96 protein-coding genes and 1 pseudogene (1 of these 97 cut by a window edge) are annotated in these 115,343 nt (G+C 67.4%); 59 read left to right on the top strand and 38 right to left on the bottom strand.

Translation table 11 applies throughout. The features are described 5' to 3' along the window. The 12 genes from POL67_RS32590 to POL67_RS32535 form a co-directional block, all read left to right on the top strand. On the top strand, window positions 1-516 hold the final stretch of the coding sequence (locus POL67_RS32590) for an efflux RND transporter periplasmic adaptor subunit (RefSeq protein WP_271924303.1). The gene continues 567 nt to the left of window position 1, outside the view; the window shows 516 of its 1,083 coding nt (coding positions 568-1,083); its start codon lies off the left edge, out of view; the stop codon is at window positions 514-516. Beyond that, window positions 513-3,689 (top strand): efflux RND transporter permease subunit, encoded by a 3,177-nt coding sequence (locus tag POL67_RS32585; protein ID WP_271924278.1) that lies wholly within the window; start codon window positions 513-515, stop codon window positions 3,687-3,689. Before POL67_RS32590 ends, POL67_RS32585 begins: the two co-directional genes overlap by 4 nt. Continuing rightward, window positions 3,676-5,136 (top strand): TolC family protein, encoded by a 1,461-nt coding sequence (locus POL67_RS32580; RefSeq protein ID WP_271924276.1) that lies wholly within the window; start codon window positions 3,676-3,678, stop codon window positions 5,134-5,136. Before POL67_RS32585 ends, POL67_RS32580 begins: the two co-directional genes overlap by 14 nt. A gap of 50 nt (window positions 5,137-5,186) precedes the next feature. Further along, the gene (locus tag POL67_RS32575; RefSeq protein WP_271924274.1) at window positions 5,187-6,584 is read left to right on the top strand and encodes a hypothetical protein; all 1,398 of its coding nucleotides are present in this window, start codon (window positions 5,187-5,189) and stop codon (window positions 6,582-6,584) included. 166 nt (window positions 6,585-6,750) lie between these two features. Next, window positions 6,751-7,773, top strand: a complete 1,023-nt coding sequence (locus POL67_RS32570; RefSeq protein ID WP_271924272.1) for a hypothetical protein — start codon at window positions 6,751-6,753, stop codon at window positions 7,771-7,773. A 34-nt stretch (window positions 7,774-7,807) separates the two neighbouring features. After that, the gene (locus POL67_RS32565) at window positions 7,808-8,410 is read left to right on the top strand and encodes an RNA polymerase sigma factor (RefSeq protein WP_271924270.1); all 603 of its coding nucleotides are present in this window, start codon (window positions 7,808-7,810) and stop codon (window positions 8,408-8,410) included. Window positions 8,411-8,496: 86 nt separating this feature from the next. Then, the gene (locus POL67_RS32560) at window positions 8,497-9,189 is read left to right on the top strand and encodes a tetratricopeptide repeat protein (RefSeq protein ID WP_271924268.1); all 693 of its coding nucleotides are present in this window, start codon (window positions 8,497-8,499) and stop codon (window positions 9,187-9,189) included. A 189-nt stretch (window positions 9,190-9,378) separates the two neighbouring features. Continuing rightward, complete coding sequence (locus POL67_RS32555) at window positions 9,379-10,551, top strand: FG-GAP repeat domain-containing protein (RefSeq protein ID WP_271924266.1); 1,173 nt, start codon at window positions 9,379-9,381, stop codon at window positions 10,549-10,551. A 45-nt stretch (window positions 10,552-10,596) separates the two neighbouring features. After that, entirely contained in the window at window positions 10,597-12,933 is a 2,337-nt protein-coding gene (locus tag POL67_RS32550) for a Vgb family protein (protein ID WP_271924265.1), read from the top strand. A 568-nt stretch (window positions 12,934-13,501) separates the two neighbouring features. Further along, entirely contained in the window at window positions 13,502-14,311 is an 810-nt protein-coding gene (locus POL67_RS32545) for a hypothetical protein (RefSeq protein ID WP_271924264.1), read from the top strand. Window positions 14,312-15,136: 825 nt separating this feature from the next. Continuing rightward, on the top strand, window positions 15,137-15,979 hold the full coding sequence (locus tag POL67_RS32540; RefSeq protein ID WP_271924263.1) for an FG-GAP repeat protein: 843 nt from the start codon (window positions 15,137-15,139) through the stop codon (window positions 15,977-15,979). 185 nt (window positions 15,980-16,164) lie between these two features. Then, window positions 16,165-18,996, top strand: coding sequence for an MYXO-CTERM sorting domain-containing protein (locus tag POL67_RS32535; RefSeq protein ID WP_271924262.1), 2,832 nt, complete (start codon window positions 16,165-16,167; stop codon window positions 18,994-18,996). Between the two features lie 132 nt (window positions 18,997-19,128). Here the strand turns inward: POL67_RS32535 and POL67_RS32530 are convergent, their stop codons facing one another. Beyond that, complete coding sequence (locus tag POL67_RS32530; RefSeq protein WP_271924261.1) at window positions 19,129-21,192, bottom strand: hypothetical protein; 2,064 nt, start codon at window positions 21,190-21,192, stop codon at window positions 19,129-19,131. A gap of 480 nt (window positions 21,193-21,672) precedes the next feature. Here POL67_RS32530 and POL67_RS32525 point away from each other — a divergent pair, with 480 nt between their 5' ends. Beyond that, a complete protein-coding gene (locus tag POL67_RS32525) occupies window positions 21,673-23,259 on the top strand; it encodes a CocE/NonD family hydrolase (RefSeq protein WP_271924260.1) in 1,587 nt (528 codons plus the stop codon). A 71-nt stretch (window positions 23,260-23,330) separates the two neighbouring features. Continuing rightward, complete coding sequence (locus tag POL67_RS32520) at window positions 23,331-24,122, top strand: M15 family metallopeptidase (protein WP_271924259.1); 792 nt, start codon at window positions 23,331-23,333, stop codon at window positions 24,120-24,122. Between the two features lie 17 nt (window positions 24,123-24,139). On the opposite strand, the gene POL67_RS32515 is transcribed toward POL67_RS32520, so the two are convergent. The 4 genes from POL67_RS32515 to POL67_RS32500 form a co-directional block, all read right to left on the bottom strand. After that, a complete protein-coding gene (locus POL67_RS32515) occupies window positions 24,140-25,786 on the bottom strand; it encodes a clostripain-related cysteine peptidase (RefSeq protein WP_271924258.1) in 1,647 nt (548 codons plus the stop codon). Window positions 25,787-25,799: 13 nt separating this feature from the next. Then, window positions 25,800-27,266, bottom strand: coding sequence for a hypothetical protein (locus POL67_RS32510; RefSeq protein ID WP_271924257.1), 1,467 nt, complete (start codon window positions 27,264-27,266; stop codon window positions 25,800-25,802). 165 nt (window positions 27,267-27,431) lie between these two features. After that, window positions 27,432-28,820, bottom strand: a complete 1,389-nt coding sequence (locus tag POL67_RS32505; protein WP_271924256.1) for a hypothetical protein — start codon at window positions 28,818-28,820, stop codon at window positions 27,432-27,434. Then, the gene (locus POL67_RS32500; protein WP_271924255.1) at window positions 28,817-29,884 is read right to left on the bottom strand and encodes a multiheme c-type cytochrome; all 1,068 of its coding nucleotides are present in this window, start codon (window positions 29,882-29,884) and stop codon (window positions 28,817-28,819) included. Before POL67_RS32500 ends, POL67_RS32505 begins: the two co-directional genes overlap by 4 nt. 164 nt (window positions 29,885-30,048) lie before the next feature. Here POL67_RS32500 and POL67_RS32495 point away from each other — a divergent pair, with 164 nt between their 5' ends. Beyond that, window positions 30,049-31,197 (top strand): S41 family peptidase, encoded by a 1,149-nt coding sequence (locus POL67_RS32495; RefSeq protein ID WP_271924254.1) that lies wholly within the window; start codon window positions 30,049-30,051, stop codon window positions 31,195-31,197. 6 nt (window positions 31,198-31,203) lie between these two features. Here the strand turns inward: POL67_RS32495 and POL67_RS32490 are convergent, their stop codons facing one another. Genes POL67_RS32490 through POL67_RS32480 form a run of 3 tightly spaced genes read right to left on the bottom strand, consistent with a single transcriptional unit; the run spans window position 31,204 to window position 33,349 of the window. Then, complete coding sequence (locus POL67_RS32490; protein WP_271924253.1) at window positions 31,204-31,566, bottom strand: hypothetical protein; 363 nt, start codon at window positions 31,564-31,566, stop codon at window positions 31,204-31,206. An 8-nt stretch (window positions 31,567-31,574) separates the two neighbouring features. Then, entirely contained in the window at window positions 31,575-32,174 is a 600-nt protein-coding gene (locus tag POL67_RS32485) for a hypothetical protein (protein WP_271924252.1), read from the bottom strand. Beyond that, a complete protein-coding gene (locus tag POL67_RS32480; protein ID WP_271924251.1) occupies window positions 32,174-33,349 on the bottom strand; it encodes an STAS domain-containing protein in 1,176 nt (391 codons plus the stop codon). The genes POL67_RS32485 and POL67_RS32480 overlap by 1 nt, the downstream gene beginning before the upstream one ends. A 163-nt stretch (window positions 33,350-33,512) precedes the next feature. Between POL67_RS32480 and POL67_RS32475 the strand changes: the two genes are divergently transcribed. Continuing rightward, window positions 33,513-34,145 carry a class I SAM-dependent DNA methyltransferase gene (locus POL67_RS32475; RefSeq protein ID WP_271924250.1) on the top strand — a complete coding sequence of 211 codons (633 nt, stop codon included), beginning with the start codon at window positions 33,513-33,515 and terminating at the stop codon, window positions 34,143-34,145. Here the strand turns inward: POL67_RS32475 and POL67_RS32470 are convergent, their stop codons facing one another. Further along, window positions 34,146-35,060: an STAS domain-containing protein gene (locus tag POL67_RS32470; RefSeq protein ID WP_271924249.1), complete on the bottom strand. Its 915-nt coding sequence runs from the start codon at window positions 35,058-35,060 to the stop codon at window positions 34,146-34,148. Between the two features lie 220 nt (window positions 35,061-35,280). Here POL67_RS32470 and POL67_RS32465 point away from each other — a divergent pair, with 220 nt between their 5' ends. From POL67_RS32465 to POL67_RS32445, 5 genes are all read left to right on the top strand, one after another. Continuing rightward, window positions 35,281-36,186: an MBL fold metallo-hydrolase gene (locus POL67_RS32465; RefSeq protein WP_271924248.1), complete on the top strand. Its 906-nt coding sequence runs from the start codon at window positions 35,281-35,283 to the stop codon at window positions 36,184-36,186. Window positions 36,187-36,217: 31 nt separating this feature from the next. Then, on the top strand, window positions 36,218-37,549 hold the full coding sequence (locus tag POL67_RS32460) for a sigma-54 interaction domain-containing protein (protein WP_271924247.1): 1,332 nt from the start codon (window positions 36,218-36,220) through the stop codon (window positions 37,547-37,549). Window positions 37,550-37,697: 148 nt separating this feature from the next. Further along, complete coding sequence (locus POL67_RS32455; RefSeq protein WP_271924246.1) at window positions 37,698-38,042, top strand: rhodanese-like domain-containing protein; 345 nt, start codon at window positions 37,698-37,700, stop codon at window positions 38,040-38,042. A gap of 10 nt (window positions 38,043-38,052) precedes the next feature. Next, on the top strand, window positions 38,053-38,883 hold the full coding sequence (locus tag POL67_RS32450; protein ID WP_271924245.1) for a sulfite exporter TauE/SafE family protein: 831 nt from the start codon (window positions 38,053-38,055) through the stop codon (window positions 38,881-38,883). 234 nt (window positions 38,884-39,117) lie between these two features. Beyond that, window positions 39,118-40,398 (top strand): NAD(P)/FAD-dependent oxidoreductase, encoded by a 1,281-nt coding sequence (locus POL67_RS32445; protein ID WP_271924244.1) that lies wholly within the window; start codon window positions 39,118-39,120, stop codon window positions 40,396-40,398. Between the two features lie 381 nt (window positions 40,399-40,779). Here the strand turns inward: POL67_RS32445 and POL67_RS32440 are convergent, their stop codons facing one another. The 5 genes from POL67_RS32440 to POL67_RS32420 form a co-directional block, all read right to left on the bottom strand. After that, complete coding sequence (locus POL67_RS32440; RefSeq protein WP_271924243.1) at window positions 40,780-41,568, bottom strand: HAD family hydrolase; 789 nt, start codon at window positions 41,566-41,568, stop codon at window positions 40,780-40,782. 48 nt (window positions 41,569-41,616) lie between these two features. Continuing rightward, the gene (locus tag POL67_RS32435; RefSeq protein WP_271924242.1) at window positions 41,617-42,723 is read right to left on the bottom strand and encodes an FIST signal transduction protein; all 1,107 of its coding nucleotides are present in this window, start codon (window positions 42,721-42,723) and stop codon (window positions 41,617-41,619) included. A 196-nt stretch (window positions 42,724-42,919) separates the two neighbouring features. Continuing rightward, on the bottom strand, window positions 42,920-43,237 hold the full coding sequence (locus POL67_RS32430; RefSeq protein ID WP_271924241.1) for a hypothetical protein: 318 nt from the start codon (window positions 43,235-43,237) through the stop codon (window positions 42,920-42,922). A 32-nt stretch (window positions 43,238-43,269) separates the two neighbouring features. Continuing rightward, a complete protein-coding gene (locus tag POL67_RS32425) occupies window positions 43,270-44,994 on the bottom strand; it encodes a serine/threonine-protein kinase (protein WP_271924240.1) in 1,725 nt (574 codons plus the stop codon). Between the two features lie 74 nt (window positions 44,995-45,068). After that, the gene (locus POL67_RS32420) at window positions 45,069-46,730 is read right to left on the bottom strand and encodes an aldehyde dehydrogenase family protein (protein WP_271924238.1); all 1,662 of its coding nucleotides are present in this window, start codon (window positions 46,728-46,730) and stop codon (window positions 45,069-45,071) included. A gap of 364 nt (window positions 46,731-47,094) precedes the next feature. On the opposite strand from POL67_RS32420, the gene POL67_RS32415 reads away from it, so the two are divergent. Both POL67_RS32415 and POL67_RS32410 read left to right on the top strand, forming a co-directional pair. Then, window positions 47,095-47,529: a hypothetical protein gene (locus POL67_RS32415; protein WP_271924236.1), complete on the top strand. Its 435-nt coding sequence runs from the start codon at window positions 47,095-47,097 to the stop codon at window positions 47,527-47,529. Between the two features lie 500 nt (window positions 47,530-48,029). Continuing rightward, window positions 48,030-48,482 carry an ExbD/TolR family protein gene (locus tag POL67_RS32410; RefSeq protein ID WP_271924234.1) on the top strand — a complete coding sequence of 151 codons (453 nt, stop codon included), beginning with the start codon at window positions 48,030-48,032 and terminating at the stop codon, window positions 48,480-48,482. 52 nt (window positions 48,483-48,534) lie between these two features. On the opposite strand, the gene POL67_RS32405 is transcribed toward POL67_RS32410, so the two are convergent. After that, entirely contained in the window at window positions 48,535-48,870 is a 336-nt protein-coding gene (locus POL67_RS32405; RefSeq protein ID WP_271924232.1) for a hypothetical protein, read from the bottom strand. Window positions 48,871-49,022: 152 nt separating this feature from the next. Here POL67_RS32405 and POL67_RS32400 point away from each other — a divergent pair, with 152 nt between their 5' ends. Beyond that, on the top strand, window positions 49,023-49,481 hold the full coding sequence (locus tag POL67_RS32400; protein ID WP_271924230.1) for a hypothetical protein: 459 nt from the start codon (window positions 49,023-49,025) through the stop codon (window positions 49,479-49,481). A 52-nt stretch (window positions 49,482-49,533) separates the two neighbouring features. Here the strand turns inward: POL67_RS32400 and POL67_RS32395 are convergent, their stop codons facing one another. Further along, window positions 49,534-49,860 (bottom strand): hypothetical protein, encoded by a 327-nt coding sequence (locus tag POL67_RS32395; RefSeq protein WP_271924228.1) that lies wholly within the window; start codon window positions 49,858-49,860, stop codon window positions 49,534-49,536. A 150-nt stretch (window positions 49,861-50,010) separates the two neighbouring features. On the opposite strand from POL67_RS32395, the gene POL67_RS32390 reads away from it, so the two are divergent. Next, on the top strand, window positions 50,011-51,042 hold the full coding sequence (locus POL67_RS32390; RefSeq protein ID WP_271924226.1) for a glycoside hydrolase family 18 protein: 1,032 nt from the start codon (window positions 50,011-50,013) through the stop codon (window positions 51,040-51,042). A 1-nt stretch (window position 51,043) separates the two neighbouring features. Here the strand turns inward: POL67_RS32390 and POL67_RS32385 are convergent, their stop codons facing one another. Further along, on the bottom strand, window positions 51,044-53,128 hold the full coding sequence (locus POL67_RS32385) for a hypothetical protein (protein ID WP_271924224.1): 2,085 nt from the start codon (window positions 53,126-53,128) through the stop codon (window positions 51,044-51,046). 326 nt (window positions 53,129-53,454) lie between these two features. Between POL67_RS32385 and POL67_RS32380 the strand changes: the two genes are divergently transcribed. Genes POL67_RS32380 through POL67_RS32370 form a run of 3 tightly spaced genes read left to right on the top strand, consistent with a single transcriptional unit; the run spans window position 53,455 to window position 58,960 of the window. Beyond that, the gene (locus tag POL67_RS32380; RefSeq protein ID WP_271924222.1) at window positions 53,455-54,579 is read left to right on the top strand and encodes an efflux RND transporter periplasmic adaptor subunit; all 1,125 of its coding nucleotides are present in this window, start codon (window positions 53,455-53,457) and stop codon (window positions 54,577-54,579) included. Window positions 54,580-54,584: 5 nt separating this feature from the next. After that, on the top strand, window positions 54,585-57,656 hold the full coding sequence (locus POL67_RS32375) for an efflux RND transporter permease subunit (protein WP_271924220.1): 3,072 nt from the start codon (window positions 54,585-54,587) through the stop codon (window positions 57,654-57,656). After that, complete coding sequence (locus tag POL67_RS32370) at window positions 57,644-58,960, top strand: TolC family protein (RefSeq protein ID WP_271924218.1); 1,317 nt, start codon at window positions 57,644-57,646, stop codon at window positions 58,958-58,960. The genes POL67_RS32375 and POL67_RS32370 overlap by 13 nt, the downstream gene beginning before the upstream one ends. 343 nt (window positions 58,961-59,303) lie before the next feature. On the opposite strand, the gene POL67_RS32365 is transcribed toward POL67_RS32370, so the two are convergent. The 3 genes from POL67_RS32365 to POL67_RS32355 all read right to left on the bottom strand — a co-directional run bounded on the left by POL67_RS32365 (window position 59,304) and on the right by POL67_RS32355 (window position 62,062). Continuing rightward, a complete protein-coding gene (locus POL67_RS32365; RefSeq protein ID WP_271924216.1) occupies window positions 59,304-59,465 on the bottom strand; it encodes a hypothetical protein in 162 nt (53 codons plus the stop codon). A gap of 114 nt (window positions 59,466-59,579) precedes the next feature. Then, the gene (locus POL67_RS32360) at window positions 59,580-59,948 is read right to left on the bottom strand and encodes a hypothetical protein (protein WP_271924214.1); all 369 of its coding nucleotides are present in this window, start codon (window positions 59,946-59,948) and stop codon (window positions 59,580-59,582) included. A gap of 92 nt (window positions 59,949-60,040) precedes the next feature. Further along, a complete protein-coding gene (locus POL67_RS32355) occupies window positions 60,041-62,062 on the bottom strand; it encodes a M13 family metallopeptidase (RefSeq protein WP_271924212.1) in 2,022 nt (673 codons plus the stop codon). 391 nt (window positions 62,063-62,453) lie between these two features. Here POL67_RS32355 and POL67_RS32350 point away from each other — a divergent pair, with 391 nt between their 5' ends. Both POL67_RS32350 and POL67_RS32345 read left to right on the top strand, forming a co-directional pair. Continuing rightward, entirely contained in the window at window positions 62,454-63,194 is a 741-nt protein-coding gene (locus POL67_RS32350; protein WP_271924210.1) for an RNA polymerase sigma factor, read from the top strand. A 313-nt stretch (window positions 63,195-63,507) separates the two neighbouring features. Next, window positions 63,508-63,834, top strand: a complete 327-nt coding sequence (locus POL67_RS32345) for a DUF6968 family protein (protein WP_271924208.1) — start codon at window positions 63,508-63,510, stop codon at window positions 63,832-63,834. A 171-nt stretch (window positions 63,835-64,005) separates the two neighbouring features. Here POL67_RS32345 and POL67_RS32340 read toward each other — a convergent pair whose 3' ends face one another. Then, on the bottom strand, window positions 64,006-64,218 hold the full coding sequence (locus POL67_RS32340) for a helix-turn-helix domain-containing protein (RefSeq protein WP_271924206.1): 213 nt from the start codon (window positions 64,216-64,218) through the stop codon (window positions 64,006-64,008). Between the two features lie 142 nt (window positions 64,219-64,360). On the opposite strand from POL67_RS32340, the gene POL67_RS32335 reads away from it, so the two are divergent. Then, complete coding sequence (locus POL67_RS32335) at window positions 64,361-65,422, top strand: hypothetical protein (protein ID WP_271924204.1); 1,062 nt, start codon at window positions 64,361-64,363, stop codon at window positions 65,420-65,422. A gap of 318 nt (window positions 65,423-65,740) precedes the next feature. On the opposite strand, the gene POL67_RS32330 is transcribed toward POL67_RS32335, so the two are convergent. Continuing rightward, window positions 65,741-65,881 carry a hypothetical protein gene (locus POL67_RS32330; RefSeq protein WP_271924202.1) on the bottom strand — a complete coding sequence of 47 codons (141 nt, stop codon included), beginning with the start codon at window positions 65,879-65,881 and terminating at the stop codon, window positions 65,741-65,743. 103 nt (window positions 65,882-65,984) lie between these two features. Between POL67_RS32330 and POL67_RS32325 the strand changes: the two genes are divergently transcribed. The 10 genes and pseudogenes from POL67_RS32325 to POL67_RS32280 all read left to right on the top strand — a co-directional run. Next, complete coding sequence (locus POL67_RS32325; RefSeq protein ID WP_271924200.1) at window positions 65,985-66,554, top strand: hypothetical protein; 570 nt, start codon at window positions 65,985-65,987, stop codon at window positions 66,552-66,554. Window positions 66,555-66,621: 67 nt separating this feature from the next. Then, complete coding sequence (locus POL67_RS32320) at window positions 66,622-67,749, top strand: RNA polymerase sigma factor (protein ID WP_271930925.1); 1,128 nt, start codon at window positions 66,622-66,624, stop codon at window positions 67,747-67,749. Window positions 67,750-68,127: 378 nt separating this feature from the next. After that, window positions 68,128-68,547, top strand: a complete 420-nt coding sequence (locus POL67_RS32315) for a hypothetical protein (RefSeq protein ID WP_271924198.1) — start codon at window positions 68,128-68,130, stop codon at window positions 68,545-68,547. A gap of 3 nt (window positions 68,548-68,550) precedes the next feature. Further along, window positions 68,551-69,003 (top strand): RNA polymerase sigma factor, encoded by a 453-nt coding sequence (locus POL67_RS32310; RefSeq protein ID WP_271924196.1) that lies wholly within the window; start codon window positions 68,551-68,553, stop codon window positions 69,001-69,003. A 146-nt stretch (window positions 69,004-69,149) separates the two neighbouring features. Next, entirely contained in the window at window positions 69,150-69,332 is a 183-nt protein-coding gene (locus tag POL67_RS32305; RefSeq protein ID WP_271924194.1) for a hypothetical protein, read from the top strand. Continuing rightward, window positions 69,329-69,706: an IS66 family insertion sequence element accessory protein TnpB gene (gene tnpB / locus POL67_RS32300; protein WP_271924192.1), complete on the top strand. Its 378-nt coding sequence runs from the start codon at window positions 69,329-69,331 to the stop codon at window positions 69,704-69,706. Before POL67_RS32305 ends, tnpB begins: the two co-directional genes overlap by 4 nt. A 65-nt stretch (window positions 69,707-69,771) precedes the next feature. After that, window positions 69,772-71,265 carry an IS66 family transposase gene (gene tnpC / locus POL67_RS32295; protein ID WP_271924190.1) on the top strand — a complete coding sequence of 498 codons (1,494 nt, stop codon included), beginning with the start codon at window positions 69,772-69,774 and terminating at the stop codon, window positions 71,263-71,265. A gap of 475 nt (window positions 71,266-71,740) precedes the next feature. Then, window positions 71,741-72,790 (top strand): hypothetical protein, encoded by a 1,050-nt coding sequence (locus POL67_RS32290; protein WP_271924188.1) that lies wholly within the window; start codon window positions 71,741-71,743, stop codon window positions 72,788-72,790. 9 nt (window positions 72,791-72,799) lie between these two features. Next, window positions 72,800-73,579, top strand: a complete 780-nt coding sequence (locus POL67_RS32285) for a hypothetical protein (RefSeq protein ID WP_271924186.1) — start codon at window positions 72,800-72,802, stop codon at window positions 73,577-73,579. Between the two features lie 53 nt (window positions 73,580-73,632). Continuing rightward, window positions 73,633-73,798, top strand: a pseudogene (locus tag POL67_RS32280) (IS5/IS1182 family transposase); the annotation flags it as partial. A gap of 4 nt (window positions 73,799-73,802) precedes the next feature. On the opposite strand, the gene POL67_RS32275 reads toward POL67_RS32280, so the two are convergent. From POL67_RS32275 to POL67_RS32265, 3 genes are all read right to left on the bottom strand, one after another. After that, window positions 73,803-75,209 (bottom strand): sensor histidine kinase, encoded by a 1,407-nt coding sequence (locus POL67_RS32275; protein ID WP_271924184.1) that lies wholly within the window; start codon window positions 75,207-75,209, stop codon window positions 73,803-73,805. Further along, complete coding sequence (locus POL67_RS32270; protein WP_271924182.1) at window positions 75,206-75,874, bottom strand: response regulator transcription factor; 669 nt, start codon at window positions 75,872-75,874, stop codon at window positions 75,206-75,208. The genes POL67_RS32275 and POL67_RS32270 overlap by 4 nt, the downstream gene beginning before the upstream one ends. Before the next feature lie 210 nt (window positions 75,875-76,084). Continuing rightward, complete coding sequence (locus tag POL67_RS32265; protein WP_271924180.1) at window positions 76,085-78,166, bottom strand: response regulator; 2,082 nt, start codon at window positions 78,164-78,166, stop codon at window positions 76,085-76,087. Between the two features lie 227 nt (window positions 78,167-78,393). Here POL67_RS32265 and POL67_RS32260 point away from each other — a divergent pair, with 227 nt between their 5' ends. Next, entirely contained in the window at window positions 78,394-82,398 is a 4,005-nt protein-coding gene (locus POL67_RS32260) for a CheR family methyltransferase (RefSeq protein ID WP_271924178.1), read from the top strand. Window positions 82,399-82,402: 4 nt separating this feature from the next. Beyond that, window positions 82,403-85,096: a 1,4-alpha-glucan branching protein GlgB gene (gene glgB, locus POL67_RS32255; protein ID WP_271924176.1), complete on the top strand. Its 2,694-nt coding sequence runs from the start codon at window positions 82,403-82,405 to the stop codon at window positions 85,094-85,096. A 242-nt stretch (window positions 85,097-85,338) separates the two neighbouring features. Here the strand turns inward: glgB and POL67_RS32250 are convergent, their stop codons facing one another. The 9 genes from POL67_RS32250 to POL67_RS32210 form a co-directional block, all read right to left on the bottom strand. Next, window positions 85,339-86,085, bottom strand: coding sequence for a hypothetical protein (locus tag POL67_RS32250; RefSeq protein WP_271924174.1), 747 nt, complete (start codon window positions 86,083-86,085; stop codon window positions 85,339-85,341). A gap of 166 nt (window positions 86,086-86,251) precedes the next feature. After that, complete coding sequence (locus POL67_RS32245) at window positions 86,252-87,364, bottom strand: hypothetical protein (RefSeq protein WP_271924172.1); 1,113 nt, start codon at window positions 87,362-87,364, stop codon at window positions 86,252-86,254. A gap of 301 nt (window positions 87,365-87,665) precedes the next feature. Beyond that, on the bottom strand, window positions 87,666-87,818 hold the full coding sequence (locus POL67_RS32240) for a hypothetical protein (protein WP_271924170.1): 153 nt from the start codon (window positions 87,816-87,818) through the stop codon (window positions 87,666-87,668). A 304-nt stretch (window positions 87,819-88,122) separates the two neighbouring features. Beyond that, the gene (locus POL67_RS32235; RefSeq protein WP_271924168.1) at window positions 88,123-88,866 is read right to left on the bottom strand and encodes a hypothetical protein; all 744 of its coding nucleotides are present in this window, start codon (window positions 88,864-88,866) and stop codon (window positions 88,123-88,125) included. A 34-nt stretch (window positions 88,867-88,900) separates the two neighbouring features. Continuing rightward, on the bottom strand, window positions 88,901-90,109 hold the full coding sequence (locus POL67_RS32230; RefSeq protein WP_271924166.1) for an eCIS core domain-containing protein: 1,209 nt from the start codon (window positions 90,107-90,109) through the stop codon (window positions 88,901-88,903). Further along, window positions 90,106-91,287, bottom strand: a complete 1,182-nt coding sequence (locus tag POL67_RS32225; RefSeq protein ID WP_271924164.1) for a hypothetical protein — start codon at window positions 91,285-91,287, stop codon at window positions 90,106-90,108. The genes POL67_RS32230 and POL67_RS32225 overlap by 4 nt, the downstream gene beginning before the upstream one ends. After that, the gene (locus POL67_RS32220) at window positions 91,284-91,874 is read right to left on the bottom strand and encodes a 4Fe-4S single cluster domain-containing protein (RefSeq protein WP_271924162.1); all 591 of its coding nucleotides are present in this window, start codon (window positions 91,872-91,874) and stop codon (window positions 91,284-91,286) included. Before POL67_RS32220 ends, POL67_RS32225 begins: the two co-directional genes overlap by 4 nt. After that, window positions 91,871-92,812 carry a hypothetical protein gene (locus POL67_RS32215; RefSeq protein WP_271924160.1) on the bottom strand — a complete coding sequence of 314 codons (942 nt, stop codon included), beginning with the start codon at window positions 92,810-92,812 and terminating at the stop codon, window positions 91,871-91,873. Before POL67_RS32215 ends, POL67_RS32220 begins: the two co-directional genes overlap by 4 nt. Before the next feature lie 3 nt (window positions 92,813-92,815). Beyond that, a complete protein-coding gene (locus tag POL67_RS32210; RefSeq protein ID WP_271924158.1) occupies window positions 92,816-93,208 on the bottom strand; it encodes a hypothetical protein in 393 nt (130 codons plus the stop codon). Window positions 93,209-93,353: 145 nt separating this feature from the next. Between POL67_RS32210 and POL67_RS32205 the strand changes: the two genes are divergently transcribed. The 15 genes from POL67_RS32205 (at window position 93,354) to POL67_RS32135 (ending at window position 110,902) form a co-directional block, all read left to right on the top strand. Continuing rightward, complete coding sequence (locus POL67_RS32205) at window positions 93,354-95,003, top strand: AMP-binding protein (protein WP_271924156.1); 1,650 nt, start codon at window positions 93,354-93,356, stop codon at window positions 95,001-95,003. Between the two features lie 40 nt (window positions 95,004-95,043). After that, window positions 95,044-96,027 (top strand): type VI secretion system protein IglI family protein, encoded by a 984-nt coding sequence (locus tag POL67_RS32200; RefSeq protein ID WP_271924154.1) that lies wholly within the window; start codon window positions 95,044-95,046, stop codon window positions 96,025-96,027. A 3-nt stretch (window positions 96,028-96,030) separates the two neighbouring features. After that, a complete protein-coding gene (locus tag POL67_RS32195; RefSeq protein WP_271924152.1) occupies window positions 96,031-96,927 on the top strand; it encodes a type VI secretion system baseplate subunit TssG in 897 nt (298 codons plus the stop codon). A 181-nt stretch (window positions 96,928-97,108) separates the two neighbouring features. Continuing rightward, on the top strand, window positions 97,109-98,050 hold the full coding sequence (locus POL67_RS32190; protein WP_271924150.1) for a type VI secretion system contractile sheath small subunit: 942 nt from the start codon (window positions 97,109-97,111) through the stop codon (window positions 98,048-98,050). Window positions 98,051-98,065: 15 nt separating this feature from the next. Next, window positions 98,066-99,724 carry a type VI secretion system contractile sheath large subunit gene (gene tssC, locus POL67_RS32185; RefSeq protein WP_271924148.1) on the top strand — a complete coding sequence of 553 codons (1,659 nt, stop codon included), beginning with the start codon at window positions 98,066-98,068 and terminating at the stop codon, window positions 99,722-99,724. Window positions 99,725-99,759: 35 nt separating this feature from the next. Beyond that, a complete protein-coding gene (locus tag POL67_RS32180) occupies window positions 99,760-100,329 on the top strand; it encodes a hypothetical protein (RefSeq protein ID WP_271924146.1) in 570 nt (189 codons plus the stop codon). A 12-nt stretch (window positions 100,330-100,341) separates the two neighbouring features. Then, window positions 100,342-101,616: a type VI secretion system baseplate subunit TssK gene (tssK, locus tag POL67_RS32175; protein ID WP_271924144.1), complete on the top strand. Its 1,275-nt coding sequence runs from the start codon at window positions 100,342-100,344 to the stop codon at window positions 101,614-101,616. A 27-nt stretch (window positions 101,617-101,643) separates the two neighbouring features. Next, entirely contained in the window at window positions 101,644-102,003 is a 360-nt protein-coding gene (locus tag POL67_RS32170; protein ID WP_271924142.1) for a GPW/gp25 family protein, read from the top strand. Window positions 102,004-102,025: 22 nt separating this feature from the next. After that, on the top strand, window positions 102,026-103,660 hold the full coding sequence (locus POL67_RS32165) for a hypothetical protein (protein WP_271924140.1): 1,635 nt from the start codon (window positions 102,026-102,028) through the stop codon (window positions 103,658-103,660). Window positions 103,661-103,666: 6 nt separating this feature from the next. Further along, window positions 103,667-104,248 (top strand): hypothetical protein, encoded by a 582-nt coding sequence (locus POL67_RS32160; protein WP_136971750.1) that lies wholly within the window; start codon window positions 103,667-103,669, stop codon window positions 104,246-104,248. 9 nt (window positions 104,249-104,257) lie between these two features. After that, complete coding sequence (locus POL67_RS32155; protein ID WP_271924137.1) at window positions 104,258-105,877, top strand: type VI secretion system baseplate subunit TssF; 1,620 nt, start codon at window positions 104,258-104,260, stop codon at window positions 105,875-105,877. Beyond that, the gene (locus POL67_RS32150; protein WP_271924135.1) at window positions 105,874-106,500 is read left to right on the top strand and encodes a DotU family type IV/VI secretion system protein; all 627 of its coding nucleotides are present in this window, start codon (window positions 105,874-105,876) and stop codon (window positions 106,498-106,500) included. Before POL67_RS32155 ends, POL67_RS32150 begins: the two co-directional genes overlap by 4 nt. A 12-nt stretch (window positions 106,501-106,512) precedes the next feature. Beyond that, complete coding sequence (locus tag POL67_RS32145) at window positions 106,513-106,866, top strand: hypothetical protein (RefSeq protein WP_271924133.1); 354 nt, start codon at window positions 106,513-106,515, stop codon at window positions 106,864-106,866. Window positions 106,867-106,917: 51 nt separating this feature from the next. Next, window positions 106,918-110,436, top strand: coding sequence for a type VI secretion system membrane subunit TssM (locus POL67_RS32140; RefSeq protein ID WP_271924131.1), 3,519 nt, complete (start codon window positions 106,918-106,920; stop codon window positions 110,434-110,436). Between the two features lie 10 nt (window positions 110,437-110,446). Further along, the gene (locus tag POL67_RS32135; RefSeq protein ID WP_271924129.1) at window positions 110,447-110,902 is read left to right on the top strand and encodes a type VI secretion lipoprotein TssJ; all 456 of its coding nucleotides are present in this window, start codon (window positions 110,447-110,449) and stop codon (window positions 110,900-110,902) included. On the opposite strand, the gene POL67_RS32130 is transcribed toward POL67_RS32135, so the two are convergent. Beyond that, window positions 110,807-111,667, bottom strand: a complete 861-nt coding sequence (locus tag POL67_RS32130) for a hypothetical protein (RefSeq protein ID WP_271924127.1) — start codon at window positions 111,665-111,667, stop codon at window positions 110,807-110,809. The two genes, POL67_RS32135 and POL67_RS32130, sit on opposite strands and share 96 nt — an antisense overlap. A 407-nt stretch (window positions 111,668-112,074) precedes the next feature. Here POL67_RS32130 and POL67_RS32125 point away from each other — a divergent pair, with 407 nt between their 5' ends. After that, window positions 112,075-113,181 (top strand): transposase, encoded by a 1,107-nt coding sequence (locus POL67_RS32125; protein WP_271924125.1) that lies wholly within the window; start codon window positions 112,075-112,077, stop codon window positions 113,179-113,181. On the opposite strand, the gene POL67_RS32120 is transcribed toward POL67_RS32125, so the two are convergent. The 3 genes from POL67_RS32120 to POL67_RS32110 all read right to left on the bottom strand — a co-directional run bounded on the left by POL67_RS32120 (window position 113,178) and on the right by POL67_RS32110 (window position 114,979). Then, window positions 113,178-114,212, bottom strand: a complete 1,035-nt coding sequence (locus POL67_RS32120; protein WP_271924123.1) for a P63C domain-containing protein — start codon at window positions 114,210-114,212, stop codon at window positions 113,178-113,180. The two genes, POL67_RS32125 and POL67_RS32120, sit on opposite strands and share 4 nt — an antisense overlap. Before the next feature lie 165 nt (window positions 114,213-114,377). Further along, a complete protein-coding gene (locus tag POL67_RS32115) occupies window positions 114,378-114,623 on the bottom strand; it encodes a hypothetical protein (RefSeq protein ID WP_271924120.1) in 246 nt (81 codons plus the stop codon). Beyond that, a complete protein-coding gene (locus POL67_RS32110; protein WP_271924118.1) occupies window positions 114,620-114,979 on the bottom strand; it encodes a hypothetical protein in 360 nt (119 codons plus the stop codon). The genes POL67_RS32115 and POL67_RS32110 overlap by 4 nt, the downstream gene beginning before the upstream one ends. Window positions 114,980-115,343 lie beyond the last annotated feature (364 nt).

Raw genomic sequence — 115,343 nt, 5'->3', positions numbered from 1 at the left:
GTGTACTTCAACGTCAGCGAGGTGGAGTACCTCAAATACGAATCTCAACCGGAAGAGGAGCGGATCTCCACGGTGAAGCTCCAGATGGCGGATGGCCAGATCTTCGATCAACCCGGCACGGTGGAGACGATCGAGGCTGACTTCAACAACCAGACCGGAAGTCTCGCGTTCAGGGCCACGTTTCCCAATCCCAAGGGGCTGCTCCGTCATGGCGAGACGGGGAAGATCTTGATGGAGGTGCCGCTCAAGAACGCCTTGCTCATTCCGCAGAAGGCGACCTTCGACGTGCTCGACAAGAAGTTCGTCTTCGTCATCGACGAAAAGAACGTCGTCCACTCGCGCCCCATCACCATCGCCGCGGAGATGCCGCAGGTGTTCGCGGTCGCGAGCGGTCTCGAAGAACACGACAAGATCCTCGTGGAAGGCCTGCGCAAGGTCAGGGACGGCGTCACGATCGAGGTCGATTACAAGGATCCCTCGGACGTGTTCGCGCACCTGGAGGTGCCTGCGGAATGAGCCTGACGTCCAAGTTCATCCATCGCCCGGTGATGGCGATGGTCCTGTCGATCGTGCTCGTGTTCCTGGGCATTCTCGCCATGCGATCGCGCCCGGTCTCGCAGTTTCCCGAGATCTCGCCGCCTCGCGTGATGGTCTCGCTCACGTTCCCGGGAGCGAGCGCGGACGTCCTGGTCCAGTCCTCGATCATCACCCTGGAGCGCGCCATCAACGGCGTTCCGGGCATGATGTACATGATCTCCGACGCCACGAGCGCCGGCGAGGCGACGATCCAGGTCGTGTTCAAGCTGGACGCCGACCCGAACGAGGCCGTCGTCAACGTCAAGAATCGAATCGATCAGGTCATCAGCCGACTTCCGACGCTCGTGCAGCTGGAAGGCGTCGTCATGAATCGCGTGCAGCCCAGCATGCTCATGTACGTGAACCTCTACAGCGAGGAGAAGACGGCCGATGAGAAGTTTCTCTACAACTTCGCCAATGCCAACCTCCTCCCCGAGCTGAGCCGCGTCGACGGGATCGCGCAGACACGAATCCTCGGCTCCCGGCAGTACGCCATGCGCATCTGGCTCGATCCGGACAAGATGCGTGCGTACAACGTCTCGACCGAAGACGTGATGAAGGCGATCAGCGAGCAAAGCGTGATCGGGTCGCCAGGACGTCTCGGGCAGGCGACCGGCGTGAAGGCGCAGTCGCTCGAATACGTTCTCACCTACGAGGGCAGGTTCAACAAGCCCGAGCAATACGAGAAGATCATCATCCGGGCGAACGAAAACGGCGAACAGCTCCGCCTCAAGGACATCGCGAGGGTCGAGCTCGGGAGCGAGTTCTTCGATATCTATTCCAATCTCGACGGCCACCCTTCCGCGGCGATCGTGCTGAAGCAGACCTACGGGAGCAATGCGAGCGAGGTCATCGAAAACGTCAAGGCCAAGCTGGAGGAGCTCAAGAAGACCTCGTTCCCCGCCGGGATGAACTACGAGATCAACTACGACGTCTCGAGCTTCCTCGATGCGTCGATCGAGAAGGTCCTCCACACGCTCGGGGAGGCCTTCCTCCTCGTGTCGCTCGTCGTGTTCGTCTTCCTCGGTGATTGGCGCTCGACGCTGATCCCGGCCCTGGCCGTTCCCGTCTCGCTCATCGGCGCCTTCCTCTTCATGCAGATGTTCGGGATCACCATCAACCTGATCACGCTCTTCGCGCTCGTCCTCGCGATCGGCGTCGTCGTCGACGACGCGATCGTCGTCGTCGAGGCGGTCCACGTGAAGATGGCGGAGGAGGGATTGTCGCCGTACAACGCCGTCAAGAAGGTCCTCGGCGAGATCAGCGGCGCCGTCATCGCGATCACCCTGATGATGACTGCGGTCTTCGTGCCCGTGGCCTTCATGACCGGACCGGTGGGCATCTTCTACCGTCAGTTCTCGATTACGATGGCCTCCTCCATCGTGCTCTCCGGCATCGTCGCGCTGACGCTGACGCCCGTCCTCTGCGCGATGATCCTGAAGAATACGCACGGTCACCCGAAGAAGCGGACGCCGATTGGCATCTTCCTGGATGCGTTCAATCGTACCTTCGACGCCGGGACCAACGTCTACGCCCGCGTGCTCCGGAAGCTGGTGAATCGAAGGCTCGTCACCTTCGGGATCCTGCTCGCGTTCGGCTTTGGTGTCCTGCAGTTGAACCGGGTTCTTCCTGCCGGCTTCGTGCCCAACGAGGACCAGGGGCAGATCTACGCGATCATCCAGACGCCCCCGGGCACGACCCTGGAGCAAACGAACGACGTTTCGCGAGACCTGCAGGGCATGGCGAAGGGCGTGGACGGTGTCGCCTCGGTCTCCTCCCTCGCCGGCTACGAGATCCTGACCGAGGGACGTGGCTCGAACGCGGGAACCTGCCTCATCAACCTGAAGCCGTGGTCCGAGCGCACGCGCACCGTGACGCAGATCATCGAGGAGCTGGAGCAAAAGGCGAAGGACATCGGCGCGATTGTCGAGTTCTTCGAGCCGCCGGCCGTCCCGGGCTACGGCGCCGCGAGCGGCTTCTCGCTCCGCCTCTTGGACAAGAACAACGAGACGGATTACCAGGACTTCGATCGCGTCCAGAAAGAGTTCATGGATCAGCTTGGGAAGCGGAAGGAGCTGACCGGGCTCTTCAGCTTCTTTGCGGCGAACTATCCGCAGTACGAGCTGGAGATCGACAACGAGCTAGCGATGCAAAAGGGCGTCTCGATCAAGAGCGCCATGGATAACCTCAACATCCTCATCGGCAGCACCTACGAGCAGGGGTTCATCCGCTTCGGCAACTTCTTCAAGGTGTACACCCAGGCGGCGCCGGAATACCGGCGGTTCCCCTCGGACCTCATGAATCTCTACGTCAAGAACGACAAGGAAGAGATGGTGCCGTACTCGGCCTTCATGAAGCTGAGGAAGACGCAGGGACCGAACGAGATCACGCGCTTCAACATGTACAACTCCGCGGCGATCCGCGGCGGCCCGGCGAAGGGGTACACGAGCGGAGATGCGATTGCGGCCGTCCGTGAGGTCGCCGCGAAGACGTTGCCACGCGGCTACGACATCGCGTGGGAGGGCCTCTCCTACGACGAGGCGAAGCGCGGGAACGAGGCCGTCTACATCTTCCTGGTCGTTCTCGCATTCCTCTACCTGGTGCTCGCTGCCCAATACGAGAGCTTCATCCTCCCGCTGGCGGTCATCTGCTCGTTGCCCGTTGGCGTGTTCGGCTCCTTCCTGATGCTGAAGCTCCTCGGCCTGGCGAACGATATTTACGCGCAGGTTGGGCTCGTCATGCTGGTAGGCCTCCTCGGCAAGAATGCCGTCCTCATCGTCGAGTTCGCCGTCCAGGCACACAACAAGGGAGAATCGGTGATGGAGGCGGCGATCCAGGGAGCGAAGGCGCGCTTCCGCCCCATCTTGATGACCTCCTTTGCCTTCATCGCGGGCCTGATTCCCCTCGTCCTCGCGACGGGGCCGGGCGCCATCGGCAACCGCACCATCGGCGCGTCGGCGCTCGGGGGAATGCTCTTCGGCACCGTCTTCGGCGTGCTCGTCGTGCCGGGTCTGTACTTCATCTTCGGGACGCTCGCGGAACGTAGGCGTCTGATCCAGGACGAAGCCGACGAGCCCTTGACCGAGAATGTGAGCCATTATGTGGAGGGGTAGGGCAGAGTCGTCACCGTCGGTCGCCGCGCTGGCGTGTGTCTGCTTCTTCGCGGCGGGCTGCATCCCTTCTCTGGAAGGAAACGAGCCCAGGGAGCCGAGCAAGGCGATTCCGGCGAGCTTTGGGCGTTCGAGCAGCAGCACCCAGGACGCGTCGTCGCAGCCCGCGAGATCGACGCAGACGGTGTGGCGTACCTTCTTCGACGACGCCGAGCTCAGGGCGCTCATCGAAATGGCGCTCGCGAAAAACCAGGAGCTGAACATCCAGCTTCAAGAGATCATCATCGCCCGCAATGAAGTGTCGGCGCGGCAAGGTGATTACCTCCCGAAGGTCGGCGTCGGGGCTGGGGTTGGCGTCGAGAGGATGGGAAAGAACACGAGCCAGGGCATCAGCGATGAAAGCCATGGGCTGCCGCAGAACCTGGGGGACTTCACGTTCGGATTCTGGGGCTCGTGGGAGATCGACGTATGGGGGAAGCTGCGGGACGCCACGAAGTCGGCCGACCTCCGCTACCTCGCGACCATCGAAGGCCGGAATTTCATGGTGACGCAGATCGTCGCCGAAATCGCCAGCTCTTATTTCGAGCTGGTCGCCATCGACAACCAGCTCGACGTCCTGAAACGGAACGTCGAGATCCTCGGGGACGCGCTCGAGATCATCAAGCTCGAGAAGCAGGCGGCCCGGGTGACGGAGCTCGCGGTTCAGAGGTTCCAAGCGGAGGTGTTGAAGAACAAGAGCCGCCTCTACGGCCTCGAACAGGAGAAAGTTCAGATCGAGAACAAGATCAACTTCCTGGTCGGTCGCTACCCGCAGGCCGTGAGCCGAAACGATCAGAAGCTCAAGGACCCTCTGCCGAAGGTGACGTCGGGGCTCCCTTCCGAGCTCTTGAAGAATCGCCCGGACATCCGGCAAGCCGAGCTGGAGCTTCAGGCCACGAAGCTGGACGTGCAGGTGGCGAAGGCGGAGTTTTACCCTTCGCTCAGCATCGACGCAGCGGTCGGTTACAGGTCGTTCAACGTCAAGCACCTCCTCGTGACGCCGGACTCGCTCATCTACAACCTGGCGGGGAATCTCACGGCGCCGCTCTTGAACCGGAAAGCGATCGAGGCCCAGTATCGCTCGGTGAACGCCCGGCAGCTTCAGGCGGTGTTCAACTACGAGAGGACGCTGCTGCAAGCGTTCACCGACGTCGCGAATCAACTTTCGCTGGTCGAGAACCTTCAAAAAGCCTATGAGCTCCAGTCGCAGCAGGTGGAGGCGCTCACCCGGTCGAGTGAAACGTCCACGGTCCTCTTTCAATCTGCGCGAGCGGACTATGTGGAGGTTCTGCTGACCCGGCGGGATTCGCTGGACGCGGAAATGGAGCTGATCGAGACGAGGAAGCGGCAATGGCTGGCCGTGGTCCATCTCTACCAAGCGCTCGGGGGTGGGTGGCGCTCCGGCGCCTAGCCCTTCCACTTCCTTTCGCTTTGCCAGCTTTGAACTGGCATGATGCCCCCATGGCGGCGTCCGCAGAGACCGTTCTCCCCCCGCGAGCGCGCGCCGCTCTCGTCGGCGCCCTCGTCGGGGCCAGCGGCTCTGTCTGGATCGCCCTCTCGGCCCCGCCCCATGCCTTCGCGCTCGTCCTGCTCCTCGCCATCACCGTCCGCGGCAGTGCCTTCGTCGCCGCGAAGCTCCCTTCGTGGCGCCCGACCCTCGCCCTTGGCCTCGCGCTTTGCGCCCTTCTCCTCGGGCCCGTCCTTTTCTTTGTCGTCCGCGAAGGGCTCTCCGAAACGAAGCTCGTCGAGGACGTCTGCTCTTTCTGGTTGTCCTTCGACCTGCGTGCCGCCTCCTTCTATCCCCTCGTCGGCCTCCTCCCCCTTGCCATCGGCGGCGCCGTCACCTTCCCGCTGGCCCGATTCCTCACCGAGCGCGCGCCCTTCCTCGCGCCTCTGCTCCGCGCCGGAAGCCTCGCCGCCGTCGCCTGCACGTTTGCCGTGCTCGTCTGGGCCACGCCGCGGATGCTCCGCGGTTTCGACCCTGGTCGTTATGTCGAATCCCTCCCGGTCATTGGCGTCGTGCCGCCCGTCGAGGGGTCACCTTTGCGAATCCTCGAGGCGAAAGAACTGGCCCCTGGTCCGGAGTTCTGTAGCCTCGAGCAGAATCCGGGCTACACCACGCGCGTCCAGGAGGTCCCTCTCCCCCGGAGCCTCGTCGCGCAACGATATTGCCCGAGCTTTCGCCGTGACTGCTCGCTCCTCATCAACCCAGCCGGTTCCACGTCGGACGACAAATACTTCCTCCGTCCGGTGATCTTGACCGGCTCGAACATGTGGGATTGTGATCCTCGCCGTGTCGACGTCGCCCGAAATGGCGCATTCCTCGTCCGCGAGGACGCCCCACGCGGGCTGCTTCTTTTCGACGGCACGGTTCGTTACGCGCTGGACCGCTCGACCCGGACTTTCAAGAGTCTCCACGTGAGCGATATCAGGGATGCGACGAGCAGCCCGCCGTACGGTTGGAGCGCCACCGCCGTCGCCGGACTGCTCGTCGCGGCTTTTCTCGAACGTCTCCGATTCCGCGCGCGGGGCCGACTGAGGCGTATTGCCACGGCGCCCGCCGGCGTCCTTGGCGCGGACGGTTGGCTCGTCGTCGGCGACGCCGCCTCGCCCCTCCGCGCGGAGATTCACGCAGGTCTTCCTCCCGGCCCAGTAATCGTCTTGTCCCGCGAAGGGTCCGCGGCTTCCAAGGATCCCTATCGAGGCGACGCGCTTCCTGCAGACCTCGAGATCCTCCCCGGGGAGCGCGCCGAAGTTCTCGCCCGCGAGCGCTGGGTTTCCGTTTCTCCGATTGACGCCGTCACGCTCGCCGTGCTCGTCGTTGCCTCGACGCCGCTCGTGGCGTTCTGGCATGGGTGACGCGCCGGAAGCTTGGTGACGCGGACGCTCCACCCGTGAGCAGCTGCTTTCCCAACCGGCATTCTCTTCGAGAGTGGAAGCGGAAGAGGATTCCGGTCCTCCTGACCGAGGGCGCCGGCCCCGCGAACTTGCGACACGAGACCCGTGGAAGTAACTAGGGTCGGTCTTGATACACCCGTACCCGCTCCTCCCTGCGTGCATCATGGCGGCGTTCGTCCTCGCCGCGCCGAGCGTGGGCGCGGAGCCCGCATGCAACCTGGTGAAGTTCGTCTGGTCGCGTGAAGCAGGCGCGGAGAGCTGCCCGGACCAGGCGGAGATCGAGCGGGAGATCACGGCGCGCCTCGGCCGCGACGTGTTCTCGAGTTGCGCCGACCGCCTCATCCAGGCACGTCTCATTCGGGAGGAGAAGAACGGACGCTGGATAGCCCAGATTGAAGAGCGCGAGGGGGCCCGCCTCCTCACGTCCCGGGCACCCCTCCACGTGGATGCGCCGGATTGCACCCCCATCAAGGACGCGAGCGTCTTCGTGATCGCGGTGCTCATCGATCCGGAGGCGGCATCGTCGCCTCCGCCGCCACCCCCACCGCCGGCGCCACCCCCGCTATCGCCCCCAGCACCGCCCCCGCCGTCACCGCGACGGTCACCGCCGCCTTCACGGCCACCGCCTCTGGCACCCATGACGATGACGCTCACCGCGCGCGGAGCTGCTCGTTACGGGCTCCTGCCGAGTGTGGCGCCCGAGGTGGCGCTCTTCGCCGGTGTGGGAAAAGGGCGATGGGAAGCCTCGGTGGGCATGTCGTGGATGCCCGAGGTTCGGACGTCCGAGGGCGCGTTTGCCTTCGGCCTCAACGCGGTGTGGCTCGGGGGGTGCTTCCATCCGCTGCGCTTCTGGCGGGCCACGCTCTCGACGTGCGGGCATGTCCTCGGCGGCGCCGTGCATGGCGTCGTCGTCAAGCTCGCGCCCTACGAGCCGGTTGACCCGGGGGAGAAGGCCTGGGCCGCAGTTTCGCTGTCACCCCGGCTCCGGCTCAGCCCTGTTTCTCCGCTCGTCGTCGAGATCGGCGGGGACGTCACCCTGCCCCTCACTCGCTACCGCTTCCACGTCGAGGGGGCCCCTCCAGAGACGGTCTTCGAACAGACGGTGATCGGCGGCTCCGGGTTTGTGGGGGTCGGTCTGTCGATTCCGTGAAGCGCTGGGCGAGCTGAGCGGAAGAGGGGGGCACGTGGACGGCGTGTTCCGCATGTTTCGATGGTTTCCATGGGCGGCCCGGGGAGGGGCGCCCTCGGCGGTGGAGCACCCGCTCGACGTGGTCGCGGTGCACGCGGAGTACGCCGACTTCGTCTTCCGATCCCTGCAACGGCTCGGGGTTCGTCCTCCGGATCTCGACGATCTGAGACAGGAGGTGTTCATCGTCGTCCACAAGCGGCTCCACACGTTCGACACGGGCGGGTCGATGCAGGCCTGGCTCTTCGGGATCTGCAAGAACATCGTCGCCCGCCATCGGCAACGGGCCTACGTGCGGCGCGAGACCACGGCGATCCCGCTGCCGGAGACGAGCTCCGAGGGGGTCCAGCCGAGCCCGGAGGAGAACCTCGCGACGAAGCAGGCGCGCGCCGAGCTGACCGAGCTGCTCAACGAGCTCGAGCTCGAGAGGTGCGCGGTGCTCGTGATGTTCGAGATCGAACAGAAGGGGTGCGAGGACATCGCCAAGGAGCTGGGTGTGCCGGTGGGAACGGTGCACTCGCGGCTCCACGCGGCTCGGAAGGAGTTCGAGAAGGCCCTCGCGCGTCGCGAGGCGCGCCTTTCGCGGGGGCGGCGCCGATGAAAGAGCCGACGCGATGGCTTGACGCCGACAGTTCGGCTCCGCCGCGCGTGCGGGAGCTTCTCACGAGCGCCCAACCGACGCGGAACATGACGCAGCTCGAGCTGGCGCGGTCGACCGCGCAGGTTGCGCAGATCGCGGCAACGCCTGTGGGGGTTTTGCCGGGGGTTCTTGCGAAAAAGATCGTGATGGCGATTCTGGGGATCGGCGCCGCCGCCGCGGTGGTCGTCGCGTCTCGTGGGGGGCAGGACGTCCCGCTCGTGCTCAAGGTGGGGGTGGGGGCACCGACCGAGAACGTGGCCGCGGCGGTGGAGGCGGTGGCTTCGGGCGTGCCTGCGCCGGAGGAGCCTGTGAAGAGCGGCGAGCGCCCGACGGAGGGAGTGGAGTCGCGCACCACGCCGGAAACGAGCCGCCCGGTGCCGATGCCCAAGAAACCGGCCAGGGGTTCGATCACGAAGAAAGTTCCGCCTCCCATGCCGTCGCCGCCCGTTTCGGCGGCGGTTGTCACGGAAGACTCGATCACCCGTGAGATTATGATGCTGGAGGAGGCGCGGCGCCTCATGGCGACGAGCCCGTCGGAGGCGCTACGTCGAGTCGAGGCGCACGCGCAGGAGTTTCCAGCGGGGCGGCTCGCGATGGAGCGGGAGTTTCTTGCGATCGATACGCTGCTTCGACTCGGGCGCAAAGACGAGGCACGAGCGAGAGGCGAGGCCCTGCTCGAGCGATCGAGCGGGAGCCCGTACGAGGTGAGGGTGCGGCGGAAGCTGGACGAGATGCGCTGATTCGGGGAGAGGCGAGCAATGAGAGGAATGCGATCGATGGGTTGCCGCGTGGGGGCTGGGCTTCTGGTCCTGGGAATGGCGATGGGGTGTGCACCGGAGGTCCATGTGAAATCGGGCGGGGAGCCTCATATGGCTACAACTGGGCCGGTACTGATGTCGAGGGCGGAGCTTCAAGGGTATCCACAGTCGATGGTGGTGCGTGATTTCAATGGTGACGATCAGCTGGATATCGCCGCCATCGTCTGTGAGACCACCGCCGACGTCTACTACGGAAGTCGCTGGGCGAATTGCTCTATCGTCACGCTGTTCGGGGAGGGCGATGGGAGCTTTCCGACGCGGGTCGAGGCACCCCTTGGGTTCCTGAGAACCTACCGGGATCTTGACGCTGGCGATTTCGATGGTGACGGGAACCAGGATCTCCTTGCCTTGGCGGGCCCCGACGGACTCGCCGTGACATTTTGGCATGGATTCGGAAACGAGAAGAAGTTTGATGAACCCATCGAAACGATCGGCTGTAACACTTGGGCGGACCTTGATACATCGACGCCTGGGGGGGGATACGCGTGGTCTACTTGGGACTTCCCGTTGTCCGTGACTGGAGAATTCGGCAAAGACGCGGCGACGGATACGCTCATATTCAGCGTTGGATGTAATGCATTGGTACTCGACCACGGCGAGAATGCACTTGGCAACATTCTCGAATTGCCGTTGCCTCCTGGAGGGGAACCGGTTGTTGCCGTGGGTGATTTTTGCGAAGGCGGGGCCAGCGATCTCCTGTTCCTGGGAAACTACGACCTCGATATAGAGTTGTACTGCGGCGGCGGTGACAGCGCGTTCCAATTTGCCCCCGCATCGGTCGTTCATCCATTCGGTGATCCAGGGAGCGCTTCGTATCATCCTGGGGTAAGGTCGCTCTTGACGACAGACCTGAACGGCGATGGAAATATGGATCTCGTGGGTCTTCTTGGTGAGGCAACTGGGCCTCAAGGGATTGCGACATCTCGCGGAAATGGGAACGGCACATTTTCGGCCTTCGCCGATTCTTTTTATCAGCAAGTCAGCGAAGATGCGTCGATGTCGCCTCCTCGCTTGTTGCTCGGCGATTTCGATAACAACGGGAGTGCCGATGTCGCTTACCTGTCCGAAGCCGGACAATCAAGGCACATAATTGTGGTCCTACTGGGTAACGGACAGGGCGGGCTGGTAGAATACGGTGATTTTGAATACGAGAGTGAATCTCACGTGAGTGCGGTGGGGGACTTTGATGGCGATCACGTGACGGACATCGCCATTGCATACGGCTGGGGCATATCCACGATGTCCGGTTCTGCCCTCATGGCGGTCGCCGCCGCCAAACATTGAGTATACAGGCGGGCGTCCTCTGCCTCCACGGGGGCCACGACTACCATGAACAAGTACCTCTCATCCGGTCGAAGCAGCCCCCTTCTCGGTGCGGTAGCCGCGCTGGTCCTCGCCGAATGCACGATGGATGTTGACATTGCCCGTTCCCGGGGAAAGCCGTCCACAACGATCCAAGCTTGCGGCGGTGATCCGGGCGGCGCGCAGGCTTGCAACCGCGGTGCGTGCGCCTGGAGCAAGCGATTCGGTTCCAAGCTCGGGGACTCCGGTGAGGCTATCGTCGTTGACCGTAGCGGAAACTTGCTCATCGCTGGTAGCTTCCATGGCGAACTCGACTTCGGCGGAGGTGTGACGCTCGCCTCGCCAACCGGGGCATCGTTCCTGGCCAAGCTAGACCCGCAAGGTAATCCTCTCTGGAGCAAGCGAATTCTTGGCAGTACGGTGATGGCCCCATCCCTCGCCACCGACGCGTCGAGGAATGTCGTGCTCACGGGCAGCGTCTATGGCAATGTCGATTTCGGTGGAGGCCCGCTGCCTGCGGCGCTTCCTGGCACGGACGACATGTTCGTAGCCAAATTCGATGCTGATGGCAACCACCAATGGAGCAAGCTCGTCACTGTCGACAAGGCACACGAATATGGATGTGCGATAAAAGTCGACGATATGGGCAGCATAATTGTAAGTGGCTCCCGTGACTACGCAGGCGACAGCCAGTCGCAATCAGAAGGATTTCTGCTCAAGCTCGATGCGAGTGGAAACCAACAGTGGATCACCAAATTCTCCGGCAGCTCTCCTTTTGGGTGCGTATATCATGAGCTCGATTCGGCGGGGAACATTTTCGTCAGCGGAGGATTCAAAGGCTTGTTTAATGTCGAAGGCGACGAAGGGAACCCCATACTCACAAGTGATCTGGCCTCGTATTTGACCACGCGTTTCCTGGCAAAATTCGACTCCGATGGCAAGCACTCATGGAGCAAGCAACTCGGACGCTTTGATACGCATAATTTGACCGTTGATTCCCAGGGTAGCGTTGTCGTCGCCGGTCAGTTCGCAGGTTACGTCAACTTCGATGGGTGTTCAGAGAGGGGCGAACTCTGCGTGGTGAAGCTCGACGCGACGGGGAACCATGTATGGAGCAGGCAACTTCGAAGCATTGGCTGGCCATCGATCGTGACAGCTGGGACATGTGGTACGATCATTGGCGGATACGGCATCGATGTCCCAGAGCGTGAAGCAACAGGGAATCTTTATCTGGACGGCTGCCTTCTCTCGAGCGGATCGGCAAGCGCCTTCCTGTTCAAGCTCGATGATGCCGGTCAGATTCATCGGGCTTATTTTTGGGACAAAACATATAACAATGCTACCGCCGCGATCGGTCAAGACGACAACGTTTTCCTTGCCGGAACCTTCCGGGACACGCTCGACCTCGGCTGCGGCCCGATGACGAGCGTTGGGGAGGGGGACATCTTCATCGCCAAACTCTCCGGCACCGGAATCGGGGGAGCAGACGGCATGGGGGTCGATCCCACTGCCATCATGAAGCTCGCGGCTGGTGGGGGGGCTTCGTCCCCGAGGGCGCTCGCTCTCGATACGACAAGCGTTTATTGGACCACTGCCGGATCGGTGATGAAGGTGGGGCTCAATGGCGGCAGCGTGACGACGCTGGCTTCGGACCAAGTCATGCCCGCCGGGATCGCCGTCGAATCGGAGAAAGTCTATTGGGGAGAAAATTGGAGCACTCTGAATGCTGTTCCGACCGGCGGAGGACCCATCGTGAAGCTCGCGACCGATGGGATCAATAGCGCCCCGCAATGCGTCGCCATCGGCGGTTCGCACCTCTATTGGGTCAACAGCAACTCGGGCGACGCTGTCCGCAGGGTCCCGCTTGCAGGGGGAACCGCAGTGACAATCGTGCCGGCGGTCGACGTGCCACAGTGCCTCACGGTCGATAGCGATTTCGTTTACTTCACCTCGATGGATGGCGACCAGACCTCCACGGGGGGCAAAATTCGCAAGGTCCCGCGAGACGGCGGCACGCCGGAAGTGCTCGTGTCTGGGCAGCACTTCCCCTACATGATTACGGCGGACGCAGGCAACCTTTACTGGACCGATGTCGGGAACGACAAGATCATGAAGGTGAGCAAGAGTGGCGGCGCGCCGCAGGTACTCGCGACAGGCGACTATCCGGCGGGCATCGCTGTCGATTCAAATTACGTGTATTGGGCAAACAGATACGCGGGAACGGTCATGAAGGTGCCGGTAGGCGGCGGTCCGGCCGAAACGATCGCGCCTGATCAGAATTCGCCAGCTGCGGTCGCCGTCGATGCGACGAGTATCTATTGGGTAAATGAGGGGGACGGCACTTTGAAGAAGACGGGGAAGTAGTCCGGGCGCAGATGCGGCGTGTTCGTTGGTCGCCCGAGAGGCGGCACTGGTCGCGATACGCCTGGGGACTGATCGCGCCCCTATTTCTTACGCCCGTGGCTTCGGCGGCCCGGACTGACTGATTTCGCGGCTCAATACCCAGCCCGCTCCGTGCTCCTGTCCAACGCTTCGCGAGCGCATCATTTGTGAAGCCAAAGCGCCTTCCTGGCGAAGTATATCAAGATCTGCTGGCAACTTGACCCGCGAGTAGAACGTGGGGCTTGCAGTCGTCTTGCGGAGAATTGAAGGCCGAGAGCGAGGACTTCTGACGCCAAGCTCGCGCCCTGCCCTGACGCCCCAGCCTCGAAACGTGCGGCGCTCGATCCGATTTCGTGAAGCACAAGCGCCTCCCCGCGGAAGTACATCAAGAACAACCCACCTGCGACGGGAGAGCACGTGCGACGTGCCTTCAGGAGGAATCCTGAGGAAACCTCGCGGCGCAGGCGGGCAAGGTGGAACTGGCGCACAGGGCGATCCAGGTGGGTTCACCGATCCGCCCTGCGCACGGCGAATGCGAAAGGAAATGCGCATGAAGCGTTTGGCGACTCTCGTGATGATGGTTCTCGTGGGTGCAGGCTGCGCAGCGGATGCAGCGGATGAAGGAGATTACGCCCTGGAGGACCCGGGCGAGGAGAGCGTCGCGGAGGCCGAGCAAGCGCTCTATCTCTACGACTACTCCGCCTCGAACACCAACAGCGCCGCGAACGAGGCCAACGTCAAGAAGAAGTCGATCAGCATCGGCGCCGGAGAGACCGTCATGATCGGGACGACGGTTCTCCCGGGAACCCTCTTCAAAGGAGATACGTATCTCCGGCTCTACAATTTTCTCGACAAGCAGGTTGCGTACAACGACGACGCGGCATGCAACCTGAACGCGGGGTCCCTGATCTCGTTCACATCTCCGTATGGGACGACGGAAAGCTTCGAGCTCTGGGGTGGTTGTTACGGCAACGATGCATGCGGGCCGAATACGGTGCAGATTGCCCGGAGGGATCCGGTCGTCTTCTCGTATAGCGGCCAAGATACCAACAATGGCACGGTCAACACCACCAATAAGACGTATGCCCTGAAGGCCAACCAGAACGTTCGCATCAGCACTTGCAGTTATGCTGCACACGGCGCCAAAGCCATCGGGGATACCGTGTTGCGCCTCTACCGCGAAATCGATGGAGCCTGGGTTCATGTGGCGGCGAACGGCAATACGTCTGCATGCGAAGGCCAGTGCGATCTCGCATCCCTGATCCAGTACACGGTCCCTGCGACCGGCAATTACCAAGTGCGTGCCGGCTGCGCAGACGCCGAAGAATGTAGCGGCACGGTCGTGCTCTACAGGCAATAAACGGGGCCTCATGGGCCACTGCGGCGGCGTCGATGTTGCCAGCCGCCGCCGCCGTAGCCTCGCCTTGCACGAGCACAGGCAGAAGAGTCCTGCGGGGGGCGGCTCCGGGCGGAAGCTGCCGCGGCAGCGGCCCCCATCCGCCGTCGCTCTCGCGTCTCCAAACGTCCCACCCCCCTCGCGTCACCGTCGCTCGCGCCCGTTCGAACGTTCGATCCCCTCCGCGTCACCGTCTCCTGCGGCTCTCCAAACGTCCGACCGCCTCCGCGTCACCGTCGCTCGTGGGTCTCCAAGCGTTCGAACACCCACGCGTCACCGTCTCCCGACTCGGTCCGAACGTTCGAACACCCCCGCGTCACCGTCGCTCGTGGGTCTCCAAGCGTTCGAACACCCTCGCGTCACGTTCTCCTGCCACCGTTCGAACGTTCGAACACCCTCACGCACCGAAAACCTGCGGACCCCGCACGGCTGAGGACGCGACCGCTCGCGCCCTCCTCGCGCACATTCGCCGCCCCTACCTGCCCGCGTGATCCGCGCAGGATCCCGGCGGTGTTTCCTTGAAGCGATGGCCGAGGCGCGTCGTCTAGGCACAGTCAGGGGGGAACCCTACGAGCCGCGCGCGCCGGTGCCCGACGCCTGATGTGACGAATCCAAAGCGAAGGCTTCCCCTCATGAACCTTGAACGACAGAGCTTCGGGCCGTGGCCGGGTCGCATCCTCGGCCCGCTCATGATCGCCATGCTTGCCGCTTGCAGCGACACCACGCCTGTCGAGGGCATGTCCGCCTGCGAGCGCCCCGGCCGAGGCGGCGCGGGGAGATTCGGCGTCGATGTCAAACGCCCTGCGCGCGGCCTACATCGCGTCCGTGCAGCAGCACGCCCCGGAGCGGTATGCCGCCGTGGCGCTCGCGCCGGGGCTCGTGCGCGCCGAGAACGAGGCGCAGCGATGGGGGACGACGCTCGACAGCGCAGGCATCTCCCTTTCGTCGGACGACGGCAGTTGGACCCTCGGAATGCGTGCGGCCGCCCTCGGCTGCGAGGGCCAGGTGACGGCGCTCGGCGCGGCAGCGCCCGAGGCGGAGGGCAATCGGGTTCGTTATGGGCGCGATGACCTGGAAGAATGGTACGTGAACGGGCCGCTCGGGCTCGAACAGGGCTTCGTCCTTCAAGAGGCCCCCGCGTGCGCCGGGACGAAGGTCGTGGCCATCGAGCTCGACGGGGATTGGCGGGCAGAGCTCGTGGACGAGGACGGGGACGGCCTTGGGGAGGCGCTTTCGCTGCGGGACAACGAAGCGCGCGCGACGCTCCGGTATACCGACCTGTACGTGAAGGACGCGGCGGGCAAGGAGCTGCCGGCGTGGCTGTCGCTCGATCAGGGGCGGGTCGTGATTCACGTGAACGACGCGGGGGCCGTGTATCCGGTGGAGATCGATCCGCTGATGGCCATTCATCTCGGGAAGCTGTGGCCGGACTTCGGGCCGATCATCAATTTCGGCAACGCGCTTTCGTTCTCGGGGGACACGGCGCTCGTGGGGGCGCGTAGCGACGACGGCATGAGCCCCTACTCCGGCTCGGCCTACGTGTTCGTGCGCAGCAGCCAGGGGCGCGCTCGGGCTCCTGTTCGCATGGCGGAGGCGCGCGCGGCGCGCGTGAGGTCCTTCCTGCGCGGGTGAGGCCCGCGGCAGCGGCAGCAGCAGCCCCCGGCCCTCCGCCCCCTCACCGAACCACATGTCACCGATTTTTCATGAAGCGAGCGCGAGGCGCGTCGTCTAGGTGCAGCCACGGTGGAACCAGGCGAGCCGCGCGCGCCGGTGCCTGCCACTTGGTGTGACGAATCCAAGAGTAAGGGCTTACGAGAATGAACAAAGAACAACAGAGCTTCGGGCCGTGGCCGGGTCGCATCCTCGGCCCGGTCATGATCGCCATGCTTGCCGCTTGCAGCGCCGACACCACGCCCGCCGAGGGCATGTCCGCGCCTGCGAGCGCCCCCGCCGAGGTGGCGCGGGGAGGCTCGGCGTCGATGCCGAAGGACCTGCGCGCGGCCTACATCGCGTCCGTGCAGCAGCAAGCCTCGGAGCGATATGCCGCCGTGGCGCTCGCGCCCGGGCTTTTGCGCGCCGAGAACGAGGCGCAGCGGTTCGCGACGACGCTCGACGGCGCGGGCGTTTCGCTTTTGCCGGCGGACGGCGCGTGGACGTTCGGCATGCGCGCAGCCGGGCTCGGCTGCGAGGGCCAGGTGACGGAGCTCGGCGCGGCGGAGCCCGTGGCCGAGGGCAATCGGGTTCGTTATGGGCGCGAGGGCCTGGAAGAATGGTACGTGAACGGGCCGCTGGGGCTCGAACAGGGATTCGTCCTCGCGGCGGCTCCGTGCGCCGGGACCAAGGTCATGGCCATCGAGTTCGGCGGGGATCTGCGGGCGGAGCTCGTGGACGAGGACGGAGACGGGCGCGGGGAGGCGCTTTCGCTTCGGGATGGGGAGGGCCGTGAGGCGCTCGGTTATACCGACCTGTATGTGAAGGATGCGGCGGGCAGAGCGCTGCCCGCGTGGCTATCGCTCGATCAGGGGCGCGTCGTGATCCACGTGGACGACGCAGGGGCGGCGTATCCGGTGGAGATCGATCCGCTCGTATGGGTGCAGCAGGCGAAGCTTTGGGCGAGCGACGGAGCAGCGAACGACAATTTCGGTTATACCGTCGCGCTCTCGGGGGACACGGCGCTTGTGGGGGCAATCCACGACGCCGACAAGGGCTCCTCCTCCGGCTCGGTCTACGTGTTCGTGCGGAACGCTGGCGTCTGGACCGAGCAGGCGAAGCTTGTGGCGAGCGACGGAGCGGCGTTCGACTGTTTCGGCTGTTCGGTCGCGCTCTCGGGGGACACGGCGCTTGTGGGGGCAATCCACGACGCCGACAAGGGCTCCTCCTCCGGCTCGGCCTACGTGTTCGTGCGGAGCGCTGGCGTCTGGACCGAGCAGGCGAAGCTTTGGGCGAGTGATGGGGCAGCGTCGGACCAGTTTGGCTGGTCGATCGCGCTTTCCGGGGACACGGCGCTCGTGGGCGTGAGCAAACCCGTCGGCTCGGTGGGCGCGGCCTACGTGTTCGTGCGGAACGCTGGCGTTTGGACCGAGCAGGCCAAGCTCTTGGCGGACGACGGGATGGCGGACGACTATTTCGGCATTTCGGTCGCGCTCTCGGGGGACACGGCGCTCGTGGGGGCGCCTTACGACGATGACAAGGGCATAAACTCTGGCTCGGCCTATGCCTTCACGCGGAGCTCTGGCGTCTGGACCCAGCAGGCCAAGCTCCTGGCGAATGATGGGGAGCCGTCGGACGAGTTCGGCTGGTCGGTTGCGCTTTCCGGGGACACGGCGCTCGTGGGCGCGGTCTACGACGATGACAAGGGCACGAACTCAGGCTCGGCCTATGTGCTCGTGCGAAGCTCTGGCGTCTGGACCCAGCAGCAAAAGCTCCTGGCGAATGACGGGGCGGCGAACGACCTGTTCGGCTATTCGGTCGCGCTCTCGGGGGACACGGCGCTCGTGGGCATGAGCAAGTTCGGCGCCGGCTCGGTGAGCTCGGCCTACGTCTTCGCGCGGAGCTCTGGCGTCTGGAACCAGCAGCAAAAGCTCCTGGCGAGTGACGGCATGTTGGGCGACTCTTTCGGATATTCGATCGCACTTTCGGGGGACACGGCGCTCGTTGGGGCGTTCCGCGACGGTGACAAGGGCACGGCCTCCGGCTCGGCCTACGTCTTCGCGCTGAGCGAGCCGTTGAGCCTGGGCAGTCCCTGCGCGACCGGCACCGTATGCGTGAGCGGCTTCTGCGTGGACGGGGTCTGCTGCGACACGGCGTGCGGCGGAGGCGTGACCGGGGATTGCCAGGCGTGCAGCGTGGCGGCGGGCGCGGCGGTGGACGGGACGTGCGCGCCGCTCTCCGCAGGCACGGCTTGCCGCGCCTCGGCGGGCGCGTGCGACGTGGCAGAGGCCTGCGACGGGGTTGCGAACAGTTGCCCAGCGGACGCGAAGGCCGCGGCGGGCACCGAGTGCCGCGCCTCGGCAGGCGCGTGTGATGCGGCCGAGAGCTGCAACGGTGTCACAAACGATTGCCCGGTGAACGAACTGGCTGCGGCGGGCACCGTGTGCCGTGCCTCGGCAGGCGCGTGCGACGTGGCCGAGACGTGCAACGGCGTCGCAATCCAATGCCCGGCGGATGCAAAGGTCGCGGCGGGCACCGCGTGCCGCGCGTCGGCAGGCGCGTGCGACGTGGCCGAGAGCTGCGACGGGGCCGCGAACGACTGCCCGTCGGATGCAAAGGCTGCGGTAGGTACCGAGTGCCGCGCCTCGGCGTTCGCGTGCGACGTGGCCGAGAGCTGCGACGGCGCCGCGAACGACTGCCCGGCGGATGGACTCGCAGTCGATGGAACCCCCTGCGCGGCTGGCGTTTGCGAAGGCGGCGCATGCGTCGACGGCGTGGGTGGCGCGGGTGGCGCGGGTGGCGCGGGTGGCGCGGGTGGCATGGCTGGCGCAGGCGGCGCAGGCGGCGCAGGCGGCGCAGGCGGCGCGGGTGGCCGCGAGCCGTCCGAGGACGGCGGCTGCGGATGCAGGACGGCGTCGCAGACAGGGAGCTTGCCCGCGCTGCCTGCGCTGGCGCTCGGGCTCCTGTTCACATGGCGGAGGCGCGCGCGACGCGCGTGATGCTTCTCCCGCACGGGTGAGGCGGCTGCCGCTGCGGCCGCCTCTGCCGCTGCCCTCAGAATCGACCGACGAAGCCGAAGGTCCACGCGGAGCCAAACTCGGCTTTGCGGGCGCCCGGAATGCGGGGCTTCATCATGGGCCCACCTTGCCGGCCTCGCGAACGCGCAGGGCGCGGGAGACCTCCTCGGCGATGGCGAATCCCTCCACGCGGAATGCGGCGCAGGCCGGATCGGTGGCCAGGCGAGCCACGTTTCCGACCACGCACCGAAATTCGTCGCATGCTTTGCCCGAGCACGCAAAACGACCGTCCCCCGCCTGCGCGAAGGCGCCCTCGGCGCGAACGCCCAGGGTGACGACGAGGCTCCCGTTGGGGGCAAAGACATCGATCGTATCGACGTCGCGCGCGAATGCGAAGAAACGCCCCTCCGGATCCGCGCCGAAATGAGCGGGCTGCGACTGGGTGGCGAACGACGCGTAATGCGGTTCGGCGCCGTCCGTGGCGGGAAGGGTCACGATCGTGACGGACGCCCCGGCCCTCCCGGCCCGGAAATCATGCCCCACGATCCAGAACCGGCGCTCTTTCTCCAACCAGCCCATGGGCAAGTCGAGAGGGCTCGTCGTGTCCCAATCCGGCGCCGGGAAGCTCCGCCGCACGTTCCCGGTGGACAGCTCGATCTCTTCGAACCAATGGTTGTACCGGATGCTCGGATCCTTCTGGTGCACCGTGAAGGCCGTCTGGCGCGCGCTCGACACGACCAGTCCGCGATAATCATTTTGGTTGCTCGGAGCGCTACAGCGATTCGGCGATGGAGCGCCGGGCGAGCAGCTCCGCAGGAACACCTGTCCCGTCCGCGTGTCGACCCACTGCAAGCCCGCCATCCCGCCGGCGATCAGCATCTGCGGACGCCCTGCATGCTCGAACGAGACGAAGTCGGGGCGGAAGGTCGAGACCGCAGAGGTCTTTTGCCAGGTGAAGCCCGGCTGGACCGGCCGGCGTTTGCCCAGCAAAAGGACGTACTTGCTGTCGTCGAGCCCCGCGTACGTCGCCATGAGCGCCTCGTCGCCGCGGATCAGGACGACGCCCGGCGCCGTCTTCGGTGCATCGAGCACGAAGCCGGTCTCCTCCAGATGAAACATCTTCTGGTTCGTGTATGCATACAGATCCGACCCCGAGCCGGCGAAGAGCACCTGCGTATCCGCCACGCCCGGCGGCTCGGGCAGCGGCGTGGGGAGGCCCAGGCGGTCGACATCCATGGAATGAGCCCTGGGCAGCTTGTCCCAGGTGAGGAACCGCTGGGTGAGGGAGCTCCATACGATCCGGCGGCCCCCGCCGACCCAGTTGAACTGGCTCGTCAACCGCTCCCTGTCGTCCGTTTTCTGGTACTTGCGCGCCTCCGCCAGGTGTTGCTCCAACTGGCAGGCGCTCGTGTCCTTGATCAGGCGAAAACGCCTGGAGATGTCGGCGTTCTCGGCGAGGTTGCTCTGCTCGTCGACCAGGATCGTAGGCCTCTCTTCCGAGCCACCCTCCGCGAAACGAGCGCACGTCGCTCGTACCCTCCCGACGATACGCCCCACGTCGTCGAACACGAGGAAATGGGGAAACTGCTGCCAGTACCGATAGGCATCGACGAGCGTATACCGCCGTCCTGGCGACACCTCGCGAGAGCCATGGTTCCACCACGAGAATGAGAAGTCCGTGAAGGACCATGCTTCCGCGGCGCCAAGCGCGCCCGTGCGCTCGTCGAGCGCGACGACGTGGCAGTTGGTGAGAGAGGGCCCGCGCATCATCATGCAGCGGGTCGCAAAGAGGCCGCGCGGACCCAGCGTCAGGAGGTCGTCATTTTCGGTCGCCAACGTGCCGTCTTGCACGTTCGGCATGGCAGGCAGGGTGCGCGACCAGACCCGTGTGCGCGTCGCGAGGTTCCACCGTTCCACGACCCGCACCGACGGGGGCCGAACGAGACGTCCCTCCCAGGCGGTCGCTGCGACCGAAGAGAGCACGAAGGCATCGGCGCCATTCGAGGTGAGCACGATGCTCCGTGGGTTGAGGCTGTTCACGGGAAGCGAGGCGACGGCGACGAAACGCCCCGGATCGACGACCTCGCCGGGATTTTGCTTCTCGAAGAACGTCAGATGGTTTTCGTCGCTCCAGAGCACCTTCCGCTCGGGCAATGCCAGGAGGCGTGCTCCTCCCACGCGCCACGGCTGAAAGACCACGCTGGCCGCAGGCGCGGCCGGGGGGCTCGGCGGTGTCCCGGGAGCGCTTTGCGGGATTGGGGACGTGGGGGTGGGGGTGCGGGGGGTGCTGCTGCTGCAGCCGATGGCGACGCATCCGGCGAAGAAACCAAGCCATCGTCGAGCGCTTCGGTCCACGAAAGAGTTCACCCGCACCGTACATCACGGAACCGTCGTAGCCGTCAAGGGCGTGGGGGGCGGCTCGCGCCGCGGGAGCGGCAGCGCCAGCGCGGTACCGATAACGTAAATTTGAAAGGATAGCGCCAGGATCCGTCCACGGACCTGATACGTCCCACGAAGTCCTTAGCGTGCGTAAGAATTCGCTGGCCATTTCGACCCAGCCTCGTGTAAGGGTCTTTCGAGATGACGGGCGATGCGCGTGGTGACGCGCAGAGGCAGCTTTTTCTGCCATTTCACGGGCTCGTACAGGGGAGCAAACCAATGAAAAAGTTCACTACGGTGGCGCTCGGCACCATCGCGGGGCTGCTTTGTTCGCAGAGTGCGCTGGCCGCCGGGAGCGTCACGTTCGATGATCAGATCGTCATCACGTCGGCGGACGGGACCGAAATCGCCGCCAATCTCTTCACGCCCGTCACGACGAGCCCGAACGCGACGCTCCCGACGATCATCTTCGTGAATAGCTGGGCGCTCGAGGAGCACGAGTATCTCGTCCAGGCCGGCAAGCTCGCGCAGGATGGTTACCTCGTCCTCAGCTACAGCGCGCGCGGCTGGGGGCAGTCGGACGCATTCGCGACGGTCGGCGGTCCCGAGGACATGGAAGACCTGTCGGCGATCATCGATTGGCTGGACGCGAACACGCAGGCCGACATCTCGAACATCGGCATCTCCGGGATGTCGTACGGCGCGGGGCTCTCGCTCCTCGGGCTCGCGCACGAGCCACGCATCAAGACCGCGGCGGCCTTGAGCGGCTGGGGCAGCCTGCCCGACGCCCTTTATGGCGGCGAGTCGACGAGCCTCGTGTGGGGCACGCTCCTCGTCGGCTCGGGCTACCTGCTCGGGGAGATCTCGAGCGACATCCCTGCGTACTTCGGCGATCTGCTCGCGGGGGCCGACGTCTCCGAGGCGATCGCCTGGGCCCACGAGCGCTCCCCCCTCACGCACGTGGACAAGATCAACGCGCGCAATGCCCCCGTCTACATCAGCAACAACTTCAACGACGAGCTGTTCAAGCCGAACTCGTCGCTGAAATTGTATTCGCTCCTCACCGGCCCCAAGCGGATCGACGTCAACCAGGGCATCCACATCAGCGCCGAGGCCACGGGCCTGCTCGGCTTGTCGAACTACGTGTGGAACAACGTCCACGATTGGTTCGATCACTGGCTCAAGGGCGTCGACAACGGCATCATGGAAGAGCCGCCGGTCACGATGGAGCTCCAATCCTCGAATCAGCGCGTCGCATTCGAGGACTGGCCGAGCGCCAGCGTCAGCACGAAGACCTTTTACCTCGGCCCCCGCGGCTTGATCGGCGACGGCGCCCTGCGGACTTCGCCCAACACGTCGACGTACACGAACGCGATCTGGTCGGGCGCCGACTCGATCGCGACGACGGGCATTCCCATTCTCTCGGCCGCGCTCGACGCGCACGTGAATCTCGAAGTCTCGGCCTGGCTGCCCGCGGCCTCCGACATCAACTCGATCGTGTATGAGACCTCGTCCCTCGGCTCGCCGCTCAAGCTCCGCGGCGTCTCGACCCTCGACGTATGGATATCGCCCTCGCACGCGAAGACGCAGCTCGTCGCGTACCTCTACGACGAGGATGCCCTGGGCAACGGGAAGCTGATCTCGCATGGCGTACGGACCCTGCACAATGCGACGCCCGGGCAGGACGTGAAGATGTCCATCGAGCTCGTCGCGGCGGGCTACGACGTGCCGGCCGGCCATCGCTTGGCGCTCGTGCTCGACACCTACGACCCGCTCTATCAGCCAGCGACGCTGCTCGCGCACCAGACCCAGATCCGCTACAGCTCGTCGAAGCAGTCCGTGCTGAAGCTCTCGTACGACCCCTGAAACGGCAGGCCCCCCGAGGCCGCGGGGCGCCGTCCCTTCCCAAAAGCCCGATCTGCGTGTAGAACTCCGGCGTGTCCGCCCGCTCCCCGCGCCCCGACGACCGAAGGCTTCAGCGCGCCTCGCGCCTGCTCTTCGCGGCCGCCCTCGGCCTCGTCTGCGCCGCACCCTTCGTCACAGGCGAACTCCCCATCGCCGAAGCCAAGGAGGCGAAGGGCAAGGCCAAGCCCAAGGTCGAGAAAAAGGCCCCCGCCGGCAAGGGTGTGTTCGAGCACGGGTGCCGCGTCCAGAGCCCGCAAAAATTCCTCGAACGCCGCACGTTCGTCTCGAAAGGCGTGCTCGACGGCGGGAAACACACGAAGGCGGTCCAGTACCTCGCGACCCATTACGGCAACGTCGGCGACGACGTGACGCGCAAGCTGAACCCCAAAGGCGCGCTCCCCCAGGCCGTGACCGTGCAGTTCATGGGCCTGCCCGTCTCGGTACACACGAAGGTCGCGCCCGCGCTCGCCTGCGTCGAGAAGAAGATCAAGAAGTCCTGCACCGGCGCTTCCAAGTACACGCCGCGCGCCCTCGGAGGCTTTCGCGGGGCGAACACCTACCGCGGCATCGAGATCTCGAACCACCTCTTCGGCATCGCGCTCGACATCGACCCCGACCGAAACCCCTGCTGCGGCTGCGTGGACCCCTGGCCGAGCCACCCGAAATGCAAGCAGAAGTCACGCTCGCCGTACGACCGCGCAGCGATGCCGAAATGCTGGATCAAGGCCTTCGAACGGTTCGGGTTCGATTGGCTCGGGCACGACCCGCTCGAGGACACGATGCATTTCGAGTTTCTCGGGGATCCAGACAGGATCAAGAAGTAGGGGCGGGACAGGCGGGCTCAGAGCCCCTCGCAAGGATCCTCCCCCGCTGGTGCATTCGGCCACGGCGCGCCTGTCCGGCACGCCTCGGCCTGGTCGATGCATGCTTCCAGCATCTTCGTCCAGCCCGTGCGTTTTTCGAACGACGTTGCGCGGTACGTGTCCATCAGGGACCGCCCGTTCTCGCGGAGCAGGAGCTCGAATGGATTGCCCCAGAGCACGCTCAGGCCGCCGAGCCGCGTGCCTGTGCTCGGCTCCACGCGCTGGGCCTCGACCACGAAGGGGCTCATTGCGTGGAAGCCGGCGAGGCGCCGGTACTGGCCGCCGTATTGCACTTGCTCGCCCCAGGGCTCTGTTTTCGTCCAGAGGTGCGGACGGCTGATGACTGCCAGCACTTCGCGCGCTGCTGCTGCCACGTCTGGACCGACGAGAACCGAGCCTGCGCCGTCTGGCCCGCAATGCGCGGGGTCTGCGAGCCGTTCGAGCAAGGCCACGAGGTCGACCGAGGCGTCTGACGCCGTCGTGCGCGACCGTGACGCCCGCCGTGACCGCCCCCCGTGCGACGCGGATGCTGCCGAGGCGACGATGCCTGCCCCGCCGCATGCTTCGGCGAAGAGCGAGGTGACATCCTCGCAGGAAAACCCGCGAGGTCGCTCCCGACGTACGGCCGTCACGAGGTCGGCGAGGGCTTCTTCGAGCTTGCCGATGCGACGCAAATCGAGGCCGACGCTCGTGACCGAGGTGCCGACGTACGCGCGCCCTGCCGTCGAGACGCCCTCGACGTAGGCGCGCACGTAATCGGTGACGACGGCCTCCACGAGCACGCGTGGGCTCGCCGCGGGGCGGTCCTGCGCGATGTAGCGGAGCGCGCTGTACGGATGACCTGCGTCCGGCACCGTCTCGCGCGAGGCGATCATGTAATCGGCGACGCCCGAGAGCGACGAGGCCACCTCGACCGCGCCGAGCCGGCAGACGTCGAACGCGACCACGTCGATGCGGTTCGAGGTCCCGAGCCCGCCGAGGCCGGGTTTCGTGCGGATCTCGGTCTCGATGACCTTCGATGCCTCGCCGAGCGCGGCCGAGAGCCCCGCCAGGGACAAACGTTTTCCTTCGCCCGACGTCGCGTCGTCGGCGAGGCCCGTGAACCCGTCGCCATGGCCCGTGAACGTCACCCAGTAATGGCGCGCCGGGTACATCCGCACGCCTTCCACCAGGAAATCACGCAACGTTGCCATGTCGCTCGTGTCCGTCTCGCCGAGGACCAGGACGCCCGGCTCCTCGTTCTCCCGGCCCGGAGGCCTCAGCTCCTCGCGGTAAATCGAGTACCGCTCGGAGGGGCGGGGGTTGCCGTCGTCGCCCACCTGGAACGGCGCATAGTCGCGCTGCACCAGGATACGGAAGAGGGCGCTGCCGCCGAGGCCGTGCTGCCATTCGAGCGCGTCTTGATCGAATGCGGAGACGAGGTTCGGGTCGAGGTCGTCGTTCGCTGCGAAGACGAGCCACGTCCATTCCGCGGTCCAGAGCGAGGGCGGCCCACGACGGAGCTCCGCGCTGCTCTGCTCGACCGCCGGCGCCGTCTCCACGGCGCCTGCCGAGGGGCCCTCGGGGGCGCACGCCGCGAGGCCCGCGGCGAGCGCCCCGAGGGCGATCACGTGGTTTCCACCCACGGTAGCTGATGTCCTACCGGCCATTGCGCGAGAGGCGCAGGATCGACTGGAGCACCACGGACGAGATGTACGGGTTGTCGCTGCGCCCGCCCGTGTCGTCGCCGGCCTCGTCGCTCGCGTCCGGGAATGCCGACATGAAGATGAAGTCGGGGTGCAGCTCCTTGCTGTTCGGTCCGACGCCCGTCGGCGACTCGATCCATTCGCCGCCGAGGATCGTGCCGCGCCCGTCGAGCTCGAGCACGTAATGGTAGGTGACCTCGGCCGTGGGGCGACGACGCTGCAGGGGCGGAACGAGGAGCTGCTCGATGCTCGCCGCGTAATTGACGAGGTGGATGCTCGTGCGGATGCGCGCGAACCGGACGGCGTTCTCGTTCCAGCGGTAGGTCCGGCAGCCGGCCGAGGGGCCGTCGCCGTTGCAGACGAGCTGCGAGGCGCGCCGCTCGTCGATCTCCTCGTTCTCCTGGATGCGATACCGCACGACAGGGAACGTCCAGACCTCGTCGCCGTACGCATAATCGATGACGAACGGGAGCCTCTCGCGCGGGCCGCCGAGGTTCGCGAGCGCGGGCGCGCCGCGGCCCATGAGGCCCGTCAAGGCGACGTGCAGCGTGCCGGGGTTCACGTCGCGGCAGGCGGGGGTCGTCGGCCGTCCAATGCTGTCGCGCGTGATGTCGTCCTCGGGCACGTTGCAGCGGTTGCCGGCCATCGTGGACGAGTCGTGGAAGTAGATCTCCGAGAAGAGCGCCTCGAGGTCCGCCATGCGGAAGAGCACGCAGGATCGGTCGCGCTCGCCGTTGCACTCCACGATACGACCATTCTCGCGCCGGACGCGCACGTCGCGCATGGGCGCGCCGTCCCGCTCGGCCGTCGAGTACGACGACCAGCCATTGCAATGGCCCCACCACGACTCGGGGACCGTGGTCTGGTAGGTGCCGTGGTTCAAGAGCTCCCACGCGGTGGCGGGGCCCGCGACGACGATCGAGGGGCGGACCGCGCCCGAGCCGCGCTCGCGCTCCGGCCGGCGCATCTCCTCGGACGTGAAGGCGCGGACCTGCGGGAGGCGCCGCGCTTCGCCCGGGTTCATGAGAAGATCGTATTTTTCGACGGGCGAGAGGTTCTCCGGATCGGAGCGGAAATCGCTGTAGTCCTTGTTTCGCGAATTCCAGCGGTCGGCGATTCCGTTTTCGGTCATCGGCCACCAGCTCGACGGGAAAATGGGCCGCGAGCTCTCGCCGGATGCCGGACCGGATTCGAGGCGCAGGATCGCGCCCCGGAGCTCGGGGTGCAGGCGCGCGGCCCTGTTCGTCTCGTTCATGGGCTCTCGTCCGGGAGCCCGTGGCACGAGGATCTCGTGGGTTCGGAAGTAACCATTCGACGCAAAGCCCGGGCGGAGCCGCGGTTCTTGCGCCGAGGTCACGCGTTGTGCGCCGATGAGCGCGAGTACGGACGCGGCCAGAATGACGCTTCGGGTGGTGTTCATGGTGTTCATCGTCCTGCCGAGATGGCGGCCGTCCGAACACCACTGCACCCCCCGGGCCAGCAGGCTCGGCGGAGAGCGTACCGTTTCCGCTCGCGCCGGGCGCGGGACTGTGCAGGCGGAGAGCGGTGACGCGCGGGCGGAGGGAAACGAGGGAGAGGCGGAAGATCAGCGCTTTCCGCGGGGTGTCCGGCGCGAGGGGACGTACTGGCCGGTCTTCTTGTTCCACGTCCAGAGGAGCTCGAGCGATCCCCCGGTCTCCGACGCGTCGTCGCTGTACGGGACGCCGCGCATGCCGAAGCGATCGAAGCTCTTTTCGTGGAATGCGTCGACGGAGGACCAGCCGGACGTCAAAAACTCCGCCTCCAGCGGCTCCGTGGTGCTCCCCGCCGTGTCCACTGCGATCACGCTCCACGAGGACGATGTCGAGCCAATCGGATCGATTGCGTGCTCGTCGTAGCCGAAGAAGTGAACCGATTTGTTTCGCTCCACGAACCCCTTGGGCTCGCCCACGAGCAAGACCGTGTCGACGAGCTTCTTCGCTTTGAAGATGCCGATGTACGTGTCGAGCAGGTGCACGTACCCGAGCTCGAGGTCGCCGAGCTTCGTCAAGGGCTCCCAGAGGACCTGCTCGGTGGGCTCGAGCGACGTGCCGCCGTGCACGCGGTCGGGGAAATCGACGAGCTCGACGATGTTCGGCTGGGCGGGGTGATAGGAAAACGCCTGGCGGAGCGCGTGCAAGCGGGCCGCGGCGCGAAGCTCGCCCATCGGCTCGAAATCGATGTCCGCGGGCGCGCTGAGATCCGACCGCTGCTCGGGCTGAATCGTCGGCGCCTTGTCGGCGGGCCCCGCGACCGTGGCCAGGGAAAACGTCATCGCGGGGGCCTCGGAGATGCGCGGCAAGGCGGAGAGCGGCAGCTTGATTTCGGTCGTGACCCGATCGCCTTTCACCTTCGAGGCGACGACCGCACCCGGGACGGGCGCGAGGCCGCCGTCGACCAGCCAGCGGAGGCCCTTGGCGTCGAGCCGGAAGAGCCGCACGAAGCGCGCCGCGTGTTTTGCTGCGAATGCGGCGTGACGCTCCAGGGTCACCTTGCATTTCGCGGCGGCCTCCGGTTCGAGGTCCCCCGGGCAGTTGAATTCGTAAAACGAGCCGTCCCGCGACCATTCTCCCAGGGGCCGGAGTTCGGCGGCCGGCGCCGAGAGCTCGATCCAGAGCCCGTTTTTCGCGTCGCCGACGAGATCCGCGACGATGTGCGCCCCGTCGTTCGTCACGGAGAGCCCGACCGAGGGCGACTCCTGGATCGTGCCCCATTCGTCGATCTCGCCGTCGATCACCGGACTCTCTGGCGTCGTTTCGACCCACGCGACGGGGATCTCGGGTTTCGGCTCCTCGGCGGGCGCCTCCGCGATCGGAGCGGCTTTCGGTTTGGGCGGGGCGGCCGCCGGGCGCGGCTGCGGCGCGGAGCCGCACGACGCGCCGAGCGCGACGAGGGTGGCTGCTCCGGCGAGGAGCAAACGTGAACGCGGGGCGAGCATTTTCTTTCGTTTCATCATGGCGAGGGAGGGGGGCTGGGGATGCGGACGGTGCCTGTGGCGACGACGATTTCGTCTTGTTCGAGGTCCACGCCGAAGGACGCCGCCAGGGTGGGGCCCATGCGCTGGTAGACGACCTCCCAGCGAATGGTTTGCCCCTCGATCGAGTCGGGGAAGACGAGCACCGTGTCGCGTGGTGCGCCCGAGGCGGGGACACGTTCGTCACGCACCTCGATGCGCGAGGAAAAGCCGCTCTCCGAGCCTTCGAGGCGAAAGACCCGCTGGAGGGCCACGGCCGGGGCGCGGAGCGTGGGATTTCCCATGGCGGAGGCGCGGATTTCGATTCTGCGGAAGAGGTCTCCCGTGGGAAAGGCGTGGCCCACGGCGCCGGCGCGCAGGGTCACGAGGATCGAGCGATCGCTGCGCGGCGCGGCGGCGGCCTCGACGGCCGAGCGGAGCAGAGCCGGATCCTCGCGCACTTCGAATCGATGTCCCTTGCCGGCTCGGCCTCCCGCGCGCGCCGCGGGTTTCATGTGGCAGGTTTGGCAAGGTGTACCGGCATGCTGGCTCGTGCGGTGCTCCGTGAGGGTCGCTTGCATGCGCGCGCCTTTGCGCCGGGGGAAGTCGAACTCGTGGCAGCCGTCGCAAGTGGCGGCCGTATCGAATCCCGGCGTCGAGCGGCTCCGGTGCGGCGTTGGGCCCGCGAGCGCGGGCTCCGCCGCGAGATCCGCGTGGCAGGTCACGCACCCGACGCCCATGGCGCGCGCGCCGGGATCCGGTGGCTTTTGGGGATCGGCCGCCGGCGCGTGGCAGCCGCGGCAAAAGGGCAGGGGTTCGATCGAATATGCAGCGAGGAAGACCGGATCGCTCCACGAGCGCTGGTGCAGCGAGCCACGCCACTCGGCCGCCACGTCCTCGTGACAGCCTTCGCAACGCGCATTCGCAGCCGCTTGCCGATTCTCCTCGGCGATGTCGACCCCGAGGGGCGCGGAGGTCGTCCTTGCCACCTCGTCTTGCGCCGCCGGGGGAGCCGCGCTCGCGCCCGCGCAGGACACGAGAAAGAGCAGCAGGCCGCGCGTTCGCATGCATGATGGGAATTCCGAAGGGCACGCCGTGTCAAGCGCAATCCCTCGCGCTCTCCTCGAAGCACGAGGGCGTCAAAATCCTGCTCCCCCGTCACGAGGGGCTCGTGGCGTCGTCACCCGAACGGCGGACGATCGTAGAAGCGGACAGGGAAGGAGTTTGGCGCATGCGAAGGAGGACGGGGCTCGGGGTCTTGCCACTTTTGTTCGTCGTGGCCTGCGGGGGTGCGGCCGCGCCGGCCCGGGGACCAATCCTGGCGAGCCCTTCGCCGCAGATGGCCGTGGAGGCGGATGCCCCGCCCCCCCGCGGTCCCGACGGACCGGTGACGCCCGCGGAGCGCAATGCCGCGATCGACGCGCTCCTCAAAAACCTCGATGCGCGGTACGTGTTTCCCGAGAAAACCAAGCTGGTGCGGGCCGCGGTGGAGGCCCGGCGCAAGCGTGGCGAATACGACAAGCTGACCACGGGGCACGCGCTGGCCGCGGCGCTCACGACGCACGTGAACGAGGTCTTGAAAGACGCGCATTTCCGCGTGCGATACCTGGCCGAGAAGATCCCCGAGGCCGAGCTGCAAACGGAGCCAACGGCAGCGGAGCGCGAGCGATTCGAGGCGGAGGGGCAGCGGCTGAACGGCGGGTTCGAGCGGGTGGAGCGGTTGCCCGGGAACATCGGTTATGTGGAGGTGCGCTCCTTCAGTTTCGTCGGGCGCGGGGTGGAGGCCGCGGCCGCCGCGATGAATTTCCTCGCGGAGACGGACGCGCTGATCATCGACGTTCGCCGGAACGGCGGCGGTGATCCGGAGCTCGTGGCCGCGCTGTGCAGTTATTTCTTCGAGGGCGCCGTGCACCTCAACGACATCTACGATCGCCCGAAGAACGAGACGCGCCAGTTCTGGACGAGCCCGAGCGTGCCGGGCAAGCGATACCTGGGCAAGGACGTCTACGTGCTCACGAGCAAACGGACGGGATCCGGCGCCGAGGAGTTCGCGTATGACCTCCAGACGCAGAAGCGGGGCATCCTCATCGGCGAGACGACGTGGGGCGGGGCGAATCCGGGGGAGTTCTTGCGCCTCGGGGATCACCTCGCTGCGTTCGTCCCTTCGGGCCGCGCCATCAACCCGATCACGAAGACGAACTGGGAGGGCACGGGTGTCCTTCCCGATATCGCCGTGCCGGCGGAGGACGCATTGCGGGTGGCGCAGGTGCGCGCGCTGCAGAAGCGGATCGGGGCCGTCTCCGAGCCCGAGCTGAAGAAGTCCCTCGAAGAACGATTGCGCGAGCTCGAGAGCGGCGAGCCTGCGAAGCCTTCGCGGTGAGGCGGCTCAGGGCGCGCCGCAGGCGAGCCAGTCGGCGAGCTTGATGCGATCGTCGAGCGGCGGATCGTCGGGGCCGGGCGGCATCGAGTCGTTCTCCGCGGCGCTCCGCGCGAAAATGCGCGCCCTGTGCCGCTGAATCTGCGATTTCGTGTCGAAGATGAACTCCCCCGGCGCGCCGGCGCGATCCGTGGCCGTGGAGGCGTGGCAGCTCTGGCAATGGGCGTTCATGAACGCCGCGCCGAAATTCTCGTAGGTGAGCTGTGTTCCCTCGGGAGGGCAAACCCAGTCCTCCATGTCCGTGTAGAAGAGGCTGCATGCGGCCAGAAGGAAGGGGGCCGTGGCGAGCGCGAGGTGGTGCAGGGGGCGCATCGAGGTCCTCAGAACAAAGGGAAATGGGCGCCGAGATTCGCGCCCACGAACCCGTACCAGTTCGGCCCACTCGAATACCCGAGGTAGGCGCCCACGAGCTCGGGGCCGAGGGCCAGCGTGAATTTCGTTCGGCGGAGCAACGTGAAGTCACAGCCGAGGCCGAATTGCACGCCGGCCCGGTGGCGAATGCCGGGGCCAATGCCGAGCACCGCGCCGGCCGGCTCCTCGGCGACCGAGGCCATCGACTCCTCGTGTTGGTGGACGAACCCCACGTGGGCCCGCGGATACACGAGGGGGGTCGCTTGCCACCCCGCGCGGACGCCGAGCGATAAAAACGTGAGCAAGCGCTGATCGACCGTGCCATACCCGAGGCGCCCCTCGGCGAACGGGGTCACGACGCCGAAGAGCCGCAGGCCGAGCGCAATGCCGCCATACCCCGTGACGTCGGTGCGCCAATCCGTCGTACCGACGGCCGAGGAGACGGCCACGAAGAGCTCCCCGCGCGGGGCGGGCTCGTGCGAAGGCGGGGGCGGGGCTTCTTCGGCGCGCGCCAGGGCAGGGGAGCCGAGGAGGCACACGAGGGCCACGAGGAGCTGCTGCGGGCGCATCAAACCGAGGTCCTCCGTGTTTTGTTTTCCAGGCGCCGGATGCAGAAGGCGAGGCCGTGCCGCAAGGTCCCGTGCGTGGGAATGCCGGACAGGTCCACGCCGAGCGAGATGAGGGTCTGGGCCACGGTGGGCCGGATGCCCGTGAGGATGCCCTCGGCGCCGAGCAAGCGAATGGCGTGGACCATCTGCACGAGGTGATACGCCGTGGCCGTGTCCACGACCTCCACGCCGGTCAGGTCGAGAATGGCAAAACGAGCGGAGCTGCGGGAGACAGCGCCGAGCAAGTCATCCATGACCCGCGCGGCGCGGTGGCTGTCCACGACGCCGATCATGGGCAAGGTGAGCACGTTCTCCCATACCTGGATGATCGGCGTCTCGAGGTCGCGGATCACCGCCTCCTGGCGCTCGATGAGGGCGAGCCGCGCTTCGAGCTCCTCCCGGATGCGCTGGCCCTCGTTCATGTTCTGCGAGATGCCGATCACGCCCGCGAACGTATTGCCAGCGTCGTGGATGGGCAAGTAGACATTGTCCCAGTGGGAGCCGACGATGTGCACGGATTCGCGCCCCGGCGTGCCGTCGAGCGCCGCGCGCATGGGGGGGCTGATGTGGTCGCCGAAGACGTCGAACAGGCTTTGCCCGAGGAGCTGCCCCGGCGAGGCCCCGAACGCCGCGAGCGCCTTGCCGTCGTAGAACGTGTAAATGCCGTCCTTGTCCGTGACCCACGCGATGATGTCGAGGTGATCGAGGAGGGCGCGGAGCACGCGCTCGGAGATGGGCTTTTCCGGGGTCGTCTCCGCCTCGCGCGAGGCCTCGCGCGTGTGCGCGTGTGCGCTGTCGGCGAGCGAGAGCGTGGCGAAGAGATCGGGCCGCCCCGGCGCGCGCCAGATTTGCCACGTGAGGGCCAGCATCCCACCGTTGGGTTGTCGCGCGCGGCACGTGAAACGCGCGGGCGCGCCGTCGTCCTTGACGAGCCCGAGGGCCTGCGTGAGGGCGAGCGCGTCGTCCGGGTGCGCGTGCTCCGCGACGCGGGCCCCCGGCGCGAGCTGCTCGCCGGCGAGCGCGCGGGCAGCGGCGTTCATCGCAATCACTTCGCCCCCGGGGCTCAAGATCACGAATGCGCCTGGATAGGTACGGAAGAATGCTTCGAAGGGATGCTCGGCTTGTTCCGTCGCCACGGTTCCCCACCTCCGCCAACAATCGAACGTATCAGCATGGGCGGTCGACGTCGACGCGCGAGAGGCGTGGAGTGGCGTCGGAATTTTGTTGTGATGCATCGCGGCGGGGCGCCACGCTTCCGACGCGCGCGCGGCCGTGGTAGCGAGCCCGCCCGAGGAGACCATGAGCAAGGACGAGATCACCGAGCAGGCCGCGGCCTTCGACGCCATCGGCGAGAAATACGACGAGGTATTCGCGGACAAGCGCGCGCAGGTGGAGGCCACGCGGTGGCTCGCCGAGCGCCTCGCCCCGGGCGATCGGGTGCTCGACGTGGGGTGCGGCAGCGGAATCCCCACGGCGAAGTTGCTCGTGGAGGCAGGGCTCTCCGTGCACGGCATCGACGTCTCGAAGGAGATGCTGCGGCTCGCGCGGCGGAATGCCCCGGGCGCGACCTTCGAGCAGGTGGACATGGTGACCTTTTCGCCCGAGCCCGGCTCGTTCGGCGGGGTCGCGGCCTTCTTTTCGCTGCTCATGCTGCGAAAGTCGGAGATTCCTGCCGCGCTGGGCAAGATCACCCGCGCCCTGCGGCCGGGCGGGTACCTCGTGGTTTCGATGGTGGAGGGGGATTTCGACTTTTTCGAGCTTCCCTTCCTCGGTCACGCCATCCACGTGAGCGCGTATCCGCAAGAGGAGCTCGAGGGCGTCCTGCGGGAGGCGGGGTTCGAGATCCTCGATATGGAGGTGGTGAACTTCCCGGCCGAGGAGCAGGTCGAGCGGCAGCTCTATTATCGGTGTCGCGTCGGGGGAGGAGCGTGATCAGGCGCGCCCGATCCGCGTGAGGCAGATGCGCAGGCCGTCCCGCAGGCTCCGAGCGGTGGTCAGGCCGCCCAGATCGATCCCCATGAGCGTCAGCGTCTGCGCGACCTGGGGCCCGATGCCCGTGAGCACGCAAAAGGAGCCGAGCAACGAGGCCGCCTGGCTGAGCTTGACGAGGTGCGCGGCGGTCATGGTGTCGACGACCTCGACGCCCGTCAAATCGAGGATGACCCCGCGCGTGCGCCGCTCGCCGATACGACCGAGCAGCCGCTCCGTCATGTCCGCCGCTCGCTGGCTATCGATGATCCCCACAATGGGCAGCGTGAGGACGTCGTCCCACAGCTCGAGGATGGGCACGCTCATGTCGCGCAGGGCGCTGCGTTGCCGCTCGATGGTCGCGATCTTCTCCATGAGCTCGCGTTGCGTGGCCTCCAGCGCTTGAATGGCGCCTTCGCGCTCCTCGTTCGTGCGGATCTGATCTTCCAAGGTGCGGCGAAGGATCTGCTCGGCCTGCTTGCGCGCGACGATGTCACGGCATGTGCAAATCAGGCCCCCGGTCGGCATGAGCGGGTTCGCAGGCAATCTCGTGAGCGAGATCTCGAGGTCCACGGAATGGCCGGCGCGATGTCGCCCCCGGACCTCGCCCGACCATTTGCCGTGTTCTCCCAGGATGGGGAAGAGATCTCGTTCGATACGTGTCCTTTCGGCGTCGTCGTAGAGCAAACGCCATGTTTTGCCGATCAGCTCCTCGGGCTCGTAGCCGAGCACCATGCCATGGGCGCGGTTCATGTACCAATAGGTGTCACCTGCGAGGATGGACAGCCCCTCCATGGACACGTCCATGGCCAGCTTTTGCAGGTCGGATTCGCTCGTGATGGGGACCTCTTCGAGAGGGATGGGTCGAGTGGGGGCCATCAAATTTTCCTCCAGGGGCTCGTCCGGGCGCCAAGGTGTCCCGGTCGAAGCGCCGGATGATACTTGCGAGCCACGCGGAAAACATGATTTTTGCGCTCCGCGCGCGCAGCCGTGGGGGGCGTGTTTCACGGCGTGAAACATGCCCCGCCGGCCCCCAGCTTCCCGGCCTGCCTTCCGCGCGGCTTGTGTTGGCCCGCTCTTTGCTTTGCAGCGTGGAGCCATGTTTCACGTCGAGCCCTTCTTCGATCCCGCCACCTTCACGCTGACCTACGTGGTGTATGATCCGAACTCGAAGGACGCGGTGGTCATCGACTCGGTGCTCGATTACGAGCCCATGTCCTCCACGGTGAGCACGGCCTCGGTCGAAACGATCGCGGCGTTCCTCGAAAAAGCAGGCTTGACGCTGCGCTGGACGCTCGAGACGCACGCGCACGCCGATCACCTGACGGCCACGCCCTGGCTCAAGAAGCGCTTCGGCGGCCGCAGCGCCACCGGCGTGGGGATTCGCGAGGTGCAGAAGGTCTTCAAGACCGTGTTCGACATGCCCCCGACGTTCCGGACCGACGGCAGCCAGTTCGACCTGCTCCTCGAAGACGGCCAGATCCTCGAAGCCGGCACCTTGCGCATCGAGACGATCTCGACGCCCGGCCACACGCCCGGCTGCGTGTCCTACCACATCGGCGATGCGGTCTTCACGGGGGACGCCCTGTTCATCGAGGATTACGGCACGGGGCGCTGCGATTTTCCGGAGGGCTCGGCCGACGCGCTTTATACGTCGGTTCACGACAAACTGTACGCCCTGCCGGACGAGACGCGCGTCTTCGTGGGTCACGATTACCAGCCTGGCGGCCGCCCGATGCGCGCCGAGACCACGATCGGGAGATCCAAGCGGGAAAACATCCAGCTCCGCGCCGACACCACGCGCCCCGATTTCGTGGCGCTCCGCAATGCGCGGGACGCGACGCTCGCGGCGCCGCGCTTGCTCTGGCAGAGCGTGCAAGTGAACATCGACGCCGGGCGCCTGCCCGCCGAGCACGAGAACGGCGTCCGGTACCTCCGCATCCCCCTGAACCTCCGCAAGCCCGTGGACGACGACGGGGCGCGGAAGGGAGCGAGCGCGAGCTGAAACACGCGTTGCAACATGTTACATTGCGGGCGTGCCCCGCAAACCTCCCGCCCCATCGACCGAGGACGTGATCACGCGCGCCCTCGAGGCTGCCTCGGGGGCGGCCCTCGTCCTCGACGCGGAGCTCCGGATCGTCCTGTCCACGCCGGCGGCGTCGGAGCTGCTCGGCGTCGAGATCCCGCCCCACGCGTCGGCCCCCAAGCTCTTGTGTGGCGACTGTGAGAAACGCCCCGTGGCCGAGGCGCTCGCGGAGGGGCGGCCGGTGCAGGCCATTCTCCCGCCGCGCGGGTCCGGCCGGCGCCTCGTGCGCGTGCGGTCGCTGCCCGTGACGCACGGGCGCGCGCGGGTGGGCACGCTCCTTTTGCTCGAGGACGCCGGCGAGTCGTTCGAGGCGGGCGAGGTCCTGTTCCACGGCATGTGGACGCAGGACCCGGCGATGAAAGTGATGTTTCGCGTGCTCGAGCGGGTCGCGGGGGACGACGTGACGGTGCTCGTGCGCGGCGAGACGGGCGCGGGCAAAGAGCTCGTGGCGAGCGCCATTCACGCGCTCTCGGGGCGGCGCAAGGGGCCGTTTCGCGCCATCAATTGCGCGGCGTTGCCCTCTCATCTGCTCGAAAGCGAGCTCTTCGGGCACGCGCGCGGCGCCTTCACGGGCGCGGTCCGCGATACACCCGGGCACGTGCAGCTCGCGCACCGCGGCACGTTGTTCCTCGACGAGATCGCGGAGATGCCGCTCGAGCTTCAGGCGAAGCTCCTTCGCGTGGTCGAGACGCGCTCTGTCCTTCCCGTGGGCGCGCGCGAGCCCGTCCCCGTCGACGTGCGTTTCGTCTCGGCCACGCACCGCGCTTTGCGAAAAGAGGTCGAGGCGGGCCGGTTCCGCGCCGACCTCATGTACCGGCTGCGGGTCATTCCGGTCTTCATTCCTTCCTTGCGCGAGAGGCCCGACGACATCCCGCTGCTCGTCGAGAAGTTCATGGCGCTCCGCAACGAGACCAGCCGGCGGCGGGTCGATCGGGTCTCGCCGGCGGCCATGACCCTTCTCCGTCGGTATTCGTGGCCCGGCAACGTGCGCGAGCTGAAGAACGTTCTCGCGTATGCCTATGCGATGGGCGACGGCCCGACGCTCGTGCCCGCGGATTTGCCGCCCGAGCTGCTCGACCCGAGCCTCTTCGGCGCCGAGCAGGTCGCGCCGTCCCCGACGCCCGCAGCAGGCGCCGAGCACCCGAACCCCGAGGCGCGCCGGATCTTGGAAGTGCTCGGTCGCACCGGGGGCAATCGCCAGCGCGCCGCGAAGATCCTCGGCCTGAGCCGCGTGACCTTGTGGCGAAGGATGCGCGAGCTCGGCATCGCCGGGCCTGCCTGAGAAACGTTGCAACACGCGCCCCAGCGTGTTGCAGGATGTTTCAGGCGGCGGGCGCGGACGCCGAAAAAAGGAGGGTTCTGCGTGGGATCTGCGTGAAACGGCGTGTGGCACCTCGTTTGCAACTCGCGGCGCGCGAGGAGAGAGCCCCATGCCCACGCTGTTCGAGAGGTCCACCCCGAACCCCGCCGGTTATCGCGACATCGCGCCGAGGGACGTCGCCGCGGCGATTCCCGGCGCGCGGCTGATCGACGTCCGCGACCCGGCCGAGCTTCGTGGCGAGCTTGGGCACGTGGACGGCGTGGAGAACGTCCCGGTCGCGCGATTCGACGCGGCCGGCTTTCGCAAAGACGAGCCGCTCGTCCTCGTTTGCCGCTCGGGGCGCCGCTCGGGCCAGGCGGCCGCGGCGCTCGCGGCGGCGGGTTTTTCCTGTGTCATGAACATGGCCGGAGGCATGATCGCCTGGAACGAGGCGGGCCTACCGGTGAGCCGCTGAGGGAGACGCCATGCTCGCCCTCGGCGCCACACTCGCGCTCGTGATTGGTGTCGTCCTCGGCATGCTCGGCGGCGGGGGAGCCATTCTCACGCTGCCCATGCTCGTGTATTTGCTCGACGTCGAGCCGCGCGCGGCCATTGCGACCTCGCTCTTCGTGGTGGGCGTGACCGCGCTCGTGAGCCTCGTCTTCCACGCGCGGCGCGGCCACGTCCGTTATCGCATCGGCGCGCTGTTCGGCGTCGCGGCGATGGCCGGGGCTTTCGTGGGCGGGCGGCTCGCGCATTTCGTCCCCGAGGCCGTCCTCCTCGTCGTGTTCGGCGCGACGATGGTGACCTCGGCCGTCGTCATGTTGCGCGGGCGCGGCGAGGACGCCGCGAACCGGCGCGAGCTTCGCGTGGAGCGCGCGCTTTTGCTGGGCGGCGCCGTCGGGTGTTTTGCGGGCCTCGTGGGCGCCGGCGGCGGCTTTCTCATCGTCCCCGCGCTCGTCCTTTTTGGCGGGCTCGCCATGCGCGAGGCCGTCGCGACGTCGCTGTTCGTCATCACGCTGCAATCGTTCGCCGGATTCGCGGGGCACGTGGCGCACGCCGAGCTCGACCCGGTGCTCGTCGGGATCGTCACTTCGTTCGCCGCGCTCGGCAGCGTGGCGGGTGCGCTCCTCGGCAAGCGTGTATCGTCGGACGTTTTGCGCCGCGTATTTGCATGGCTCGTCGTGGCGATGGGGCTCTTCATGCTCGGCAAGCAGCTCCCCCTGCCGCTCCTCCTCCTCGTGGCCGCGCTCGCGCTCGGCATGATCACGCGCCCCTGGGCCACCGCATTGCCCGGACGTCCCGCCGAAAGGTAGCCCGCAAGCCGCCGCGGTCCTCGTGGTTTGCCGCGGATTGCACGTCCGCCGCGGGCGGCCGGGCTCTTTCGTGCTCCGGAAACACCGTGAAACATCCATGAAACGCGGCTGGAACGTGCAGGGGCGCGCGTTCGCGGCGCGCGCGTGTTCCGAGGCGCTGGCGTGTGGATTGGGGTGTGGCATCTTGCTTGCTTGGGTCCCGGACGAACCGAACACCCTGGAAGAGGAAACGAGATGGCCACGACCACGCCCGCACCGAGCTCCCCGAAATCAAGCCTCCCGCGACCCGAGGCCGCCGCGATCCCGGAGCTCGGGCGCGCGCGCGTCGTCATCATCGGCGGCGGCACAGCCGGCATCTCCGTGGCCGCACGGCTCGCGCGCGCCGGCGTAGAAGACGTCGCGATCGTCGAGCCCTCCGAAAAACACTATTACCAGCCGCTCTGGACGCTGGTCGGCGCCGGCATCGTGAGCGCAGACGTGTCGGAGCGCGACGAGGCCGCCTACATCCCCGAGCGAGCCCGCTGGATCAAGGATTTCGCGGAGGAGATCGATCCGGTGGCACAAACGGTGCGCGTGCGCGGCGGCGGGCAGATCGGCTACGATTTCCTGGTCGTCGCCCCAGGCATCCAGCTCGACTGGGACGCGGTCCCCGGATTGCGCGAAGCCCTGAAGACGGAGAGCGTGTCGAGCAATTACGATTTCCGTCTCGCGCCGAAGACATGGCGCCTCATCGAGTCCTTCCGCGGCGGCGGGACGGCGCTCTTCACGCACCCCACAGGGCCCATCAAATGCGCAGGCGCGCCGCAAAAGATCGCATACCTCGCCTGCGACCATTGGCGCAAGACGGGCGTGCTCGATCGGTCGAGCGTGATCTTCGGCTCAGGGCAAAAGGCGATCTTCGGCGTCGCGGAGTACCGCGCCGTGCTCGAGCAGGTCATCACGCGCTACAGCATCCAGACGAAATTCGAGCGCAACCTGGTCGAGGTGCATCCAGACCGGAAAGAAGCCGTCTTCGCAGTCGTCGGGGATCCCGCGGGCAAGCGAGAAACGATCCGATACGACATGATGCACGCCGTGCCGCCGCAAAGCGCGCCCGATTTCATCAAGCGGAGCCCGATCGCGCACAAGGACGGCCCGAACAAAGGCTGGGCCAAAGCCGACAAGCACACGATGCAGAACCCCGATTACCCGAACATCTTCGCGCTCGGCGACGCCTCGGAGCTGCCAACCTCGCGCACAGGCGCGGCCATCCGCAAAGAAGCGCCGGTCCTCGTGGAAAATCTGCTCGCCGTCATGAACGACAAGGAGCCGACAGCAAAATACGACGGCTACGCCTCGTGCCCCCTCGTGACGTCCTACGACACGATGCTGCTCGCCGAATTCGATTACACCGGCAAACCCACGCCGTCGATCCCCCTCATCAACACGATGAAAGAGCGGCACGACATGTACCTGCTCAAGCGATACGGGCTGCCCTGGATGTACTGGAACCTGATGCTCCGCGGTCTGTCCTGACCTCACCCGGTCTCCTGGTGGAGGCGCAGCGCTGGGGCTTTGCCCCAGGCCCCACCGGGGCTATCCGCCCCTGGACCCGGACCAGCGCAAGCGCTGGACGCGGGGTCGATGAACTGCGCTCCGCGCAGTTCATCGAACAGCCAGGGTCAAGACCAGCGACGATCCTGCCAACGAACACGGCAGCGCTGCTGGTTCAACCGGCAGCGTGCCCGTCGCCAGCTTGAAACCCACCCCCATGGTCTTGCCACCGGCCCGTTGGAAGAACTGCGCGGAGCGCAGTTCTTCCACCCCCGGTCCAGGCCGTGCCTGGTTCGGGTCGAGGGGCGAACAGCCCCCGCGGGGACCGGGGCAGCGCCCCGGCGCGACGCCCTGGAGAAGACATCACGCCGCCTTCTTGACGCGCGCGAGTGTCCCCCGCGCGAGTGCGTCTCGATCCACCTCGTCGAGTGACTCCACCACGAGGTCGGCCCCCGCTGCCCGCAAGAGCTCGGCGTCTCCGAGCCGCGCCACTCCGAGCGCCCACATCCCGCCGGCTTTTGCTGCTTGCACTCCTGATGTTGCGTCCTCCACGACGAGTGCTGCCTCGGGCTGCACACCGAGCTCTGCTGCGGCGCCGAGGAAGATGTCTGGGGAGGGTTTGCCCCGCGGGAACGTCCGGCCGCAGACGTTTGCGTCGAAGAGATCGACGAGCGTCGTGCCGGGCTCCTTGCCGAGTGGATCCGGACGGAGACCTGGCATCGGCTCGGGCACCACGATCCGCGCGAGCAGCTCGTTTGCGTTTCTCGACGACGAGGCGACCGCCATCGGCAAGCCCATGTCGCGCACCGCGAGCACGAACCGCAGTGCGTCCGGGAAGGCCTGGAACGCGCCTTCCTGGATGAGGCCCAGGATCTTTGCTTGCTTCGCGGCTGCGTACTCCGCGGCGAGGGCTGCGGCGTTGGGGACGCCGAAGTACTCGAGCGCCGCGCGCGCTCCGTCCTCGCGGGGTTTGCCCGCGACGAGCTCCTGGTAGACCGCTGTGTCGAAGCGCGCGGGCGTGTACAGCGACTGCGCGGCGAGGTCTTTCCAGGGGCCCCGCATGAGCTCGTCCAAGGTCTCCCGCCAGGCTCGCTCGTGCGGCGAATCGACGAGCACGCCATCCACGTCGAAGAGGATCCCCGCGAACGCCATGCGGGGACTGATGGAGCCCCGCCGGGCGCGCCGGAAGCCCCGCGGCGATCAGCCGAAGAGGAGCATCGTGGCCGTCTGGTTGACGTGGCCGACGAACTGCTCGCCGTACGTGCTGAACAAGGCCGTCGGGATGCCCTCGAAGATCGCGCCGTACGGATCGAGCAGCCCGCGGGCCTCGATCTCCAGCGTCCGCAACACGCAGTCGAAGCCGACGAGCGCCGATGCGCCGCCGAGCTCCTCGCGGGCTTCCGTGAGCGCGCGGCGCGTGTCCTCCACGATGTCGCTCGCTTCGAGCACCGTGAGGACCGTGCCCTCGGGGACCTCGCAGTAAAACACCACGCTCTCGCCGCGGAGCTGCTGCGGGCTTCGGACGAACGGTTCGTCGCCGACCATCAGGCCGAGCGGGTGGCGCTGGAAGTGGCTCACGACTTCGGCCATCGGGATCCCGAGCACCTCGGCGTACCGGACTGCCGCGGGTTTGCCGTCGAACGCATGCACGACCCGCGCGGCCTCGTCGCAGGCCGTCACGCAGAGCGTGCGATCGAGCGGGCGGAAGCTCTGCGTCTTGATCGCGCGGAACGGCACGGCGGGCTCAAGCAGGAGCAGGACGGCGGCGTTCGTGTACGCGGTGCCGTCCTTCGTGACCCACGTCGAGGCGAAGGCGAGGTCGTCGCCGGCTGAGCCGCCGAGGATCGGGATGTCCGTGAGATCGCCGAGCCGATCCATGAGACGGGCCTCGGCCGTGCTGAGCCCGTCGACGAACAGGAGGCCCACGTGCCGCGTGGGATCCAGGCGCGCGAGTGGACGATCGAAGTGCGCTTCGAGCGGCGCGAGCGCGGCCTTCACGTCGGCGCGCCCGCGGAGATCCTCGATCACGGCGACGGCCGCGTCCCGCACGATCTCGGCGCCGAGCGCCATCGCGACGACCGAGCCCTTGCGCCATGCGCGGCCCTCGCGCTCGCCGGCCGTCGTGCAGCCGACCACGATCGCGCCTGGAAACGCGCGCTGCATCGCCTCGGCGAGCGCGCGTGGATCCCGCGGGCCGCCGGCGAAATAAAGGACCACGATGGGCTCGACGGACGCGAGCTCGGCGCGCATGTGGCGCGCGACGTCGTCTGCGCCGATCTCGGTCGCATGAGCGGTTCGAACGGGCACGTTGACAATCCTCCCTGCGTGCTCTCGAAGAAGATGGCTAGAGCGCCGACCCGTTCGGCGCTCTGCGAGATCGCGAAGCGAGCTCGCCTCGGGGGGTGAATCGACCGGGCTTTGCCCGGGCGAGAGGGGGACGCGAGGCGCCCCCCTCGGGACAAAAGAGCTAGAACATCGAGCGGTTGTCAAACCGATCGATGTTCTAGCGTTGCGGGCCCGAGGACGGCGGAGGTCGCCACGACACGCCCGCGCCGGGCCCCGGCAGATCGACGCCGAGCTCGCGCGCGAGGGCCTCGAGCTTTCGAAGGACCTCGGGATCGTCGGAGGAGGTGTCCGTGTGCTTCGAGGGATCGATGCCCTTCAGCATCAGCTTTGCGCGGACGAACCCCGCCATCGTCGGGTTGCCCCGCGAGCGGTGGGCGACGATGGCGTCGATGATCTGCTTGACCTTGCCCGACATGTTTTCGCGGGGCTCTCGCGCCTGAAATTGCGGCGCGATCTCACGCCCCGGAGACATCATCGCACAAACGTCGCGTCATCCCCAGCAGTCTCTCAAGCCGGCGCCGCCGCCGCGGGTGTGCTGCCTGCGAGCTCGGCGAAGAGCGGCGCCAGATCCGCCCGGCCCCGCAGCGGCGCGCAGATCCGGCCCGAGGAGCGCAAGAGCTCGAACTCGAGCTTCTCCGCGCGCCGGCCGACGTCCCCGAGCGCGAGGAAGTGCTTCGCCTTGCGATCCTCCATCGCTCGATCCGCGATCACCAGGCTGTGCCTGAGCTCTCGGATCTGCTGGTCCACCTCGGACACGGCCCGCTCTTTCTCGACCGCCGCCGCCTCCACTTCGAGCTCCGCGTGGCGCGCGTTGGTCCACAGGTCGACGAGATCGGCGAGCGTGCGGTATGCGACCGCGAGCTCACGGTAGGGCTCGCGGAAGCCGCTCCGGCCCTCCCAGAAGACCACCTCTCGGTGCGCCTCGCGCACGCGCGGCGCGAACGATCGCGCGGCCGCGGCGAGCGGCGCGATGCCGACCCGGGTCGCGCGTGCTTCCTCGCGTGTCCGCGAGATGTCCACCGTGAGCCGATCCATCGCCTTGCCATGGCGGAAGCGGCCTTCCTTCCACTCGCGGTGGATCGTGTCGAGCGCGCGTTGCTCTTCGAGGCCGCGGGCCCGCAGCTCCACGAGCTCCTTCACGTGGGCCTTCATCTGCTCGAGCGTGCGCGCGACCTCGACCGGCAAGGCGCCCCCGTAGGTCTTGCTGACGAGGCGCTCGACGATCTCGACGCGCGTGCTCCAGCGCGGAGCCGCGGCCGTGGCCGAGGGGCGCGGGGGCGCGAGCGGCGCTGCGTCGAGATCGGGCGGCAAGGGGATGCGCGCGGCCTCGCTGATCTCCTGGAGCATCGCGAGGACCCGGTGGGCGTCGACGGGCCGGCCATCGGGCACCTTCGACATCAGGTCGTAGACGAGGTGATCGAGCGCGGGCGGCGCGTCCGGCAGGTTCTCGCCGAGGCGCGGCGGCGGCTCCAGCATGTGCTTGTTCAGGATCTGCGCGGGGCTCGGCGCGTCGAAGGGCAGGCGCTGCGTGAGCATCTCGAAGAGCATCACGCCGAGCGCGTAGAGATCGGCCGGCGGGCCCGCGTCCGACGACGTCGCGCGCTCGGGGGCCATGTACTCGGGCGTGCCGAACACCTCGCCCGCGTTCGTCAGGCGCACGTCCTGCGCGCAGCGCGCGATGCCGAAATCGAGGAGCTTGACCCGGTCGCCCCGGAGCAAGAACACGTTCTCCGGCTTGAGATCCCGGTGGATCACCTCGAAGTCGTGGGCGCGGGCGAGCGCGCGCGTCATCTGAATGACGATGGGTAGCGCGCGCGCGAGCGGCACGGGTCCGGCCGCGATGAGCTCCGAGAGGCTCTCGCCTTCGAGCAGCTCCATCACGAGGAACGGCGTGCCGTCCTCCGCGTCGCCGTGGTCGAAGATCTCGATGATGTTCGGGTGCGCGAGCCGCTGCGCGAGCTTCGCCTCGCGGTTGAAGCGCTCGCGCGTCGTGTGGTCCGAGGCGAGCTGCGGGTTCAGGAGCTTCACCGCGCAGGGCCGGTCCGTGAGCAGGAAGCGCGCGCGGTACACGGAGGCCATGCCGCCGATGCCGATGAGCTCGTCGAGCACGTAGCGGCCCGCGACGGTGGTGCCGAGCCACGGATCCCGCAGCACGACGAGCGTCGAGCCGTCCGCGAAGCAAGTGTTGCTCTCGCTCGGATACCGGAGGCTACACGTGGGACAGGACTTCATGCGCGGCACGAGGGAGGGCGGGGTGGGGGGCCTGGGGCGACCGGTCCCATCCACCACCCCTGCGTGCCACCTGATTACAGGATCTCGCCAATGCGCTGCAAGAGTCCGCCGCCGGAGAAGAGCGCCCGGAGCCCTTTGCGGAACCAACCATAACTTTGGGCCGTGTAGGGGTACCAGAGCGGGTCCTTGCTCCCCAGGCCGACCCGCTCGACGCTGACGTGCTTGATGTTGCACATCTCGCGCAGCCCTTCCTCGCCCATCGCCCGGCCGAAGCCGCTCGCCTTGATGCCGCCGAAGGGCGTGTCGGGCGTGCCGCCGTTCGTGAGCACGTCGTTCACGAGCACGCTGCCCGCCTCGACGCGCTCGGCGAGACGCGTTGCGTGATCCCGGTCGCGCGAGAAGACGTACGCGTTCAGGCCGAGGTGCGAGTCGTTCGCGAGGCGCACGGCCTCCTCCTCGGTCGAGACGCGCATGAACGGCACGATCGGCCCGAAGATCTCCTCGGTCATCACGGTCATCTGGTGGTTGCAGCCGTCGATCACGGTCGGCTCGAAGAACTGCCCCGGCCCCTCGCGCCGCTTGCCGCCCGCGCGCACCGTGCCGCCCTTGCCAACCGCGTCCGCGATGTGCTTCTCGGCCACGTCGATCTGGTGCGGGAAGATGATCGCGCCGACGTCGACGAACTCCGCGCTCGGATCGCCCTGCCGAAGCTCCTTCGTCAGCTCGACGACGCGATCGACGAGCTTGTCGTGGATCTCGCGGTGCGCGTAGACGCGCTCGACGGAGACGCAGACCTGGCCGGCGTTCGAGAAGCCGCCGAACACGATGGCGCGCGCGGTGCGCTCGACGTCGGCGTCGGCGCAGGCGATGAGCGGGGCCTTGCCGCCGAGCTCCATCACGCACGGGATGAGCCGCTCGCCACACGCGGCCGCGACCCTGCGGCCCGTGGCGACGCTGCCCGTGAGGATCACGAAGTCGGGCTGGGCCTCGATGAGCGCCGCGCCCGTCGGCCCGAAGCCGGGGACGACCTGGAGCAGATCCTCGGGCAGGCCCGCGCTGTCCCAGACCTCCTTGGCCTTCTGCGCGATGAGCGGCGTCACCTCGCTCGGCTTGATGACGACGGCGTTGCCCGCGAGCAGGGCGATGATGGCGTCGCGCAAGGGGAGCTGGAACGGGTAGTTCCAGGGCGAGATCACGGCCACGACGCCGCGCGGCTTGTAGTGGATGAAGCTCCGGCGATGCTTGAACATGTGGAGCTTGACCTCGTGCGGCGCGAGGACGTGTGGCGCGGCCTTGGCGAAGAAGGTCGCCAGATCGGCGGCGACCATGACCTCGTGGAGCAAGGCCTCGTGGCGGGGTTTTCCGCACTCGCGCACGAGCAGGTCGACGATCTCGTCGGCGCGGTCGACGATGGCGTCGCGGAAGCGGAGCACGCGCTCGCAGCGCTCCTCGACGGGCAGCGCGCCCCAGGCCTCCTGCGCGCGCCGCGCCCGCTCGACGGCGCGCTTGACCTCGTCGGCGGAGGTGACCTTCACCTCGCCGAGCAGCTCGCCCGTGGCCGGCGCGTAGCTCCGGATCTTCGTCGCCGCGTGCCCATTGGCGCCCGGACCGCTCCCCGTCACGTTCCCCGCCCCTCGGTCCATCACCACCTGGCCCATTTCATCCTCCTGACAGCCGAGCGATCGGCCCGGCGCGTCGTGCTCGTCCGCGCATCCGCGCGGGCTCTTCGCCGGCACGGTCGTCGCCCGAGAACGTAGCCAAAGGGGCGCCATGCTTCAATCGGAGAACTCGCGCCGCGGACGGCGTCCGCGCGGCTGTCCGGAACGAAGGCGCCCGCGGGCAAGGGCGTCTCCGGGCCCGAGGGCGTGCCGTCGATCGCCGGCGTCAAACCCGGGTCATTCCTCCGTCGAGCACGATTTCATCGCCGGTCATGAAGGACGCGTCGCCATGCGCGGGCGACGTCGCGCCCGAGGCGAACCATTGCCACGGAGGGCGCCGAGGGGGCTGTTCGGAACGAAGCGCGCCTGTGTGCGGCCATTTCATGTACGTGACTTGCGCTCCTTCACGCCGATCCGAATACACAACGCCGGGGGAATGAACATGAAACAGATGCTTGGGACGAACGTGGCGTTTCTTTTCGTCGTGGGGACGGCGCTGCCGCTCGTGCCGGGGACGGCGCGCGCGATGGACGGGCTCGCGATCGAGATGGGCGGCAAGGGCCAATTCCTGCATGGGGCGCTGCTCGGCATTCCGGTCGTGTACACGTGCCCCAAAAGCAGCATGTCCCCGAGCCTCCTCGTGCAGCTCGCCCAGGCGTCCGGGAGCGACGTGGTGGACGGGGTCGCCGTCGAAGACGCCCTCGAATGCGATGGCGAGCCGAAGGAGACGCTGGTCCTCGTGATGCCGACCAGCACGTCGCCCTTCCGCCGGAGCAAGGACATCGTGGTCGACGTGAACATGTCGGCCTGCGACGACGTCTCCCTCACCTGCGGCGACGTGTCCGCTGGGCCGGTCGTGTTATCGCTCCGGCGATAACGCAGGAGGGTGACGTCCAAGGGGGTCGACGCGCGTCAAGGGGCGCGGGTGACGATGACCCGCGGGGGTCGACGCGCGTCGAGGGGCGCGGGTGACGATGACCCGCGGGGGTCGCCGCGCGTCGAGGGGCGCAGGTCACGAGGACCCGCGGGGGTCGCCGCGCGTCGAGGGGCGCAGGTCACGAGGACCCGCGGGGGTCGCCGCGCGTCGAGGGGCGCGGGTCACGACGGACTGCGGGGGTCGCCGCGTGTCGAGGGGCGCGGGTCACGACGGACTGCGGGGGTCGCCGCGTGTCGACGGCGTCGGCAAGGTCGCGACGTCGTCGGCGCCAATCTTTCCCCGCCCGCACCGTCTCACCACCCGGTCCCATGCTCCGACTTCTTCGCCGCCGCCCCGCTCCGAACGCCCACGTCGTCCGTCCTCCCGGCCCTCGCCTCCTCCGGCGAATCGCCCTGCGCTTCGTTCAATGCCCTCCACGGGCGTGGCGCACGCTGCCGGGCGTGCGCGCGCCCGTCATCCTCGCGTTCATCTTGCCCCTCGCTTGTTACGCGTTTGGCCTGCTTCCCGCGTTCTCGGCCTCCGGGGAGTGCTGCGGCCCCACGCGCCTGCCTTGGCTCCCGGCGGCCTTCCATGGCGAGGACCTGGTGGACGCTCCCCTGCTCGTCGTGGGTCCCCGCCACGTCACCGTCGACGGCGTCCTCGTGGCCGAGACGCCCGAAATCGTCGAGGCCTCCGAGCCTCCCCCGCTCGACGCGCTTCGTACGCTGCTCGTGAACAAGAAAGAACTCTGGCAGCAGATTCGTCCCGACGTGCCCTTCCCGGGGGAGATCCTCATTGCTGCCACCCAGGATCTCCCTGCCCACGCCGTCGTGCGTGTCATGGCCAGCGCCGCCGCGGCGGGGTACCCGCGGACGAGCATCATGATCCAGAAGCTCTCTTCCCCGCTGCGCTGAGCTTCTGGATCGAGCTCGGCGAGGCGCTCGACAGGGCTTCGTCGTGCGTGGCCTAGTCGCAGACGCCCTTGGCTTCGGGCGTCTCCGTCGGGCTGTGCATGCAGTGTTTGCTGATGCAAGAATCGGGGCCCATGCACGCCGCGCCGGGGCCGCCCTTCGGCCTGCAGGTGCCGACCACGTGGCTCCCGTCGCGGAGCAGCCCGTAGGTGTGTCTTCGCGGGTACCTGCCGTTCACGCGGTCCCCGGGATCGCAATACGACGCCGCGCCGCAGGCCTTCTCGTCCAAGACGACGTTGCAATCGTTCCCGTCTGCTTGATTTGGGCCGATCGCCGAGTTACAGCCGCTCGAGAGGATCAGCGCCGCGAGCAGCCAGCCGATGTGTTTCATGGGGGCGATGGATACCAACGGCGCCCCGTCGCGGCAACTTCCGAATCACGCGCGCGCGCAAGACGTCCCCCCGCCGAATGCCGCGCGGGATTTGTCTTGTCCACGGCAGCGCATTCCTCCCCAGTCTCATCCGGCCGGAGCCAAGCGCGCGCATGCCCCCTTCCAGGTCCCAAGGCCTCTCCACCCGCCGGCAACTGCTGGCCTGCGCCGTCGTCGGGGCCGCGTCGACCGTCGCGTACGTCGTGTGGTCGCCCGGCGCGACGGTGAGGGACGGCCGCTACGATCTCGGCACGAACGGCATCTGGATGCAGCACGGCTGGCTCGGCGGCGACGGCTGGTTCACGCAGTATGGCAAAGAGGCGAAGAAGCCTCTGTTTCGTGATCCGCGACGGCTCGCCGAGGCCGCGGCGTTGCTCCGTACGCTGCTCGTGAACAAGAAAGAGCTGTGGCAGCAGATTTGTCCCGACGTGCCCTTCCCGGGGGAGATCCTCATTGCTGCCGCCCAGGATCTCCCTGCCCACGCCGTTGTGCGTGTCATGGCCAGCGCCGCCGCGGCGGGGTACCCGCGGACGAGCCTCATGATCCAGAAGCTCTCTTCCCCGCTGCGCTGAGCCTCTGCATCGAGCTCGGCGAGGCGCTCGACAGGGCTTCGTCGCGCGTGGCCTACTTGCAGACGCCCTTGGCTTCGGGCGTCTCGTGCGTGCAGCGTTTGCTGATGCATGCCTCGGTCTCGTTACACGCCGCGCCGGGGCCGCCCTTTGGCCTGCAGGTGCCGACCGCGTGGTCCCCGTCGCGGAGCAGCCCGTAGGTGCGTCTCCGCGCGTACCTGCCGTCCACGCGGTCCCCGGGATCGCAGTACGACGCCGCGCCGCAGGCTTTCTCGTCCAAGACGATGTTGCAATCGCTCCCGTCCGCTTGATTCGGGCCGATCGCCGAGTTACAGCCGCTCGAGAGGATCAGCGCCGCGAGCAGCCAGCCGATGTGTTTCATGGGGGCGATGGATACCAACGGCGCCCCTTCGTGGCAACTTCCGAATCACGCGCTCGTGCAAAGCCTCCACGCCGAATGCCGCGCGGGATTTGTCTTGTCCACGGCAGCGCATTCCTCCACAGTCTCATCCGGCCGGAGCCAAGCGCGCGCATGCCCCCTTCCAGGTCCCAAGGCCTCTCCACCCGCCGGCAACTGCTGGCCTGCGCCGTCGTCGGGGCCGCGTCGACCGTCGCGTACGTCGTGTGGTCGCCCGGCGCGACGGTGGTGGATGGTCGTTACGATCTCGGCACGAACGGCATCTGGATGCAGCACGGCTGGCTCGGCGGCGACGGCTGGTTCACGCAGTATGGCAAAGAGGCGAAGAAGCCGCTCTTTCGTGATCCGCGACGGCTCGCCGAGGCCGCCGCGTTGCTCCGCCGCCACCGTATCCGCGACGTGTTCCCGCACCTCTGCCCCGCCGAGCCCTGGGGGGCCATTGCGCCCCACGACCCGACCCAGACCGAGCGGTTCCTCGATGCATTCGAGGGGTTTCGCGTCCTGCCCTGGGTGGGCGGCGTGCTCGACGTGTCCGCCCGGCCAGACGATCGCGCCTGGCGCGAGGGGTTTACGCGTTCCATCCGCGCGCTCCTCGACGCCCACCCGCGCATCGCCGGGATCCACGTGAACATCGAGCCTTGCCCGAGCGGCCATGCTCGATATTTGACGCTGCTCGAAGAGCTCCGCGCGGGTTTGCCCAAGGGAAAACTGCTGTCGGTCGCCGCGTACCCGCCGACGACGATCCTGCATCCCTTCAGCGACATCCACTGGGACGAAGCGTATTTTCGCGAGGTCGCGCAGCGTGTGGATCAGCTCGCGGTCATGCTGTACGACACGGCGCTCACGAACGTGAAGCTCTACAAGAACCTCGTCACGCGGTGGACGCGCGAGGTGCTCGATTGGGCGGGAGCGACGCCCGTCCTCCTCGGGCTGCCGGCCTATGACGACCCGGGCGTCGGCTACCACCACGCAGACATCGAGAATGTACCGAATGCGCTCGCAGGGGCGAATGCGGCGCTGCAGGCGTATCCCCTTCTCCCAGCGAACTACCAGGGCATTGCGCTCTACTCGGACTGGGAGATGACCGAGGACGAATGGGGGACGCTTCGCGCGGCGTTCCTCCGGCCCGAGGGGCCGCGCGGCTAGCTCAATTCCCGTTCTTCAGGAGCGGCAGCGTGCCGACAGCCTCCGGGAGAGGGCCGTCGAACACGGTGCTTCCCCCGGCATTGAGCTTCAACGTCCCGCCCGCCTGATCCTCGCCGAAGCCCACCTCGACGCTCGTCCCGTCGTCGAAGGCCACGTTCGCGCCGATCGTCCCTGCGCTCGACGTCGGCGTGGCGCTCGCAACGGCGCCGCCCGGGGCGAGCAGCATCAGGAAGCGAGCTTGTCCGCCCGCGGCCGGGTCGCGCACGTCGAGCCGGTAGCCGCCGCTCATCTCCGATTCGAGCGCCGGCCAGGCGAGCACCTCGCCGCTGGGAAGTGCGGGGAAGAGCGGCCTCACGTCGAGCGAGCCTTGCGCGCCGCTCACCTCCCACCCTTGGCCGAGCGACGTCGGTGAGATCGGCGCATTGAGCTGCCATACGGCCTGGGCGCCGTCGTTCGTGTCCACGCGGTCCATCACCAGGAAGGCGCCCGGCCCCTTCAGGAAGAGCACCTCTCGATCCACGCGGCCCACGGCCCCTTTCCCCGCATAGACGGGCGTGATGTCCGCGCGCAGGTAGAGGAAGTGCGGCGTATCGTGCAGGGCCACGAGGTTTGCCGCGCCATTCTGCATCGTGACCGTGGCGCCGTTTTGCTCGATGCGCACGAGGTTGTGCGCCTCTTCGTTCTGGTAGATCCCCGAGTGCGACAGGATGTTCTGATCGTACGCCAACCATTCGCCCTGGTAGATCAGCAGCGAGCCCTGGTCGCGGTGCGCGTGGCTCTCCGTGAACGGGCCGGCCATGAAGGCGCCCCACGTCGCCTTCGTGTCCCAGCCATTCCGGAAGAAGACGTTTCCCGTGCCGGCGCCGTGGTACGTCGGGTGCAAGTCCGCGAGGGGGCGCTTCGCGTGCGCCGGCGCGCTGTAGAGGAAGTCATCGATGTACATGAACCGCTGCTCCATCTGCGGCACCGAGCAGGCGTCGAGCCAGGTCTGCGCCACGTCCGTGAGCGGATCGTCCGGGCCGAGCAGGTGGGACAGGAGCAGCACGTACGATCGGTGGTAATCGAAGAGGGCCGCCGTGCTGTCGCGCGCGTGGTCGCCGATCGGCGCGATGCGATCGAGGGTGGGCACGGTGGAATGGATGAGGCTCGGCAACGACGCGCGCGTGTGGCTCGTGAGATCCCAGATCCGCTCCCCCGTGCTCGATTCCCACAGATCGTAGAGCCGGAAGAGGTTTTTCATCGCCACGCCGTAGCCGGTGCCCTCGCGCGAGCCGCCGCCCTGGAGATCACTCGTGAACGTGGGCACGAGCTCGTTCTGGATCTTCGTCACGCGGAACGTGTCGAGCCACGTCTGCGCGCTCTCGTGCTCGCCGAGAGACGAAAGGCCGAGGAGCATCGTCGCGCGCAGGAACGAGTAATAGTAGTTGTTCGAGGGGTTCTCGATCGACCAACCGCTCCACGGGTAGGAGACGCCGCCCCAGGTCGCCTCTTCCGGGTGCCAGACGTTCCAGACCGCCTGGTTGGCATAGGCGAGCCAGCGGGCGCGCTGCTCGGGCGTCGTGGAGTCGAAGCACCAGTCATGGACCAGCGCGAGATCGCCGATGGTCTCGCCGATGTAGAGATAACTGTCGTGGGCCACCTCGGCGCGCTCGCCGGCGGTGATCAGCGCCTCTTCCGCGGCGACGCGCGTTTCGACTTCGTCGACCGCATAGGCGCAATAGGCCGCCTCGCCGGTGAGGACGCCGAGGAGCGCCGCAAAGTGCGGCTCGAACGCGTAAACATTGCCGTTTTGTAGGTGGCCGTCCACCATGTCGCGGAAACGCACGGCGGCTGGCTCGGCGGCTGCGAGCGCGGCGCCGAGCCGGCCGCGGTTCGCCTCGTTCAAGTAGATCCGCGGGTGCTCCGCGGGGATGACCGGGCCGCCCCCGCCGGCGGCGCCGCTCCCTCCCGCACCACCGCCGCCCATCCCGCCGGCGGCGCCTTGTCCGCCGGAGCCGGTGGTTTCAGGCGTGTCCGAGCATGCGACCCCGAAAGAAGACGCGAGAATCGCCAGGGCAGAAGCGAAGCAAAGTTTTGAAGAGACCATGGCGCATCATCGCCCATTCTGCGCATCGCAGGGGCGAAAATGAACGGAGGAGCGTCGTTGTCGCTCGACGAAGAGCGGATTTTTCTTGAAAGGATGCAAGCGGACCGCGACACCCCATCACCGGAATTCTGCGGTACCCGTGGGGGCCAGCGCCCCGACGGGCGCGCAGGAGGGGGAGGCCGAGGCGCGCCGCAGGAGCAGACGTCAGGGGCGCAGGAAGGACGCGGAGCCGACATCGTTACGGAGATTTAATGTAGCCCGTAACCATTACAAAAACGTATCGTCGCTCGTAACGGCGCGCGGCATTCGTCGGGCTATAGGTCTGCATGATGCTACGTTCCGCCATCGCGTGCGCCTTCGCGCTCTTGCTCACAGCTTGTGGCAAGGGGGCCCCCCCTTCTCCCGTGACATTAAAGCCTCCCTACGAGGCCCTCGACACCGGGCGCCTGCGTATTCGCGAAGACCTCGCCTCCCAGTTCAACTTTGCGCCCGCGCGCGCGAGTGACGTCCAGGCCAAGCTCCAGGGCTTCGGGCGCGTGGCGTTCGCGCCGAACGCCTCCTACGCCGTGCGCGTCCCGTTTCCGGCCTTCGTGGAGCGTGTCCACGTCGCCGTGGGGAGCGAGCTCCAGGCCGGGCAGGCCCTCGCCACGCTGCGCAGCAGTGAAGTCGCGCGGTTGCGCTCGGAGCTCGGTCGGCTGTCGATTGTGATCTCCGCCGAGAAGGACGGGGTCGAAAGGCTCGAGAAGCTCGTGAACCAGGGCGCCGCGTCGAGCCGGGATCTCGTCGAGGCGCGCGCGAGGTATTCGACGGCCAAGGCCGAATTGCAGGGGACGAGGCTCTCGCTCAGCGCGGCGGGCGTGTCCGCCGGCTCCGGCGACACGTTCGAGCTGAAGGCCACGGCCGGAGGTCAGCTCCTCGCGCGCTCGGTCGATCCGGGCGAGCGGGTCACGCCGGAGGACGACGACGCGGCGTTCCTCATCGGCGACGGCAAAAAGCTCGTCGTTCGGGCCGCGTTTCCCGAGCGGGACGCGCCGCTCCTCGCGGAGGGCGCGCCTTGCGCGTTCACGGTCCCCGCCCTCGGCGCCCAGCGTATCGAGGGGAAGGTGGTGCATGCGGTCCGGGCCGTGGACCGGCGCACGCATACGACGGAGGCGGCTTGCGCGCCGAATACGGACGAGCCGCGCCTGCGCGCGGAGATGAGCGCGCGTGTCGAGGTGACGGTGCGCGGCGCCGAGCGGACCCTCGTGGTGCCGCGCGGGGCTGTTCTCCTGCGCAGGGATGACCGCGTCGTGCTCGTGCAGATCGAGCCGGGCGTGCTCGAACGGCGCGTCGTGGAGGTCGGCTCGAATCTCGGCGACGACGTGCAGATCCTGAAGGGCCTGAACGAAGGCGACGACGTGGTCACGACGAATGCGGTCCTCCTGGACGGCGAGCTCGACCTCATCCTGTAAAGCTTATGTTCAAAGCCATTGCTCGTTTCGCCGTTCGTCGCTGGCCGTTCGTCGTCACGTTCGCGGCCCTGTTCGCGATCGTCGGCGTGCAGGCCTTCCGCAGCCTGCCCATCGAGGCGTTTCCCGATGTCACCGATCCGATGGTGGAGGTCGTCGGCCTTTATCCCGGGCAGGCGGCGGAGGAGGTCGAGAAAAAGGTCACGCTGGAGCTCGAACGTGTGCTCGCGGGGACCCCACGGCTCCGTGATCTCCGATCCGTCTCCGTCTTCGGGCTTTGCCTCATGACGCTCACGTTCGAGGAAGGGACCTCGGACTTCGAATTGCGTACGCTGGTCGCGGAGCGGCTGCGTGACGCGGAATTGCCGGCGTCCGCCGAGACGATCATGGGGCCCCAGGCCACGCCGGTGGGCCAGATTTACCGCTACACCCTGCGCGGGGACAAGCCCTTGCGGGACCTGCGGGCCATTCAGGATTTCGTCGTGGAGCGGCGCCTGCGCGCGGTCCCCGGCGTCGCCGAGGTCGTGACGTTCGGCGGGTTCGAGCGGCAATACCAGGTGCGCATCGATCCGGCCCGCCTCGCCGCGACGGGGATCGCGGTGCAGGAGGTCTACGAGGCCCTCGAAAAGACGAACGCCAACGCCGGGGGTGGGTATGTCGGCATTGGCTCGCAGGAGTTCGTGGTGCGAGGTGTCGGCGCCCTGCGCTCGCCGGCCGATATCGGCCTCGCCGTGGTGCGCGAGGTCGGCGGCGTCCCCGTGCTCCTGCAGGACATCGCCACGGTCGTCGAGGGGTCGACGCCGCGGCGTGGATCCGTGGGGCGAGGGCACGAGGACGAGGTGGTCGAGGGCATCGTGCTGCTCCGGCGCGGGCAAAACCCGAGCGTGGTCCTCGACGCCTTGAAGGAGCGCATCGAGCAGCTCAACCGTGATGTGCTCCCCCGCGGCGTCACGATGGACACGTTCTACGATCGAACCTCCCTCGTCGACGCGACGCTCGGCACGGTGAAGCGCAACATGGCCGAGGGCGCGCTGCTCGTCGTCGCCGTGGTGTATCTCTTCCTCCGCACGCTGCGCGGGGCGCTCATCATTTTCCTGGTGATCCCGCTCAGCCTGCTCGCCGCGTTCGTGGGGCTCAAGTTGATGGGCCTGCCAGCGAACCTCATCTCGCTCGGCGCCATCGATTTCGGGATCATCGTCGACGGCGCGGTCATCGTGCTCGAGACGACGCTGCACTTCATGCACGGCCCGCGGGCGCCGGGAGAGGACAAACGGAGCCTCATCGAGCGGGCCACGGGCAGCGTCGCCAAACCCGTCATCTTTTCGATGCTGATCATCATCGCGGCGCTCGCGCCCATCTTCTCGCTCGAGCGCGTCGAGGGGAGGATCTTCGCGCCGATGGCCTACACCTATGCCTTCGCGCTCCTCGGCGCCCTCGTCTGCGCGGCATTCGTCGTGCCGGCCCTGGAGACGTTCGCGCTCCCGGAGCACGGCGCCGCGGAGGATGCACGATGGCTGCAATGGCTGCGACGTAGCTACCTGCGGCTCCTCGCGCGGGCGGCGCGGATGCGCATCCTGGTGATCGCGGCGAGCGGCGCAGCCGCGCTCGGGGGCGCCGCTTATGCGAGCGGAATCGGTACGGAGTTCCTCCCAGAGCTGAACGAGGGCGGCTTTTACATCACGTCCACGTTCCCCTCGACCATTTCCCTCGACGAGACACGCAGCCAGGTCCGGCGGATCCGCGAGAAGATCCTCCGCTTGCCCGAGGCGGTGGACGTGCTCTCGCACATCGGCCGCCCCGAGGCCGCCACGCAGGCCGAGGGCCCGAACAACGCCGAGTTTTTCGTGCCGCTGCGCCCCGAGACCGAATGGCGCCCCGGCTCGACCCGGCGCACGCTGGAGGCCGAGCTACGCCAGAGCCTCCGCGCGATCCCGGGCGTGCAATACAACTTCTCGCAGCCGATCACGGACCGCGTCTTCGAGACCATCTCCGGCATCATTGGCCAGGTGGTCGTCAAGGTGCACGGCGAGGACCTGAAAGGTTCGACCGAGCTCGCCGAGAAGATCCGCGAAAAACTCGGCCAGGTGCAAGGCGTGACCGATCTCGCGATCTACATGGCCGGGGACAACCCGCAGCTCCGGATCGACATCCACCGCGATGCGATTGCCCGCCGGGGGCTCGCGATCGACGACGTGCAGAGCACGATTGCAGTTGCGCTGGGGGGCGCGGTGGCGACGGAGGTATGGGAGGGGGAGCGGCGTCACGGCGTCGCGCTGCGGCTGCCCGACGCGGTCCGCGCCGACCCGAGCGCGCTCGGGCGCCTGGTCGTGGGGGAAGCGGAGAACCGCGCGACGCTCGGCGAGGTCGCCAAGATCGAGCTCGGGACGGGGCGCTCCGCGGTATGGCGTGAAGATTTCTCGCGCTTCGTCGCCGTGAAATTCAACGTGCGCGGGCGGGATCTCGGGAGCGTCGTGGAGGACGGGCAGCGCGCCGTGGCCACGCTGGGAGCGCTGCCGGAAGGGACGTACGTGAGCTGGGGCGGCGAGTTCCAGAACCAGCGGCGCGCCATGCGACGGCTGGGGATCGCCTTGCCGCTCGCGGTCCTCGCGATCCTCGCGATCCTGTACGCGAACTTCCGGCGCTTGCGACCGACGTTGATGATCCTCGCGTTCCTGCCGCTCGCGCTGGTCGGCGCCGTCGCGGGGCTCCGGCTCATGGGGGAGAATTTCTCGGTGAGCAGCGCGGTCGGGTGCATTGCGCTCCTCGGGCAGCTCGTGCTGGCGGGGGTCTTGATATGCTCGCGCATCGACGAGATCGCCGAGACGAACCCCCATGGCGCGATGCTGGAAGGCGCCGAGGTCGCGTTCCGGCCCGTCGTTCTCACCACCTCGCTCGCGCTCCTCGGCCTGCTCCCCGCGGCGCTCTCCCATGCGATGGGGAGCGAGACGCAAAGGCCCTTCGCCATCGCCATCATCGCCGGGCTCCTCGCCGGGATCCCGGCCATTCTCTTCGTTTTGCCGGTCGCGTATGCAGGTCGACGCCGCGAGGCGCCGGTGGAGGTTGTCCCATGCGATTCCTGAAGCGTGCCATGCGGCGCGGGCTCGGCCCCGGGGCCTGCCTCCTCCTGCTCCTGGGGGCCCTGGCGGAGCCCGCGCGGGCCGGCGTCGACGCCGCGACGACGATGGGCGAGACGCCCGCGGCCCCAGGGTTTTCGCTGGCCGACGCGCTCGCGGCCCTCGATCGGCACCCGCAGCTCGTGTCCGCGCAGGCCACGGGCCGCGCCGCGGCGCACGACGTCGTCGCGGCGGGGGTCTGGACGAATCCACAGATCAACATCCAATATGCCCGATCCCTCGGGTACACCACGTACGATCCGCTGCTCGGCGCAGGGCAGATCGGCGTGACGCAATTTCTGGAGACGAGTGGCCTGCCGACGGCGCGGCGTCGCGCCGCAGAGCTCGAACGGGACGCGACGCACGCCGATACGGGCGCCACGCGGACGCGTCTCGCACTCGAAGTGCGCCGAGCCTTCCTTGCGCTCGCAGGCGCCTTCGAGCGGAAGAATGTCGTCGTGGGGACGCTCGCGCAGGTCGAGCGGGCCCGGGGCATCGTCGAGGCGCGCGTCGCGGGTGGGCTCGCGCCAAGGTATCATGCGTCACGCATGGCCATCGCCGTCGCAGACGCGCGCGCGGCCGTCGAGGAGGCCGAAGCGCAGATCGCGACCGAGCGAGGCGCATTCGACGTCGCCGTCGGTCCAGGCGCGTCCGCGCTCCTGGGAGCCCCGAAGATCGATCTGTACGAATCGTCGTCCCTGCCATCGCTGAGCAGCTTCCGGGACGCGGCGAAAAACCACAACGCAGAGGTCAACGCCATGCAGCTCCGCGCGCGCGCCGCGGCAGCGGAGGTGGACATCGCCCAGCGTTCGGTCTTCCCAGGAATCGCAGTCTACGGCGGCGTCGGCGTCGGCCAAGGAATCGGGCCGAACAACGAACGGCAATACGATGTCCTCGTGGGCGTGACGGTCCCCATTCCGTCGCTGGACCGCGGCCAAGGCAGGATCCCAGCTGCGCGCATGCGAGCCCAAGCATGGTCGAGCGCCGCAGACGGTCTCACCCTCGAAGTCGACCAGCGCGTCCGAGCCGAGTACGCCGCCGCGAGCCGGCGCCGCATCGCCCTGGAAAAATATCGAGAATCAGCGGTCGCGTCGAGCGCAGCCATGGTGAGCGAAATCGAAGCCGCCTACAGCGACGGGCGCCTCGCGGTGCTGGAGCTGGTCGATGCCTACACCTCCGCGCGCGACGCAAAGCTCCGGTTCGTGGACCTGGCCGTGGATGCCAAGATCGCCGAGGTGGCCCTATGGCAAGCAGCCGGCGTGGCGCCCTGAGCATGCGTCTCTTCCTTGGGGCCAGGGAGCTGGGGCAAAGCCCCAGCTCCACGCCTCAGAGGATGTTCCGCAGGATCTCAGGTGCTCCGCCGAGCGGTCCAGGTGATTCCGCAAAAGGTCCAGGCGATTCCGCAACAGGTCCAGGCGGGCCACGTCCCGGGTCCACGCGCGCCTCCGTCGACTTCACGCGCGCCGTCCTCGGCTCCGTGTGGCCGCCTTGGGACGTCCACGCGTCCGGCGGAGAGCCGCACGCGCTCCCGGCGGAACCCCACGCATGGCTTCGCCGAACCCCAACCGCTCGCCCCTCGGGTCCAGGCGCCACGCGCACACCCCTCGCACGGTCCTAGGCCAGGTCCACGCGCTCCCCGGTCAGGTCCACGCGGGCGGCGGTCAGGTCCACGCGCTCCCCGGTCAGGTCCACGCGGGCGGCGGTGAACCCCACGACGTTCCGCATCAACCGCACGTGGTCCCGGGTCAGCTCCACGCGCCCCTGGTTTGGGACCATGTGCCGCTCCCATGGACACGCGGTCTCGGCCCGGGACGCCGACGCGTCGGACGGGCCGCTTCCGCCGTCCGGCACCTGAAGAGCGTTGGTCCTGGACGAACCTCGGTTGGCCCGTTATGTCGGCTCCTCGGGGATCTCGGGCGAGCCGGGCCAGGTGATGCCCACCTTCCGAAGGCACTGTCGGGCGAAAGCCAGTCGCGACGGGTCGGGCGGGGCCGGAAGGAGTGTCGCGAGCTCGTCGGTCGTCAGCTCCGTCGGGCCAGCGAGGGCGCGGGCGGTCACCGCGTCCACGATCGCCTGGATGGGCGCGGCTCCCCTTCGGACGAGCTGCTCCGCGATCTCGGCGGTGATTTTTCGATCATATCGCAGCGGCAGCCGACCGTCTCGGAGCGCGCCCCACATAGCCAGCCGGTGCGCACCGCTGGCCGTCGGGTCGTCGAACATCGTGCCTGCGACACGATCGCCGTAAAGCCAGAAGCCCACGCCCGCCCACTTCTCCCCGTGCTCCGGCCCCAGCCGCCGTGCGCTTTGCGGTTGACCTGGAGGATCCGCACCCGCTCACGCTCGAGTGCGGCTCACCAGACGTCGCAGCGCTGCTTGGGGTTCAGGGCCTTGCCCTCGGCGCATGAGAAGGCGCGGGCGAACTCGGGCATGTTCGAGACAGACCCGTTTACCCGAAATTTTGCCAGCGAATGCGGGTCGGTCTGCAAGAGCGTGCGCGCCCGCTCTTCACGCCACTTCGTGCACTGAGACTGGCCGAACGACAGAAAAAACTGTTGGTCTTCGTCGAACCCGTCGGCCCAAATGCGCTCTTCTGCGCTCTTTCGCAGGGCGCGATACGCGCGAAAGGCGAGCTTGAGGCCACCGATATCGGCGATGTTCTCGCCGAGGGTCAGCTTGCCATTGATCTTCACGCCGGGCAGGGGCTCGTAGGCCGAATACTGGTCGACGACGCATTGCGCCCTGGCCTCGAAGCGCCTGCGCGTTTCAGGCTCCCACCACGACGCGAGGTTGCCCTTGCCGTCGTACCGCGAGCCCTCGTCGTCGAAGCCGTGGATGAGTTCGTGGCCGATGGTCTCGCCGGTCGCGCCCATGTTGACGGCCAGGCTAGAGCGGGCCGAGAAAAAGGGCGGCTGCAAGATGCCTGCCGGGAAGGCCATTTGGTTGAGCTGCGGGTCGTAGTAGGCGTTCACCGTGGGCGGGCTCATTTGCCAGTCTTCGCGGTCGACGGGCTTGCCCACCTTGGTAAGTTGGCGCTTCACCTCGAAGGCCCGGCCGGCGAGCACGTTGGCCGCGTGCACCTCCTTGTCGAGAGAGAAATCATAGACGCGCCACGTGTTCGGGTAGCCGATGAGGTAGGCTATCTGCTGGCGCTTTTCGCGGGCGCGCTCTTTGGTTTTTTCGTCCATCCAGTCGAGCTCGCCGAAGCGCTCGTCGAAGGCCTCGCCGATGGCGACGATCATCTGCCGGACGACGTCGCGGCTCTCGCCGGCGAAGTGGCGGGCGACGAAGAACCGGCCGAGCGACTCGCCGAGAGCGGCGTCGGTGGCGGTCACGCAGCGCCTCCAGCGGTCTCGCTGCTTCTGCTGGCCGCTCAAAAACCGCCACATGGTGAACGATTCGTCGTCGAACCTCTTTGGCAGCGCGTTGGCGGTGGCGTTCAGAACATGCCACTCGAGGTAGGCCTGCCACGCCGCCGGCTTGGTCGACGCGAGCAGGTGCTCGAGGCCCTGCAGAAAGCCCGGGGCGGTGACGTTGAAGTCGTGCAGGCCTTCGAAGCCCAGGCCCTTGAAGTAGGCGCTCCAGCCCCAGGTGGGCGCGAGGCGCGCGAGCCCTGCGCGGTCGACCTTGTTGTACATGCCGGACGGGTCGCGCCGCTCGATGCGCGTCTTCGAGGCGCGGGCGAGCGTGGTCTCGATCGCCATCACGTCGTCGGCGGCCTTCTTTGCATCGGCGGGCTTCTTGCCGGCAAGCTGCATCATGCGACCGACGTGGTCGAGATAATGCGTTCGAATCTCTTTCGACCGCGCGTCGTCGTTCAGGTAGTCGTCGCGGTCGGGCAATCCGAGGCCGCCCTGGTCGAGGCGGGCGATGACGCGCGTCGCGTCCTTCGCGTCTTGCTCGCTGCCGATGACGAAGATCGAAAAGATGCCGTGTCGGTGCAGCTCGGCGACGGCGGCGACGAGCGAAGGCAGGTCACGCACCGCGCGCACTTTCTTTACAAGGGGGTCGATGCCCTTGGTGCCGGCGGCCTCGAGCGCCGCTTCGTCGACGCACGTGCCGTAAAAGGTGCCGACGGCCTGAAGCGCCGGATCGCCGGTCGACTGCGACGAAGCGCTCTCGAGAATGCTTCTGAGTGCGTTCTGGTTTCGTTCGACGATCTCGATATTGCGACCCACGCGGGTGCGGTCGGCGGGTATCTCGTTCTTGGCAAGCCAACCGCCGCAGGCGTATTGATAGAAGTCTTGGCAAGGGGCGGCGGTGCGATCGAGCGCGGTCGGGTCGAGGCCGACGTCGCCGAGCGTGACGTGCTTTTCAGGGGGGGCTGGCGCCGTCACCGGGGTGGGGCTCGGGCGGGGCGACGCGGGGGTGGCCACCGGGGGGCGGCTGGCGTCACAGGCGGCCGTCGCTGCCGCGAGAACGGTCAGTATGAAATATCTCAACCCTGTCATGTTTGTAGATTGTAGGGCAAAAACCAGAGCTGTAACTATCATTTTGTTCTCGTCGTCGATGCTGCCTCTCGGCCGAAATCTTGTACGTCTTCGCCCGAGGCAGCCTGGCATTCGAGGTTCGTGACTGAGGAAAGGCCGGTGTGCGCGAGGTCTCGTCGGCCCACGTGGCGCATTGTGCGGGAGAGTTCTGTTCCGACCGCGGGGGTCCTACGCATGGCGACGGGCGTCGGCGTGTGGTAGCCCACGAGCGCCACAAAAACGACCCCTCGCGAAAAACTCGGAGTCACCCTTCCTGCCCTGCGGCCAATACAAGGGCATGGGGCACAAACCGAAGGACAAGCCAGGGGACCGTCCAGGCTTCCTCGCCCGGCTCGTCGAGGTGCGCGCAGATATCGAGCGCTTCCTCGCGAGCGAGGGCCTGAAACGAGCCAACAGCAACGATGGCATCGAGGACAAGGCGCAGAACGTCCTCACCACGGCCGTCAAGAGCCGCGCCAACTACGACCCCGAAGCCGGCGATCTCCGCGCCTGGACCCTCGGGATCGCCGCGAACGTCGTGCGTGAAGACGACCGCGCCAAGCGGCGCTACGACGCGCGGTTCTCCGCGGAGGACGGCGAAGCGGACTCCACGCCCGCGCCGACCGCCTCCCCCGAGCGCCTCGCGCACTTGCGCGACGTGCAGCGGAAGGTCGTAAAGGCCATGGAGGAGATGCCAGCCGAGTATTTCCAGGTGCTCATGCTCGTTGGCATCGAGGGTTGGTCGCACAAAGAGGTCGCCGAGGAGCTCGGCATCTCGGAAGACTTGGCGAAGAAGCGTCTCGAACGAGCTCGGGGGTTCCTCCTCAAAAAGAGCGGCCTTTCGCGTGATGATCTGCACGCCTTCATGCCCCTTCTGTGGCTCGTCGGGGAAGGGCACGCGTCTCGCCTCGAATGGATACGCAAGCTCCTCGGCTTCTCCCATCCGGCAGGAAATGCGCTCGGCGCGGTCGTGCTCGACGGCGTAGCCCACGGACGTCTCCCAGAAGCTAGACACAGCACCGGCCATCCCCTACCATAAAGGCGAGCGAATGCAGATCGCTTGCATGGAAGGTTTGCGTGTCCAACCGATGAAGAAACACTGCCGTTGCCGGCATTGTGGCGCCATTGGCCATTGTCTTCGCATTTCTACAGATGGAGCCGGTTGCGGCGGCCGAACCGGCCTGTCCCAAAATGGGCTAAGTCGATCCGTGTGAAGAAGCGTGCTATGCCCACGCGGAAGCACGCGAGGCACGATGCGCAGAGGTTCAAGACAGGGACATGAAGCGAGCATGTTATTCCGCAAGCAACGACATGCTAGGGACTTGCATTAGAAATTGCGTAAGACTCCGCAAATGCAAATGATGGCCGAGCGCAAGCTCACCTTCATCGAGAATGGGACAAGACGGCGGCGTGTCGTACGCGTTCGATTAGGGGTTCCGAGACGTGACGAAAAGGGGCCAGATTGGTTGGTTGAATACGAAATCATCGGCCCTGGCCCCGATCACGTCATCCGACGGCACACCAAAGGAATTGACGCGATCCAGACCCTTGTCATGGCGTTGAACGTGATCATTCCCGCCCAACTCGAAAATCTCGCAGATTTGGCCGGAGGTCGCTTGCTTTTCATTAAAAGCGCTGACCTCGGGTTCGTACATATACCAACCGAGCCGAAACCATAACCACGAAGCGACGGCGCAGCCCCTCGCGAGGCGGCGCGTGCTCGGCGCGTCGTGCTCGACGGCGCAGCCCTCGCGACTCGATCAACGCGGGGCCGGTCGAAGCAGGTCGGGCCCGAGCTACTCCGACCGGCGGAGCACGCCCCCCGAGTTCGGCCACTCCCGGTTATCCGGTCACACCGGCTGTCGCAGCAGATCCACCACGTCGAGCTCGAGCGCCCTCGCGAGCCGGTCCATGTTGTCCACCGAGATGTTCCGCTCCCCGCGCTCCACCGACCCGACGTACGTCGGATGCAGGTCCGCGAGCTCCCCGAGCGCTTCCTGCGACAATCCCTTGGCCTTCCGGGCGGCGCGGAGGTTTTTCGCGAACCGCTCACGAGCCGACATTCGGGGTGCTGACGTACGCCGCGCCATGGCGGCAAGCGTCTCAGGACCCCGGGGCGAGGGTCCACAGGTCGTGTTCCGATCCAGGCCAAACCTGTGGTGGCGTCGTTCCTCGACGAACCCCGAACCACGAACGATGCCTCGTTTGGCCCTTCTCCTCCTCGCAGCCCTGGCGCCGCTCTTCGCGGCGTCGCGCGCGGATGCGGACCCCGAGCCGCCGCGCCCAGCGTTCCGGCTGCAATACGCGGTTGCGCCATCCACGCTCAACTGTCCCCCGGCGTCGAGCCTGGCCGCGCTCATCAACTCGAAGTTCGGCTACGACCTGTTTCCCGACGATGCGCGCGCCACGCTCGCCGTCACGATCCGCCCGAAGGTCGGGCAGTTCGAGGCCGAGCTGCGTGGCCTCGACGCCGCAGGGGCGACGCAGTGGCAGACCATGACCCCGAGCGAGGCGCCCACGTGTGCGACCCTCGTAGAGGCCCTCGCGCTCCGCGTCTTCATGCAGTTCGCGACCCCGATCGGCGAGCTCCCGCCTGCATGGACCCTTCGGGCGCCGCCACCTCCTCTGCCGGTTCCACCTCCTGTCCCTCCGCCTTCCTCCGGTCCTCCCCCGCTGCCGCAGGCTTCAGCCCCCGTCATCTACTCTCCCCCCGCGCGCATCGTCACCCGTGACGATCGACCGTTGCCTTTCCAGCCATCGGCTTGGACGCCCCGGCTCGAGCTCTCGGCCGCGTTTGTCGCCGGATTCCTGGACACACCGCACGTGGCCCTGGGGGGTGCAGGGCAGATCGCGGTGCGCTGGGATGCCATCCCGTTTGTCCTTGCGTTCGAAGGACGAGGGGTGGTGGATCCGGTTGAAAGCATTGAGGGAATCAGCGGACACCATTCGCTTTTGATGGGCACGCTGCTCGCCTGCTTCCCGACAGGGCGGTTCCGCGCATGTGCGTTCGGAAGTGGAGGCGTGTACGACGCGGCCCCGGTACGCGGTCGTGCCGCGCAGGGCAGAGTCGCCCCGGTTGCCGGGTTCGGGTTTCGCGGTGCCTACGACCTGCACCGCAGCGATCGAATCATCTTGCGTCTCTACGCCGATGTATTTGCTCCGACGCTACGGGCCAGCTCAAGCCTCGGAACAGATGCTGGAAAGCTAGAGCTTTGGACGATGAGCGTAGTCTTGCCCTCCGTCGGCTTCGCCGTGGTAAAACCCTAACGTACTTTTTCGACCGAGGATGACCCCGATGTATGTGACCATGTGGCGTTTGACGGTGTTCATCGCGGCAGTTTCGACAGCAAGCTGCGGGATCTCCGAGACGATTTACTTCCCCCTCGATGCCGGCACTGACGGTGATGTTGGCACTGACGCGGGCGACGCCGGCACGGAGAGCGACTCCGGCGAGCCCGAAGCTGGCAACTTCTGCGGCGGCCAGTGCGTCGCTTTTCGCCCGCTCGGAGGATGGAGCGACCCGATCCTCGTCTGGTTTGGCCCGCGAGGCGCGAGCCCTGGTTGCCCATCTGTGGCGCCCGAGTTTCACTTCACGAAATACGCCGAGATCATCTCTGCACCACCTGCCGCGTGTGACGCGTGCATCTGCAAGCCCTCGATCGGCAAGTGCAGCCCATCCTCGACCTTCACAGCGCAGAGCACCCTGTGTAAATCTCCAGATCCCATCACGACCTCCTTTGACGCGCCCGCCGATTGGGATGGAACCTGCACCCAGGAAAACCCCGTCCCCGCGGGCGCATTGTGTGACGGTGCGCCATGTGTTCGATCGTTGTCGATCGGACCCCTTGCAGTCGTCGAGGAGTCCTGCGAGCCCGATCTCCTTGAGATCCCGAAAGCCGATTTCGCACCGCCCACCTGGGCACAGGAGGCCACGGTCTGCGAGGGCCTCACCGACACCGGGCACGCCGGGTGTGGCTCCGGCGCCATGTGTATCCCCGAGCCTGTGCCCCCGGCGTACCTCGCCTGCGTCTATAAGGAGGGGGATGTCCCGTGCGAAGGGGAGCACTACACGGAGCGACACGTCTTCTACGGTGATTTCGACGATCAGCGCTCTTGTTCCCCGTGTGGCTGCGGTCTCGTGTCGGGGAGCGTCTGCACAGCCACGGCCTCGATCTACACGGACGTGGCCTGCACCGTGGCTCTTCTCGGGGGCGTACCAGCGTCCTCCTTGGATAGTCCCTGCTTCGACCTGACCCCGGCCGGCGAGGCCCTCGGAAGCAAGGCCATGACGAACATCAAGTACCACGCGGGCGCCTGCGAAGCGACGGGAGGCGAACCCCAAGGGGCGGTTGTCGAGGTGCTTCCGGCCACGTTCTGCTGCATCCCGCAGGACAAATAAGATTTCTGATGTCCATCCGGCCCGCCCAACCCAATACTTCCGGGGAGTGAGACGACGTGCCGCCATCATGAAGCGAGCCACCGGGGAGCTTCCACCTCTCCCGGACGACCCGCGCGAGGCCCTGAAGGTGCTCGCGCCGCGGGTTCTCCAGTGGCTACGCGTGTTGCCGGTCCCGTGGGCGCCCGTACCGTACAGACGACGCGCCGACGTGGCGCAGGACATTCTCCGGAGCGCGCTCGAAAGCCTGCCGCGGTACGATCGGAGCAAAGGATCGGTCGCTACGTGGCTGTACGAAATTGCGCGTCGGGTCTCGCGTGACGCACTCGTGCAGGATCAGTATCGCGGCGGCTTCATCGCCGACGATGATGTCTTACAAACGGCTGGGGAGGGCAATCAGGAAGAGGAATTCGCGCTGCACGAGCGTATCCGGATCGTGCGTGAAGTCTTGACCGAGATGGAGCCCCGCCTGCGCGAGGTGCTCGAGGCTCGCGAGTTCGCGACGCTCACCGTGCGCGAGGTCGGCGAGCTCGTCGGCGTTCCGGAGAGGACCGCGAAAGAGTGGATCGCGCAAGCTCGCGAGGACTTCCGGGAGCGTGTCGAGAAGAAGCTCGGCAAAGACCGGAGCGTCGCGATGCTGGCGCCGCTGCTCACCATCGACACGCTTTTCGCGCATCTGCGCGACAGGGGACAGTCGGTCTCCGCGGAGGAGCTCGGGCTGCTCCACGCTGCGCTGCAAGAGGCCCCGGCCTCTGGGGTGCGGTCTTCTCGCTCTGCCTGGTGGGAGCTCGCGGGCAGCTCTCTTGGCGGAGGTGTGGTGGGGGGCGTGATCATGTATCTGCTCCTGCGTCCCGATCTCCGAGCGCGGCCATGGCTCGACGCGCGGCCCTTGGCCGAACGCATTGGGGTGGTGGCGGCGGCTGTGCCGCGTCCAATGGATGTCCCCGATCCCGAACCGGCACCGTGGGCGGACACTCCTTTGCCAGCGAGCACGCAGCGGACAAAGCCGGTGCTCGTGGATGCGAGAGCCATCCTTGAGGAGGCATTTCGTGCAGCGCTGGCTCGCAATGTTCCCGCGGCGCAGGATGCTCTTCGCCGGTACGACCAGCGCTTCCCGCAGAATCCACATCCGGAGCTGAAGGCGCGGGTCGTCGAGGTGATGTCGAGCCTGAAAGTTCAAAGTCATTCGGCGCAATGATTTCGTTGCCCATTCAGGCCAGCCAACCCAATACTCATCGATAGCTGGTCGAGCCGTATCCGGCGCGAAGCGAGGTTCGACAAGGTTACGTTGCGCGCTCCCGGAAGGGCGCGAGGGCACCTCTCTGGGCGAGTCGCGTCCGTTGCGCCCTTCCAGGAGCACTTTCTATCGGATCACGAGCATCACGAGGGCGACGGCTGCTTCGCGGAGTCGCTTTCGTCTAGGCATGAGGAAGGGAGATCCCGCGCGTGGTCGCCGCCCTCGTGATGCTCGTGATCCACCCACGGAGATGCGTTCATGTCTCAGGAACGTCCCCGAACGATACGTCCCGACGAACCCCCCAGCGCGCCGAGCTCGCGGGTGCAAATGAGGCACGCGGTGGGGGAGGGGCACTCGTTGTCCCCGCCCCCGCCTCCGCGGTTTCGTTCGCCGTTCCAACAGGCCACCGACGTGCTGCGCGAGCTGCTCCCCGCCGAGCTCGCGGAGGTGATGCGCTTCGTCGACAAGGTGCGCGCGGCCCGCGGGGCGGTGGCAGATCCGGATCTCGTCTCGCGCGTTCTCGGCGAGATTCTGCGGTTATTTCCGGGCTACCGCGACACGTCCGGCGTGCCCGTGTCGCTCGTGCGCGTGGCGTTTCCAGACGTGCCGAAGGCGCTCCTGGATCGGGCGCTGCTCGCCGCGGAGGAGCGTGGGCTGCTGCGGCTGGTTGCAGCGGGCTTTCCCGCGCCGTTCGTCGAGCCATCGGCGGGCGTTCCGACCGCGCGAGGGCTGCTTTACTTCATTGCGCCTGGGAGGTGAGGCGTGACGCGGCCACTGAAGCCGCTGAGCGAGCTTGCCGCGGTCCAGGCTGCGCTCCGGCGGTTTGGCGTGGACGGTCCGGACGTCGAGGACCTGTGTCAGGACGTGTTCGTCGTGGCCATCCGGCGAGGCGCCACGTCAGGCGGCTGGCTGGTCCAGACGGCGCGCAAGCTCGCGGCGAACCATCGGCGTCTCCATCGTCATTGGCGCGAGGTCATCGACCTGCGCGCAGTGCGGCTCGCTTCAGCCGCCCCCGAGGACGGGCTTGCGCGGGTCCACCTGCGCTGCGCGCTTCGCCGGATCAAGGACGAGGACCGCGAGCTGCTCGTGCGGCACGTGCTCGGCGGCGAGACGCTCGCGGAGCTCGCGGAGGGGCTCGGCGTGTCGAAGAGCGGCGTCCACGGCAGACTGAAGCGCGTGTGCAGGGCGCTGCGCAAGAGCCTGTCACGGGGCTGAAAAGAGAGGGCGCGCCCGGGTTCTCCCGAGCGTCGGTGGTTGTCCGTCGCGATTGCGGCACCAGGTCCTCCGATGTGAGCGGGCGATTGCGGTTGTTGGACGCTGGGCGGGGTCGCGATACCACGAGCCCTCCATGGCAGCCGCGAATGAGAACGCGGAGCACGCCGCACGTACGCGCCCTGGCGCCCACCTTCGAGCGCGTCGAGGTCATCGAGCTGCCTGCATCTGTGCCTCAGCGCGGCCCGCTCGTCGTCCGAGGGCCGGCTGGGATCTTGATCGAGGGGCTCGACCTGGATTCGCTCGTCGAGCTCGTCCGGAGGCTCTCGTGATCGGCTCGACCCGGCAGGTCCGCGTGTACGCGTATCGAAATCCCGCGGATATGCGGAAGTCGTTCAATACCCTGGCGGCGCTCGTCGTCCAGGGTCTCGGTCGCGACATCATGTCCGGCGATATCTTCCTCTTCGTCGGCCGGACGCGAAAGCTCGCCAAGCTGATCTACTGGGACGGGACAGGTCTTTGCCTCTTCTCGAAGCGCCTCGCGAAGGGCAGCTTCGCAGCGCCTTGGGCCCAGCCTGGCGACCGCCCGCTCGTGCTCACCACGAGCGAACTCGCAATTCTGCTCGAGGGGAGCGAGTTCGCGCTGCGCGTGCCCCTCTCGCCGCCGCCCTACGCCCCCACCGAGCGCGTCCTGCGCTGGGGCTGATAACTTTTTTTTCATCCCGTCGGTACATTCCGGGGGTCTGACGACATTATACAGTCGAGGCCCCCGTGAATTTCGAGACCGAGAACGACCCTGAAATCCTCCGGCAGGCAGCCCTGCTCCTGGAGCGCGAGAACCAGCGGCTCGCGAAGCAGATCATCGAGCTGACCCGGGAGCTGCTCGCGCTGAAGGGCGGTGACTCCGAGCAGATGAAGCTGCGCATCGCGGCGCTCGAACAGCAGATCGCCCAGAAGAACCGCCTGCTCTTCGGCGAAAGATCGGAGCGACGCGCGAATGGCGAAGGCGACGCGCCGCCCGAACCGCCCAATCCACCGAAGCCGCCGCAAAAGGGCCACGGCCCGAAGGCGCAGCTCTCACTGCCGATCGAAGAGGTCGTCCACAAGCTGGATGACGCCGACATGACCTGCAAATCGTGCGGCGGCGCGCTCGACGAGTGGGAGGGGCAATTCGAGGAGTCGGAAGAGGTCGACGTCGTGCCTCGCCGCTTCGTGGTGAAGAGGCACAAGCGCCAGAAGTATCGCTGCGGCTGCGGCGGGTGCATCGAGACGGCACCCGGGCCCGAGAAGCTCTTCGAGGGGGCACGTTACTCGATTGAATTCGCCGCCGAGGTGGGTGTGGACAAGTACGGGGACCACGCTCCGCTGGAGCGCCAGGTGCGCAAGATGCGACGCGAGGGCTTGCTCGTGGAATCGCAGACGCTCTGGGATCAGCTCGAGCGTGCCGCGAGGCTGCTCGCGCCGGGATACGAAGCGCTCTTCCAATACGTGCTCAGCCGAGGCGTCATCGGCGCGGACGAGACGCGATGGCCGCTCCTGGGCAAGAATGAGCCTTCGCGCTGGCACGCGTGGTCCGTGGTCGCGCCCGACGCGGCGGCCTATCGAATTCTGGAGGGCCGCTCGAACGAGGACGGGAGGAAGGTGCTCGGTGGTTATAAGGGCGTCGTGATGTGCGACGGCTACGCCGTGTACAAGTCGCTCTCGAAAACGGAGGGTTTCTCGCTCGTGCACTGCTGGGCACACACGAGGCGCGAATTCATCAAGATCGAGACTTCGTACCCCGCGGAGACGAAGCGAGTGCTCGACTTGATCCGCGGCCTGTATGCCATCGAGGCGAAGTGCAGGCCCGGCCCCGAGGGCGATGCCGAGCGGCTCGCGCTGCGACAAGCAGAATCCAAGCCGCTACTGGAGCTCATCCAGCATTGGGCGGAGACGACGCCGGTCGTGCCCAGGAGCAGCCTGGACGATGCAATCCAATACATGGTCGGGCACTGGACAGGACTCACGCGATTTCTTTCGGATCCTCGAATCCCGCTGGACAACAACCATACCGAGAGAGCCGAGCGCGGCGTCGTGGTCGGGCGGAAGAACCACTATGGGTCTCGATCGCGGCGAGGGACCGAGGTTGCCGCGCTCTTTTATTCGTTTGTGGAGAGCGCGAAGCTCTGCCGGCTCGATCCGAAGGCGTACCTGCGCACGGCCATCAGGGCAGCGGTGCGTGGGGAACGAATTCCGCTACCGCACGAGATAGCTGCTCAGGGATAGAACGCGAGTAGACGTCTGCGTCCCTCGGTCGTCCGCGCCGATTCACTGGCGGGAAGAGAGCGGGCGTGTGTCCGAAGAATGTGCCGATCCGACGAACGCTGCCGGGTACGCAGTTGCGTAGACGTCCGCGCGGGACCTGCTTTCCAAGCCGACAGCGCGTGTGCGCGGCGCCTGCCACGGGGCCGGGCCAGCGTCCAGACGGTGGTGGGCGAGGTGATACGATCAGACCAGGAATCCGCTTCGTCGGTGTCAAAATCGTCAATCATTCTACTCATACGTTCTATAAGTAGAATGTGACGGTCAGAGCTACGCCTCTCCGGCCGGCGTCTCCCACCGCCAGATCAGCACTCCGCTCCACCACACCCCGAGGAGGAGACGATCGTCGTCATTCCAGGAGGGGCTCCCAGGCGCGCCGTGAGCCCCCTCGCTCGTTTTCCCTTGTCGCCCAGGCTTTCAACGTGCGATTCCGTATTCCATGCAAGCGCTGACGAGACGCCGCTCGGCCATGCTGGGCGTGCTGGTGTTGGGCTTCGGTGGGGCATGGATGACGGGGGCGTGCGGGTCGAGCGAGCCAAGCGAATCAGGATGTCCCGCTCCAGGCGTTGAGCCACCGGTTGAGCAGCCGACCGACTGCGCGATGCCCGTTGAAGATCCGTGCAAGCGTTACTATCTCCCGCTTCTGGGAAATCCCAGCGACGACATCGAGCTGCAACGGAAGTACAAGACCGCGTTTGGCTCGGCCTGCTACGTAGCCGCGGACGCGAACGCCACCTTCAACTGCTTCTACGAGGAGAAGCAGTTGAAGGTGAAGAAGAACGGGGAGGATGGGAAAGCGTGCGCCGATGCCAAGATGATCGCGGAGATCTTCGGAGCCGCGCCCTACAGCAAAAACTACAAGTGCGTGAAAGACTCCGGGACGGATGACTACTCGCTGCAAGTCGGTCCGGATCCCGCGATCAAGATCTACATCAAACTCGGGGACGCGCCCCTGGAGACCTCGCTCATCGAGATCAACGGCATGCCGACGGAGGTCAACGGCCCCTACCGCAACTTGGTCGAGCCGTCGAATGTCGGACCTGGGAAAGACTTCCACTGCGAGAAAATCGACAACATCGAGCAGCGGGTGCGGATCCTCCAGGTCAACCGCAAGGCGCATGGCGGCAAGATTCACTCCGATCTCGCGGGTTTCACGTACCCTTGTGGTGTGGATGAGAACTGCAAGCCAAAGATCTGCACCGAACCGGACATTCTCAAAGATCCGGAGAGCACGCCTAATCAATATGACCCCAGAGCGCGCCGAGGTGCACCACGTGGTGCGCAGGAAGGACAAGCGCCTATGCCCGTGGGGCACGAACTCGAACAAGAACGCGGCGGTCATCTCGGGCAAGCTCAACAGGCATCTAACGAACAACTACCCGTCGTCGGACGAGGTGAAGCGGAGCAACCAGGTGCCGGCGTACACGCCATGACGCCGCAGGCGCACCGATTTTCCCAGCGCCTTGACGCGGAGACCGACGTGGCGTAGGCGACGCAGATGGTCGCGCGTACCAGTCGTTTCGGACGCCTCGTTTTCGACCGCGATGCCATCGTGCGTGCCGCTCTGCGCGCCTACGTCGAAGTCAGCCTTGCGCATGTGGACCCGCTAGAGCGCCATAGCTTTACCGCCTGCGCCTTCCCGGGCTGGACGGGCGACCTCCAGCGGGGCGCCTTCTACAACGGAAACGGATGCGGAGATTACGACGTCGTGGCGTGGACCGAGGCGGGCATTGTCGGGCTGGCGTACGAGCTCGGGGCCGGTCCGATCGAGCAGCTCGGCCTTTCGATCGACGCGGTAACGGGTGGCCCGGACGATGTGCGTGGGGCCGTTCCAGAGCTTCCTTCTGAGCTGGATGCGGCGTTCGAGATGGCCGTCGGCATGCTTGGAGTGGGACCCGAGCATGGGCAGAGGGATGCGGGCGTCGGCTTCTGGCTGCACGGCGATCGCGTCGCCGGCACGATGTTCGACGACCCGACGGCTTGCGGCGCCAACCGGCTGGCCGCGTGGGGCTTGCTCCGAGGCGATCGCCTGCCGCTGGCGTGTAGTGACGGAGTCAAGTTCCGGGCGGACGAACCGAGCGCCGCACCCATCCACGCGATCGTGGATGCCGTGACAGCCCGCGCCCTCGCTGGCCCCACGGAGCTCACGACCGAGGAGCTTGCGACGCTCGTTCCCAAACCGCCCGACCCGGAGCGACTGCTTTGCGCTCAACAGCGCCTTCAAAAGGTGGGCATCACGTGGCCCGGCTCGCCCGAGATCCCCGAGGAGCCGACATAACGGGCCAACCGAGAGAACTCGTGCTCGACGCCATTCACGATACGCGTTGCCGTGCCGTACGAGCAGCAGCAGGTCGGGAACCGGAACCTACCGCTGCGGTTCTCGACAGCCAGAGCGTCAAGTCGACGGACGTCGGCGGCCCCAGGGGCTTCGACGCGGGAAAAAAAGGTAAAGGGTCGAAAGCGTCATTTTCTGGTCGATGTACCGGGTCTCATTCTCGTTCTCAGGCTGCTCGTTCCCCCTCCGGCGGATCGCTTTCGACCTCCTCCTGAGCGGCAGGCAATCGTACGACGAAGCGGCTCCCTTTCGTTCGCGTGGCATCGAAGAGCACGTCGCCGCCGTGGGCTTGTGCGATTTGGCGGGCGATGGGGAGCCCGAGCCCGGCGCCGGGCATGTCGCCTGCTCGCTCGCGCACGCCTCGATAAAAGGGCTCGAAGACGCGCACGCGTTCGGCTTCGGGGATGCCGGGCCCTTCGTCGCTCACGGCGGCTTCGATTGCGTCGCCGCGGGGCTCGACGACGACTTCGACGCGCCCTCCTTTGGGCGAGTGCCGCACGGCGTTCTCGATGAGGTTCCGGAGGAGCCGCTCCAGGTTCCGGGAATGGCCCAGGACCGTTGCCGGCTCGCCTCGGACGTCGATTTGCGTGTCCCGCTCGCGGGCCTCCCAGGCCACGGCTTCGGCTGCGGCGCGGGCTCGTTCGAGGACGTCGACTGGCTCGGAGGGGTCGCCCACGTCTGCGCCCAGGCGCGCGAGGGCGAGCAGATCGTCGGTCATGAGCTTCAGCCGGCGGGCGGCTTCGAGGGCCTCCTCGATGGCCCGCCGGTAGGTGTCCGCGTCGCGTGGCTTGCGGAGGGCGTGCGACAGCTCGCCGTAGAGTGTCGTCAGCGGTGAGCGCATCTCGTGGGCTGCTTGGGCGATGAACCTGTGCTGCGAGGCGACCAGCACGTCGAGACGCGCGATCATCTCGTTGATGTCCCGGCCGAGCTGGGCGATTTCCGCGTCGCCCGTGCGTGTTGCGACGCGCGCGGACAGATCGCCGGCGGCCACGCGCCGCGCGACGAGCGTGATCGCCTCGTGTTCGCGCGTCAGCCGACGGACGATCCAGGTCGCTAGCAGCGCGGACCAACCGACGGCCACGAAAAACACCGTGAGCATCGCGCGGGCCAGGAAGGACGCGTCTCCATCGAGATCGGCGCGAGGCGCGGCGAGCAGGAGACGCGTGCCTGCGTGGGCCGGGATGGGCACGAGCACGCCGCGCAGGTGCTCTCCGCGGAACCACAGGTCGAAACACTCCATCGAGCCGGGCCCCAGGGTCTCCAGCGGCGGAGGTGAGCCGTGAAAGGTCGGGGTCGCGGCGAGGACACGGCCCTCGGGACCGAAGATCGCGCCGTACTTGGTCAGCGGCCCGACGTCGTTCGCGGCGGGCCCGGGACGGTCGCTGATGGCGAGCTCGTCGCCGCCGAGGGCCGACGCTTCGCGCGCCTCCTCGGTGGCTTCGGCGCGCAGCGCCTCGTCGAGCTGGCGCTGCTGGGATGCGTTGACGGCGATGGAGATGGCCATCAGCGCGCCGCCCAGCGTCCCCATCGTCATCACCGAGACGGCGCCGACGAAGCGCCTCTGGAAGCTCACGGGGCCCTCTCTGCGCGCAGCCGGTAGCCGACGCCGCGCACCGTCTCGATCATCCAGGCATGCTCGCCGAGCTTGTCCCGCAGGCGGCTCACGTGCACCTCGACGATGTTCGTCCCGGGGTCGAACTTCATCTCCCATACGTGCGCGAGCAGCTCCGACTTCGGCGCCACGCGATCGACGCGGAGGGCGAGGTGCAGGAGGAGCGTGTACTCGCGGCCCGTGAGATCCAGCGCGGCGCCGCGGAGGAGCGCGCGGCGGTTCATCCGATCGATCTCCAGGTCCCCGCACGCGAGCTTGGAGAACGCCGACGAGCGTCGCACGAGCGCCCGGATGCGCGCGAGCAGCTCCTCGATCTCGAAGGGCTTGACCAGGTAATCGTCTGCGCCTGTCTCCAGCCCGAGGACACGCTCACGCAGCTCGCCACGCGCGGTGAGCATGAGGATGGGCGTGGCGAGGCCCGCGCGGCGCAGCGTCCGGCAGACGGAGAGGCCGTCGACGTCCGGCAGCATCCAGTCGAGGAGGATGAGATTGTACATCCCTGACTGGGCTTGCTGCGTGGCATCGGCGCCGTTCGCGCAGACGTCGGCCACGTAGCCCTCCTCCGTGAGGACACGGGCGACGAACTTCGCGACCCGCGTGTCGTCCTCGACGATGAGCACCTTCATGCCGCTTGAAGGACTAGCAGAACGGGCCGAACGCGAAACATTACGAATCGTTCATGTGTGCTCGAAGGAACCTCGGGGTAGGGTCCGGCGTGATGCCGACACCTCTCGCCCTCCAGGGAGAACCTCCGCCCGCTCGGTCCTCCCTACCTTCCGACCGGATCTCGGCGAGCGTTCGGATGATGCGCGTGATGTTGGTCTTCCTCTCTTTGCTCATCCACGGATTGTCTTGCAAGCCGTAGCCCCGCCCTCCGTCTCGCCCCGCCCCCGCCCGATCCTCGCAATCGCCGCCACGAGATGCGCCGGGTGGATCGGCTTCGCGACGTACCCTCGAAACCCCGCGCAGAGCGCCTCCCACGCCTGATCCGCTTCCCCCACCTCCAGCACCGCGATCACCGGCAGCGCGTGGCCATCCCGCGCGCGCAATCGTTCCACGAACGCCGCGTTGTCTCTCCCGGGCATCCCCATCTCGCTCACCACCACGTCCGGCGCCGATTCCGCCACGAAGCCCACCGCCTCCTCCGCCGACGCCACCGAGAACACCGTCGCGCCTCGCCGTTGCAGCACGTCCGCGACGAGCTCCTTTGCCTCCGCGTCCGGAAGGGCCAGGAGCACGCGAATCCCCTCCAGGATCCGCCGCTCGTAATTCGTCACGCGCGGCACCTCGGCCGGAACCTCCGCCCCCTCCGGCTCCTTGCGCGACGGGAGCGACACCGTGAACGTCGCTCCCGCCCCTTTGCCCGCGCTCGTCGCGCTCACCGATCCACCGTGCAGCTCCACGAGCTTGCGCACGATCGCGAGGCCGAGCCCGAGCCCGCCGTGCTTGCGCTTCGTCGAGTTATCCTCCTGGCTGAAATACTCGAACACCTGGGGGAGCCGTCCCTGTGCGATTCCTTCGCCCGTGTCCGACACCGTCAGCAAGAATCGTTTGCCGAGGTGCTCGAACCGCACGTCGACACGCCCGCCGGACGGCGTGAACTTGATCGCATTGAAGACGAGCTTCCACGTCACCTGCCACAGCCGATCGGGATCTGCCATCATCACCGCGCCGCGCGATTTCATCTCGCATTCGAAGGTGATCCCTTTCGCGCGTGCGAGCGGGCGCAAGGCGTCGATGGCTTCGTCGATGATCGCCGTCGGGTCGATCGGCGCGAGGTGCAAAAGCAGACGGCCGGTCGCGATGCGCGAGGCGTCGAGGATGTCCTCGACGACCCGGCGCTCCGCCTCGGCGCTCCGCGCGATCGTGGCGAGCCCGCGCGCTGCGATCGGCCCGTCGAGCGTGCCCGTGCGGAGCAGGCTCGACCAGCCGACGATCGCCGTGAGCGGCGTGTTGAGCTCGTGCGAGACCGTGGCGAGGAATTCGTCTTTCATGATTTCGCAGTTCGCGGCCTCGGCCTCCTTTCGCGCCCGGTGCGCCGCTTCCTCGGCGCGCTTTTGCTCGTCGATGTCGGTCGCCGTCAGGATCCATCCCGTCACGCGGCCCTCGTCCCGCTGCGGCACCGCGCGGGCGATGTGCCAGCGATAGGCCCCGTCCGACCGCCGCAGCCGCGCCTGCACCGTCACCCCGAGCCGCCGCCCGAGCGCCTTCCGCCACACCTCGGTCACGTGGCCCCGATCGTCCGGGTGGAGCGCTTCGAGCAGCCCCCGCCCCACGTCCCGCGGGCCGCCGAGCCCTGCGTACCGGGACCAGGCGTCGTTTGCATAATGAAAATGCCCCTTGCCGTTCGTGGTCCACACGCAGATGGGCATCGCCTCGATGACGCCTTGATAGCGCAGCTCGCACCGCCGCTCCATCGCCTCCCGCTCGCGCGCGCGGAGGAGCGCGGCCTGCCGCTTGACGATTTCCTTCTGCCGGAAGAGCTCGACGAGCACCGTCACCTTCGACCGGAGGATGCTCGGCTGGCAAGGCTTCAACACGTAATCGACGGCGCCGGTCTCGTACCCTTCGAGGATGAAGGACATGCTGCGATGAACGGCCGTGATGAAGAGAATCGGGATGTACCGGTGGCGCCGGCTCTGCTTGATGAGCTTGACGGTCTCGATGCCGTTCATGTCCGGCATTTGCACGTCCATGAGCACCAGCGAAACATCCATCGTGAGGAGGTATCGCAGGGCGTCGCGGCCGGACGCTGCTTTCACGATTTCGTAGCCGAGCGGTTCGAGCGCGACCTCGAAGGCGAGCAGGTTCGCGGGCGTGTCGTCCACGATCAGCACCTTGGGCGTCGGGAGGTGGATCTCCGTGCCGTCCTCCTCGTGCCCCCAAGGGCCCGGCCGCCCTGGTCGTCTCTCCCGCATCGCCGTCCTTCCCTGCGTCGCTCGAAAAAAACAGCACTTTATCGTGCACGACGACCGCCTGGGGCGAACTCGGATCGTCCCGGCTTTCCGTGTAGGGAGCCTCCGCCCATCGTACGTCCGGCCCGGACCTTACGTGGGCCAACCATCACCGCTCCCCTGGGTTTGGTGCACTGGATTTCGGTTTTCACTTCCGCGCAGCGATTTCAGGGGATAACAAAACCACCACCATGACGCGCTCCGCCCCCGACCCACGCGATTCGTCCCCGCCTGGCTACCCCCTGGTCGTCGGCGTGGGGGCCTCTGCGGGCGGGCTCGCGGCCGTGCAGGAGTTCTTGCGCGGCATTCCCGAGGGCGCGGGGCTCGTGATCATCGTCCTGCTTCACGTCAAACCGTCCGCCGGCGGTCTGCTCTCCGAGCTTTTGGCCAAGGCCACGACCCTGCCCGTCGTCGAGGCCGAAGACGGCATGACGCTCGAGCCCGATCACGTCTACGCCGTGCCGAGCCGCTCCCTCGTGACCCTGCGCGAGGACCTCCTGCACGTCGTGCCCGCCGAGAGCCCCGCGGAGCGGCACGCGCCGATCGATCACCTCCTCCACGGGCTCGCCCGCGCGTGCGGCGAAACCGCGGTCGCCGTCATCCTCTCGGGCGACGGCAGCGACGGGGCGCTCGGGCTCCGGGCCGTGGGCGAGGGCGGCGGCTTCACGATGGTGCAGGACCCGGCCAGCGCGCGCCACGACAGCATGCCGCAAAGCGCGCTGATGACCGGCGTCGTCGATTGCGTGCTCCCGCCCGACGAGCTCGCGGTCGAGCTCGTGGCCTACGCCGCGCACCGGAAGAAGACCTCGGTCGACGAGGACACGCTCCGGCAGGACATCGCCGACGCGCTGCCCGCGATCTGCGAGATCCTCCTCCAGGGCAGCGGGCACAATTTCAAGCATTACAAGACGAGCACTCTCCTCCGACGCACGCTCCGCCGGCTCCAGGTGCTCCGGATCGACTCGGCCCACGGATACCTGCAGCGGCTCCGGGCCGATCGGGCCGAGGTCGACGAGCTCTTCAAGGACCTCTTGATCGGGGTCACCGCGTTTTTCCGGGATCCGGAGGCGTTCGAGGTCCTCGCCAAGGAGGTCCTCGCCCGGCTCGTCCGGGATCGTTCGCCCGATCAAGCCTTGCGCATCTGGGTCCCCGGCTGCGCGACGGGCGAAGAGGCGTACACGATCGCCATGCTCGTGCGCGAGGCGCAGGGCACCGTGCCCGCCGCGCCCGCGGTCCAGATCTTCGCCACGGACATCGACGAGCAGGCCCTCGCCACGGCGCGGCTCGGCGCGTATCCGCTCGGCATCGTCGATGAGGTGCCGCCCGAGCGGCTGCGGCGCTTTTTCGTCCGCAAAGCGCAGCATTACCACATCACCAAGGAGATCCGGGAGCTCGTCCTCTTTTCGGTCCACAACCTGATCAACGATCCGCCGTTCTCGAAGCTCGATCTGATCTCCTGCCGCAACCTGCTCATCTATCTCGGCCCGCACCTCCAGAAGAAGCTCATCCCGCTCTTCCATTATGCGCTCCGGCCCGGCGGGTATCTCTTCCTCGGGCCTTCGGAGAGCCTCTCGGCGCACCGCGAGCTCTTCCGGCCGATCGACGCGCGCTACCGGATCTCGCAGCGATTGCCGACCGCCGTGCACGTCCCGGGGCTCCTGCCCGGGCGCGACGGGCCGCCGGCCACGGTCCGGCCGCCGAACGTGCCGTCCGCCGGCGAGACCGACATCTACCTGCTCATGCAGCGGATCGTCCTCGACGAGTTCGCGCCGAAATCGGTCGTCGTCGACGAAGAGGGGCAGATCGTCTCGGCCTCGGGGAACCTCGAAAAATACCTGACGATCTCGGCCGGCGCGTTCCAGAACAACCTCGTGCGGCTCGTCCGCGAGGGGCTCTCCGTGGGCCTGCGGGCGTCGCTCGCGCTCGCGACCAAGGAGCGGCGAAAGGTGGTGCACGAGGGGCTCTCGGTGCGGACCCCGAGCGGCACGCAGCGCGTGATGCTCACCGTGCAGCCGATGCCGCAGATGGGCGAGCAGTCGGGCCTGTTCCTCGTGGTCTTCCAGGACGTCGGCCTGCCCGTCACGCGGGAGGAGGCGAAGACGAAGGCCGCCGAGGACGCCGCCGTCCTTCTGGAGCAGCTCGAGCAGGAGCTGACGACGACCCGCGCGGACCTCGAAAAGACGGTCCAGGAGCTCGAGGTCGCCAACGAGGAGCTCAAATCGAGCAACGAGGAGCTGCTCTCGATGAACGAGGAGCTCCAGTCGGCGAACGAGGAGCTCGAGACCTCGAAGGAGGAGGTGCAGCACGCGAACGAGGCCCTCACGCGGGCCCACACCGACCTCGAGAACCTGCTCACGAGCACGCGGATCGCGACGCTCTTCCTCGACGACGACGAGCGCGTCCAGCGCATCACCCCCGCGATCGCGGACATCTACAACGTGACGCCCGGCGACGTGGGGCGGCCGCTCGCGCACTTCACGCACCGCATGAAGGAGATGCCGCCCTTGCCCAGGGCCGAGGAGGTGCGGCGCGCGGAGGGGCCGATCGAGGACGAGATCGAGGCGACGAGCGGCGCGACGTTCCTCCGGCGCGTGCTGCCGTACCGCAACCAGGGCGGCGAGGCCGACGGCGTGGTCGTGACGTTCACCGACGTGACGGCGCGCAACCGGGCCGAGGCGGCCGTGCGCGAGAGCGAGCAGCGGCTGCGGAGGACCATCGACAACATGCTGGGGTTCGTCGCGGTGCTCGACCTCGACGGCACGCTGCAGGAGGTGAACGAGGCCGCGATGAGCGTAGGCGGCGTGTCACGGGAGGAGGTCGTCGGGCGCAAGTTCTGGGAGTGCTGGTGGTGGGCGCACGACGAGGTCGAGGTCGAGCGGCTCAAGGACGCGACGAGGCGCGCCGCGGCCGGCGAGACCCTGCGGTACGACGCCCTCGTGCGGGTCGCGGGGGACGGGCGGATCCACATCGATTTCATGATCGCGCCGATGCGCGACGCCGACGGCCGCGTGACCCACCTCATCCCCTCGGGCGTGGACATCACCGATCGCAAGCGGGCCGAGGAGGCCCTGCGCGAGGCGGACCGGCGCAAGGACGAGTTCCTCGCCACGCTGGCCCACGAGCTCCGCAACCCCCTCGCGCCCATCTTGAACGCGGTGGAGATCCTGAAGCGGCTCGGGCTGCAGGAGCCCCCGCTGCAGAGCGCGCGCGAGATGATCGAGCGGCAGGTGGCGCACATGGTCCGGCTCGTCGACGATCTGCTCGACGTCTCGCGCATCACGCTCGGCAAGGTCCAGCTCCAGAAGCAGCCGATCGACGTGGCGGAGGTGGTGCGGCAGGCGCTCGACACGAGCGGGCCGATCCTCGCGGCCCGGCATCACGATCTGCAGGTGATCCTGCCGCTCTCGACGGTGCGCGTGGACGGTGATCTGACCCGGCTCGGCCAGGTGGTGGGCAACCTGCTCAACAATGCGGCCAAGTACACGGACGAGGGGGGGACGATCCGCCTGGTCGTGGAGCGGGATCCGGGGGATCCGAAATGGCTTCTCATCCGGGTGCGCGACACGGGCCGCGGCATCGATCCGGCGGCGCTCCCGCACCTGTTCGACCTGTTTTACCAGGTGGATCGGAACCTCGATCGGTCGGAGGGCGGGCTCGGCATTGGGCTCTCCCTGGTCCGCACCCTGGTCCACATGCACGGCGGCACCGTGCGGGCCTACAGCGAGGGGCGGGGAACGGGGAGCGAGTTCGTGGTGCGGCTGTTGACCCTGCCCGACGAGCTCCCGGCGGACGTCGTGGAGGGGGCGATCCTGCCCGAGCAGGCGACGCTGGGCGCGCGGGTGCTCGTCGTGGACGACAACGTGGACGCGGCCGAGAGCATGGCGATGCTGCTCGAGTTCGACGGCCACGAGGTGCTGAAGGCGCACGACGGGGTCGCGGCGGTGGAGATCGCCTTGCGCGAGCAGCCGGAGGTGGTGCTGCTCGATATTGGCTTGCCCGGGCAAAACGGGTACGAAGCGTGCCGGGTGATGCGCGAACGAGGGCTCACGGGTACGCTGATCGTGGCGATGACGGGATACGGGCAAGACGAGGATCGGCGGCTCTCGCAGGTGGCGGGCTTCGACGCGCACGAGGTCAAGCCCTTGAACCTCCAGTCCATCCGGCGGCTCGTCGCGCAGCGGTCCGGGCGTCGGTGAATCCATGAGCGTGACCGATTTCGATCGCATCGCGGCGGCGGATTCTACCGATCCGCACCGATCGCTCGGGCCCCATCGCGAGGACGGGCGTCTCGTCGTGCGGGCGTTCCGGCCGGAGGCGCTCGCGATCGTCGTGCGTCCCGACGATCCGCGCTTGATGCCCCGCGCGATGGCGCGCGTGCACCCGGGCGGCATCTTCCAGGCCGTGTTCGAGGGTGTCGAGGGACCGTTCCCGTACCGGCTCGAGGTGCGCTCGTCGCGCGGGACGACCGTCGGGCGGGACGCGTATGCCTTTCCGGCGTCGCTCGTGGAGGGCGCGTTTGATCCGGCCGGGGAGGGGGCCGCGCGCGACTGGCCCCGGCGGCTCGGGGCGCACGTGGGGGAGGTGCTCGGCGTTGCGGGGACGGCGTTCGCCGTGTGGGCGCCTTCGGCGCGTCGGGTGAGCGTCGTCGGGGAGTTCAATCGCTGGGACGGCAAGCGCCACGCGATGCGGCGCACGCAGGCCGGCGTATGGGAGATCTTCGTGCCCGACGTGCGCGCGGGAGCGACGTACAAGTACGAGATCAAGACAGCGAGCGGGCTCGTGTTGATGAAGAGTGATCCCGTGGCGTTCGCGGGGGAGCTCCGGCCGAGCCACGCGTCGAGGGTCACGCAGCGGTCGTTCGTGTTCACCGACGGCGACTGGCTCGCGGCGCGGCGCGAGGCGGATCCGCACGTGCGGCCGATGAGCATTTACGAGGTCCACCTCGGCTCGTGGCGGCGCAAGCCCGCGCCCGGGAAGGCGGACGGGCCCGGGGCGTGGCTCTCGTACCGCGAGCTCGCGGACGAGCTCGTCGAGTACGTGGTTTCGCTCGGCTTCACGCACGTGGAGCTCTTGCCCGTGATGGAGCATCCGTTCGACGGCTCGTGGGGCTACCAGGTGACGGGGTATTTCGCGGCGACCTCGCGCTTCGGTGATCCGGACGATCTGCGCTACTTCATCGACCGCTGCCACGCGCGCGGGCTCGGCGTCTTGCTCGACTGGCCACCCGCGCATTTCCCCAAGGATGCGTTTGCGCTCGGCCGTTTCGACGGCGAGCCGCTCTACGAGCACGCGGACCCGCGGCGAGGCGAGCACCGCGAGTGGCGGACGTTCGTCTTCGATTACGGCAAAAAAGAGGTGCGCAACTTCCTGATCGCGAGCGCGCTCTACTGGCTCGACGAATTCCACGTCGACGGGCTGCGCGTCGACGCGGTCGCCTCGATGCTCTACCTCGATTACGCCGCGATGCTTCCGACCGAGTGGGAGCCGAACGAGTTCGGCGGCCGGGAGAACCTCGACGCCGTGCGGTTCTTGCGCGAGCTCTCGGACGCCGTGCACAAAGATTTCCCGGGGGCGGTGCTCTGCGCGGAGGAGTCGACGACGTGGCCGGGCGTCACGCGCCCGACGTCCGCGGGGGGCCTCGGCTTTGATTTCAAGTGGAACATGGGGTGGATGCACGACACGCTCGATTACTTCGCGCTCGACCCGATCTTCCGCGCCTTCCACCACAGGAAGATCACGTTTGGCCTGATGTACGCGTTCTCGGAGCGGTTCCTCCTTCCGCTCTCGCACGACGAGGTCGTGCATTTGAAGCGCGCGCTGCTCTCGAAGATGCCGGGCGATCGCTGGAAGCAACACGCGAACCTGCGGGCGCTCTACGCGATGATGTGGGCGCACCCGGGGAAAAAGCTCGTCTTCATGGGAGGCGAGTTCGGGCAATGGCGGGAGTGGAACCACGACCGCGCGCTCGACTGGGAGCTCGTCTCCGAGCAGGATCACGCGGGGTTGTCGAAGCTCTTGCGGGATCTGAATGGCGTGTACCGCAAGTACGAGGCGCTCTGGGAGCTCGACGAGAGCCCGGCGGGGTTCACGTGGATCGACGCGAACGACGCGAGCCAGAGCGTGGCCTCGTTCGTGCGATTCCCGCGGCAACCGGACGGCTCGGAGGAGCCCTGCCCGAAGCGGATCGAGAAGGGGATCTTCGTGGTGTTCGTCGGCAATTTCACGCCGTTGCCGCGGTATGGGTATCGGGTCGGGGTGCCGCGGCGGTGCCGGTACCTCGAGGTGCTGAACACGGACGCGCCGGTGTACGGGGGAAGCGGGATGGGGAACCTGGGGAGCGTGGACTGCGAGGACGTGCCTTCGCACGGGTTCGAGCAGTCGATCGTGCTGACGTTGCCGCCGCTTTCAGGGCTGTTTCTGGTGCCGGAGCTCGCGGAGGATCCGGTGGAGGCGGGAGCGGAGGCGGAGGCGGGAGCGGGGGCGGAAGCGGGAGCGGGAGCGGGAGCGGAAGCGGAAGCGGGGGCGGAAGCGGAGGCGGGAGCGGGGTTCAGGGGATCCCGCTCGGGGACGGCGATCGTACCGTCGTGCTCGCGTGACTTCCGTCTCCGTGTCCGCCTCCGGGGCTCGGTTGGCGTCGCTCAGCCCCCGTCGGGCGATGAGCAATCACAGGCGCTGGCGGCGGGAAAGAGCACCCAGCAGGCCCATTCGCCGCTGTCACAGCTACACAGCCACTGGTCGAGTGGCGACGTCGGACCTCCGGGGGCCGGCGGCATCCCGCAACAATCGCGCGTGTGTCCAGCCACGCAGACCTCGTCGCCGATGCAGGCGCCGCACGGAAGTGCGTCCCACGTCTGCACGCCGCACGAGGGCGCTGACTGTGCTCCCGACTTGTAGGCGTCGAACTTCGCAGGCGCCGGTTCCCAGGCATAGCTGCAAGTACCAGCCTCGCCGCCTTGGGCGCCGGTGCCCCCATTGGCTCCTCCGCCCCCGCCTGCGGCACCCCCTATCGACGAGCCCGAGCAGCTCGACGCTATGAACAGCAGCCAAGGGCACAGGATTACGAGCGTTCGTTGGTAAATCCTAGGTCGAAATTGCATGGAACACCTCGCACACTCATCCGATGAGCTTTCTAGCCTTTAGGGTCTCGGATCCGACGGGATGTTGGCGCCCACCATTTCCTCAGGCAGCCGGAACTCGACTCCGTCCAATCCGAAGTGACGCGTATACGAACCACCTCCTTCCGGGTAGCGGTAGTTTACGTCGTAGGAGGCGACCGCTACGAATCCGCCACGCCACGTGTGTGTGCTGTGACGGATGACCACATGCCCCTCCGACTCATCCGTGACGGGCAACTTCGCTCGAAATGCGGCCCTCGCAGAAGGATCTGCGAGGGTGAGCGCCATCTTCTTCGCATCAGCCACTGCCTGCCCGGGGATCTCGGGCCAGAACACCGTCTCGGACACGACAACGTCCTCGGCATTGAATCGCGCCCACGCCACAGAATCGGCAACCGGGATACCATCCACGGCTCGGTTCAGCAAAGAATAGTAAGCGACCAGCTTGAGCTGTGGAGCATCGGGCTTGATCAGATCTTGCACAAGCCCCCCTCGCTCGACCATGGTGTGAACGGAGACGCTACCGATCTGATCCGCAGGGATCCCAGCAGCCACGAAGTACGTTCGAACGCGATCGTTGTGTTCGGACGCCGATATGCTGTACGGGCCTACACTTAGTGCGTGAGCGCCCGAATTTGGAATCGCAAGTACTGCACCGTTTGTACTGTCCGTCGCGAAGACGCCCTCGGATCCAACGACCTTTTGGTAGCCGTTCTCCAATTGTGAGGTCGCAGCCGGGCCGGTCGAAAACAGCGACATCGCGATCATGTGCCTATAGCCGACGAGCGAGCCAGCTCCAGGCGAGCTCACACCCGATCGCTGGATACTCTCGGCAGGAGGCGGCTCGGGCTCATCCGGGGCAGGGCTGCACGCTACAGCCGTCACAAGGCAGAAACCAATGAGTCCTGCAACTCGCATTTCGTACACTCCGGTTCTACGGCAGAATGATGGGCCAGGTAACGCAGTCGTAGTTGCAGAATCCCTTGGTATACCAATAGCTCGTTCCATTGCCGTCGTTCGAGTCGAGCTGCAGTCCGTACCAGCTTTCGGTGTTCATCTTCCACTGCGCCGCCGAGTTCGTGCTGTCCATCGTCACCGCGACGTAAAGGCCGCAGCCGTTAATGCCGCGCCCTCCGCCAATGGTGTAGTCCGAGCAAGCGCTTCCCAGCGTCTGCGGAAGGTTGTTCATCGTCTCCATCCAGGCGTCCGTAACGACACCCGACGCATTTGCGGCCCAGCGGGACGCGAACGTAGACCCCCGAGACGCCACGTTCGCGAGATCGCCGTTCACGGGCATGACGGTGGCAACGATGTGCAGTCCGGCGAACAGAGGTCCAAGTTGGTACCATTCGAACTGTGGTAGAACCGCGCAACTGATATCGAGAACGGCAAGATTGATCCCGCCATTCGTGCCAGCTCCAGCCCAAGATCCCGCACTCGAACTCTCGCCCCACTTTACAAATGTGTTGCTATAGTTGACCGAGTGATTGTAATGGTCGCCGGTGCTGCAGGTGTAGAGGGACCGGTTGACGTTGTAGTGGCAAAGGCCTTGCGCTGGAGCACCGGGGAAGCCTGGAGCGCTCTTGCAGTTTCCGGGAAGGCTTTGTCCGGGCATGGGGCTCGTGCACTGCGCGCTCGAAGTGCATGTAACGTTGGTTGCGCCCGCGTTAGGGTTGCATACACCGTGCCCCGTGAAATAGGAGATGGCATCGCCGGCCCGATCAAAGTAGAGGTCATCGTGGTCCAGGCTGTCGCCACTGCGCTGTGGATCTACGAAATCGCCATCGTACACCCCGTTGTCGACGTAGCGCAGCCCGGCCGTCCAAAATCCACTGCCTGTCACCAGACCATTTCGAAAGCCATCGCCATTTGCAATACTGTTGGCGAGGGATGGCCCTGGGCACCCCGGTTGGCTGTAGTCGTTGACGCTCTCAATGGTGACGCCCGTCCCCGCGGTGGCATGCGACGGACAGAAAAGTGCGACGATGCCGAACGCGCCGATGGCGAACGCACACCCGTGATAGCGTTGCTTGCTGAGTAAGCTCATGCACTCATCCTCATCGTGACAACGGAGCGCCCGCCTTCCGCATCGCGTGCCGGGGAACGAGTGCTCCGAGTAGCTATGCCTCCACACTATCCGGGCCTACTTCTTCAGCGCAAGACATTTCTTGTCTGTCCTGGTTGGATGAAGGTCGTTCCATGCGGAGTTCAAGGCGAGGACGAGCTGCGGAGGACAGCGTCCGTCGAGTTCGTGCATCCTGAAGAACCCGCCGTTCGTTAAGAAGAGCAGGGAGCGAAAGCGGAAGCGGCAAGCGCCTCCGCCCGCTCCTTCTTCAACCTGGCCTCGTTCACGTTCCCGGCGCCTTCTTCCGCGGCCCGGTGGCCATGAAGTCCACCACCGTCTGCAGCTCGGCGGCCAGGTCGGGCATTCGTTCCCCCATGGACGACAGCACGTCGTAGTAGGCGAGGAATGCCTCCCACGCCTCCGACCCTGCTTGCATCCCGGTGTCCTCGGCGAGCTGCAATGCCACGCGGAGTGTACTGCCTCTCTCGAAACAAGAGGGCCCCACGACATTGCTACGTACCCCTGCGCCCTCCGGAGCTCGAAGCCCCTGCCAGAGGCACTCCGTCTGCCCATCGCCCGCGCATTCGCGGAACCGCCGCGCCCATTCCCTGGTGGACGAGTCGGTCCGCCTTCGCCCACCCGACGCGGAAGCGGCAGCGGAAGCGGCGCCGTAGCGTTCGCGCCGCGCGCACGCCTTCCCCGCGAGCGGCGTTTTTTCACGGCAAGGGTGCGGCAGCGGTTCAGCCCGCGCCCGACATCTCGCGGTACTGCGCGACCGTGAAGCGCGCCCAGGCGCCACGCGCGTCGCGCAGGTGCACGGCCACGGGTTCGAGGGCGTCGAGCGCGCGAGGATGCAGCTTGCACTGCACACCGCGCGAGCTGCGGCGATCCACGGCGAAATCGGGCGGCGTGTCTTCTTCCGCGGGCTCGGCCCGGGCCACGGTCTTTGGCTGCGCCGGCGCGTCACGACCGCCTTGCAAGGCGCGCGTCGTCCGCAGCTCCAGCACCGCCGCCGGCCCGCCCGAGCCCGCGCGCCCGGCGTCGAGCGCGGTCGACGTAGGGAACACCGAGCCCGTCCGCCCGTTCACGCCGGCCCCGATCCCCGAGCGCAGAAGGACGTTGAGCCCGGTATAACTCGTCGCGTGATAGAGCGCAGAGCCGGACGCCAGTGTCACCGCGCCGGTTTTCTCGGGCGCTGCCAGCCGTTGCGCGACGCCAGAGCCGTTCGTCCGAGCCACCGTGGCCGGATGGGGCGACCGCTCCTTGCGCGCGCCGCCGGGCGTGGACGCTTTTCGTTGCACCGTGGCCGGGTGCGGCGGTCGCTCCTTGCGCGCGCCGCCGGGCGTGGACGCTTTTCGTTGCACCGTGGCCGGGTGCGGCGGCCTGCTCGGCCGCTTTCCGGGCTGCGCCTTCGTCGTCTTCCGCTGCACCGTCGCCGGATGCGGCGCCCGTTGCTTTTTCCCCTCGCCCTCGCCGTTCGCCATCGCCGCCTCCTCTGCGTCGTACCCTCGGAAAACGTTACCGCAGCTTCTCGTACACGTCGCGTGGTCCGCGCACGGATCCGCTCACCGGCGTCTTCACCTCGGCCGCGCGGAGCACGTCGAGCGCGAAGGCCGAGCATTGCTTCGATTGCAGGTTGAACCGGTGTCGCCCCGACTGATACTCGGCGACCTTCGCCATCGCCGCCTGGGCCTGCGCCGCGTCGATGGGATACTCCTTGAGACGCACCCCGGGCTTCTCGAAGGCCGTCTTGTCGTCGTGCACCATGCCGGGGACACCCGACATGAGCTTGCCGAGGTCCCGGTGTGGATCATAAGAGCCGTAATTCTGGGGGGAAAAACCCCAGGCGTGCCGCTCTCCCGTCGGTTCTTCGAGCGCGACGAAGCTATGGCCGGCGAGAGGCTCCGGGAGGCTCGCGTTCTCGTGCATGTACGTCCCGAAGATGAGCCGGTATCCCGCGCCCTTCGCCTGCGCCGCCCGCATTTGCAGCGGCCCGACGTTTTGCGCCGGTGGCCCGAAGGCGGGCAATGGGCGCGCATGCGCGGCCATTTTCGGTTGCCCCGTGGCCACCGCCCGGCCCATCCGATCCGCCTCCGCCTCCAGCTCGAAATCCTGCACCACCGCGATCCCGTCGCCCAGCGGGTTCGCCACCCGCCCCTCGCGCTGCTGCACCACGTGCGTCAGCTCGTGCCCGAGGAGCTCCTGCCCTCGCGAGGTGTGTGGCTCGTAAAACCCGGGCGCGAAATGGATGTCGGTGCCCAGCGTGAACGCGATCGCCCCGATCGACGCCGCCTCGCCCCCCACGTGGACCCGCACGTCGGCGAAGTCCGCTTCGAAAAAGTCCTCCATTTTTCGCAGGACCGACGGCGGGAGCGGCTGCCCATCACGGGCCGGTTTGTTTTCGAGGAAGCCCGCCGGCGGCTGGAAGGCGTGTACGCCCGAGGGCTGCGCCGGTCCGAAGGCAGCGGGTTCGTCCGCGGCACGCCTTTGCAACGGGGCGCCGCGCGTCGCGGCGTGCGGCGGACGTTCCACGGGCCCAGAGGCCGCGTTTTTTCGTTGCGCCACCGTGGCCGGGTGCGGGGGCAGGGAGGTCGTGCTGCGCTGGACGGCCTTGGCCGCGTGCGGCGGTTTCGTCGCGTGCGGCCGGAAGAAGGCCTGCGCCAGCATCGACGTCGGGATACGATTGGAGGGATAACACGCCTGGATGACGCGTTGTTTCGGGCTCATGGCGATCGCGTCCGAGCTGCGCGGGGGCCGGGGCCATGCCCAGGACCCTCCGGGGCTAGATAGGATTGAGCGTACCACCGCACGCGGCGAACCAGCAAAGGCGCGGCATGTTCCGTGCGGCTTCCCCAGGTCACCGTGCTCGCGGCCAGCAGGAGGAGGAGCAGCGCGGGCACGCCCACGAGCGCGGGGCGAAACCGCCGAACCAGCGCCCGCCGCGCCTCCATGCGCCGCGCCATTTCCACGCGCCGCGCCTCCTCGCGCTTTGCGCGCGCCTCCGCGAGCGCCTCTTCCCCGAGCGTCCGGTCGACGAGATACACGAGCCCCGCCGCCGCGCTCCGGTGTCCGAGGGGATCCTCCACGTTCGCGGCCACCGAAAACCAGAGATCGTGTCCGGGCCATCGCGCCCGCATGAAGTCCGCGATGTCCGTCGCGAGGGCGGACACGTCGGCGTCCACCGCCGCCGCCTCCGCGCGCCGCGCCTCGATGTTCGCGGGGTTCGTGAAGGCCCCCCGATCGGCCGGCAGCATGCGACCATACCGCGCGAAAAGCCGATCCCGCGCCGCCGCGTCCTCGTCGTCCGTGCTCCCGAGCGCGACGAGATCGGCGAAATTGATCTGCACGGCAATGGGCACGTCGCGCGCATCCTTGCCCCTTCGTCCCGCGAATTGCTCCACGAACGCCATCACGGCGTCGATCCGCGCGCGTACCTCCTCGACCTGCGCGGCCGCGGGCTCGGCCATCGTTTCACCGGCCGGGAACAGGTCGCCATAAACAGGCACGAGCGAAGGGTGCACGTGCCCCGGGACCAAACCTTTTCGTCGTGGTGGCACGGGCGGAGCCACGCAAAGGACGATGCCTCCGATGCGACCGACCCGCGGCTCCAGTGCATCCCGCAGCGCTCCGGCCTCGTCCCGCGCCGCGTCCACGATCGCTCCCGGCACGTCGATCACCCGCACCGCGCGCTCGCCGATTTCGATCCGATGCTCCGTCACCGCCGCCGTCGGCGCCGGATGGGCCCCCGTTTCCACGCGCGGGGGCCCGATCCCCTCGGCCGTCACGGGCGCCATGCGGGCGTACTGGCTCCACCGCATCCGCGTCCGGGTTTTTCCGGACCGACGCCAGCCGAGCAGCAGGATCGCCGGCTCGCGCTCCCGATCCGGCGCGGGGCTCCCGCTCATGCGCGCCCCTCGGCGGTTCGCGGTCCGAGGGCGCGGAGGACGAACCCCGTCACGCGCGCCCGCTCGCCCTTGCCGATCCACTCCACCGCGGGCAACCCCTCGATTTCGTCGGGTCGAATCCGGTTCGTCAGGAAATGCAAACGCTGGTTCGACGAGCCCCGCAAGGGCAGCCGCGCCGCGAGGTCGGCCTCGTATCGGCCGTCGATCAGCAGATCGACCTCGGCGAGCAGCGCCCGGGCGTGAGGTCGCACGCCTCCTTCGAGCTCTTCCCGGGAAAAACCTGAAAATGCGATGACGTCCGCGCCCTCGGCCCGAAGCACGCGGCAGAGCGCCGCGAAGCCTTTCGCTTGCTCGAAAGGCTCGCCGCCGCTCAACGTCACTCCGCGTAAGCCTTGAAAGGAGCGCACCCAGGACGTCGCCGCGTGGGCCGTGCAAACCCGCCGCGGCGCCGGGGCCCACGTTTGCGGGTTGTGACAACCCCGGCACCGGAGCGAGCAGCCCTGCGCCCAGAGGACCGCGCGCGCGCCGGGGCCGTTGGCGTGGGACGGCGCGACGGCGTCCGCGAGGTTGAGCAGGAGGTCCGTCACGACGACCCCGACCTCCCCCTCGCCGCCGCGTTTTGCAGGACAACCTCCGCGCCGCCTGCCCCGTCGCCGCCCGTGGGCCACAACGCGCGCCCGTCCTCGCCGTAGAGCTCCGCCTCGACGCCTTGCGCTCGCAGCGCCCCGAGCACGTCCGCATAACCGCCGTGCACACACGCCGGGCCGTCCCACTCCGTGGGCCCGCACATTTCGATCGCGTCGAGCTCCGGGAGCGCGGCCCACGACACGAGGTGCTCGGCAATCCGCGCGAAGACGCCGTGATCGTCGGAGAGCTCGGTGACGAACGCGCCTTCGCGTGCCTCGAATCGAACCTCCGAGGCCCGGAGCCCCGCCGCGACGCCGCCCTCGCAGAGCGACACGACCCGCGCCCGTGCCCGCGCCGCGAGCAGCGCGTCGAGCTCGCCGAGCAGGGCCCCGACATGCACCGGGCCTTCTTGCACCCTTCGTCCTGCCAAACCTCGGAGATCGGCCGCGAGCCCGGGGCGAAACGCTTCGAGCTGCCGCTGCCACGCAGGCGCCTCCAGCACGGCGAGCGCCCGCGCGAGCGCCTCCTGCCGGGCTGCAAGGGCCTCTTCCAGCGTGCGCGGCGAGACCCGCGCCACGAGCGCATCCACGGCCCCGATCCGCGCCCCGTCCGGCTGGCGCGTGAATGCGACGAGCACGGCGCGTGCCTGCTCCGCCTCGCGATCGAGCGTGATGCCGAGCGCCACGCACGCCGACAGGAGCCCGAGCGCCCGCTCGACGCGCCCGAGACACGCCTCCACGGGCGCCGTTCTCGGCGAAAGGGCAGGCGGCAAAGCCTTCGAGGCCGCGAGCTTCGGGGCCTCCTCACGCGCCTGTTTCGCTCGTTCGGCCGCGGCCCGCCGCAGGGCTTCTTCGTCCCTCTTGCTCGGCCGAATGCGCAGCGACTTCACCCCGCTCATGGCCTAACCCCCTTGCCAATCGATCTGGGCCTCGATGCGCTTCAGGGCCCCGTCCTCGCCGCTGTCGTCGACGGGCGGGGAAGGGGGCGCCTCGGCGGGGCGGGGCAGGGGGCGTGGCCGCTTCGGGGGCACGGGTGGACGCTGGCACGTGTACTCGAAGATCGGTGCCTGTCCGAAGCGCAGATCGTGCCGGTGCGTGACGAGCCAGCTTTCGAGCTTGCGCAAAAGGCCCGTGCGATCGTCCGGGTCGAGCCGCGGCCCGGCGGTCTCGATCTCCCATTGCGTGAAGAGGGATTCGGCGAGCGCCGAGAAGCTCTGCCGGCGGTCCAGCGTGAGCTCGCAGAGCGCGGTCCTTCCCTCGTCGCGCGGGGTTCGAATGCGAATCGTGACCAGCATCGGGCCTTCCGGGCGGGGTTCCCCCTCCGGCGGGACGAGGGTACCAGGCGTCACGAGGGCAGGGCCAAATCGCTGGCGAAGGCGCACCTCGGCGATGCGGAAAACTTGCCCCGCAGCATGCGCCCTGCTCGTCTGCCCACGCTTCATGGAGATCCCCGCCCTCGTCCAGAGCCTCGACCTCTCTCGCGAGGACGACGTACCCTCGCTCGACTGGCTCGTCGCGAGCTCGGAGGCCCCGGATTCCTTCTGGTCCGCCCTCTTCGAATTCGCCCGCGAAAAAGGCCCGCCGCTCCGGAGCCGCCCAGGAAAACCGCAGGACCTCTATCACGATGCCGTCCTGCGCCACGTCGCTGCGAACCGGCCAGCGTTTGTCTGGTATGAACGTTCCACGGCGCGCTCGCTCTCGTTTTCCGCGCTCGACGCCCGCGCCTCCGCGTGCGCGGCCGCCTGGACGCAACGCGGCGCCAAAGCCGGCGCGCTGATCGCCCTCGTCCTGCCCCTTGGACCCGCCCTCGTCGTGGCCCTTGCCGCGGCTCTGCGCCTTGGCCTTTGCGTCTCCATCCTCGAACCCGCGGGCACCCACGCGCTCGCCGCGCGCCTCGAAGCGCTCGGGCCTGCGCACGTCGTCTTCGATCCCGAGGATCCGCCGCCGCTCGGCGATTTCGCCGCGCTCTTGTTACCCCTCGTCGAGAATGGCCCGGCCCTGCGCGCGCCGCCGTATGCGTACGCGCCCGACGAACCCTGCGCCCGGCTCTTCTCCCCCCTGCGCGCGCCGCTGCTCGTTCCCGTCGATCTTCCCGCCGCGCGTGCCCTCGAAGATGCCTTGCGTGACGCCGTGTTCGCTTATCGCATCGGCCCCGGCGACGCCCTCGCGGCGCCGGATTTCCCGATGCAGCAACACATGCCGGCCCTGCTCCTCTCGACCTGGCTCGCGGGCGCGACGTTCGTCCACCTGCGAAAGACCGACCTCGAAGAAGACCCGACCCTCCTCGAAACGTCGCCGATCACCGTGCTCGGCGTCGCCCCGGCGGTCGCGGCCCACCTTCGCCGCAAGCCCGCACGCCTCGCGCGCCTCCGCCACGTCTTCCGCAGCGTCGACGAGCCACTCGACTGGATAGGTCACAACGAGTTCGTGAAGAAAAACGATCTGGTACGCGTTCCGGTGAGCAACGTTCTCGTCGACGCGGCCAGCGGCGGCTGCCTGCTCTTTTCCACCCGCCGTCCCGGCAGCAGCAATGCCCGCGCTTTGCCCGCGCCCGGCCGTCCGTACCTCCTGCTCGATTCCGGCGGCAGCGGTGAACCTGCCGTCGGCGCGACCGGCGTCTTCGTCCCTCTTCCTGGCAAAGAAGGGTTTTTTGTTCTGGCGAGCCTCGGCGCGGAGTACCTTTATGGCTCGACCCTCCTCCCGCGCTGCGCCGCGCGTGTGTATCCCGCGAGCGAGGTCACGGCCCGCGTTTCCACGCTGCCCGGCGTCGTGGGCGCCGCCGTCGTGCCCGTGCCGACCGGAGAACCGGGCGCCCGCTGGGCCTTCCTCCTGCTCGTCTTCACCGGCGCGAGCGACGTCCCCGAAAAGGACGTCTCCGCCCTCGTGTCCCGCACGATCCGCGAGGATCTCGGCGAGGACTTCCTCCCGGAGAGGGCCTTCGTCTTTCCCCTCTTCCCCCGGCGCGTCGGCAAGGAATTGGACCTCGACTGGTGCCATCGGCAATACTCCTCGGGCATCCTCCTGCGGAAGGCGGAAAGCCCCGTCTTCCGTGATCTGACCGCCCTCCGGGCGCAGATGCTCGGGACCTGAAGGGTCTGTCCCGACATACGATCGGTCCGAGGTCCTCGTCATGCTCGATCCGAACCTCGTCACGCACGCCCTCTCCGGCCCCGGAATGGATGCGACCACCGCGGCCGTGGACGATACGTTGCGCCTCGCCCAGGGCGGCGAGCTCCGCGCCGCCGCCGAGCGTGCCTCGCTCTCCATCGAGGACGGCGCGACCGACGCCCGGCTCATCGCGGCCTTCTTGCTCGGGGTCTTCGCCGAGCGGGGCCCGGTGGCGTTGCCCGACATCCTCGCGACCGCGCGTTTCGCCCTCGAAGGAGGCTTCCGCGCGCTCCGGCCCTTCCAGCGCAAGGCACGCGTGGCCGATTCCGCCTGGACGCTTCTGTTCCGCGGGATTCGAGCGTCCATCGACTTCCACGAAACCAAGCGCGACGCGACGTGGAAGACCTGGGCTGCGACGATCCCGCGCGATTTGACGTCGAAGACCGTTGCCGAGGCCGAGGCGCTCACCAAGGCCATCACGGCCGTGATTGAATCCCCGCAATCCGTGCGTGAGCTCTCCGCGCTTCGCGCCCGCAGCGAGAGCGTCTTTCAGCGCGTGCCGCCGCCCCCGCCGCCCCCTGCGGAGCTCACGCCCGCGGAGCCAGAGCTGATCGAGGAGCAAGCCGTGGACGAGCCCGAGGAGAACGCGCCCTCCGATCCCGAGCCAGTGTTCGAGTCGGAAAAACTCCATCCCAGCGCGCCGCCCGCCCGTACGATCGAGGTCTCGGCCGCGCTCGAGCAGTTCATCCGCAAACTCGAAGCCTTCGAGCTCCTCGTGAGCCGCGGCGACATGGGCAAGGCCGCGATCGTGGCCCAGGACGTGCGCCGCGTCGTCGATCGATTCGATCCGCGCGTGTACCTACCCGCCCTGCTCGCTCCTCATTTCCGCCTTCTTTCGGCGAGCATCGGCGACATCGCGCCCCACTGGGAGGCCGAGGGTGGCCCGGCGTGGCAGGCGCTCGAGCAGCTTTATCAGGTCGACCTCGATGCGTTCGTCGGGACCTGACGCATGGACGGGCCGGCGCCGCTGTCCTCCGAAATGCCCCCCGCTCCGCCTGGCGCAGGCCGCGTCGCGCTCGAGGAGGCCATTTCGCGCGCCGCCCCTGCCTTCGAGCTCCCGGCCCTCGTGGCCTTGCTCCGCGCGCGTTTTCCCGACCGCACCTTGCGCTTTCGCAGCCACCCCTCGCTCGCGCTCGAACCCACGCTCGTGCGCGCGGTCGAGTTTTTCGGCGACCATGTCACCGTCACCCTGAACCTCGGCCTGCGCGCGGTCACGACCCCGCTGCCCTCGTATTTCCAGGAGCTTTTCGCGCATCCGCAAGCCGGTCCCGCGCTCGAAGGCATTGTCGCCCTCGCCGACCACCGGCTCCTCACCGATCACGCCGATTCGCGCGCGCCCGTGGAACAGGAGCGCCTCGTTCCGCGCCCTCGTTCCCTGCGCAGCTCGGCATTCACGCTCGCCCGCCCCTCGTCGCCGATCACGCTCGGCTGGCTCTTTCGCAAGGTCTATCCCGAGCTCGAAGTCTCGGTGCGCCGCGCTGGACACGAGCGTCGCTTGCCCGCGCCCGATGCGCGGATTGGACAGGCGACGCTCGGCATCTCCGCGCTCGGCGGCGAGGCCGAGATCTCGGTGCCCGGGATCGATGCCATTCTGGTGACCGACGCGTCGCGAACCTGGGCGAACGAGCCGTGGACACGCGAGGCGCGCACGCGTCTCTTTGATCACGTCTTGCCCGCGCTCTCCGGCGCGGCCGTGCACCTGCGTGTGCTGCTCGTCGATCACGAGGCGTCGGGCAAGCTCATCGTCCGCGGGCCGGGTGAGCTCGGCTGGGATCCGCTCGCGAAATCAAGACCTTCCGAGATCCACACGCTCTTCGAGGGGCGACCGCCCGACCGCCCGGCGTAACGGCAAATTTGTCCCGGGGAGCGCGCCCGTGGAACGCTATGCGCGATTGGAACCGTAAAGCCCCGAGCCCCCACGGTTCGGTCCTCGGGTTTTCTGCACGAGGGGGGCAAAGGCGCGCGCCGCATTCACGGCGAACGCGCGTCTTGCCTCGTTTGGACGAGGTGGGGAAGGAGAACCGATCTTGAGCAAGTATATCCAGGACCAGATTTTCAAGTCCAGGCTCACCATCACTTACCGGACCAACATCACCGGCACGCCGCAGCAAGAGAAGCTGCCCTACCGGGTTCTGGTCCTGGGTGAGTTCGAGGGCGGCTCCAAGCGCGCCGCGGGGCTCTTGCCCGCCCTCTCCGAGCGGAACGTTCGCTCGATCAAGCGCGGGACCACGGTGGACGATCACCTCACCGAGATCGTCCCCACCTGGCATTTGCCGAAGGCGCTCTCGCACCTCAAATCGAGCCTGCCCGGCACCGTGACCCTCGACCGGATCGTCTGCACGGTCCCGAGCGGCGCCATCGCCCGCAAGGAAGCCGGCAAGTATCCGATCACCGGCAAGGCGCATTTCGAGAGCACGCCGGAGCAGAACGGTCTGAGCCGCGTCGACGGCGAGATCATCGTGAGCGGCACGCTCGACGTGAAATCGATCGACGACGCAGGAAACCTCGAGGTCCAGGGCGCGACGATCACGTTCTCCGGCGAGGTCGCCGGCGATACGATCGATCCGTCGACCCGCAAGAAGGTCGGCCTCGTGACGGGCCTTTTGCGCAATCGCGTGGTCGCGCTGGACGCGGCGAGCGCGCCGAAGGCCGAGGCCCAGGACAGCGACGACGACGACGTGTCGAAGGGCAGGGTGTACGTCCTGCCTCTCACCACGCCGCTCAAGGTCAGCGCGGAGCGCACGGTGCCCTTCGCGTCGATGAAGGATTTCACGCCGGACGCCGTGGCCAGCAGCATCCCCGAGCTCCAGCGGCTCCGCGTCATCAAGCTGATGATGCTCGAGCTCCAGTCCATGCTGCGCAACCGCCCCGAGCTTCGCGCCCAGATGAAGCGCGCGCTCGCCTCGCCCGACGGGCTCAAGGAGCTCCAGAAGTGGGCGAAAGACAATTACAAGGTGCTCGAGATCTGAGGTCGAGGAGCGATCATGCCTGCCACCAATACAACTCCCAAAACCGCCGACGAACTCAAAGCGGATCTTCTCGGGGCGTTCGGCGAGACCGCGGGCGACCTCAAAGAAGGTGACGCGCTCAAGCTCCTCATCAGCGAAGTCAAGCCGCCGGCGCAGCCGAGCGACGGAACGGGCGGCGCGCTCTCCCTCGCCGACGACTCCGGCGCGATGGCCCCGCTCAAGTTCGACGACCGCAACGTCAACATCAACGACGGCGCGCGGTTCATGAACGACCTCGCGGCGCTGCTCGTCAATTGCAGCGACGACCTCACGCTCTCGCGCGGCGACGATCTCGGACCGCTGCACGCCTTCGCGAGTTATTCGAACGTCGTGGAGGCGATCGCGCTCGTCGCGCAGAAGGTCGACGAGAAGCTCGGCAAGCACCTCGACGACGTCTTCCACGACGACGATTTCCAGGCCATCGAAGCGGTCTGGCGCGGGCTCCACCACCTCGCGTCGGGCGTCGAGAGCGAGGACGTCATCATCGATTTCCTCGACGGCAGCAAGGCCGAGATCGGCGCCGACGTCATCGATCACGACACCGACATCTTCGGTGGCAGCCTCTTCAACAAGATCTACATCCAGGAGTACGATCGGTACGGCGGCAAGCCCTTCGCCACGATGATCGGCCTCTACGAGTTCGACTCGTCGGACGAGGACATCGACTGGCTGCGCGCCATGGGCCGCGTCGCGAACGCCTCGCATTGCCCGTTCGTCGCCTCGGTCGCGCCCACGTTCTTCTCGCCCTGCAAGTCGATGCAGGAGGTCGCGGAGATCGGCGACCTCGACGCGGTGCTCGCGCACCCGCATTTCGGCAGGTACAACGAGCTGCGCGACACCGATTACGCCGCGTACATCGGGCTCGTCCTGCCGCGGTACCTCCTGCGCCGTCCGTTCGGCCATGCATCCAAGCTCGAAGCGGGCAACCTCGTCGGCTACCAGGAGACGGTCCAGCCGGGCCGCACGGACGACGCCAGCCATTTCCTCTGGGGCAATGCGGCCATTCTCTTCGCGAAGAACATGGTCCGCTCCTTCGAGGGATCGGGCTGGGCCCAGCACATCCGCGGGCCGCGCGGCGGCGGCATCGTCGAGGGGCTCACGGTCTACACGTACGAGAAGAACGGCTACGAACAACAGCAGCCGCCCGTGGAGATCGCGATCCCCGATTACCGCGAGCTGCAGTTCGCTTCGAACGGCTTCATTCCGCTCGTGCACAAGAAGAACGAGGCCGTGGCCACGTTCTTCAGCGCGCAGTCGCTCAAGAAGCCGCGCACGTTCGTCGAGGATCTCAACACGAAGAACGCGCACCTCGTGACGAACCTCGCGTACTCGTTCTCGATCACGCGCATCGCGCATTTCGTCAAGCGCATGATGCGCGAGTACATCGGCAGCACGGCCGACGGCCCGTACATCCAGCAGGTGCTGGCGAACTGGCTCGGCGGGTACGTCACGACGGTCGTCAATCCCGACGATCTCACCTTGCGGTTCTATCCGTTCAAGGCCGTGAGCGTGACCGTGGAGGACAAGCCGGGGGCGTTCGGCTGGTACAAGTCGATCATCTCGGTCCTGCCCCACGCGCAATTCGAAGGAATGGACGTCGAGCTCCGGCTCGAAGCGGCCCTGGGCGGCCCCTGATACGGAATCGAGCACGCAGGAAAGGATGAACGGCCATGCCGCAATTTCGTAAAGTCCTCGACGTTTATCAGGGCTTCAACTACAAGAAGGACAAGCAGACCGCGGTGGGTTTCATCACGTCGCTGAAGGTCGGGGACACGACGCTGACCGCCGATCTCACGTGCAAGAACCCCATGAACCCGACCGAGGATCTGAAGGTCGTCTCGGTCCTGCGCGACATCCTCTGGGATACGGGCGTCACCGACGCGGTCTATCTGAGCGGGCAGGTCTCCGCGACGATCAAGCAAAACATCGCCCTCCTGATTTACACCTCCATGACCAACGTGCTGGTCACGTTCCAGTTCTCGGTCTACGACTACGACCCGGTGGAGAAGGAGTATTACCTCTGCTTCCACTCGAACTCGACCGATATGAATGGAATCCTGGAGAAGCAAGGCGATGAGCTGAACCTCTCGGTGGCGGACGACGCGTCGACCGACGTGCAGTCGCCCATCAACTACACGTTCAACACCGGCATCAAGCCCCAGCCCTCGGCGCAATCGCTGCAGGTCGCCGTTGGCAAGGGGAAGAACTTCGCCAAGCTCTGGGGCTTGGCGCAGGGCTAGCCGGGACGAATCGTGGCGGCGCTGGCAAGGCCGAAATGGCGGATCGGGCAGGTCCTGCTCCCCGAGCATTTCCTCGGTCTCGAGGACGCGCTCTCGGCCGAAGCCGCGCTGCGGGCGAGCCTCATCGGTTTGCCCCTCACCGGGATCGCGCGGCTCGAATGGAACGGCGACGATCCCAAGAATGGCGTGCTCTGGGTGTCGGGCCTCTCTGCCGTCCTGCCGGACGGGGCGCTCGTGGACGTGCCCGGCAATGCCCGCCTCAGCGCGCCGCTCGATCTCAAGGCCGTCGGGCGGCGCCGCGTCGAGGTGTTCGCCCACGTCTTGCCTCCGGACGACGAGGGGAACGCGGAGGGGGCGCTCGAACCGCCCTCGCCCAAGGAAATTCCGCGCGTCTTCCTCCGCGTCGTGCTCTCGGCCGAGGCGAGCATCGAAGGCAGCATCGGCCGGGCGGAGCTCGGTCATTTCGAGGTCACGACCGGGGGGCAATTCCGCCTCTCGGCCGAATTCATCCCGCCGCTCGTGCGGCTCGGCTCCACGCCTTACCTCGCGCCGCGCCTCACGCGCCTGCGCGGCGAGCTCGCCGAGATCGAAGGCGCGCTCGACGATCTCGCGCTCGAGGCCGTGGCGCGCGGGGATTCGGCGGCGCCGCTCTTTCGCGTGCGTGTCGAGGCCCGCAAGCTCGGCGGGTTGCTCGACGACATGGACCGCGGCGTCCACCTGCACCCGTATCCGGTCTATTCGGCATTGCGCAATTTCGCGCTCGAGCTCGGCCTGCTCGACGAGCGGGCCGCGCCGTTCTCGGCTCCTCCTTACGACCATCACGATCTCGCTCGCATCTTCGGCGTCGTATGCGACGAGATCTCGGCGCGCGCCCGTGTGCCCACGCCCGAGGAGCCGGCGATCTCGTTCGTCTCCGAGAATGGGCGCCTCGTCGCGGGGGATCTCCCGCCGGAGTCCCTCGGCGCGACCGAGCTTTACGTGGTGGTCCTCAAGAATCGGACTGCGGACAAGCTGCCGCTCGAAGGCACGGTGCTTTCGAGCCCGGGGCGGCTCCGCCTCGTGCGCGAGCACGCGCTCCGCGGCATGCGCCTCGTGTATTCGCCGAACCCGCCGTTCCGGCATCGGTTCGGCGGGCCGGTGGATTTTTATCGGATCGTGGGGGCGGGCTCGTCGGCGGGCGACGACGCGCGCGAGTGGGGGGCCGTGCTCCGGGAGCGGGCGATCTGTTTTTTGATGCCCAAGGAGCTCGAGGGCTTGCAGGTGCTGCTCTCCTGGAGGCGGTCGTGATAGAAGGGACCGCGGAGGAGGCCGTCGTTGTCGTTCTTCGGCAAGCTCAGGGGCGATCACGAGCCCCGTCTGGAGAGCATCGCGCGCAATCTCGAGGTGTCGCTCAACGCGAAGGGCGGGTATGCCTCGGCGGTCGAGGTGTACGGGCTCGGCCGGTACGATGGCCATTTCGCGACGAAGCCTTTGCTCGACGAGCTCTGCGCCGAGATGCTCGGGGTCGTGCGGGCCTACGAGCCGCGGCTGCGCGAACCGAAGCTCACCCTCGTCGGCCGCGACAAGGGCCTCTGGGTGCGGTTCACGCTTGCGGGGCTCGTGGGCGGACAGCCGGTGACGTATCACGTGTTCTTGCACAGCGTCTTCCGGAACGTCTCCGTGCGTCGCGGGTAGGCTCGGCCTGCGGGGGCGGGCCTTGAAGGAAAAACTCGACATCACGCTGGCGCTGACGGTCGGGGGGACGGAGCACGTGATCCCGGGCGGCAACGTGCGGGGTTTTTCCTTGCGCATGGAAGCGTGGGGCGTCTCGGGCTCCGTCGAGTTCGTCATGCAGGACGACGCGTCGTGGGGCGGGAAATACACCGACGACCTGCTCGCGGATTTCGTGAAGGCCGACCTCGGCGAGGTCTCCTTATCGATCAAACCGGGGCACCTCGAGACCGATACCGAGGCGGACGACGCGGAGATCAAGACGAGCGGCCTCGTGCTCGAAAAGTCGGTGCGCGAGGAGACGATGCAGCGGACGATGGCCGAGCCGGCGGTGCTCGTTCGGCGCTACCGCGTGACGTTCGTGGACCCGGCGCAGGCCCTCTGGCGGCAGCATTTCCCCTGTGCGCTTTCCACCGAGACGACGTTCAAGGACGTGATCGAGGCCCACAAGGGCGACAAGATCAGCCTGACCTACGATTGGGACGTCATCACCACGACGGTCTCGCAGATTTTCTTCCACCTCGATCCAGCCGTGCGATCGAGCTTTTATGATCTCGTGCTCTGGTACGTGCGCTACCGGAACGGTGTCTTCACGTACGACCACGCCGAGGGCACGTATTCGATCAAGGGCGTCAAGGATACGAGCGGGGAGGCTTCGGAGCTTTTGCTCGACGATCTCTCCACCATGACCTCGCTTTTCCCCGAGGTCCCGCGCCACAAGCCGCGCGTCCTGAACTCGTACACGGAGAGCACGGCGACCGAGCTCGTCGACAACACCAACGCGGCCACGGGCATCTATCGCGACACGCTCCTCCGCACGCCCATCGCGCAAGACGTCGACGATCGCGTCACGCTCGAGACGGCGCGGCCCCTCCTGCCCAAGCGCGAAGTGGAGCTCTCCTTTCGACGTTTTCCCACCGTAGCCGTCTCGCCGGGCAGCTTGCTCGACATCTCCACGACGGGCGGGCACAGCTCGGCCCTGATCGCGGAGACCGAACCCTTTCGGGTGTTTTTCCTTTCGCTCGAAGCGCGCGCCCTCGATGACGGGGCCGAGCCGACCTACGGCGACACCACGGCGAGCTTCTCCGTCGAATGCACGGCCCGCCTCGAAGCGAAGAGCGAGGCGCGTGCTCGCCTGCCGTCCATCGTCGAGCCGCGCTTCCCCGGTCACCTCGAAGGCAAGGTGGTGAGCGCCGTCGGGGAAGACACGGACATCACGTACGATTTCGTGACGGACGAGAACACCTCGATCGATCAGTACACGGTCAAGATCCCGCTCTTCGAGAACAAGGAGATCACCGCGCCGTACGAGCCGGAGAGCGGGGCAGGGAACCTGTATCTGCCGCTGTACAAGAATCAGCGCGTGCTCGTGGCCCTCGATTTCAGCAAAGCCACGGTCATCCGGATGATCGATTGGCGCGGTGAGGCGCGCGTGGCCAAGGACGGACAGGGACAGCACCTCTTCCTCGGGAAGACCTCGACGAACAACACGTCCGTGCTCCACGATTATCAGGACGAAAAACCCGTCCTGCGTGTGCTGCGCACGAACGACAAGGACACCGTGCTCCTCCGGCTGGAGGAGGGCAAGATGACCCTCAAGGTCGAGGAGACGGGGGGGTAATCGGTCATGCCGCTGGTCTGCACCATCGAGATGGACAAGACCGCGGGGATCACCGTGACCGTGGTCAATGCCGACGCCAGCATCACGCAGACCATCGTGATGGACGGGACGAAGATCGAGATCAAGGTCGCCGGCGATTCGGCGACGAGCACGATCACGCAGACATCGGAGAAGATCGCGATCGCCTGCAAGCAATTCGAAGTCACGGCCGACGAGACGATCACCATGACCTCCACGAAGGCGTCGAGCTGGACGAGTCAGGACACGTTCTCCGTGCAAAGCACGAAGGACGCGACGATCTCGTCGGACGCGAACGTGTCGATCTCGGGGGCACAAAACGTGACCGTCGAGGGGACGTCGAAGGTGGGCTTGACGGGCGCGAGCACGAATACGTTGACGCTCGAAAGCGCGGGCGCGACGCTCTCCACGGCGGCGACGCTCACGCTCGAAGGGACGAGCCAAATCTCGGCCAAGGGCGCGATGATCGAGGCCAAGGCCGATGGGATGATGAACCTCGAATCGTCGGGCATCGCGACGCTCAAGGGCAGCATGACGAACGTGCAGGGGAGCCTGGTGAATCTCGGGTAGGAGGGGACGATGGCAGAGGCCGAGACCTTGAATTCGCTCTTCCTGGAGGAACTGTCCGCGCTCGACGCGTTCGCCGCGCGCCGCGAGGCCGAGGGCGCGCTCTCGCTCGGGGCCGAAGATCCCGACGTGCGCCGGATCCTCGAAGCGCAGGCCTTCTTTTCGGCGAGGACACGCGCCGCGGCCCAGCGCGCGACGGCCGCAGCCGTCCGTCGCATCGCCGCGGGTACGCTCGACGAGCTGCTCGTGCCGGCGCCCGCGTCGATGATGGTCGAATGCGTGGTCGGCGAGGAGCGCGTCGAGCCCGCGGTCCTGCCGCGAGGCACGTTGCTCCGCGCGATGTCGGCCGAGGGCAAGGTCGGGCTCTTTTCGATGATGCGACCGCTCGCGATCCTGCCGATCGACGTCACGGGCGCGCGGCTCGTCGAGCAGAACCGGCGGCTCTTCGTGCGGATTCGCCTCCGCGCGCGGCGCTCCTGGAAAAACGCGGCCACACTCTCGTTTTACGTGCGGCGCCTCGACGATTACCGCGCGTCCCTCGCGCTGCACGACGCGCTCTCCCGCCACCTCACGCGTGCCTTTGCCGTCGCCGGCGCGGACGGGCCCGAGATCACCTGTCGTGTGTCGTTCGGCGCCCCGCGCGCGACCGCCCTCGAAGACGGCGACGATCGCGGCCCGCTCGCCCGCATTCGCTCGTTTTTCCACCTGCCCGAGCAGGAGCTTTTCGTGCAGGTCGAGCTCCCGCAGACCCGCGCCCCGTGGGACACGCTCGACCTCTTCCTGGAGCTCGACGAGGAGTTCCCCACGAGTTTGTCGATCTCGAACGATACGTTCCGCATGCACGTCGTGCCCGTGGAGAACGCGTGGGTCGATTTCGCCGAGCCGATCCTCTGGGACGGCACGCGGACGACGGCGCCCGTACGTTCGCCCTCGCCGCTGCTCGAAGGCGTCGAGCCCGCGGGGGTGCGCGGGGTCTACAAGGCGTCGGATCGTGGGCTCGTGCCGATTCTGCCCGCGGCGCTCGCGCAGGACGGCGATACGTACGAGATCGAAGAAGGCGACGGGGTGACGGAGCTCAAGCTCTCGATCGACGGCGCCTTCGAGCAGCCCTGCAAGGTGCTCGCGGAAGCGCGTTTTTCGCAACCGGTGCTCTGGTCGGCGTCGCCGGGCAAGGTCGCGCTCGGCTTGCAAACGCGGCATTTGCCGGGCGTCTCGTTCCGGCTCGTGGGCAGCATGCGCGCGCCCGCGGAGAGCCCGCTCGCGCACGATCCGGCGCGGTGCCTCGACGTGCTCTCGCTCCGCATGCGGCCGGCGCTCGGGCGGCGGGATCTCGTGGGGATGCTGGAGATCCTCGGCGCGAGCGGGGACGGGGCGTATCGAGGGTTTGCCACGCTCGTCGACGAGCTCGATTCGCGCGAGGCGCCGGATCCGGCCCGGCGCGCGGGAGGCATTCGGCGCGTGTATCGGCTCGCGGTGCGGCAAAGGAGCCCTGAGGAGGCGCCGCTCGTGCGGCGACTTTCGGCGCAGATCGCCGCGCTCCTCGACGCGTGGACGGAGGAACCCGTGGACGTGGAGATCACGACGCGCCCGATGGCGGGCCAGCGCGCGCTCGCAGGAGGGACGAAGGCATGAGCGCGACGGGCACGCTCGATACCCGCGCGTTCGCGGAGATCGTCGCCTGCATCGAGGACACCGGGCGGATCCTCGACGCGGCCGTGCGAAACAACAAGACACGTGACGTCGAGACGCTCCGGGCCAAGCTCCGGAAAAGGCTCGACGACCTCGACGCGAAGCTCGACAAGATCGTATCGCCGGCCACCATGGAGGGCGTCCTGGTCCCGCTCGTCGTTTTTCTCGACGAACGCGTGCAGACGCGGCTCGCGCGCGAAGGGGATCCCGAGAGCCCGCCGTGGCCGCTCCTTCAATGGGACCTGCTCGGCGAAACCAACGGCGGCGACGAGTTTTTCGAACATGCGGCGCTCCTCACGCCCGAGAGCAAGCCCGAGCCGCTCGTGGTCGCGACGTACCTGCATTGCCTGGAGTGTGGTTTCGTGGGCCGTCATTTCGACGAGCCCCAGGAGATCCGCGCCTGGAAGGAGAAGCTCGCGCGGTGCCTGCCGCGGAGCGAGGCGCCGGCCAAGACGGCCGCGGCCTCGACGGTCCGGGCCCGGCCCGCGCTGCGGTACGCCCTCCTTGCCCTGGGCGTCGCGGCAGGTTTTCACGCGGTTTTTGCCCTCGCCAGCCTTCTGTGGTGAAGTGCCGAGGGAATGGCGGCCGGAGGCAAGGAGAGTGATCCGCGGTCCTCGCTGCTCGCACGATGGCGAGCGAGCGGGCGCCGTCCGTCCGCGCCCCCACCGCCGCCCCGGATCGAGGTCGAGGCCGCGCCCCGTTCGCCGCCTCCGCCAGACGCGGCGACCCTGCTCGCGGCCATCGAGGCGGGCGCCGCGGGCGTCGTGCCTCCGCACGTGCTCGCGCCGTTCGTAAAACCCATCCGCGAGGCCCTCGCCCTGCCGCCCGAGGCGCGGGATCCGAAGGCGCTCGCGCTCGCCTTCGATCGGGTGGAGGAGCTCCTCGAGGCCTTTTTCTTCGCCGGGCAACGTATGCCCGCGGCGGGGGGTTAGGGCGGCGAGGAGGCGCGCGCGATGCAGCAGGCCGCAGCGCTAGGAGCGTCCTTGAACCCCTGGGTGATCGCCGCGATCGCCCTCGTGGGGATCTTGCTGCTCGGCCTCGGCATTTATTTGTTCGTGCGGTCTCGGAAGAAAGCCGGCGAGGAGGCGCCCACGTTGCCTCCGCCGCGCTCGCTCGACCGGACGTGGGACGACTTCGTGCGGCGCCTCCCGGAGAGCGTGCAAGGCGCGCCGATCGTCGTGGTGCTCGGCGAGCGTCGGGCCGGCAAGACGAGCGTGATCCAGACGGGGCTCGCGCGTTCGGGTTCGGCCTCGCAGGTCGCGCCGAGCGATACGTCGGACGCGCGGCTGTCGATGTTCGCGGGCCAGCAGGCGCTCGTGCAGGAGATCAGCGGGGAATTGCTCGAAGACACGCGGCCCGAGGCGCGCTCTTCGCTCGCCGATCTCTGGAGGCCCATCGCGCTCCGGGTGCCGGTCGTGCTTTTCGTGATCGACGCGCGCGCGCCTTCGTTCACGCCCGCGGGCCTCCGGCGCCTCGGCGCGCTCGGGCGGGACGTGGTCGATCGTCTCACGTCGCTCCGGCGCGGGCGCGCGCCGCGGGTGCGGGTCGTTCTTTCGCACCTCGACGAGCGACTCGAAGGGTTCGTCCCGCTCGCGCGCGTGGCCGAGGACGAGGGACACGCGACGCAGACCTTGAAACCCGCGGGCCGGCGCGCAGCGGACCTCGAAGGGCTGCTCGCGCCGCTCGATCCTTGTTTGTCTTCCGCGATCAAAACGCTGCCGGCCGCGCAGACGGCGGCGGTGACGAAGCTGCTCGCGGGCGGCGGGGGCAGCGTGTTCGCGGCGCTCGAACCGTTCCTCGATGCGTTCGTGGGGAATGCGACGCAGGTCGCCACGCCCGCGCTCGACGGGATCGTGGTTTCGGGTTTGCCGGAGGGCGCGGACGCGGGGATGGTGGGCGAACCGCTCGGCCTCGACGCGCAGGCGGTGCAATCCGATTTCCACGCGCACGAGCAACGTCGGACGCTGGGAGCGCTGATCGTCGGGGCCTCGATCGCGGGGCTCATCGGCGGGCTTTATCTGTGGCACTGGCAGGACGTGAAGGCCGTGCCCGCGCAGGTCGCGGGGTTCACCACGCTGCGGCCGCCGCGCAACGTGGAGATCGATCGGGCCGAAGGGAAAGCCGCGAAGGCGCTGCGAGCGGCGCTCCGGCCACGCTGGTGGCCTTTGCGGTACGCCTATCCGAACGCAAAAGAGGAGATCGACCGGCCGCGGACCGAACGCGACGGAGGCGGCGAACGCGAGCAGTTCCTGGGGAAGATCCGCGATGTGTATCTCCTGCCGGCGGCGAGGGCGTCCTCGCTGCCGGTGCGGCTTTATGCGGTGGCGCTTCTCAGGGCCTCGGAGGACAACGATCTCGGCGAGCTCGCGCTGCGCGACGAGGAGACGTTCGCGCGGGTGCTCGAGGTACCGGAGAGCGTGGTCGGCGATTACGTGACGTTCTCGTATTCGCCGTGGCGGGGAGCGATCGAAGGGCTCGATCAGGGCATTCCGCGGGGCGATTGGGAAGGGTTTCTGGGCTCGATCGACGAATCCTTGAAGAAGGGCGCGGTCCCACCGGGCGAGATCGGGGCCCTCGCGGAGAGCGCGCGCAGGCTCTCGGATGCGCTGCGTGGTGTGGAGGACGCGCCCTCGCAGAAGGAGCTCGAATCGCTGCTCCGCACGGAGAGCCCGGAGGACGCGGACAAACTTCTCGGCCCCGGAGGCAGCCACCAGATCCCGGACTGGGCGCAGCAAAAGAGCAAGGAGCTCGAAGGGCTGCTCGGCGAGGTCGACGGCTCGAAGGTCGAGGTGCCGAGCGCGGAGAACCGGACGCTGCGGCAGATCGTGGGGGATCTCGAGGGGATGAAGTGCCCCACGGGGGACACGGCCTCGAAGGAGACGTTTTCGATCGACAAGAACCGCGTCTATCGCGCGGAGGACTGGGACCGGCTCGTCGCGTCGAGCAAGTCGTCGGCGTACGTGAAGGCGTTCGTCGAGGATGTCCGGGTGAAGCAGCGTTCGCCGTTCTTCGGGCCGAACCAGACGTTCCCCGCGGTGGGCGCGAGCGACATGCCAGGGCGCGGCCCGAGCCGGCCCCTCCCAGGGCTCTACACGGCGCGGGCCGTGAATGACGAGCTCGTGCCCGCGTTCACGAAGATGGATGCTGCGCTCACGGGGGCGTGCGTGCAGCAGACGGAGCGCGACGAGCTCGCGCGGCTCGTGCGCGACGGGATGGACACGTACGCGACGGCCTACCAGAACGCGCTGTTTTCCTATGTGCAGGGCTTCGGGTTCTCGGCGGGCTCGCTCGCCTCGCTGCGGACCGATCTGCAGGACATGGCCACGCCGAGCTCGTGGTTCGGCCAGTTCTGGACGACGGTGGCGGAGAATGCAGCGGTCGACGCGGGGAGCGATCCGAATCTCGCCATCTTGCGCAATGCGCTCCGCTCGTTCGATTCGATCGTGGCGCTCCAGCCCGAGAAGGGCAAACCCGTCAACCTCGACAAGTATTACGCGATCCTGACACCGCTCATCGCCTCGCTGGAAGACGGGCCGCTCCAGGCAGCGGGCGCGCCGCTCGGGGATCGTTTGCCGCTCGTGGGAAAGCTCGGCTTGTCCCTGCTCGACCCCGACCCGAAGCACCCGATGCCGCAGGTCAAAGCATGGCTCGACGCGGCGCGGATTCCCGGCGGGGACATGCGGAGGCCGTTCCTTTTGCCGGTGAACCAGGTCTACGAGTATGCCCTGACGAACGTCGAGAAGGCCGTCGAGAAGATCTACAAGAGCGAGATTCGTCCGCTCGGCGAGCCGCTCTGGGCGCGGTTTCCGTTCCTGCCGACGGCGAAGGTCGAGGCGTCGCCGAGCGAGGTCGATTCGGTGTTCGGCATCAAGGGGACGATGCGCCTCGCCTTCAACGACGGCGTCGCGCCGGCCGCGCGCCGGAGCGACGGCGGGGCGTGGGTGGCGAAGCGGCCGCTCGACTATCGCGCCGTCGTGCTCCCGAAAGAGGCGCTCGAGGTCGGCGGCTGGTTCGACGGTCTTTCGGGCCTGCTCTGGGACGAGGCGGGCAAACCCAAGGCGATCGCGCTTTTGGTGCGGCCGCATGCGCTGCCGAAGGTGGAGCGGGAGGATCGCGTGGCCGTGACGATGTCCTCGCTCAGCGCGGGGGAGACGACGGTCGCAGGGTTCAATCAGGCGCCGGCGTGGAAATCGCTGCCCGTGCCCTGGTCGACGTCGACGCCGGCGATCGTGAGCGCGGAGCTCACGGACCTTTCGAGTGGCGGCAAGACGTCGCGGTCGCAAGAGGGGACGGGCGACGCGTGGCAGACGTTGCGGCTCGTCTGCGAGGCGCCGGCGTGGCGGGGCTCGGCGGTGTCGTGGATGCTCGGCGCGCGCGTGGCCTTCGATCTCGGCTCGGATCCGTGGGACGTGCTGCTCCCGCCGCCGAACCGCGGCTCTCGTTGCCCGTCGCGGCCGCCGCCCTCCACGACGCTAAGTGGACAAGCCTCGACGCCTCGTTGATACTCCGCTCGTGCAAGGCCACGCCTTCCTCTGCGGCCTGACCGCGCTTCTCGCCGCGGCGCTCGGGGTCGGCTGCGCGTCGTCGAAGGGTTCCCAGGTGGAGCTCGTGCTCCGCCCGGCGGCCGACGCGAATGGCGCGCGCTCCGTGTACGTGCTCGCCCGCGCCATCGACGAGAAGACGTTCGGCGCGGAGTCGTACGAGTCTGTCGCGGCACGGGTGACCACGCCCGACGCGTCGGTGCAGACCTCGGTGGTGGTGCTGCCCGGGCAGGCGAAGGTGATCCAGGTGCCCGTGCCGGAGAAGGGGACGCTCGCGATTTACGCGCTCCTCGAAAGGCCGGACCGCGATGCGTGGCGGGTGCTTCTGTCGTCACCGCCGCCGGAGAAGCTCGAGGTGCGGATCGAGCGGAGCAGGCTTTGCCGCGTCTCGAAATCGGGCGAGGTTTGCGTGCCGGAATCGCCCTGACGCGGAGCGGGTGCCTGCTGCGAGGGACCCGGGCACCTCGGGCCGCCATGGGGGCGCGTCGTTCGCGTGGCAGTAGGGGCAGCTTTCTTCTTCCGTGTCAGTCTCCTCGGGCCACCAGTTCGGCTCGTTGTCCGAGTGGCAACTCGAGCATTTTTCCCTGATCTCGCGATCGATGGGCCCCACGAAGGGGTCGAGGGTGACGTCGCAGAGCTGGCCGTTGTTGTCCGGATCGATGTGAATGCCCATGAAAGGCGGCTCCTGGGTGGCATCCATGACGACGACCATGGGGCTGCCGTCGTCGTTCGTGAGGCCTTCACATGGATACTCGCCCGAAGGAATGGGCGAGACGGCGTTGAACGGAGGCGTGCCGCTGCTGCAGCTCACGGCGACGCGTTGCACGTTGCACGCGGCGGGCACCACGCCGGTCGTGACGATCTCGGCCTCGCAGCCACACCCCACGGCCGAACTCAGCATAGACTCGAGCCCCACACCTGGGCCGTAGATCCAGGCCGCAGTGAGGCAGCCGAAGGCAGGATTCGAATTCACGTTCGTGACGCACGGGGGCGGCGGAGGCGGAGGCGGAGGGGGCGGCGACGTGGGATTCGTGGGCACGATGGTGATGCCCTGGAGGTCGCTCTCAGGGGCATCGCCCATACGCACGGCGTCGTCGTCCCCAGCGGAGAGGCACGCGGTCGCGCCCGCGCAGGAGGCCGCGAGCAAGAGGAGGTGGGTGAAGCGAAACCGGCTGAAAAGAGGCGTGCGCATGCCGAGGTTACGCCCGCCGGCCTCGGCCGGATCCACCCGGAGACGCGCGCACGAGACTTGGAGACGCGCGTACGAGACTTGGAGACGCGCGCAGGGGTAGTGTCCCAGCAAGGACACTCGTGCCCGATGCTAGGACACTCGGATCCCGCCAGCGCTATCGCATCGGCTCCCACCTGAACGCGCGCAACGGACGGCGATTGTCCGATCCCCGCACGTCACGCTTGACCTTCGTTTCAGCCTGATTCTGCGTCATCGTGTACCCGGACGAACCTCGCACGATAGGACAATGCGTGTCCTAGCTCCGCGAGAAAACCCGGGAAACCGCGGCGTTTCGTGGTAGTTTGGTCTCATCACTTGATGCCCCGATGGGTCGCAGCGACGCGACGCCGGGGCGGGATGAGGGGACCATGGGAGCGCCTCTTGCGCCCGAGAAGCGGCTTGCCGTTCTCGCGGCCCTTTGCGACGGTAACAGCATCCGCGCGACCGAGCGGATGACGGGCGTCCACCGCGACACGATCATGCGGCTTGGCCTCGCCTGGGGCGAGGGCGCGCAGAACCTCCACAACCGCGTCGCCCGTGGCCTCTCGTGCTCCCTGATCCAGGTGGATGAGGTGTGGAGCTTCGTTCAGAAGAAGCAGGCGCGCGTGACCGAGGAGGACGGGCCCGACGTCGGCGAGGCGTACACGTTCACGGCCTTGGACGCGTCGAGCCGGTTCGTCATCGGCTGGTACGTGGGGAAGCGGAACGAGGAGAGCGCACGGGCCTTCATGAACGATGTCCGCGCGCGGCTGGTCGTGATGCCCGCCATGACCTCGGACGGCTTCGCGCCCTACGTGAACGCGATCGGATCTGCGTTTGGCCCTGGCATCGATTACGCCATGACGGTGAAGAACTACGGCAACAAGCGCGGGCGGCGCGACGACGACCACCGCTACGAGCCGCCGCGCGACCCGTTCATCACGAAGAAGACGATCTTCGGCGCGCCGAACCTAGAGGCGGCGAGCACGGCCTACATCGAGCGGCAGAACGGGACGATGCGGCATCACGTCGGGCGCATGCGTCGGCTCTGCCAGGCGTTCAGCAAGCGCCTTCCGAGTCACCGTGCCGCCGTCGCCCTGGGGTACGTGCACTACAACTTCTGCCACGTCGTGAAGACGCTCCGCGTGACGCCCGCGATGCAGCTCGGGATCGCTGATTCGGTGTGGAGCTTGGCAGAGCTTGACGCCGTGCTGATGACGTCCGGGCCGTGCGAGACGCCCGCGAACCAACCCCTTGCGCCGCGCGTCCCCGAGACGACGGCGCGCGAGCTTCCCAACGGGCGCGGCTTCCTCCGCGTCGTGAGCGGGGGCAAGAGCGCGCCGTCAGAGCCTACGCCCGCGGCTCCCCCGTCCGTGCCCGTTGCTGCGCCCGTAGCGGCTTCCGCGGTCCCCGTCTCCGACGAGAACGGGCAGCTTGACCTGTTCGCGTGGAAGCCGCGCCATCTCCCGTCGATTCAACTCGGTCTATTCGATTAGTCGGTTTCTTCGTCCGTGTTGTCGACCACCCCCACGGGCTCGGCTTCGGACTGGACCGGCGCAGCACGATTCACGGCTTTCATGAATTCGGTCCAGTTGGCGCTAGACCGCATCAAATAGACAAGACCAGCAAGATGGCGTTTCAGGTGTTCCTCGCCCTGGTCCAGCAGATGTTGATGGTGCTTGCGCGCGCGTCGCCCCTGCGCGTTGACCGGGTTCACGCTGTCGAGCTTCGGCAGCATGCCGGGCAGAAGTCTGCTGTATACCAAGTCGTTCGTCAGCTTGCCGAAATATTGCGGCTTCTTGCGAATGTCGTCCGTCTTCACGTTGCGCAAGCGGAATAGCTCGACGTAGAACTCATTTGGAAACGTCTGCATCCACGTTCGGTGTTCCTCGGACACATATTTCGAAAGCAGCTTTTGCAGTTCGTCTCTGTCGCGAACGACCTGATAGCCTGTCGCCTCATCAATCAAAGCAATGATGGCAACGCGCGCGAGCGCTCTAATGAGCCGATCCGCAGCGCGTGCCGTCCCTAGCTCTTCGGCTGGAAGCAAGCCAGCCTCGCGGGCTGCGAGGAACGCTTCGCAGACGTCCGCGAGCAGGTCGGCCTTTACGCCGATCGCCGGGATGCCGAAGCCTTTCTGCCACTGATAGCGAATCGGGTTGGCGAGTTGTGCTCTGACGGCAGGCGGGAGAAAGTTTGCCACAACCGATGGCATGAACGCCGGCAGGATCTCTTGCCCGCTCCCTGCCGCCACCTGCTTCCGCTCGTAATCCGCTGGGTGCCTCTGGTGATCCAACGCGGCGGACACGCTTCGTTCAGAAAGCACACGCGTCGCGTCATCGAGCACGGCGCATTTCAGAGTGAAGCCGGCAAGCTCGATCGTGCCAGGGTAGTCGGCCACACGTACGTCGTCGGCGTTCTTCTTCCAGCGTGCGTGAGCGGCTTGTGATACGAGCACCTTCTTCGCCTCATCAGGAACACCCTTCCAACGGGCTTCCCCTGCTCTTTTCTTCTTTTCGTCGGACATTTTGCTCCTCATGCGAGCACCACTTGCTCGCATCGGACCCCATGCTTACACGGCGGACATGCGAGCGCAAGCGCGAAGGCCGCGAGGGCGAAGTTTTGGTAGGCGCCTTACGGCGATCGGGAACGACGTGCGTCGTTCCCGATCGGACGGGGGGCGAGGGGGAAGCTACGCCGCGGGCGTAGCGGCGTCGATCCTGGCCTCCAGCTCGCGGATGCCCTTCAGGATCTCCCGGCGCAGGAAGGCGCGGGCGTGGACGCGCTTGCTGGGCTCTGCGGTCGCGTCCTCGGCGAGCGTCCGCAGGCTCGCGACGACGGGGCGGAGCGCCCCCGCGTAGGCCGCCAGCGCGGCCGGGTCGGTGGTCTGAACGGCGGCGCGGACGCGCTCGCGTTCCCTCACGCGGGAGCGGGTCATGCTGCCCTCCCGATGATCGGCGTCGTCACGACGAGCTTGCCGCCGAGGAGCACCTCGACCGCGACGCCTGCAACGGCGGCGAGGCGGATGGCGAACGTGCCGGTGGGCGGCGTGCCCTTGGGGTTCGCGATGCGGCGGACGGTGTTCGCGGGCATGTCGAGCCGCGCGGCGAGCGCGTTGAAGCTCCCGAACGCGCGGCGGAGCTTCCGGACGGCGACGCGGACGTGGCGCGCCTCGTCCTCGGAGAGCATGAGCGCGCCCGACTTGCGACGGGGGCGTGGCGTCTCGGAGGGATCGGGCGGGCAGGGCGGATCGTTCTCTTGGCCGTAAGAGCCGGGCCAGTCTAGATCGTGCATGGGCGTGACCTCGTATGCGCGGGGTTGCGTCAAGCGGGCCCGGAGGTGCGTCCAACACCTTCGGGCCTGCGCCTTGTTCAGGCGCGACAACCCTAGCCGCGAAATCAACCCGCCGATCGCCGTTAGGACACTTTCGCCCCCATTAGGACACTACCCGCGCACGAGACTTGGAGACGCGCGTACGAGACTTGGAGACGCGTGCACGAGACTTGGAGACGCGCGTACGAGACTTGGAGACGCGCGCACGAGACTTGGAGATGCGTGCACGAGACTTGGAGACGCGCGTACGAGACTTGGAGACGCGCGCACGAGACTTGGAGACGCGCGCACGAGACTTGGAGATGCGCGCACGAGACTTGGAGAC

It is taken from the genome of Polyangium mundeleinium (assembly GCF_028369105.1).
GTDB classification, from domain to species: domain Bacteria; phylum Myxococcota_A; class Polyangia; order Polyangiales; family Polyangiaceae; genus Polyangium; species Polyangium mundeleinium.
This window is presented reverse-complemented; position numbering and strand designations above follow the sequence as displayed.

Coding starts and splice junctions, on each gene's coding strand:
- POL67_RS32585 (WP_271924278.1), top strand. CDS start 513: ATGAGCCTGACGTCCAAGTTCATCCATCGCCCGGTGATGGCGATGGTC.
- POL67_RS32580 (WP_271924276.1), top strand. CDS start 3,676: ATGTGGAGGGGTAGGGCAGAGTCGTCACCGTCGGTCGCCGCGCTGGCG.
- POL67_RS32575 (WP_271924274.1), top strand. CDS start 5,187: ATGGCGGCGTCCGCAGAGACCGTTCTCCCCCCGCGAGCGCGCGCCGCT.
- POL67_RS32560 (WP_271924268.1), top strand. CDS start 8,497: ATGACGCAGCTCGAGCTGGCGCGGTCGACCGCGCAGGTTGCGCAGATC.
- POL67_RS32555 (WP_271924266.1), top strand. CDS start 9,379: ATGGTGGTGCGTGATTTCAATGGTGACGATCAGCTGGATATCGCCGCC.
- POL67_RS32550 (WP_271924265.1), top strand. CDS start 10,597: ATGAACAAGTACCTCTCATCCGGTCGAAGCAGCCCCCTTCTCGGTGCG.
- POL67_RS32545 (WP_271924264.1), top strand. CDS start 13,502: ATGAAGCGTTTGGCGACTCTCGTGATGATGGTTCTCGTGGGTGCAGGC.
- POL67_RS32540 (WP_271924263.1), top strand. CDS start 15,137: ATGTCAAACGCCCTGCGCGCGGCCTACATCGCGTCCGTGCAGCAGCAC.
- POL67_RS32535 (WP_271924262.1), top strand. CDS start 16,165: ATGAACAAAGAACAACAGAGCTTCGGGCCGTGGCCGGGTCGCATCCTC.
- POL67_RS32525 (WP_271924260.1), top strand. CDS start 21,673: ATGAAAAAGTTCACTACGGTGGCGCTCGGCACCATCGCGGGGCTGCTT.
- POL67_RS32510 (WP_271924257.1), bottom strand. CDS start 27,266: ATGAACACCACCCGAAGCGTCATTCTGGCCGCGTCCGTACTCGCGCTC.
- POL67_RS32505 (WP_271924256.1), bottom strand. CDS start 28,820: ATGATGAAACGAAAGAAAATGCTCGCCCCGCGTTCACGTTTGCTCCTC.
- POL67_RS32500 (WP_271924255.1), bottom strand. CDS start 29,884: ATGCGAACGCGCGGCCTGCTGCTCTTTCTCGTGTCCTGCGCGGGCGCG.
- POL67_RS32495 (WP_271924254.1), top strand. CDS start 30,049: ATGCGAAGGAGGACGGGGCTCGGGGTCTTGCCACTTTTGTTCGTCGTG.
- POL67_RS32490 (WP_271924253.1), bottom strand. CDS start 31,566: ATGCGCCCCCTGCACCACCTCGCGCTCGCCACGGCCCCCTTCCTTCTG.
- POL67_RS32485 (WP_271924252.1), bottom strand. CDS start 32,174: ATGCGCCCGCAGCAGCTCCTCGTGGCCCTCGTGTGCCTCCTCGGCTCC.
- POL67_RS32475 (WP_271924250.1), top strand. CDS start 33,513: ATGAGCAAGGACGAGATCACCGAGCAGGCCGCGGCCTTCGACGCCATC.
- POL67_RS32470 (WP_271924249.1), bottom strand. CDS start 35,060: ATGGCCCCCACTCGACCCATCCCTCTCGAAGAGGTCCCCATCACGAGC.
- POL67_RS32465 (WP_271924248.1), top strand. CDS start 35,281: ATGTTTCACGTCGAGCCCTTCTTCGATCCCGCCACCTTCACGCTGACC.
- POL67_RS32455 (WP_271924246.1), top strand. CDS start 37,698: ATGCCCACGCTGTTCGAGAGGTCCACCCCGAACCCCGCCGGTTATCGC.
- POL67_RS32450 (WP_271924245.1), top strand. CDS start 38,053: ATGCTCGCCCTCGGCGCCACACTCGCGCTCGTGATTGGTGTCGTCCTC.
- POL67_RS32445 (WP_271924244.1), top strand. CDS start 39,118: ATGGCCACGACCACGCCCGCACCGAGCTCCCCGAAATCAAGCCTCCCG.
- POL67_RS32440 (WP_271924243.1), bottom strand. CDS start 41,568: ATGGCGTTCGCGGGGATCCTCTTCGACGTGGATGGCGTGCTCGTCGAT.
- POL67_RS32430 (WP_271924241.1), bottom strand. CDS start 43,237: ATGATGTCTCCGGGGCGTGAGATCGCGCCGCAATTTCAGGCGCGAGAG.
- POL67_RS32425 (WP_271924240.1), bottom strand. CDS start 44,994: ATGAAGTCCTGTCCCACGTGTAGCCTCCGGTATCCGAGCGAGAGCAAC.
- POL67_RS32415 (WP_271924236.1), top strand. CDS start 47,095: ATGAAACAGATGCTTGGGACGAACGTGGCGTTTCTTTTCGTCGTGGGG.
- POL67_RS32405 (WP_271924232.1), bottom strand. CDS start 48,870: ATGAAACACATCGGCTGGCTGCTCGCGGCGCTGATCCTCTCGAGCGGC.
- POL67_RS32400 (WP_271924230.1), top strand. CDS start 49,023: ATGCCCCCTTCCAGGTCCCAAGGCCTCTCCACCCGCCGGCAACTGCTG.
- POL67_RS32395 (WP_271924228.1), bottom strand. CDS start 49,860: ATGAAACACATCGGCTGGCTGCTCGCGGCGCTGATCCTCTCGAGCGGC.
- POL67_RS32390 (WP_271924226.1), top strand. CDS start 50,011: ATGCCCCCTTCCAGGTCCCAAGGCCTCTCCACCCGCCGGCAACTGCTG.
- POL67_RS32385 (WP_271924224.1), bottom strand. CDS start 53,128: ATGGTCTCTTCAAAACTTTGCTTCGCTTCTGCCCTGGCGATTCTCGCG.
- POL67_RS32380 (WP_271924222.1), top strand. CDS start 53,455: ATGATGCTACGTTCCGCCATCGCGTGCGCCTTCGCGCTCTTGCTCACA.
- POL67_RS32375 (WP_271924220.1), top strand. CDS start 54,585: ATGTTCAAAGCCATTGCTCGTTTCGCCGTTCGTCGCTGGCCGTTCGTC.
- POL67_RS32370 (WP_271924218.1), top strand. CDS start 57,644: ATGCGATTCCTGAAGCGTGCCATGCGGCGCGGGCTCGGCCCCGGGGCC.
- POL67_RS32365 (WP_271924216.1), bottom strand. CDS start 59,465: ATGGTCCCAAACCAGGGGCGCGTGGAGCTGACCCGGGACCACGTGCGG.
- POL67_RS32350 (WP_271924210.1), top strand. CDS start 62,454: ATGGGGCACAAACCGAAGGACAAGCCAGGGGACCGTCCAGGCTTCCTC.
- POL67_RS32345 (WP_271924208.1), top strand. CDS start 63,508: ATGCAAATGATGGCCGAGCGCAAGCTCACCTTCATCGAGAATGGGACA.
- POL67_RS32340 (WP_271924206.1), bottom strand. CDS start 64,218: ATGTCGGCTCGTGAGCGGTTCGCGAAAAACCTCCGCGCCGCCCGGAAG.
- POL67_RS32330 (WP_271924202.1), bottom strand. CDS start 65,881: ATGGGATCTGGAGATTTACACAGGGTGCTCTGCGCTGTGAAGGTCGAG.
- POL67_RS32320 (WP_271930925.1), top strand. CDS start 66,622: ATGAAGCGAGCCACCGGGGAGCTTCCACCTCTCCCGGACGACCCGCGC.
- POL67_RS32305 (WP_271924194.1), top strand. CDS start 69,150: ATGAGAACGCGGAGCACGCCGCACGTACGCGCCCTGGCGCCCACCTTC.
- POL67_RS32290 (WP_271924188.1), top strand. CDS start 71,741: ATGCAAGCGCTGACGAGACGCCGCTCGGCCATGCTGGGCGTGCTGGTG.
- POL67_RS32285 (WP_271924186.1), top strand. CDS start 72,800: ATGGTCGCGCGTACCAGTCGTTTCGGACGCCTCGTTTTCGACCGCGAT.
- POL67_RS32270 (WP_271924182.1), bottom strand. CDS start 75,874: ATGAAGGTGCTCATCGTCGAGGACGACACGCGGGTCGCGAAGTTCGTC.
- POL67_RS32265 (WP_271924180.1), bottom strand. CDS start 78,166: ATGCGGGAGAGACGACCAGGGCGGCCGGGCCCTTGGGGGCACGAGGAG.
- POL67_RS32260 (WP_271924178.1), top strand. CDS start 78,394: ATGACGCGCTCCGCCCCCGACCCACGCGATTCGTCCCCGCCTGGCTAC.
- glgB (WP_271924176.1), top strand. CDS start 82,403: ATGAGCGTGACCGATTTCGATCGCATCGCGGCGGCGGATTCTACCGAT.
- POL67_RS32250 (WP_271924174.1), bottom strand. CDS start 86,085: ATGATCGCGATGTCGCTGTTTTCGACCGGCCCGGCTGCGACCTCACAA.
- POL67_RS32245 (WP_271924172.1), bottom strand. CDS start 87,364: ATGAGCTTACTCAGCAAGCAACGCTATCACGGGTGTGCGTTCGCCATC.
- POL67_RS32240 (WP_271924170.1), bottom strand. CDS start 87,818: ATGCAAGCAGGGTCGGAGGCGTGGGAGGCATTCCTCGCCTACTACGAC.
- POL67_RS32235 (WP_271924168.1), bottom strand. CDS start 88,866: ATGGCGAACGGCGAGGGCGAGGGGAAAAAGCAACGGGCGCCGCATCCG.
- POL67_RS32230 (WP_271924166.1), bottom strand. CDS start 90,109: ATGAGCCCGAAACAACGCGTCATCCAGGCGTGTTATCCCTCCAATCGT.
- POL67_RS32225 (WP_271924164.1), bottom strand. CDS start 91,287: ATGAGCGGGAGCCCCGCGCCGGATCGGGAGCGCGAGCCGGCGATCCTG.
- POL67_RS32215 (WP_271924160.1), bottom strand. CDS start 92,812: ATGAGCGGGGTGAAGTCGCTGCGCATTCGGCCGAGCAAGAGGGACGAA.
- POL67_RS32210 (WP_271924158.1), bottom strand. CDS start 93,208: ATGCTGGTCACGATTCGCATTCGAACCCCGCGCGACGAGGGAAGGACC.
- POL67_RS32205 (WP_271924156.1), top strand. CDS start 93,354: ATGGAGATCCCCGCCCTCGTCCAGAGCCTCGACCTCTCTCGCGAGGAC.
- POL67_RS32200 (WP_271924154.1), top strand. CDS start 95,044: ATGCTCGATCCGAACCTCGTCACGCACGCCCTCTCCGGCCCCGGAATG.
- POL67_RS32195 (WP_271924152.1), top strand. CDS start 96,031: ATGGACGGGCCGGCGCCGCTGTCCTCCGAAATGCCCCCCGCTCCGCCT.
- tssC (WP_271924148.1), top strand. CDS start 98,066: ATGCCTGCCACCAATACAACTCCCAAAACCGCCGACGAACTCAAAGCG.
- POL67_RS32180 (WP_271924146.1), top strand. CDS start 99,760: ATGCCGCAATTTCGTAAAGTCCTCGACGTTTATCAGGGCTTCAACTAC.
- POL67_RS32160 (WP_136971750.1), top strand. CDS start 103,667: ATGCCGCTGGTCTGCACCATCGAGATGGACAAGACCGCGGGGATCACC.
- POL67_RS32155 (WP_271924137.1), top strand. CDS start 104,258: ATGGCAGAGGCCGAGACCTTGAATTCGCTCTTCCTGGAGGAACTGTCC.
- POL67_RS32150 (WP_271924135.1), top strand. CDS start 105,874: ATGAGCGCGACGGGCACGCTCGATACCCGCGCGTTCGCGGAGATCGTC.
- POL67_RS32145 (WP_271924133.1), top strand. CDS start 106,513: ATGGCGGCCGGAGGCAAGGAGAGTGATCCGCGGTCCTCGCTGCTCGCA.
- POL67_RS32130 (WP_271924127.1), bottom strand. CDS start 111,667: ATGCGCACGCCTCTTTTCAGCCGGTTTCGCTTCACCCACCTCCTCTTG.
- POL67_RS32125 (WP_271924125.1), top strand. CDS start 112,075: ATGGGAGCGCCTCTTGCGCCCGAGAAGCGGCTTGCCGTTCTCGCGGCC.
- POL67_RS32120 (WP_271924123.1), bottom strand. CDS start 114,212: ATGTCCGACGAAAAGAAGAAAAGAGCAGGGGAAGCCCGTTGGAAGGGT.
- POL67_RS32115 (WP_271924120.1), bottom strand. CDS start 114,623: ATGACCCGCTCCCGCGTGAGGGAACGCGAGCGCGTCCGCGCCGCCGTT.
- POL67_RS32110 (WP_271924118.1), bottom strand. CDS start 114,979: ATGCACGATCTAGACTGGCCCGGCTCTTACGGCCAAGAGAACGATCCG.